Raw genomic sequence first — 110087 nt, forward strand, 5'->3', positions numbered from 1 at the left:
TTTTAAATCAGTTAACAATAGGATTTTTGAGATCAATCTTATTGCTATTAATCTTAAAAAACACGACTTTATCTTTATTTTCATTATATAAATTTAAATAATACAATATTGTTGAGATTTCTTCTTCATTATATTTATTAATAATAAAAGAAGGATTTTTAAAAATAATGATACTTTTAGATTTAAATAGTGTTTTTGAAGAAAGGTTCATAATGAAAGAAGAAACACTATCCATTTCTTCAAAATTAAAAACAATATATTCAGGGCGTTTATCAATAAAATTATTAATAACTTTATTAATCCTGCCTTCATCCTCTCCATATAATAAATACATTTAAAAATTATAACATTTTTAATATTCAAATTATTTACAAAAGCATTAATATAATCTTTAATTATGTTATTATTATCATATGAAATTATTTAATGAAAGAATATTACCAGCGATATTCATGTTAATAGTAGTATTAATTTTCTCATTTGTTAGTCAATATTTTGGCTCACAAAATGGAGCCATAGGCTTTGGAGCTAGAACTTTTTCTTTGATCGTTTTTAGTATTTTGATTATCTTAGCTTTTTTTGAAATAGGCAAAGTCTTTAAATTTGGGATTATTACTCAGTTTATAATTATTTTGATTGCACTTGTTATATTTTTGGCGCCATTACCTAATGATTTTTTAAACCCAAATTTAGATATTGCTTCACAAAAAGTTGCCCTTTATTCTAACATTATTTCAAAATATTTAACAACTTTTTTTACATCATGATATACATATGTTTTAGTAATTATTTTATATTTTTTATTGCTAGTTCGTGAACTAATAATAAATAAGAAATCACTAAAAGAAATAGGCACACTTAATTCAATTATTTATCGAATTAATTTATTCATAATTCCTGCTATTTTTATTATTTTAGGAATTAAATTTCTTTATTTGCTTAGTTTTAGTAATTATTTAATTTATTTATTAATTATATTAATACCAATAATAAGTGATATAACAGGATATTTTGTTGGTGGATTAATAGGCAAGAAAATTATTAAAAGAGGCTTATCGCCAATTTCTCCAAAAAAATCTTGAGAAGGCGCAATAGTTTCTTTTGTAATTAGTTCAATAACTATTGCATTATTTTTGAGTTTAACTCCCGCATTAGATAATTTTGATTTATTAAAAGATTCAATTGCGAAAATAAGCACTATAAGTGTTTTTAGTATTATATTGCCTATTGGAGCTATTTTAGGTGATTTAATTTTTTCTTTAATTAAAAGAGTTTGAAAAGTTAAAGATTATTCAAATGTTTTTAAAGGTCATGGCGGATTGTTGGATCGAATTGATTCTCTTTTAGTAGTTTCGAGCATTTCTTGTATTTTAATTACATTAATTTCATTTTAAATAAAATAATTGTTTCTAATAATTATATAATGTTAAAAATAAAAAAAATATCAAGCACATGAGTGTCGTACTTGATATTTTTTTTACTTACTTTCAAAATTTTTAACTACAACAATTAAATCATCAATTACTTTTGGTATATCATTAAAACTTTTTAATATGGTTCCTGATGCGTGAGCATGACCACCACCACCTCATTTAACAGCTACATCTCTAATAACAGGCCCATTAGAACGAAATTCAGTTCTAATAGCATTTTCACTTTCTTGTAAAAAAGTAACTCAAACTGGATAGCCTTCAATATTTCCAATAGCATTTGCATACATACCATTTTGCGTTGTCTTATTATATTTTGCTAAATCTTCAAGAGTAATAATTACTGAAGCTACACCATTTTTAGTTTCCATTTTATTTAATAAAAATGAATTATATTTAATAGATTCAAGTGATGTTAAAGAAAGAATTTTAACAATTTTATTTCTTTCAGCACCCATGTCCATTAATTTAGCTACAGTTCTAAGTGTTTTAGAACTTGTAGCAGGAAATTGAAGACGGCCCGAATCAGTGTGAATGCCCAAATAAAGAGCATTCAAAGCTGGCACAGGCATTTTTCATTTCATACTTATACACATTTCAGCAACCATTTCAGCAGCAGCAATATAGCTTGAATCAACTCATCTGAAACAATTATCTAAATCATCTTCATTAGGATGATGATCAATTCTTAATGTTTCTTTAAAGCTATTTAAAGTTAATAATTCTTTAAACTCAATTCTTTCTTTAAAATTAGCGTCAACGATAATAGCTAGAGCTTCTTTCATAAATTCTTCAGAAGGAATTTTATCATGTTTTAATTGTAAAAAATTGTACATATTCTTACTGTCACCAATAGCAAAAATATGTTTTTTAGGAAATGTTGCTTTAAGCACTTCTCTTAACCCAAGTTGTGAACCTAAACAATCGCCATCTGGACGAATATGATGAAATATTACAATCTTGTCATATTTTTTAATAAGCTTAGCCGCTTGTTTTAAACTTCCGATTAACATTATTTATTTTCGCTTTCAAAATTAATAATTTCTTGATTTGCTAAGTCAATAACTTTTTGAATTTCTTCTTTTTTAACCATAGCGCCAGCCGCCTGATCATGGCCACCAGCATTAAATGCTTCAGCAACTTTATTAACCCTAGGACCATTAGATCTTAATCTAGTTCTATAAGATCCATCTTCAAGTTCAATAAAAAATAATCAAATACGATTGTCTTCAATATTAGCCAACGAATTATTATATACAGCTGCCTGATCAGGCGTTATTTTCATTTTATCTTGTAATTCTTTAGAAAAAATATAATATAAAACTCTTCCTTGTTTTTTGAAATTAGACATAATTTCACCAGTTATTTGAATATCCTTCATTGTTTTAGCATATAAATTGTTATAAACAAATTGGATATCAAAATTCGATTTTTTAATTAAGTTTGAAACAGTTTCATATGTACGTGGTGAAGTAGAAGCATATAAGAATCTACCTGAATCAGTTGTTATGCCAAGGTAAATGTGTTTGGCAGCATCATAAGGCACTTTCATTTTTTTCTTTCAAGCAATGTAGGCAATTTGTTCAGCAGCAGCTACATAACTTGAATCTACTCATTCATAATCATAATTAATATCAGCAATAACTGGATGATGATCAATTCTTAATTTGTGAGTAATTCTTTCGTCTAGTAATAATTCTGATTTAAAAATTCTATTTGCATTAGAAGCATCAACAATAATACCTAATGAGTTTTCAAATTGAACATCTTCTCACTTATCAAATTTATAATTCATTCATTCAAAACTATTATTATTATCTCCAATTATATAAACATTTTTATTTGGGAAATTAGCCATAATTAATTGTGCTAAACCAAATTGAGATCCCAAACAATCACCATCAGGTCTGGTGTGGTGAAATATTATAATATTCTTATGTTTTTTAATTGCATTAAATGCAATTTTATATGATCCTATTATCATTAAGCCCCTTTTCTGTATATTTAAATTTTATAGTTTAACTACGCAATTAATTATAATTTAATTTCTTTTATTAAAATAAAGTTTAAACTTAAGATAAATTTATTTAAAATTTTTAATTTTTATTAAATTTAAAAACATTAATTCAATTAATCTATAGCATAAAATTTTCTAATAATTAACTTCGAAAGAACTTTCTATTTAAAAAATTCTAAAATTTATATTCATCTTTTAAATATTAAATTCATTTCTTTTAATAAAGATTCAACTTGATAAATAAGAGCATTATTATTTGTATTACTATTTTTAATCTTATTTAATAATTCTTGAGCTTTTCAAGCCCTAGTATAAAATTCATAATAATAATTTTCTTTTGAAATTTTTCCCAATGATTTTATTTTTTCGTAAAAAATATAAAATTTTTGTTCCTTTTTACTAATTGCATATGCCTGACGTTGTATTTCATTTGATTTATATTTTTTTCATGTATTAATAAGAAGATTAATATCAACTAAAAGTGATTGTAGCTTAAAAATATTTTCCTCTAAATTATTTTTATTCTTTTCAATTAATTGAAAAATTGTTTCAATAAATGATTCTCGAAAATAAATTTCATACTCATAGTGAAAATTTTGCAGTTCATCTCTTCATTTTTCTCAACGATCTATTTCTTTGTTTTCTTTAATATTAGTAAGAAAATAATAAAATTTATTAGCAATACTAAGAAAAATTAAGTGAAGCCATTTGTTAGTATAATCATCATTTTTATCGCCCTCTCTAGCAAAAGAAGCTCACTCATTTAAAACGCGATTTTGATTAATTTTTCAATCATTATATAATGATTTCAATTGAATAATATTTTTATCTATAGCACTATTATTAGTAAGTTTCACGTAACTTATTTCTTTATCAATTTTATTTATTTGTTGAATAATTTCTTCAATATTTTGTGAGCAAGAGATAAACATTACATTACTCATAAACGGCAAAGAAATTATTCCAAAATTTCTAATAATTTTTTTCCACATTTATATCACCTTTTAGTTATATATATTTATGTATATTTTATAATTAATATGATAAATTATATTTTTATTAAATTTAAGATAATAAAAGAAGTTTATCACATCATGAAAAAGGAGGTAAAAATTGAAAATAAAAAAACTATTATCTAGGGCAGCTATTATAACAGGATCTGCCGCTGCTCTTGGAACTGTTTTGTTTATTGGATCTGCCGTATTAGCATCTGGTTTAAAAAATGCTGGTTTATTCAGGACAAAATATGATGTTATTAAACCATCATTAACATATGCTAATCATAATTTTGCCGATAAAACATTTGAGCAGAATAATGATAATGAAATTGTTATTGCTGTAACTTGAACAATTGGTAAAGATCAATATGCAACATTAGAAAAATTAATAGAAGTTTTTAATGATAAATTTAAAGATAATAAGTACTATGTTCCTGTAAAAATTAAAAATATTGGATCAGGATATGGCGCTGGATCACAAAAGGTTAAGTTAGATTTACAAGCTAGAAATAACGGCTCTTTTGTTAATGCTATCTTTAATTATTCGCCCGTAGCATCTGATCTAGCTAGTTATGGGATGTTATTAGATCTTTCTGATGAAAGACCCGAGCTTTCAACAGGAACTGACCAATTCTCAAGTATTGTTTTGAATGGAGATAAAACCACTTCAAACATTATTAATAAAGGTACATGAATGTTACCTTTAGTAAAAAGTACAATTATGCAATCTGTATCTGCTCCAGTATTAGGTTACTTGTTGCAAAAAATGAGAGAAAATGGAGCAGTAATTGACCCTTCATTTGAAGCGGAATATCAACATATAGTTGAATTAAGTTTACCTGATAGAGATTTTATTAAAGAAAAATGAGGAGATGTAATACCCGGTACAGATTTTGCTGGATTAAATATTTCTAAAGATACTTTTTTAATATTTAATGATTTAATTGATTTTGCAATAGAAGCTAAAACTAAATTTACAAAAGCTAAAGAAAATGATGAGCTTGCAATATTAGGGATTGATGGAATTTCAGGATTTATTCAGTCAATATCATATGCCTCAGTAGATGGTAACGATTCAGAAAGATTTACAAATATTCAAAAAATTATTAATAAGTCGACTGGTGAATTGTATAACCGAATTGTTAACTTTAATGATTTTGAAAACACAGAAAAAGCATTTAATAAAAAATTAGAAGTTATTTTTAAAAAATTAAAATTAGCATTTCAAGCAAAAGCTGTAAGGATACCTGAAGGCGGAGATTACAATTCCAATTATCAAAAAGATCACAGATCAGTACTTACATATGGTTCAACAGCCGGTTATGCGTTTAACTTTGATAACAAGAAAACAAAAAAATCAGTATTTTTTGGTAATACAAAATTAGAAACTAGCGATAAATGCCTTGATTTTACATTAAAAGCCCAAGATAACCATATTTCATTTAAAAGAAGTAATTCAAAATTAGAAGATAAAATTTATAAATTTGGATACACAGGAAGGGCAACACCATTTGATTTTATAGCTCAATCACAAGAAGCATATAGTTTATTTGAAAAATTAACAGCTGAAACTGAACAAAATATTAATAGAGGGTTAACATTTATTAAGAAAACTCAATATGAAACACTTAAAAATCAACTAGAGCAAAAATTAACAATTAAAAATATTGGCGAGTTTAAAAGAAACAATGATATTTATGTAGCTCTACTTTTAGATAATAGAATCTCAGACATTATTTTAAATTTTGATGGGTCTGAAAAAGATTTAGAAGCTTGAAAAAAAAGCATGTCTCAAGAAGAGTTACTAATTTGAGAAACACCAAGTAAGTGATTAAAATCTGACCAGAAAAAAGTTTACTTTGCACAAGGGCCTAATTTTATTGGAATACATGCCAATTCAAGAGAAGATGATGGAGTTAAATTATTTGCAAGGTTTCTTTCTTCAAATGAAAAATATAATATTTCTGGAGAAATTCAAGGTAGAGCATTTAATTATAATGCAATTACTCCTTCAGAATTCTTAACAAGACAAGCTGGCTATATAGCTCCTATTAAAGGATTTGAAAATATTGATTTTCAAAATAATGATGAATTAAATCCTGCTGTTAAATTAGCAGCAAAAATTTATAAAAAAGCAATTACAGAACCAAATGAATATCAATTATTTGAAGAATTTGGAGATCCAAGAACAGAATCATTTAGAGGTTCTCTTGATGGCGCTTTTAGAGGTTCTAATAATGCATCTAGAAGTGGGAAAAATATTGGCACTTATAAAGAAGAAATTATTGATATCGTCGTTAATGGCAATCAAAGTATTTTTAGAAAATAAGGATTATTATGAATAAAAATAAATTAAGAAAAATTCTTTTTGGAGTAGGTTTAAGCACAATTGCTATTGTTCCCTTAACATTTATTATTTCAGAAGGATTAGAAGCTTCAACAAGATATGATTTTAAGCTTGAAGATATTCAAAATGGTTCATTTGGTGATGTTAAATTAAAAAATGAAATTGCTTTAGAAATTAATCAACAAGTAAATATAAATAGAGTAGAAAAAATTGTTGACATAACAAATGAAAAAGGTGAAATTGTTGATGCTATTGAATTTCCGAAAGATACTGATGAATTAATTATTCAAAAAGAAAAATTTGATGAAGCAATTAAAAAACAAATTCTAGCTAATATTAAAGATACATATTCGATAAATTCAATCGTTTTATCAAGTGATCAATTTAAAGATAAAAATTTAAAAATACCTTCAAAATTTAAAACTTTTTTAAGTAATGGTGCTTATTTTAAAATTGAGTCAGTAGCAAGAAGACAAAAACCTGCACAAGCAAAAAAAAGAAATTTAAATGATTTTTTCGAAAAAATTAGATTTACTTCTGAAAATAATAATATTGATGTAGAAACCGTATTTTCATTAGGTCTATATACCAAATTTAATCGTAGAGTTCTTGGCGTTTTAAAAGAAATAACATTTGATTCACATCTTGAGCTTAAAAACTTACCATCTGATATGAAAACTAGATTAGAAAATTCAAGATTTGATTTTAATAATCCTACTGTTAAAAAAATTAATGTTGATTGAGAAAAGATTCCTTGATATGAAGGCGAAATTATTTCATGAGCTGATGGCGACACTGTAAGTGTTAAAATTACTGCTAACAATAAAGTAAATTATATTGAAAAACTTTCTATAGGAAATGAAGTTAAAGTAAGAATTAGTGGTATTGATACACCTGAAAAAAGTGTAGGTAGAAAAAGAGCTAGTGAATTCGAATATCAATATGCTGAAGTTTCTTCAGCATTTGGACCACATTTTGCCAAAGCCGGTGAAAAAATTAGAATGATTGGTACCGGGTTAGATACATTTGGACGTGTAACTTCTGATGTTTACAAAGGTGCAAAAGAAGATGAATTTAATGTTTCTTACTCAGTTGAAATGGTAAGAAATGGATACACATTACCTATGGATGCTTCAGGGTTTAAAAAAGAACAAACTACACTAGGTACATTATCATATTATTCATATTTTGAATTAGGTAGAGCTCTTAAAGAAGCCGTTGATAAACAGGCAGGATTTTTCGTTGATTATCGTATTCCATTTTGAGCTTCAACATTTATTTATAAAATTAAACAAAATACTGGTTACACAATGTTCCTTGATACTAAGGGTGATGAATATACTGTTTGAGCGCATAGAAATGAATTTTATGTAAGTGGTGAAACTAGTGATAAATTACCGCTAGACGAACATAAAGAAAAAGAAAAAAAATAAGAGGAAGAATATATGAATGAGAAACAAATGAAAACAACTATTGAATTAGATTCACTAGAGTTAGAAAGATTGCAGAAAGAAATATTAACAAAAAAAGAAGGAGAAGTTGAATCTAAACCAGCTATTGAATTACAAAATGTATCAATTGACTTTGGCGAAACATTAGCTGTTGATGATGTAAGCTTTAAAATTCCTGAAGGAAAATTAATTACCCTTTTAGGGCCATCAGGCTCTGGGAAAACAACTACGCTAAATGCTATTTCTGGTCTTTTAACAATTACTGGCGGAAAAATATTTTTTAAAGGTAAAGATGTAACCAAATTATCTCCTCAAAGAAGAAAATTAGGATTCGTTTTCCAAAATTATGCTCTTTATCCACACATGAGTGTTTATGATAACATTGCATTTCCACTAAAAAATGATGAAATTTGACAATCAAAATTTAAAACAAAAAAAATAAAAGCAATTTTAGATATTGAAGCTATTTACTTAAAACATTTAGGAGCTTCAGAAGAAGAATTAAATACAATTCAAAATTTATTTAAAGTATACAAAGAATTACCAAAAGTAGCTGATATTGAATATTCAAACTACATTTCTGAATCAAAATACGCTTTAGAAAGTGCTAAAACAAACTTTAAAATTTCTGAAATTCACTATAAATCAGATAAAAATAAAAATGCGCAAAGTATTTTAGAATCGCTAGAAAATTCAAAAAGACATTTTGCTAAACAAAAAAGAGATATTGCAAGAAAATTTGCTATTTTAAAAGCTAATGGCGAATTACCAACATTTTATGAAAAATCAGTTGTTCTTCCAACAATTGAAAACACAATGTTTAAGCAAAAATATATTGAAAATAAAGAAGAATTAATTGCAAAATTAGAATCACTTGAATCAACAGTATTTAAGTTAACAACAGAAGATAGAGAAAAATTTGATCAAAAAGAACAATTATTATCTTCAAAAATTGAATATAAATTAAAGGCAACAAGATTATTTTATAAAAACTTAATTAATAATAAATTAGAAATAGAAAAACATGCGCCATTAATTGCTAAAGCAAAAGAATTATATTTAGAAGAATTAAAAAAATTTAATGAGGAAAAATTTGAAGTTAAAGAAAAAACAGCAAGATTATTACGTAATTTAAATATTTTACCTTCTTTAGCAAAAAGAAAATTAGATGCATACTGTAAAGAAATTGCTGCCAAGTATGATTTAAAAATGGTTATGGATCAAGATAAAAAATTTAATAATGTTAAACTTTCAGATGATGATCGTAATAAAATTTTTGAATTAAATAAAAACGTTATTTCACTTTCGGATGCTATTCATAATGAAGTTATGGAAGTAGCAGAAAAAGTTGATATTAAAAAAATTCTTGCTAAAAGACCTACAAGGCTTTCAGGGGGTCAACAACAAAGAGTTGCTATTGCGCGAGCAATTGTTAAAAAACCAAGTATTTTATTAATGGATGAGCCCCTTTCTAATTTAGATGCTAAATTACGTATCTCAACAAGACAATGGATTAGAGATATTCAAAAATCACTTGGAATTACTACAGTATTTGTTACTCATGATCAAGAAGAAGCTATGTCAATTTCAGATATTGTTATTTGTATGTCCACTTCAAAAGTACAACAAATTGGTTCACCAATCGAATTGTATAAAAAACCAAGTAATTTATTTGTTGCAAGATTCCTTGGGATGCCTGAAATGGGTATTTTAAAAGGTAATATAACTTCAAATGGTTTAAATATTTTAAATACTAATTTTCCTTCAATCGTAGTTAAAGGTAACACTTCATCTCAAATTCATGTAGGAATTAGAGCTGAAGATATTATGCTTTGCGATCCAGGAACTTTAGACTCATTTACAGGAACTATTCATAGCGTTGAAAACTATGGTAAAGAAAGTAAATTAATTGTTACAGTTGATGAAAATGGAAGCGAAACTAATATTAATGTATTAGTTGATAATTCGAAAGAATTTATGGTTGGTGAAAATATTTCATTTACTATTCCGCTAGATAAATTAAATATCTTTGATGTTGAAACAACATTAAGGTTGAATTATGAAAATAACAGAAAATAATATTATAAGTAAGTCACCACTTTTATATAAATTTGGTGTAAAGCAAAATGCAAAAAAGAAATGAGATTCATTAGCTGGATCAGTTGTTGATAAAAAAACACCAGCTTACCAGCCGCTTCTTTTCCTTCTTCCAGCATTAATTGTTTTAACAATATTTACAATTATTCCATTTATATTTAGTATCTTTTCATCAATATTTGTAATTAGAGATGGAAAAAGTGTCCTTTCACTTGAAACATACTCTGCAGTATTTAATGATCCAGCATTTGCAGTTGGATTTAGAAACTCATTAATGTTCGGTATTATCGTATTACCATTAAAAATGGGTATATCATTATTAATATCTTCATGTATTGCTACATTAGTGAGAGCAAAAGCTAAAGGTTTTTGACAAACAGTATTCTTCTTGCCATATGTGACAAATATAGTTGCTGTTTCTTTAACCTTTGTACAATTCTTTTCACCAAATGGTTTATTTAATAAAATATTTGGTCTTGGAGAAGTAAATTATTTATCCAATACAGGAATTGAAGCTCAATCTTCATTTTTACCACTTGTAGTTGTTTTAGTTCAAGGGGTATGATCAGGATTAGCATTTAATGTTTTAATCTTCACAACAGCGATGTTAGTTGTAGATAAAAACTTATATCGTTCAGCATCTGTTGATGGAGTTAATGGTGTGAAACAATTTTTTAGTATTACATTACCATCAATTAAATCAACAACAACATTCCTTGTTACACTTTCAATTATTGGAGGTATTAAAATTTTTCCATTAGCATTATTTGAAAATAATACAGAAAATGCTATTCAAAGTGGTGGATCAACAATAATGCTTTACGTATATAAACAAACAAACTCTGGAGACTTACCGAAAGCTTCAGCATCAGCGATTTCATTATTCTTAATCGGGGTAATATATTCTGTAGTAGTTAGGGGAGGATTTAAAGCCATTTCTCGCGCTTCAGCAAATGTAGGAGAATATAATGTTTGAAATAAAATTAAAAAGACAACTAAAGAAATTTAAGTCTTATAATGATAAGATTAAAGAAAAAACAAATAACGCAGTAAGAGAAACTTCATTACTTTATTTACTTACAACTTCCTTTTTCAAGATATTTGTTTTAGTATTCTTTGGTCTATTAATTATTTTCCCCTTTGCATTTATGATTTTACTTTCATTAATGCCCGATCATCAAGCTGAAAACTTAAAAAACACATTCTCATTTTTTCCAGAAGATTTTGGTAAAAATGCTTGAATGAATTATAAACTAGCGCTTAATTTAGAATATTTTAGTGCTTTTGGACTTACATTCGCAAATGTAGTATTTTCAGTTACTGTTAAAATTTTCTTAACAATGCTAGCTGGTTATGCATTTTCAATTAAAAAATGAAGAGGTAAAGAAGTTCTTTGAGTATTACTACTTTCTTTATTAATTCTTCCTGATGTTGCTTTGCTTTCAGGTCAATATAAAGTAATTAAATTACTTGAATCAGTAAAAATTACTAATAAATTCTTTAATGGGTTTATTGGTAGAGTAATGATTATTGGTATACCATTTGTTGCTTCAGTATTTAACATTTTGATGTTTAGAAATGCATTTAGCATGATTCCATCAAGAATTAAAGAAGTAGCTGCAATTGATGGTGTAGTTGGTTATAGATATTTATTTAAAATCGCTGCCCCTATGGTAATGCCAACTACATTGACAGTGGTAATTCTTACAGCTTTAGTTTCTTGAAACGCTTATTTATGGCCTAACTTAGTAGCTGGAACTGATTATAAAATTATGTCTGTATGATTATTCTCAGTAGGTAGAGTTGATCGTGGTGGCACTGTACAAGTTTTAAGTAATGTTAAAATGGCTGGTACAATTGCTTCAATTCTTCCAATGTTTATCTTCTTCTTCCTATCACGTAAAAAAATTATGGGAGCAGTATCAAGACAAGGGAGCGCAATCAAAGGATAATATATGAAAAAAAGTATTAAATTACAAACTATTATTTGAGGTTTCTATTTTCTGATTTCAGTTATTGCAATTATTATTGCATCAATCTGACTTCATAATGGATACATTGTACAAAATGTTTTAAAAATCGCAGACATTAACACAACATATTTAACACAATCAAATGCTGCAATTTCATTTGCTATCGGTATTATCTTTTTTGCTTCAATTGTTATTATAATTGGTGCATTTGTAATTATTGCTGGTATTAAATCATGAAATTATAAGAGAGTAGAACAGGAATAAAAATGAAGAAAAAATGATTATTTAGCCTTGCATTAATTTTTGCTCCACTTACAGCAGCAACTACTTCTTGTATGTTTAGCATTGCGCCTGAAGTATTACGAGCACAAAAATTAGCCACAGAAAATTATATTTATAATTTTGATTATGCAAAAAATTATCCTGAAGCAACTCAAAATGAAATTCGGTTTGCTAATGAGGTAGTTAAAAAATCTAGAATTTTAACTTTTAGAGAAAAATATACAAAATTATCAATTAGAATAAGTAAGGAATTCAATAAATCAATTCTTAATTCATTAACATTAAATGATGCTAAAAAAGTTATTATTAATATCTTCAAAAATACACCACTTGCATTTAATGTTTATAAATCAATTGATGAAATGGTTGTTGAAAAAATTCAAAATATTATGCAAGATGGCAAAAATGTTCAAGTTAAGGAATTAACGTTAGTTGATGCACCTGAACTACCTTTTGATTTAATTGGTGACTACTACCAAAATGTTTTTGATGGAATTTTAGCAAAACACAATAACTCATTTGAACAAAGTTATACTGAAATTATTAAACAATTAGTAAATTGGGGTGTTGATTTTAATATTATTAATGATATTGAAGGAAAAAAAGGTATTTATGATGTATTTAACCCTATTTATGCTACACAGAATTTACTTGATATTACTCAATTTCAACCTACAGAAGATACATTGTTTTTTGAAGAACCTTTTGATTTAAAACAAGATAAAGAGCTAATTGAAGAATTTCTTAAAGATCCTTATACTTTCAAAAAAGCTCACAAAGAATTATTTAAACAAAACTGATCTGATAATGTAACTAAAAACTGGAGCAAAATATTTACTCGTAAAGCAAGAAGAGAAAATATTTTAAGAGCACTTGATTCATTATTATTCTTTAATAATTTAACAAAACATATTAAAACTAATATAACACCAGGTATTCTTTATGATTCAAAAGAAAACCAAAATACTTTAACTTTTATTTATGAGGTTAATGAAGGAAATGGTTGAAAATATTATAATGTATTAGAAGATATTAAAAAATACAAAGCAAATTTACAAGTTAAACTAACTGCAATAAATGGTTTTGTTCCTAATTTCTGAATGTTTGCTCCTTCTTTCGAAGAAAGAGAAGATACCAAATTTGATTCAGTAAAAGGATTAAGTTATTCATTTGATAAAATTACTAACATTGAACCAGCAAATATTGCTTATTTAACATATGATCAATTAAAAGAGTTATTCAAATACTCATTAGCTTCGAGTGATTATTACAAAGAAGTTTTTCAAAATCAATGAAAAAATGAAGCTAAAAAAGTTGAAGAAAATATTAAAAAAGATCAGGTAAAGCTCTCTTTAGTAATATAAAATATTTAAATTTGTATCACTATTTATAATAGTAATAAAGGAGAAAAAAGTGAAATTTAAGAAAATATTATTAGCTTTAAGTGTACCTAGCGTTGTACTTACGGCTGCTGCTGTAGCAATTTCTTGTGGTGAAACAAAAGAAAAATCAATAGAAAGAAAAAATATTCTTTCAGTAAATATTTTAAAATCAAAACTTTCAGATGCTAGTTCAGAAGCAGGTGCACTTGCGCTATTAGCTTCGGGACAAAAAGTAGGAAGACATTTTACAATTACTTCAGCTGCTAAAATAGTAGGTAATAAAATTGTTTTCAAAGCAATGGAAGCGAATGGAGCAGAACAAGAGTTTCAATTTGAAAAAATGGATGTTCTACCCGAATTTGAAGCACCTAAAATGGAAGAACCTAAACAAGAATTAAAACCAAATACTAATTTAAATGATTCTCAGCAAGTTAAAGAAGCAAAAGCATATGCTGCCAACTTGGTAGTTAATTATAAAGAAAGATTTGCTCCAGTTTCTTGAGAAGAAATGTCCAATGAAGATGGAAGTTTAAAACAAGAAGATTTTACTGTTGTGAATAAAGCAAATGGTTATAAACCAATTTCAGAAGATCGTTATTTATTTAGTAATATTAGATGAGCAAATAAAAAAGTAAGCGATTTTGAATTAAATCAAAATAAAAGATTTATTACTTTTGATTTAAAAAATGAAGTAACAGGCACAATAATTAATGCAAAAGCAGTATTTAATAAAAAAGAAACTGACTATTTATTCTCAGGCGGATTTAGACAAGCTACTGAAGAAGAAACTAAAAAGGTTCAAGATGAATTTATTTCAAAACTTCAAGTAACAGAAGCAGGTAAAAACATTTTAGCAAAATTAAAAATTGGAGACAAAGTTTGATATGATGCTAAGGATGACAAAATTTTTGATAAACCAAGACGTATTGATAATGATAGTTCAAAAAATTATTCAAAAGATAAAACCGAAGTATTAACACTAACTTCAAACGTTAAAGATTATGAACCAAGAGCAGAAAAATGAGTTAATACAAAAGAATCAGCAACTCAATTTGTTGTTACTAAAGTAGAAGGAAGAAAAATTACACTTACTTTTAAAGTTGTACATAACATTTTCCAAGGTAAAAAAGACGCAGATAAATTTATTACCAAACCTTTAACTTTAGAATTATCATTCTAATTTGAAAATCAGGAATTACTACCTGATTTTTTTTCTATATTTTTTAATACTTTTAGTTATAAAGTAATAATATTTTCCTTATTTTTAAATAATTAAAAAAATATTTTTATTATAAGCATGAGATTTAAGCATTTAAAAATTTTGTTGCCGTTATTAGTAATTTTTTTTATTACAAGTGGTGTGGTAATAAATTTTGCTAATAGTGCCAATTATAATAGTATTACTAAAAGTGAAGAAAGAATTAAAGTGATAGTTGAAGGTGCAATTTATTATCCAGGCGAACATTATTTTAAAATGAATATAACGCTAAGAGAAATTTTATTTATTTTAGTATTAAGAAATGATGCCGATATTAGTAAAATAAATCTTGAAATGACTATTAAATCGCCATTTAAAATTTATATTCCTTTTAAAAAGCAAAGTCAAAAAATTTTATTTTCAAAACTAGAAGAATTTTCGCAAATAAAAGAATTTCAAATTCCATTTAAAATATTTAAAAAATTAATTGATTTTAAAAAACAAGGAAAGAATGTTACATGAAAAAGTATAAGTGAAATTCCCGGGATTGGAACCATCTATTTAAAACGATTAAAAGATATTCTGATTTTAGATTTACTTTAATTTATAACCTTATATCTTCTATATCTTTAATATTTTGTCTATATTATTGTTCATACATTTTTTATATTACATTGTTAATATTTTTAATAAGCACTATATTAATTTTGCAAAATAAATATAGCATTATTTTACACATTATATTAATTGCTTTGATTTTAACTATTTATTTTTTTAAAAACCAAAATTTAACAATATTGAAACAAGTTAATGGCTATGTAATTCAAAAAAACAAAAATGGTTTTATTCTGCAAACAGATGATGCTAATGTTTTTGTATTTTGAAAAAATGATATTAAATTATTTTCGCAAATTAATATAACTGATTCATTTAATGATATTGACATTAATAAATTAGATTTAAATTTTAAAAATTATTTAATATCTAAAGATGTATTTTTTTTAATTAAAGCCAAAGAATTAAATAGTAATACCAACAATTTTAAATCTATATTTTTTTCATGAATAGAAAGCAAAGGCATGATTTTTTCTTCATATATAAAAGCATTAATTTTTTCAATAAATATATCAGATAATAATTTAAAAAATAGCTTAAAAGCTTTAAATATTCTTCATTTATTTGTGATATCAGGATTTCATATTTCAATACTTACTAAATGCTTTAACTTAATTTTTAAAAAAATAAAATATAATAATGAAATTAGTATATTTATATTAATAGTATATTGTTATTTTATAGATTTTCCTATTCCTATTACTAGAGCTCTTTTAATAATGATTATTACACATATAAACAAAAATATTTTTCACAATTCATTAAATAAATTTTCAATTGTTTTAATAAGCATGCAACTATTTCTTATTTTCAATATATTTAATATTTACTCAATTTCTTTTATATTAACGTATTATTTTACTATTTTCACAACTATTTTTAGTAGCATAAAAATAAAAAGCAAAATAATTAAAACGTGCTGTTTTATTTTGCTAATTTCTTTATTATCTTTTTTTATAAATATAAAATTAAATTCATCATTTAGTAGTATGTTACTACTTAATAATATTATTTTTGGCATTATTTTTAGTGTTATTTATCCAATATTATTCTTTAGTTGAATAATTATACCTTTTTCTAAAATTATTATTAATTGTGTTGATTTTCTTATTAAATTTAGCGCTAAGTTTAATTACGCATGAAATATTAATTATGATTTAAGTATTGTAATAATAATTATTTGTATTAGTATATTTTTTATATTACTTTATTTTTGCTATAAAAGCAATAAACCTAAGTTCTGAGTTTTATGATATTTATAATAGCTGTAATTTTAAGCTATAGTTTTTAAGCATTATTAAAAAAGTAAGGAAGTTGCAAAAAAATAATTTGAAGCTTTGAACTATAAATTAATATTAAAAATATTAAAATTATTTCAACAAAAGATAATAGAAAATATAAAACAGATATTTAACTATAAAATTAATTTTTAACTTTTTTATATATTAATTTAAATTTTTTAATAACACACAAAAACTAGATACAGTAAAAAACTAATTATTAGCTACCAAATCAGTTAATTATTAATTTGCTACATCAATAAAATTTTTGATCATTGCTTGAATTCTTTTTCTTTCAGGCTCAATATTTACAATTTTGATATTTACAATTGCCTCAGTTTTAAATCTTGAATCATTTCTAATTTCTAAAGATAAATAACTATTATTAATGAAAGCATTAATTTTGAATCCAAAATATATAAAAACTCCAAAATCAGTTATGTTTTTAATAATACCTTCATACTCATTTTCTATCTTAATATCATTAATATCATTAATATTCATTTTAAAATTAGGAATATATTTATTTTCTCTGACATCTCTATATGGAAAAATTAGTGAGTCTAATATCAATTGAACTTCTTGTTCATTAGAATTAAGTTGTTGTGCCAATAATTTAGCATCTATTTTTTTTACTAATTCTTTATCTATATTATTTAAATCAAGATTAATAATTTTAATAAGATTATCAGCAACATGATAAGTTTCAGGATGAACAAAAGTTCGATCAAAATAATAAGGAGAATCACTTATTCTTAAAAATCCAATCGCTTGTTGATATGCTTTTTTAGAAATCCCTTTTACTTTTTTAATATCTGCTCTAGTTTGAAATTGACCATTTTGTTTAATATAATCTATAATTTTTTGTGCACTATTAGGTGTAATTCCAGATATATGAGAAAGTATTGCCTTACTTGCACTATTAACCTCAACACCAACTTGATTAACTACTTTCAATATTTTAAAATCAAGCGCTTGTTTTAATTCTTTTTGATCAACGTCATGTTGGTATTGTCCAATACCTAATGATTTAGGATCAATTTTAACTAATTCATTAAGTGGATCTTGAAATCTTCTTGCTATATTAATGGCACTTCTTTGTTCTACACTTAAATTTGGAAATTCTTCTATAGCAATTTTAGAAGCTGAATAAACACTAGCGCCAACTTCTGACACAACTTTTAAATCAATTTTAAGATAATTTTTTATTAAAAATTCTCTTATAAAGCTTACTGTTTCGTTTGAGGCCGTTCCATTTCCTATCACAATTTGATTAATATTGTATTTTTTAATTAAATAAAGAAGATCTTTTTCATAATTAAAAAATAAATTTCTTTTTGTTATATTAATCAATGAAACATTAAGTAATTTTCCTATTTCATCAATTATTGCAATTTTACATCCTGAAACAAAACCTGGATCTATTGCTAAAATCCTTTTATTTTTTAAAACAGGAGAAAGCAATAATCCTTCTAAATTATCTGAAAATTGTTTAATAGCGTTTTTGGATGCAGAATCAAATAAGTCATTTTTAATTTCTCTTTCAATAGAAGGAAAAATTAGACGCTCAAGTGCATCAATTAAAGATTTATGAATTATTTTTCCTGTTGTTGGTATTTTAAAATATTTATTATTTAATTGGTGAATAATAGGTGCTTTATAATATTCTAATGAATAGGAAAGAATTTTTAATGATTCTGCTCTAGAAATAGCCATAACTTGATATGATTTAATATTTCTGATTGAACATGAAAAATTATAATAATTTTTAAAGGTTTGATTTTCATCAATAGCATTCTTTTTAATTTTGCTTACAATTTTTCCATATTCTTCTATTGATTTTTTAACATAATTTCTTGTCGAAATATCTTGCGAAATAATTTGAGAAATAATATATGATGCCTGTTCAATAGCAAATTCAATGTTAGTAATTTTATCATTTATAAACTTTTTAGCTTCATAATAAGGGTTAAAATTTTTATTAGTGTTGTTTAAAATTTCCTTAGCAAGCGGCTCTAAACCTAATTCTATTGCAACAGAAGCTTTAGTTTTTTTATTTAATTTATAGGGTTCATAAATTGCTTCTAAATTAGCTTTTGTTTGAGTATTATTAATTTCATTTAAAAGCTCTTGAGTTAAGAGTCCTTTTTCTTTTAATATTTCTTTAATTGCTTCTTTTCTTTTTTCTAATTCATGAAAATATTTATATTTAACATTAATTGCTTCAATTTGTTCTTCATCAAGATTTCCTGTTTCACTTTTACGATATCTAGCTATGAAAGGAACAGTATTTTCTTGTTGCAATAAATTCAAAGTAGCAATAATAGCACTACTTTCAATTTTTAATTCATCGACTAAAAGTCGAATAACTTTATTTTGAATCATCTTTTTTTGTTAATAAATTGAAATCATAATTAACAATTTCAAATTCTTTAGGTGGTAATGCAAAAAATGTTTGTGCTTGATTAGTAAAGGGATCAATAAAAGAAAGCTCAAAAGCATGAAGATATTGATTAAATGAATTATGTGAAGTTCCATATATTGGGTCATTAAAAATTGGATGTTTTATATATTCAAGGTGAACTCTAATTTGATGAGTTCTACCAGTTTCAAGTTCACACTCAATTAAACTTAATTTTTCTTCTTTGTACATAAATCTTTTTAATACTTTAATATGCGTAATAGCATTTTTTGAATTATCATTAGTAACAACCATTTTTTGTCGATTATTTGTTCTCCTTCCAATTGGTAAATTAATATGATATATATTTTGTTCCAGTCATTCTTTCACTATGGCAACATATTTTCTTTTAATAGTATGATCTTTAAGTTGTTGAGCCAAAAGATTATGAGCTTCATTATTTTTGGCTACTATTAAAAGACCAGTTGTATCTTTATCAATTCTATGAATTATACCTGGTCTTAATAAGCCATTATTATTAGAAAGATTATTTTTAAAATAATACATTAAGCCATTGACTAATGTATTTTCATAATGACCTGGAGATGGGTGAACTACAACATTATTTTCTTTATTAATGATGACATAATTATCATTTTGAAATATAATATCAATATTCATTTTTTGGGGAATAATATTTACTTGTTTATCAATGATTCTAGAAATATGAATCTCGCTTCCTTCTTTAGGAATATAGTTAGGCTTTCTAACTACAATTCCATCAACTTCAACAGCACCCTCTTTTATAAGAAATTTAATATCATTTCTAGTAATATTAGAATTATCACTAATATATTTATCAATTCGTTCTTTATAATTTACTTTTATATTTAACATTATTCTATTATATTAAATTAATAAGTTTTATATTTTATATTAAAGTAATGATATGTCAGTAAATAGTTTAATAATATTAAATATTGCTTTAAATATTGATTTAATAATTTTTGAAATTGCTTGTAATTAATATATAATTTAATATTATTTTTTAATAATGAATTTAGAAAGGAAACTAATTGAAAAAGGTTGCATTATTTGTAAAAAATAAAATATTTTGAACATTTATTTTACTAATTAGCGTTTTATCTGTTTTTATTGGAGTATTGATTTTTAAGATGAAAAATCCTTACAAACCAGCTTTTTTTAACTATTCTTCTTATATTTCAAAAAAAAATAGAGAAGAGATGGAAAAAACATTTACTTATAAAGAATTTGGAACTGTTATTGAGTTTAAAAATGCCCTAGAAAAAGAACAAGCAGCAGCAGGAATTCTTCCGGCCTCAGAAGCAGCAAGACTAGTTAAGGAAGATAGAATTAGAAAAATTGATTTTAATCAAGTTTTTAATTTAAAAGGTGAAAGAATTTTAAAATCTACTAATGAAGTCAAAAACTTTATTCAAAACATTGTTACACCAATTACTTGAAGACAACTAGAGTCATATGATGAGTATTTAAAAAATACATTAGATAAGAAAAAAAATAAAATTGAAGATCGACATTTATGAGAGTATTTTTTACCTTATTATTCTCAGGAATATGTAATTGCTTATAGTTCACATAAAAATGGCGGGAAAATACTTGAAGGTGTTCAAGATTATGAACTTTCATGATTTGAAATTTTAAGCAAACTAAAAGAATTAGGCTATCAAAATATAGCTATTACTAATGATTTAAGAAATAATATAGCTTTAGGTACTACTAGACTTTTATCTAAAAATAAAGCTGATTTTTTCATAGAAAATAATGGAAAATTAACTAAAGATGATTATGTTGATCAGTTAGATTCGTTTCAAAAATTAATTGAAGAGTCACTTGATGTTAAAATTACTCAACATGATAAAGTATTATTTGAGCCTGATGGTTCAAACCTTCTTGATAAACTAATTATTAAAGAGTCTAATATAAATCTTGGAATTTTATTTAATGGTGATGGTTTAGATGCATTTTATTCAGAAGATAATAATAAAGATGTAGAAGAAGGTTCAGTAAGAATTATTAAGCCTAAACAAACTGTTATTACACTTGATGGGATTATTATAAATAATTCAGTTTCTGATGAAGAAGTTGGTACATATTTACAAAGATTAAACACTTCGCTTTATAGTCATGAAAAATATATAAATTACGAAGATTTTAATGATTATTCACTTTTAGAAAAAAAATTAGAACAACATAAAATTATTAATGAAGATGGTGAAGAAGAAATCGATTATAGTGCAGTTAATTTTGCAAGTAATTTTGACTTTATCAACTATACCCCTGTTTATAAAATTGAGTATAATTATTTTTTAGATAATTATTTTGATGATGATGAAAAAGGAAGATTAGCATTCAATATTTATAAAATTGATAACAATAAAGCAATATTCCTTCAACCAATTGACAAAGAACTAGATGCCCAAGCTAGAATAAAATTTAATAATATTGTTTCTAATTAAATACTTAAAAATACAAAAATAAAGCACCTATTTTAAACTAGGACAAAAAATGGCACTCTTTTATAGAGTGTCCTTTTGTGTTCTAGTCTACTGTTTAGATATATTATTATTTTTTAATAAATTGTTTTTCACTCTTAATTTTTGCTATTTCTTCACAAAAAAATTATATTTTTTATTTTTTCTTACAACTTATATTTTCAGAAAAACTTTGCAACTATTCAAATTTTTATTTGAATATATTTAATATTGTAATGCTATTGTGTCATCTTTTAATTCAATATTAGGTAAGGGTTCATGTTTAATTCTTCTTAATATTTAAATTCTTTTTAGAGACATCACGAAGTTGCAATAATAAACAAGCCAGTAAAATATTTCAGCTGTCAGCAATTTATACCTTAAAAATAACATCATGTAAAACACTATTTTTCAATATTGATTTAAATCAACTTTTTTAAATTAAAATCTAATTTATCATTTGAAAAATATATAAATCAAGTAGAATTAATTTTATTAAATGTATATTATTTTAATATTAATATAGCATAATAATTTACTTGTTTTTTATGCAACTTAAATAAAAAAAGATAACCAATTTTTAACAAATTATTAAGTTTGTAAACCTTTTTACACAATAATATAAAATTATTTTTATTGAACTTGTTTAAATTATTCTATATTATTAGAATATGAAAAATGAAAAAACATTAGTTATTGTTGAGTCTCCAAATAAAATAAAGGCTATAAAAAAATATTTAGAAAAAAATAATATAAATTGCGATGTTGAAGCGACAAAAGGTCATATTGCCATTCTTCCTTCAACTGGTAAAGATGGATTGGGAATAGATATAGAAAATTGAATACCCCTTTATAAAGTTGATCCTGAAAAAAGAAGCGTTGTCGCAAAATTAAAAAAATTAGCTAAATTAGCTAATAAAGTTGTTATTGCGACCGACCATGATCGTGAAGGCGAGGCTATTGCAGAAAACTTAATAGAATATTTAGATTGTAAAGATAAATATTCAAGAATAGTATTCAATGAAATTACTCAAGAAGCAATTATTAATGCCTATAACAATCCCGGATTATTAAATGAAGATTTAGTTAATGCTCAAAAAGCGCGAAGAATGTTAGATAGAATATTAGGTTATAAGTTAACAAATTTAATGAAAAAAAATATTAAAAATTCTGTTTCTAAGCCTTCAGCAGGAAGAGTTCAATCTATAGCTCTTAAGCTAGTTTGCGATAAAGAGAAAGAAATAGAAAGTTTCATTCCAGAGCAATATTACTTAATTAAAGCACATTTAGCAAACAATATTACTGCTAATTATTTTAATAATGAATTAATTGGCGATAAGGAAAGAGTTAAAGATAAAAAAATTGCAGAAAATATTTTGAATTCATTAAAGGGCGATTTAAAAGTAGTTGATATTAAAACTATTACTAAAAATGATCCTATCATTACCCCTTTAAAGCAAGCAACACTTTTTAAAAAATGTCAATTGTCATCAACAACAGTTCAAGCATGTGCTCAAAAACTTTATGAGGGTTTTGGTGAAGATGGTGGAATTATTTCGTATCCTCGTACTGATTCAACCAGATTTTCAGCTTCATTTATTGAAAAAGCAAAAGATTTTATTGCCAAAACTTATGGTGAAGAATATGTTGCAAAAGTAATTAAAGGATCTTCAGGTGATCAAGATGCTCATGAAGCTATTAGACCAACATCACTTAAATTAACGCCAAAAAAAGCAAAAGAAAAATATAATCTTACATCAGCAGAATACACAGTTTATAAATTAATTTATAATACTACACTTAAAGCATTAATGCTTCCGCCTAAACGTAATATTACTACTTATATTTATAATAACAATAATAATAAATTTAAAAACAGTTTTTCTAGTTTTGAATTCGAAGGATATAAAATTATTAACGATGAAAAAGAAGATATTAATTTAGATCCTAAATATGCTATTAATGATTTAGTAAAAGTAAATAAATATACAAGTGATTTTCATGAAACTAAACCGCCAGCCAGATATACAGAAGGTTCATTAATAAGTATGTTAGATGAAATTAAAGTAGGGCGTCCTTCTACTTTTGCAACTACTGTACAAATTCTTAAAAATAGAGAGTATGCTATTAAAGATTCTTCTTACTTAAAACCAACAACATTTGGAAAAATAGTTAATGAACAATTAATTAAATTTTTTCCTAAAATTATTAATGAAAAGTACACTGCTTTTGTAGAGAATGAATTAGATTTAATTGCCAATGAAGGTAAAAAAGTTTCTGAAGTAATGAATGAATTTAATAATGAATTTACATCATCATTAGAAGAAGCTACTAAAATTATCGAACCAGTTATTTTACAACAAAATATCTTAGCAGATCCCTGTCCTATTTGTGGTGCGGCTGTTGTAGAGCGTAAAAATAAAAAAGGTGATAAGTTTGGTGGATGTAGCTCATTTCCTAATTGTAAGTTCACAATTTCAATTCCTAAGCTTAAGCATATTAAAGTTAATTAAAAACATAATATATAAAATTAACAAAATAAAAAAACAACAGTTTAAAACAAAATATAATTTATGTTAAATTTTATTTTTGCAGCTCTAATATAAATTTAAAATCAACAAAAAAGTATAAAAAAATTAAATAGTTTTGTAGCAAAAAATGAATTTGTAAATTCTTTTTGCTATTTTTTTTAATTTATTAAAATTAATTTAATTACATTTTTTTCATTATATTTAATGATTTTTTTTGTATATAAAATTGCAATTTTAGTTGTTTTTATATAAAAGTCTATATTTATCCTTTCTTTAGTATGAAAATAAATAATTTTTTAGAAAAAACAAGTTTTCATTTATATTTAAGTACATAGAAAGGATGAGACATAAACATAAAAAGAAAATTATTATTTGGAATAATTTTTTCTTCATTATCTGCAACTGCAATAGTTGCAACTTCTTGTCATATTAATAATAAGTTGAAAGAAGAATTGGCAGATGCAAAAATTTTGGAGAAAAAAATAAGAGGAACAGAAATTGATGTTCAAGTTGATCCTGTTTTATTATTTAAAGCTGATGATCTTGTAATTGAAAATAAGGAAGATTTATTATCTTTAGCAGACGAAAATAAACTGAAAAGCGAAAATTTAGTTATTGAAGAAGAAACAAAAAATTTAGAAAAAATAGAACATTCAAAAGAGGAGAAGGCATCGCCCTTAAATAAAGATGTCAAACATTCAGAAAGTCATAATTCTACAAATTGAGCAAAAAATAATCCTGGAAAAACAGCTGCTATCGTTTTTGGTGTTTTAGCTGGCGCCACTTTAACAGGGGTTGCTATTTGACAATTATATGAGCATTTTAAAAATACTCAATATTGAGAGTTTATTGAAGAGATAATTGAAAAAAAATATACAATAGAAGTTACAGAAATAGAAGATATTGTTGAAAAAGAAGTGATTGAATATATTAATTTAACAACAACTGAGAGTAATAAATATTTACAATTATTAAAAATTTGTTTACATTATGCTTATAAAAAAGAAACAAAAAAAATTATTGAAATTGTAAAAAAAATTCATAGAAAAAAAGTAATTAGCAAAAATAAAAAAGAGACACTTTCATGAGAAGAACAAACTCTTTCTGAAATTAAAAATGTTAAAACAACTATAACAAATTTTGGAACAAAAATTTATAAAGAAGAAACATCTTATACTATTGAAGAAAAAAGTAGAACAAAAAAGTAATAATAAATATAACATTAGTACTTAAAAATTAAAACAAAATTATACTACACCACAGCAATTTGCTGTGGTGTTTTTAATTTAAATTTTTTTTATTTAAACTTAACTTTTAAAAATTGAGTAAAAATTTAAACACATTAAATAAAACAAAAAAATATAAAAAAATTCAAGAACTTACTTGAATTTTTATTTAGTTCCAAACAATCTATCACCTGCATCACCAAGACCAGGTACAATATAATTGTCATCATTTAGCTTTTCATCTAAAGCAGCTAAATATATGTTTATTTTTGAATTAAACTCTTTATTAACTTTTTCAACCCCTTCAGGTGAGCCAACTAAACATACAAGCTGAATATTGCTATATCCATCTTCTTGTAACTTTTTAATAGCATCAATTGCGCTGTTTCCAGTAGCCAACATAGGATCGACAACAAAAATATAACTATCTTTCTCTACTTGAGGCATTTTATAAAAATATGTATGAGGTTCAAAAGTAACTTCATCACGATACATTCCAATATGCCCTAATCTTGCTTCAGGAACAAGATTAAGAATACCTTCAGTCATTCCTAAACCAGCTCTCAAAATTGGAACAATAATAATTTCCTTATCAAGCGTTTTACCACAAAATTTTTCAACAATTGGTGTTTGAATAATAATATCTTTAGTTTTATATGTACGAAGAATTTCATATACCATTAAAGATGCTATTTCATTAAGATTTTTTCTAAAGTAAGTATGATCAGTATCTTTTTTTCTCATCATTGTGAGTTTCATATCTATTAAAGGGTGATTCAAAATTTTCAACATATTTTAGTAACCTTCTTTACTCTCTGTTCCTTCAACTATTGATATTGATCTTGATGTACCAAATCTTGTAGCACCAGCTTCATACATTTTAATTAAATCATTTGCATTAGCAATTCCACCGGCAGCTTTAATTTGAATTTGATCTTTAACAACTGATTTCATTAAAACAATATCTTCTAGTGTAGCACCACGATATGAAAATCCAGTTGATGTTTTGATAAATTCGGCTCCTGATTTAACTACAATTTCTGATACTTTAAGAATCTCTTCTTTTGTTAAAAGTGCTGTTTCAACAATAACTTTAAGAATGTTGTGAGGCATTACTTTTTTAACTGTTTTAATATCGTTTAAAACATATTCATAATCTTCTTCTTTAAATTTACCAATATTAATTACCATATCAATTTCATCAGCGCCATGTCTAATAGCTAATTCTGCTTCATGTGCTTTAGCTTGTGGAATTGAAGCGCCTAATGGAAATCCTACAACAGCAGTAATTCCAATTTGTGTTCCTTCTAATTTACTTTTTGCATATTTAACTCATGAAGAATTAACACAAATAGTTTTAAAATTGTATTCTTTTGCTTCAGCAATTAACTTATCAATTTCTTTTTTAGTGCCTTCAGGCTTTAAGTATGTATGGTCAATTAATTGAGCCATTTCGTTTTTTGTCATATTGCAACTCCTTTTTTATTAATTAATTATATATTAATTTATTTAATATATAAAATAAGTAATTAGAACAAAAATAATTACAATTTTTAAAATAATAATAAATTAGATAAAATTAATTTTTGAAATGTAATAAATTTTATATTTTTTTTATAAATAAATTTAAAGAATTTAATTTTTACATTAAACTAAATTTTTATTATTTATAATTTTTGAAACTTTAAATATAAAGGAGTTACTTTTGAAAAAAGCATTTGCATGATCATCAATTTTAACTTTAATAATTATTGCAATTCCAATAGTTAGTATTTCAAAAATTAAAATAAATAATAATTCAAAAAACACAATTTTAGAGAAAAAGAACATTAGTTTTGAAAATAAAAAATCTATTTTAAAAAGAGCTGATTATGAAGAACAAAAATATGAAAAAATATTAGAAAAGCAACAAAAAGTTAGTTTAAAAAAACAAAGTTATAAAACGCAAAAGATAAACTTAACAAAACAATCAAATAGTTTTTTGAAAACATTATCTAGCTCAGCAATTCCTTGAAAAACAATTTTATATTCAGCTTTTGGATTAGTTGGTGGCGCCTGCGTTACTTATGGAGTTTATGAAGGTATTAAATATATTTTCAGAAAACCAAAAGGATGAATTATTAAACATAAAAATGAAACAAATATAGCAAACATTTATTTTTCTAATAATAATGGTTTTTTAAATAATAATGGTATTTATTCTAATTTAGCCGAAAAAAAAGAAAACAATAAATATTGATTGCCTCGCAATGGCCATAGTTCTTTATATGTAAAAATAACATTAAATTGTAATAATAATACTGTAAAAGATACAAAATATAAGCTAAAAGATGGCAAATGAAGTTTAATTGATGGGCAAAATAATGTTACTAATGATTATATATTCGAAGAAAAATATTAATTAATATTTTAATATATACTATTTTTTATTTTAAATTGTTACTGTTTTTTATTTAAAACAACACTTTTAATATTAAACATTTTTACATTTATTTTAATTTTTATATTGCCAAAAATTATGAAAATAATCATAATAATTTCAATAATAATAGCATTTTAAAAAGTGAATATACTAGATTTAATGTTAATTTTTTTTAAAAAAGCTAACTATAAAAAACTAAAATTTTAAATAATAATAGTAAATGTTAAATTTATTAACTTGCAGACTTAAGATAAGATTTAAAATAAACAATAAAAAATACTAATATATTAGTACTTTGAAAATATTATTTTCGACATATTATTTCCGTTTTATATGTATAAACTATTTCAGTAATTTCTCTTGTTTTTTCTATTGTCGGATTTATATATTTATAAATACCATAACCAGTTCCGAATACTAAACCAAGCTCAATAAGTGATGCAAATATAATTCCAGCAATTTTTTTACCGCTTATTTTTTTGTTTTTGGCTATTTGTTTTACTTCTTTATCTTCTTTAATAACTTCTTCGTCTTCTTCAATAATTTCCTTTTCAACAACTTGCTCATTTTTTAATTCTACAGGCACATTTGTAATAGGAGTTGTTTCTTCTTTTACTATGTTGTTAACTTCATCATCAATTTCTATGTTTACTGAAACTAATGAGTTATCTTTATATATGTTTGCCTCTTCTTTTTTAATTTTTTCTGATATTTTATCTACATAACTATTTATATTACTCTTTTCAGTATTAACTTCTTTTTCAATTTTTAAATTACTTTGGCAAGATAAACTTAATAAAGGTGTTGAGATTAATAACGTACTAAAAAGAGAAATTTTAAATATCTTTTTCATTTATATCCTCTCTTATCTATTTGAATTATTTTAAATTTACTAATAAATATATTAATAAATTGTTAACATATTTTAGCACATTTTAAATATTTAATTAAAATTTTTTTAATTATTTAATTATAAGCATTAAATTATCTACATAATGGTAAAAATTAATGTTTTAATTAAAATATTTCAAGTTTTGGAGTTAGATTTAATTTTTTAAGTCTGTTTATATAAATATAGTATTTAAAAATAAAGCATAAGAATTCTAAAGCGCTTTTAAAATATTAAATAGCATTAATAATTTTAAATAATATCAGTGTTATTTAAAAGATTTAAATTTAAAGATAAATTTAACAATTACACAATAATTATAAAAAAACACTTTTTATAATTTGTTAAATTTGATTGTTGATAATGAAAATATAATTTTAAGAAAAATAAATAATAAAATTAAAAAAATATTAAAATAATTTTTTTACAATTATTTAATTATTTATTTCGAGATTTTTATAAGAGAAAGCTCAAAATCTTTTTGTTATTTAAAAAAGACCAAATTATAATTGAAATGAGCATTGATAAAAACGGAATATTTATTTTTTTAAAATTATTAAAAAAAATACTATCAATTATAATATTTTTATTTCACTCATATTTAAAATGAATAAAACGCCTAATCTTAAAAAAGTAACCATAATTGTCTATAAAAATATGTCAATTAATAAAGATATAAGGTTTTATAAAAATATTGCATTAATTATATTATTTTTTATTGTTTAAAAACTTTGCATTTAAAAAAACGAGTTATAAATAACCTAATTTTATAACAAAACATAAAGAAAATGAATACAATTTATATGAAAATAATAATAAAGTTGATAGAAATATTCAAAAAAATCATTACTAACATTAACTTATAAAATTAAAAAGATTAAAAAAAGAATCAAAATTTAATAAATAATTTTACTAAAAGATAAAATTCACAAAATGTTGTTGTAATTAATAATATTATTGGAAATAAAAAATATAAGTTTTATAAAAAAGTCAAAAAAAATAGAATTAACTTTTATTTATAACAAGATTTTGAAAATTGAAAAATTTGATGAATATTACGTTTACAAAACTTTAAAAATAGATTTAAAATTTGTTAATATTATTAAAATATATTATAAGTAATGACAAATTAAAAAAACTTCAAAATTCTAAGAAGTCTTTTAAGAATTGGACTAGTTTATGTTTGAGACAAAAATATATTAAAAAGCACCTTATTATAAACTTTATTGCATTAGTAATTTTGAAATATTTTTCATATTTAATAAATTTATTTTATAAAAGACTTTTGTAGTCACAAAAATAATCAGAGATTTATTAATTGATGCGCTAATTTTAAAGATTTTTGTTAAGTTTTATATATTAATGAATTAAATGATATTAATAAAAGAAATAAAATAAACTAAAGTTTACATTTAAAGAATATGAAAAAGCAAAAATAAAAATATAAAATTAACAAAAAATTAAATTTAAAAAATTTAAAGCTTATATTTAAGTTTTTTGTTAATGACATTAAAACTAAAAATGAACACAAAAAAAGCAAGGAGCCACAGTAACTTGCTGCGACACCTTGCCTCTATTCATTTTAATAAAAGACATCATCTTAAATTTGCAGATGTTTTTCTTAATATATTGAATATTTTTTTAAGTGCTATTTTTAATTTTGTAAATTTTTATTTTTTAAAAATCGAACTTACTTTCATTTCTTCTGCCTTGCCAATTCTTATTCAATGTATTATAGTTTCTGTAGTAATCTCTCTTATAATAGATGGATTTATATATTTATAAATACCATAAGCAGTTCCAAATACTAAACCAAACTCAATAAGTAATGCAAATACAACTCCAGCAACTTTTCTGCCATCTATTTTATAGTTTTTTGTAGTCTTTTTATTAATAATTTTGTTTTTTATTTCTTCTTTATGATTTTCTTCTTCCTTTTCATCTTTTTCTTCTTCTAGAGAAATTTTTTCAACAACTATTAAATTTGCTTCAACAGAGTTTTTTTCTTCTTTTGCAATTATTTCTTCTTGTTTTTGTATAAATTGCTCATTATTTAATTTTATAGGAATCTCTATATCATCAGAATTTACTTCTTTTTTCATTATGTTGTTAACTTCATCATCAATTTCTATATTTACTGAAACTAATGAGTTATCTTTGTATGCATTTTCCTCTTCCTTTTTAATTTTTTCTGATATTTTATCTAAATAATTATTTATATTACTTTTTTTAGCATCAACTTCTTTTTCAATTTTTAAATTACTTTGGCAAGATAAACTTAATAAAGGTGTTGCGATTAATAACGTACTAAAAAGAGAAATTTTAAATATCTTTTTCATTTATATCCTCTCTTATCTATTTAAATTATTTTAAATTTACTAATAATACATTAATAAATTGTTAGTAAATTTTAACACGTTTTAAATATTTAAATGAAATTTTTAAAATTATTTAATTATAAACATTAAGTTATCTGCGCAATGGTAAAAATAGATGTTTTTATTAAATTATTTGAACAAAATATTAAATTATTTATAAATAAAAATAAATTTTTTAAAAACAAAAAAATAATTTTGATACAAAAAAACATTGTCAAATGACAATGCTATTCAAATGATATATTAATAATTTCTACAGAATATTTAGTTGGAGCATCAACTTCAATAACTTCACCAATACGATGTCCTAAAACAGCTAGCGCTAATGGAGATTCATTTGATATTTTTTTATTAAGTGGGTCAGTATCAATTGCGCCAACAATTTGAAATTCAATTTCTTTTTCATTATCTAATCTTTTAATTTTAACAAATGAACCAATTGTAATGTGTTCAGAATGTTCTGATTTAATAACTTCTGCATTTTGAAGAATATTTTCAATTTCTAAAATTCTTGATTCAATTTTTGCCTGTCTATCTCTAGCGGCGTCATATTCAGCATTTTCAGAAAGGTCACCTAATTCTCTCGCCTCTTTAATTTCTTCAATAACAGCAGGACGCTCAACATCAATTAAGTTTTTTAATTCATTTTGTAACTTATCATAACCTTCCTGCGTTAATAACATTTTATTATCTTTAGCCATATATGCTCCTTTAATTATTTTTAATTATAAATTATTTTTTACTATTAAAAGCAAATTTTTATATAGTGAATATTCATATTTAATATTGAATTTTTCAATAGTATAAATTAATGCAGTTTTGGAAAATTTATCCATTGATTCAATATTAACAATGATCATTCCGCGATCATTTAATTGTTTTAAATTTTCTTGCATACTATTAAAATTTAATTCTTCAAAAGAAATATAAATTAAATCATATGTTTCGACTTGCATTTTATTAACATTGTAAGTTAAATCATGATCTTGTAATATTTTAAAATTTTGTTGATTAATTTCTTTTTGAAATATATTGGCAAATTGAATTTGTTTTTGAATAGCATAAGCTATATATTCATGATTTTTACTTACTAAAATATTTTGATATGAATTAACATAAATACAATCAAGTAAAAAGTCGACATCTTTTTCGTTAATTTTATATTTGAGCAATTTCATAACGTCAGAAGATATTTCTCCTTTATTGGGGCGAACAATAAAAGGGATAGAACCTGCTCCACTTTTTTTGACAATATTGTTTTTAACAATAATAAAAACAATTGAAGTTACCAGTGAAATTAAAATAGCTACAATTGCACTAATTCCTAATATTATTTTTGATGTTGTTCAAAAATTATTGATTAAGTTCAATTTCATCACCCCCTTGCAAATATCTTTCTAATATAATTTGTGCTGCTAAAGAATCTTTAAAGTTTTTTTGCTTTTTTCTAGTTAAATTACCTTGCCTCATAATTTCTCTAGCTTGTTTAGTGCTTTGTCTTTCATCAACTAAGACAATTTTTTGTGAAAAATTATTTTTAAGTAAATAGTAATATTCTTCAATAAGAAAAGTCGTTTCACTCTTATTGCCATTCATTTTTTTAGGGTAACCCACAATAATAGTGTCTACTTGAAAACATTTTAAAATATGAAGTAAATTTTTTTTCAATATTTCAAAATTCATTGGTTTCGCATAAATTGTTTCTAATGAACTAGCAAACATATTATATGGATCACTAATAGCTATACCACAAGAAATTGTACCAATATCAAGAGCAATTTTACGCATTTAATTCTCTATTTAAAATTGATATTAAATTTTCTTTTTCTAATTTAGCACATCTTCCCATTGCATAAATAGCATTTCCTCCGCCCTTACCTTGTAGGTGCGAAAATAACTTATTTAATAAAACATTAGAATTAATTATATGTGAAGAAATTGCTACTAATGAAGCATTATTATTTTCTGAAGCTAAAATAATAATGCTTTCTTTATTTGCTTCTCTTAAGGAAGCAGCTTGAACACTTAATGAAGAAGAAGGAGCGTTTAAATTAAATAAAATTTTAAAATTATAAATTTTTATTTCTTCTACTTCTATTTGCTTATTAGCTTCTTGTTTAGTTCTTTCTTTAATTGTTTTAATTTGTAATTCTTTAAGTTTTTCAATGTGCTTTTCAATTTTTTCAATTTGTGAATAATTATCAAATTTTTCAATAGAAAACGCTATATTTAATTCTTTAAGTTTATTTTGAATGCTTTGTAATTCTTCAAGTTTTTGTTTAAATAATTTTTGATTGTATTCATTAACTAATTTATTTGAAGTTATTGCTCTAATTCTGTAAACACCAGCTTGTTTTTTTTCAACAGAAATAATCTTAAAATCTTCAATAAATTTAGTATGTTCAACGTGAGTTCCGCCACAAAGATCTTTAGTTACGCCTTCAAAGCTTACCATTCTAACAGCATCTTTATTCATATACTTAATCTCTTCAAGCGTCATATAAACATTTTGTTCTTTAGCTTGTTCTAAACTTATAATGTTATAAGTTCTTTTAACATCATTTTGTATTACTTTTTTAAATTCATTTTCAATATTTTTAATATCTTGTTTTGAAAGTTTTTTATCAGCCGGATAATCAAAAGTAAAACGCTCTTGCGTAATATCACTACCTAATTGTTCAACAGAATTACCTAAATATTTCCTTAAAATAGAAAACATAATATGAGTAGAACTATGATTTCTAGCCATATTAGCACGTATATCTTCATCAACAAAACACTCAACAGGAGCTTTTTTATTTACCTGTCCTTCAACTAAATGAACATGATTGTTATGTTTATCTTTAAATACATCAAGAATTTTTATTATATTACCATTTTGTAATAAGTAACCTTCATCATGATTTTGTCCACCTGAAGTAGCATAAAAAGGAGTAGTATCAAGAATAATATAACCTCTAGTTTTAATTTCTTCTAGCTCATTTTCTTCATCAAACATTTTTATAATATTTGCTATTCCCTTTGTTGTTTCATATCCAGAAAATTTAGAAATATTTTTATTTATAATATTTAAATAGTTAATAACATTTTTCATTGCATTAGCTATTTTAGTTCTAGACTTATTAGCATGAATTTCCTTCTCTTTTTCTAATTCTTCTTCATTAATTTGAATATTATTTTCTTTTAAAATTTCAATAGTTAATTCAAATGGGAATCCATAAGTTTCATATAATTTAAATACAGTTTGAGCATTAATATTTTTATTAATTTTAATTTCATTTAATAATAAATTTCTACCCTTTTCAATAGTTTTAGCAAATAATTCTTCTTCTTCCTCAACAATTTTGGCAACTTTTTTAACATCATAATCAAAAACTAACGATTTTTGAATTATAAAAATTAATTTATGAAGAAAAGTTTTATCTTTAATTTTAAGAATAAATGATTGATAATAACTTCTTCTTATTAATCTTCTTATTATATATCCTCTTCCAACATTAGAAGGCAGCGCACCATCACCAATAGCATTAGCTACTGTCCTCATATGATCAGCAATAATTTTGAATGCAGTATTAATTTGATCAACTTGTTTATTTTTTTTGAAGTAATTATTAATATCATATTTATAAGAAGTATACTTTTCAATTTCTCTAATAATTGGAAGAAATAAATCAGTATCATAATTAGTGGGTGCATCTTGTAAAATAGCAACAATTCTTTCTAAACCGGCACCAGTATCAATATTTTTTTGAGCTAATTCAGTATAATTTCCTTTTCCATCATTATTAAATGTTGAAAATACAATATTTCATATTTCAATATAACGATCATTTTCAAGATCTTTTTCTAATAATTCAATACCTCTTTGGTCGTATTTTTCTCCACGATCAAAAAATATTTCCGTATTAGGCCCACAAGGCCCAGCACCATGTTCTCAAAAGTTAGTTTTTCTATCACCCTTAACCATATGAGTTTTATCAATGCCAAATTTAACTCATAAATTATAAGTTTCAATGTCATCTTTATAATATGTAATGTAAATTTTTTCTTTAGGCAATTTTAATCATTGTGTAACAAATTCATAGCCTCATTCAATAGCTTCTTTTTTAAAGTAATCACCAATTGAAAAATTACCTAACATTTCAAAAAATGTATGGTGTCTTGTTGTAATTCCAACATTTTCAATATCATTTGTTCTAATTGCTTTTTGAGAATTTGTTAATCGATTACTTTCAGGCTTAATTTTTCCTGAAAAGTAATCTTTTAAAGTTGCAACACCAGAATTAATTCAAAGAAGTGAATCATCATTTACTGGTATTAAATTTTTAGTTGGAATCACTAAGTGTTTTTTCGATTTAAAAAAATCTAATCACATTTGTCTAATCTCTTTTGAACTAATCATTTTTTTCTCCTTTATTGAAGTATTTTTTTATCATTTTTATATCTTCAGTATTTATTTCTTTATTAGTAAATCTAATTTCTTTATTAATACTTAAAGAAAGGTTTCTATTAATAACATTGAATTTATTAACTTTAAAATCAATAAATTCAATGTAACTTCTTTCCTGAACTTTTAAAGCGCAAAAGAAAGAAAATTCATCTATTTCAATAATAGCAGCATAAACGCCTTCAGGAGGCTTAATTAAATTTGGTCAAGCAAAAGAAAGAGAAGCATCAAGTAGAATATTTATTGTTCAATCAGTTACCATTAAACTATTAGCAAATTCTATATATCCTAACATAATTTGATTTTTAATCAATGTAGAACTAATTTTAGTGCCTCTAATTTTTTTTAATTCAACACAGATGCTGTTTGGATATCAAACTAAAATATCATTAGTATTATTACTAGCTTTATAACCAAAGCGAAAATCATCTCCAAAAATAAAACGCGCATTTTGATTTGAAGAAATAATTTCAAGAAATTGCTTGCCGCTTAAAGAAGAAACTGCTTCAAAGTCAATTATTTTAACATATTCAAAACCAATATCTGCCGCTATTTGTAATCTAGTATTAAGATCAAAAATATTTTTTTGATTTGATTTTGGAAGAATTGAAGTATCTTTAAACAACATTAAAATAGCATTTTTAGAAAGAGTTAATGCTTTTTTAAAAAGATCATAATGACCCAAATGAAAGCTTTCGAAACCTCCTAAAACATAAATATTATTTTCAACTTCAATTTTATCTTCAAATCTATAAACTTTCATAATCATTACAATTATAAACATTTATATATTTAATATTATTATTTATAATAATTATTATTTAATGTAAAAAATAAAATAAAAGCAAAATAAAGTTATTATTTTGCGCCATACATTTTAAGATAAAACTAATAACGAATTTACATTTTCATTAATTAAAACAATTTTTATTTTTTTACTATTTCCAATATATTTATCAACATTTATAACAATATCCAATTGCTTATCTCAATTAATTCTTAAGGGAGATTCAAAGAAAATAAATTTTATTAATTCTTCTTTTTTAATGCGAAATATTTTTGAAAAATCAAGAGTATAATCATAATCAAAATTTTTTATATTACCTTCTGAATCAATTGCTTGCTCTTTACTTACTACAATTTGCATATCGTTAATTTTTTTAGTAATTTCATTTGTTGAAGTTAAATAATAATAGTAATTATCATCTAATGTAATAATAAAAATAGTTTCTTTAAAATTCTTAATTTGATATTTATCTTTAAACTCCTTTTTAAGAGTGATTGGAGTTAATGTTTTGATATTTATTTTTTTCATAAAGCAATTCTAACAATCTTAAAAGTAACTATTTTCCTAAATTTTTCCCACTTAATAAAATAAGTTATTTTTTATTAATAATTATAAAATTTCCTATAAAAATAAAAGATTTTTTATATAATATTTAAATAGCATGAATGAGATTAGATATCAAGAAAATAAGATTACAAAAATAACATCAAGCGCCTTAATGCTTAGTGTTATTTTTGTATTAGGATTTTTTTTGCGTTTTATCAAATTTAATTCATTTTTAAGTTTTAATTTTTCATTTGTTATTATTTATATAACATATAGATACATTTCAAAAAAAGGAGCGTTTTTAATAGCATTTCTAAATGCTATTATTTCTCCAGCTATTAATGCACAAGGATATGAACCAGGAATAATGTTGGGTCATTTTATTTTATTATTAAGCATAATATTATTTGTGCTTTTTTTAGATTTATTTCAATTTATTATTCCTTTTAAAAAGTTGATATTTAATATTTTTCAACTTTTATTAGCAACAATTGCAGCTTCAATAATAATTACATTATTAAATGTATATATTTTTACAGCAATTTATTTTAAAATTTATCATACAATTAATTCATTTTCTTATACTGAAATAATAAAAAAATGAAACATATTTCGCGGTTTATTTTTCAATATGAATTCATATTTTTTAGGTGCCGGAATTACTTACTTTACATTTAATATTATTAATATAAGTGTTAATTCAATTTTAATTCTACTTTTACAAAACCCTGTTAAAAAGATTTTTTCTTTCAAATTTTAATAATGCCTATTACTTTTATATCTTAGAGTCCTAATTTAGTTCTTTTATATACTTATTTTATTCTTATTTATATATAATTTAAATCGATAAAATGAGGTATTATGGTTTATGATTTTAAAAATATAGAACAAAAATGACAAAAACTTTGACTTGAAAAAGATGCTTTTGAACCTAATAAAAATTTAAAATTACAAAAAAAATATGTTCTTTCAATGTTTCCTTATCCATCAGGAAAATTACATATGGGTCATGCAAGAAACTATGCTATTTCTGATGCGATAGCAAGGTTTTTTAGAAAAGAAAATTTTAATGTTTTTCACCCAATTGGATGAGATGCTTTTGGTTTACCAGCTGAAAATGCTGCTATTAAAAATGGAACTGAGCCCTCAAAATGAACTAGAGATAATATAGAAAATATGAAAAGCCAATTAAAATCATTAGGGTTTTCTTTTGCTTATAATCACGAATTAGCTACTTGTGATTATGACTACACTAAATGAGAGCAATTTTTATTTATTAAATTATATGAAGCAGGGTTAATTTATAAAAAGAAAGCAAAATTAAATTATTGTGAAAAAGATCAAACTGTTTTAGCTAATGAACAAGTAATTAATAATAAATGTTGAAGGTGTGATAGCGATGTTGTTATTAAAGAGCTTGAACAATATTATTTAAATATTAAAAAATATGAAGAAGAATTATTACAAGATCTTAAATTACTTGAAAATAAATGACCTACTCAAGTTTTGAAAATGCAAAAAAACTGAATTGGCAAGACAGAAGGTTTTAATATTAAATTTAAACTAGAAAATATTTATGATGAAATAGAAGTATTTGAATCAAAAAATATTAATTTTAGTAAGATAGCTTTTGTTAATATTTCGCCAGAGCATAAATTAGTTGAAAAATTAGTTAGTGTTGAAAAAATTGATAAAGAAATCATTGCAAGCATAAAACTTTCAACAAACGATTTAACACTTAAAGATGTTAAATATTTAATTTTACCTATTTTTGCTATTAATCCTTTAAATAATAAGAAGTTACCAATTGTTGTTACTAATTATGCACATATTAAATTTAAAAATGAAATTTCATTAGGATTTTTTAGTGAAAACTTAGCTAATAGAGATTCGCAAATTATTAAAGAGTTATTTTTAAAAGATGAAAATGAAGAACTAAATTTTAAAAATAATGAATCAATTAAAAAAGCAACTCATTTTAACTTAAAGGATTGAGGAATTTCTAGACAAAGATTTTGAGGCACGCCAATTCCCTTAATTATTTGTGATGAGTGTGGAATTGTTCCAGAAAAATTTGAGAATTTGCCTGTAAAGCTTCCACAAATTAAAACACTAATTAATTCTCAAACTGCATTAGCTCAAAATGATGAATTTATTAATACAACTTGCTCAAAATGTAATAAACCAGCTAAAAGAGAAAGCGATACTCTTGATACATTTGTTGAATCATCATGATATTTTATGAGATATCCAGTTCCTAAAGATAGAAGATGAGATGAAATTTTTTCAAAAGAAACAGCATATTTTAATACAGTTGATTATTATGTTGGTGGTATTGAACACGCCATTCTTCATTTACTTTATTCTCGTTTCTTTACTAAGGCATTAAGAGATTTAAGTCTTATTTCTTATGATGAACCTTTCGAAAGATTAATTACACAAGGAATGGTTCTTAAAGATGGGGCTAAAATGTCAAAATCAAAAGGAAATGTAGTTGAACCTTCTGATTTAATTAATAAATATGGAGCTGATACAGCGCGTTTATTCATCTTATTTGCGGCGCCGCCTGAAAAAGATTTAGAATGAAATCCAGCTGGCGTTGAAGGGTGTTATAAATTTATTAATAAATTAGTTAACTATAGTGGTAGAGTTATAAAAGTTGATAAATTTATTAAGGCTAATGATTTAAATATTCAAGAAAAAGAGACAAGAAAAAAAATTCATCTTGCTTTAAAAAAATATTATGAAATATTTCAAGCTGCTGATTCTAGTTTTTCATTTAATACTATTATTGCTTTATCTATGGAAATTATTAATGATTTAGAGACAAGTTCTAATGTAACACTTTGAACTGAAGCTTATTATGTTCTTTTAAATATTTTAGAGCCATTTATTCCTCATATATGTTCTGAGCTTTCTTCAAAACTATTTTATTCTTCTAATCTCAAACATTTAGAAGTTGATGAAAGTGCTTTTGAATTAGGTTATAAAAAATATGGAATAACAATTAATGGAAAGCTTCGAGGGGAAATATTAGTTTTAGACACTGAAACTAAGCAAGAAATTCTAACTAAAGCAAAAGAAGCAGTAGCTAAATGACTTGAAAATGTTGAAATACAAAAAGAAATTTTTGTACCCGGGAGATTAGTTAATTTTGTTATTAAGTAATTTAGCACTTAAAATATTTAATTGCTAAATTTAGTTAAAATGATATAATAAAATTAATTGAATTAAGGAGACAAATGAAAAATTCACAACTTATTAAATATATAGAAAGATTTAAAGAATGACAAAACAATAATGATGAGTTTCTAGAATCAAGCAAATTACATAAATATTATGCAATTTATACTGAAAAGGCATTATTTGGACCTGAAGAAAAAATAAAAATAACAAATTTAAATGATATTGAAAAAATTATAGAATCATCATCAAATGGTGAAAGAATATTTTTCCTTTATGCTGATAAAAAGCTTAAAAATTCTGCTAAAAACTCTAAAGCAATTTTAGCAAGACTTTTAAGTGTTAATAATGTTAAAACTGATTCACTTGAAATTACTTATGAAGCTCTTTCAATAGCTAGAATTACTTCCGTAACTTTCAATGAAGAAAATAACGAAATTCAAGCTATAAGAGGTAGAGTAATTATGCCAGATGAAATTCTTGAAGATGACAAGGATGATGAATTATATGATGATAAATTTCGTGAATTTATTGCTAAAGTAAAGGATATTTCTAAAAGAGCTGCCGATCTTTCTGCAAAAGGTTATATAGAAGCTAGCGATGTAATGACTTTAACAACTTTTATAATGTTAATAATGTCAGAAGTAGATAATGATCATAATATTATTATTAATAATTATATTCTATTTACATTTATAAGTTGATTAACTAGATTTGCTTATAAAAAAGACGTTACAAGTGCTTCATATATTGAATATTTAAAAACAGAGTTAAAGAAACTTATTTTTGAGGAAAAATGAAGTTTTATGGTGTTTTTCTATTATCTTTCAAATTCTTTTGATTTATTAAATTCATATTTTAGAGAATTTGAAGATCAAAATAAAAAAGATAAAGAATTAGGTAGTGATTCTAATGCTATTATGAAAGATATCGATCGTAAAATTGATGCCAAACTAAAGAGCGATTTAGATAAACAGCAAACAGATTTCATTTTAAGAGAAAAAATTAGAGTAATTAAATCACTTCTTAATGACAATAGTCAAAAAAAAGAAGAAGACGAAATTAAAGAAAAAGCAAAATTTCCTAAAAAAGTACTTGAAATAATTCAAGAACAAAAACAAAAATTAGAAGAAATGATGCCTTCTTCACCTAATGCAGATATTACAAAAACCTATATTGAAATTTTAACTAATTTACCTTGAAAAAAAGTTTCAACTTTTAATACTTCAATTGAAAAAGCAAAAGAAGTTTTAGAATCAAATCACTATGGTTTAGAAGAAGTCAAAAAAAGAATTATTGAATATATTGCTATTGAAATTAGAAAAAACAAAGTAAGAAATAGTAAAGATAATATTAAGTTAAATAATGAAGAAGAAATTAATTCACATTTATTTGAAGATAAAATTCAAAAGAAAGTGTTATCTTCTCCAATCTTAACTTTAGTTGGGCCGCCAGGAACTGGTAAAACTTCTTTAGCAAAATCAATAGCTGATGCATTAGGAAGAAAAATGGTTAAAATTTCTCTTGGCGGCGTTCATGATGAAGCAGAAATTCGTGGTCATAGAAGAACTTACGTTGGAGCAATGCCAGGAAAAATCATTAATGCTATTAAAAAATCAGGAGTTTCTAATCCTCTTATTTTATTAGATGAAATTGATAAAATGTCATCAGATCGTCGTGGCGATCCTACAAGCGCAATGCTAGAAGTGCTGGATCCTGAACAAAATGCAAAATTTCAAGATAATTACGTAGAAATTGAATATGATCTTTCTGATGTAATGTTTGTTGCTACCGCTAATTATTTTGAAAATATTCCACCCGCTCTTATTGATCGTGTTGAAATGATTGAACTTCATACATACACTGTTGAAGAAAAAATCAAAATAGCGCGTCAATATTTAATTTCAAGAGTACTTGAGCAAAACTTTGTTTCAAAAAATATTGTAGAAATTTCTGATGAAATGCTTAAATATATTATTAAACATTATACTATGGAAGCTGGTGTTAGATCGCTTTATAGGCAACTTGATAAAATTGTAAGAAAAATTTGTGTTGAAGAAATGGAAAATGATTTTGAAGATAAAATTTTTCTTAATGAAGAGTTGATTACTAAGTATTTAGGCGTAAAAAAAATAGATGAAGATGAACTTGAAGAAGAGCTTCATGTAGGAACTGTAAATGGCTTAGCATTTACTTCATATGGAGGCAGTACTCTTCAAATTGAAGTTACTTCTTATCCAGGTAAGGGTGAGCTTAAACTTACAGGTCAATTAAAAGAAGTTATGCAAGAATCGGCACAAATTGCTTTTACTTATGTAAAAGCAAATGCACAAAAATTTAATATTAATTTTGACTTTGATAATAATAATATTCATATTCATGTGCCTGAAGGGGCTACCCCTAAAGATGGGCCTAGCGCCGGCGTTACATTTACAAGCGCGATTATATCTTGTTTGCTTGATAAGGCATTACCTTCTAATGTTGGTATGACAGGAGAGATTACTCTTACTGGAAAAGTATTAGCTATTGGTGGTCTTAAAGAAAAATCACTCGCAGCATATCATAAGGGAATTTCTCAAGTATTTATTCCTTTTTCAAATAAAAAAGATTTAATTGATATTCCACAAGAAGTAAAAGAAAAAATTACTTACATTCCTGTAAAAGATTATCAAGAAATATTTGAACATTTGTTTGTAAAAAAATCTAATTAATCCATATAATATATAAATATAATAAATTATATATTTAAGGAAATATAATGCAACAAAATATACAACTAATCCCCTTGACTATTGGTATAATATTTGCACTTTTTATTTGAATATCATTTTCGTTTGGATCATTTAAATTAAAAAAAGTTTTATTTAATCATTTACCAAAATTAAAATTACTTAGAATTGATTTCTTTATTAATTTATTAATAATTTTCTTTTCTATTATAATATTTATTATATTCTTTATTTTAGTTATATTATATGAATTAAAAATGAAACAAAAAGAAGTATAATACTTCTTTCTAATGCCCGAATGGTGAAATGGCAGACACGGTTGACTCAAAATCAACTGCCGCAAGGCTTGCAGGTTCAAGTCCTGTTTCGGGCACCATATGCCCAGATGGTGGAAATGGCAGACACGCTAGATTAAGGCTCTAGTGAGGAGACTCATGCAGGTTCAAGTCCTGTTCTGGGCACCATATCATAATTTTTGACCAGGAACCTAAATAAGGTTCTTTTTTACTAGGAGAAAAATGTTAAGATTTTTAGTTTCACAAAAAGAAGGAAATGCTTTTATTTTTGATAAAAATAATCAAGAAAGAATAAAAGCGAATAGATTAAGAGAAAATGAACATATTTTATGCTTATATGAAAATGAATATTATGAAGCTAGTATTTCAAAAAATAAGGCTAATATTATTAAAAAACTCGATATTAATAACGAATTTAAGCATGATATTGTTTATGCTTTACCTTTAATTAAGTATAAAAAAATTGATTTATTAGTGCAAAAGCTGACCGAACTTGGTGTTAAAAAATTACAGTTACTTTTAACTGAAAATATATCTGTTAAATATACAATTGATGATTTAAAAAAGAAAATAGAACGTTGAGAAGCAATTTCTAAAGCAGCATGTGAACAAAGTTTTAGAAATAATTACCTTAAAATTTTAATGCCAATTAAATTCGATGATTTTTTAAAACAATATTTAAACTACAATAAATTTATAGCTCATGAAAAACAAGAAGTTGAAGAAAGTTTCTTTTTAGAAGGCGATTTAGTGCTTGTTTCAGGTCCTGAAGGTGGATTAACTCAAGATGAAGTAGAAAAAGCACTTAAAAATAATTTTAAAGTAATTAGTCTTGGTAAAACTATTTTAAGAGCTGAAAGCGCTGCTATTAAATTGGCGTCACTAATCAAAACTAATAATTAAATTAAACTTTACAAATTGAATAAAAAAGATGACATTTAAGCAATTTAAAAAACGCTTAAATAATTTTTTATATTGTTTCCCAGAATATTCCCATAGCTAATTTATGTTATATAATTTTATAAATTAATATAGCATAATATTAATATGAAGAATAAATATAAATTATGAATTTCAGCTGCTGGAATTACTCCAATTACCTTTGCGGCAATATCTTGTAGTAATACAAGTAATGAAACAGTTTCAAATGAACAAATTATTGAAAAAACATTAAGCAGATTAAATATTGCTGATCTCCAATTTCATAATAATGTATCAGATAATATTGAATTTGAAAATGGAAAAAAAGAAATAGAAATTAATGGTGCTCAAGTTAAAATTTCAAACATATTAAAGGAAAAAAATGGTGTTTTTGTAGTTTTTGAAATTAAAACTAAAGAAAGTACTAGAAAAATAGGACATCGCTTTACACAAGAAGATTTTTTAAATTCTAAAGTTAAAGAACAAGAACAGCAAAATATTAGTGAATATGAAGCACATATAATTGCTAAAAGATTAGAAATGCCTAATTTTAGTAATTTGACAAAAGAAGAAGTAATTGATAATTTTTCTAATATTGAATTTACAATCAATTCACTTGATTTGAATAAATATCCTGATCTTAGCGTTAAATTAGTAGAAGTTAAAAATTCTATTAATGGATTAGCTTTTATATTCATGCTTACAGTTGATAAACAAAAAACTCCTATTAAAGCTGGTGTTTTTATGCCTGATAATTTATTTAAAATAACTGAAGAAGCTAATGAGGACTTTGAAGATTCACAAGAAGAAAGAGATAAAGAAGAAGATATACTTTTATCTAAAGAAGAACTTAATGCAGAAGAAAGTTTTCCACCTTTAGATTATAAAGGCGAAGCGCCTTTATTTAAAGGAGAAGTAGATCCTAAATATAAAAAACTTGATAATCAAAGAAGAATTGGTCACTGAAATATTCTTAATTACCCAGGCAGTAAAAGCAAACCAAAAAATCATATTTTTAAAGTCGATGCTATTGCAACAACAATTTATAAAACAAGACAAGATATTGTAGGTTTAACAGAAATTAATTTTGGATATGGAAATAAAGTTAAAGATATTCAAAATAAATTAAATGAAAAATGAGGCCAAAATACCTATTCATTATTACTACAACCTACTTCAGATAAAAATCCTGATGTAAACAATGCAACTGCTGAACAAATTGCCGTTTTATATAATCATTTTTATTACAAGCCATTAAAAGTAATGTCATTTGGTAAAGAAGATAAATCTTATAAAAGACCGCTATTTGGAGTATTATTTAAAGACAAAACTACTGAAAAAACAATTATAACAATTTTTGGTCATCATAATTCACCTGGGCCTAAAGAAGCTAAAGATTCTCCAAAAGGAAAAGGAAATAAAATTTATATAGAGCCACCTGCAGAGAAACCATGAACTGGTCAGGGTGCATGAGAAATACAAGAAGCATTAAATCTCCCTAAAGTATTTGAAGCATTTCAAAAATTAGATCCATCAGCATCAATTATTTTTGAAGGTGATACAAATATAATGACACGCCACAATGATTTATTCTTATCAGAAGAATTTAAAAATGCTGGTATAGAAAATTATTATGATGATATGAGTATTAATGCACAACAACCAGATCAGCTAAAAGGAAAAAGAGGTCCAATTCAATTAGATAAAGATTTTATTTATGATTATTATGAAACGTCAGCTGGCGGAGAATACAATCCAAATGTTAAAAATCCAAAACATAAAGGTGATTTATATGCTAATGCATATGATAAAATTTTATTTAGAGAAAAATCAGGGTTAAATATTATTTCTGAAAAAGAAAAAGTTGAAATAAAAACAGAATCATATAATAAAGTTTGATTTAAATTTGATATTATAAATTCTTATGATTCTGAGTTCTTTCCTAAATCATTAATAGATACTTGAAAACAAACAGAATTTTACTCTAGTTCAAAAACAAAAAGCGATAAATACAAATTCCAAAAATCAATTTCCGATCATGCTTTAGTTTGAGTAGATTATGAAGTAAAAAAATAATTATACAAATTTAATAAAAATAAATTAATTAAAATTGTCAAAAAATGATAAAATATAAATGCAATAAATTAATTGCAGAAAGTAGAATCACTTCTCACCTGATGATTCATTCATGGGTTTTGCTACAATTAAGTTATTAATTTGATAAATTTATCATTTGTCTTTTGATAATCTTATGTCGCAAATAAGTGGTTTAAAACCACTTTTTTATATATTTTTATTAAGGAGATATTTATTCACGTAAATAATAGAAATTCAAAAGGTCCTAAATCAGAACACATTTTAAATGATGATATTCCATTTAAAAAAGTGTTTTTAGTAGGTTCTGAAAATGAAAAAATTGGTGTTATGGAAACATCAAGAGCAATAGAAATGGCAAAAGAATCTAAAATGGATTTAGTTTTAATTAGTTCAACACCTAAACCAATTGCTAAAATATTAGACTATGGTAAATTTAAATACGATAGAAAGAAAAAGGCTAAACAAGCTAAAGAAAAACAGACAACTATTCAAAATAGACAAGTTAGATTAACTCCATTAATTGGTCAACATGATATGGAAACAAAAGCTAGAAAAGTGAGAGAATTTTTACTTGAAGGCGATCGTATCAAAATAAGTTTAAAATTTAGAGGAAGAGAAATGGCTAGACAAGATTTAGGACATGATACTCTAAGTCGTTTTTATAAACTTGTTGAAGATTTATCAGAAATTTCAAAAGAACCAACATTAACAGACCGTTTTTTAGATATGCATATTCAACCATCTAAGCTGAAAATAGCAAAATGAAAAAAAATGCAGAATGAAGAAAATAATATTGACCAAAATAAAGAATCAGAACAAGAAGATATTTAAGGAGATAGTATGCCAAAAATGAAAACTAAATCAGCACTTAAAAAACGTATTAAAATTACTGGCACAGGTAAAATTATGCGTGAACAAGCATTTCGTTCACATTTAGCACAAAATAAAACAACAAAACAAAAACGTCAAAGCCGTAAAAGTACACAAATGCATGCAAGTGATCTAAAAAGATTTAAAGGATTAATTTAATATAAGGAGTAATACATGAGAGTAAAAGGCGGAACAGTTACACGCGCAAGACGTAAAAAATGATTAAAACTTGCTAAAGGATACTTTGGACATAAATCAATTGGATATAAAGTTGCTAAACAAGCAGTTATAAAATCTTGAACATATGCATTCAGAGACCGTAAACAAGTAAAAAGAGATTACAGAAAATTATGAATCTCAAGAATTAATGCAGCAGTTAGAGAAGAAGGAATGACATATTCACAATTTATTAACGGGCTTAAAAAAGCTAATGTATTAATTAATCGTAAAATGTTATCAGAATTAGCAATTCACGAACCACAAACATTTAAAAATATAATAGAAACAGCAAGATCTGCGAGATAATTATGCGTAAAATAGTTAGAAAAAGAAATAAAATTCGTAATGAAAAAAGAGTTCAAAGAATTGCTAAAGAACAAAGAAAAGCAAATAGTAAATAAGTAAGATTATTTCTTACTTTTTTTATGATTTAATCGAAGAAGGTAAATATGACCATATACATCAAAAGTAATAAAGAAGGATTTAAATATTTAAGTGAAAGATATATTGGAAGTAATTGTCTTTTTGGAACTATTAATAATCAAGAATTTACCAAATTTGATCTCGAATTATATCAATCAAAAATTTTAGAAAATGATTTAATTTTAAACAATATTTCAAATTTAATATTAACTAATAATCAAATAATAGAGGAATTTTTTAATAATGATAAACTTACAATTCAAATAACAAATAAAATTGATTTTATTATTAAAAACAGTAATTTTCCTATAAAAAAGAAAGTGGTAGTAATAGGTATTTCGGGAGGAGTGGATTCTTCCGTTGCTGCTTATCTTTTAAAAGAACAAGGATATAATGTTGTTGGTTTATTTATGAGAAATTGAGATTCATTAGCTAATAATGATATATTAGGAAATAATGATTTAGGAAACATATGTCCTCAAGAACAAGATTTTCTTGATGCTGTTAGTGTTTGTGAAACATTAAATATTCCTATTTATCGTGTTGATTTTATTAAAGAATATTGAGATAATGTTTTTACAGATTTAATTGAGCAATATAAAAAAGGAAGAACGCCAAATCCAGATATTCTTTGTAATAAATATATTAAGTTTGATCATTTTGCTAAATATGCTTTTGATGTACTTAAAGCCGATTATTTGGCGATGGGGCATTATGCTAAAGTTGAAAATTCTCAATTATTTAGAGCGAGCGATAAAAATAAAGATCAATCATATTTTCTTTCTCAACTTAGTAATCAACAACTTGCTAAAGTTATTATGCCTTTAGCAAATATAGAAAAACCTCAAATTAGAGAAATTGCTCTTAAATTAAATCTTATTACAGCGCAAAAGAAAGATAGCACAGGAATATGTTTTGTGGGAGAAAGAAACTTTACTCAATTTCTCCAAAATTATATTCCATCTCAACCAGGAAATATTATTTCTGTTGTAACAAATGAGGTAGTAGGACAACATGTTGGGGCAATGTATTATACATTGGGACAAAGAAAAGGATTAAATCTTGGTGGTCAAAAAGAAAAACATTATGTTTGTGGACATGATATTCAAAACAAAATTGTTTATGTTGCTCCAATTAGCAGAATGGAATTTTTATTGAGCAGTTCATTAGAAGCTATTGAGTTTAATCAAATTGCAAAAGAATTTAATTATAATAATTTAACTGCTAAATTTAGATATAGACAAAAAGATATCCCTATTACATTGAAAATACTACAAGAAGGCAAAATTAAAGTACATTACCCACAAGAAGTAGCGGCAGTTACACCGGGTCAACAAATTGTTATTTATGATAATGATAAAGTTGTTGGCGGCGCAATTATTGATAAAGTTTTTAAATAATTATTTATCAATTTTTGATAAAAAATCAAGATAGCCGGGAAGAACAAGAGAAATTGTTTTTCCTATTTTTTTTATTTCTTCAATTGAATATTTACTTTTTGAAAGAGAAATATTTTTAACATTAACTATAAAAAATTTTTGTTGATTAAGAAAGGCAATTATATAAAAGCATATTCCTTTTAATGCATTAGCCCTTAATAAGTATTCATGTTGATGTTTTTTAATATTTTTAGTATAAAATTCATTTAAAACAGTAGACTTAGCATCAAAAGCAATAAATTTACCATTATAAATACCGCTATAATCTACAATTGCTTTTGAAATAATTTGCCCTTGATATAAATTTTTTTGTTGTGAATGTTTAAATTTTATAGGAACATAATTTTTTGATATTAAAGCTAAGTCGAATTGAGCATATTTTTCAATACTTAAATCAATTAATGATTCAAGTAACATTCCATTATTTTTATTATTTATATTCATAATAAGTAATATATTTTAAATATCATAAAAATATAATAATGAAAAAAAATAGGAATTTTATACTATAAATTCCTACATTTAATTGCGAAATATTAATTTATGCATTATTTAACTTCTATTTTTATATTTATATTTTAATAAATAAAATATAATAAAAAAATGATCGGTGTAGATATAACTAAAATATCAAGATTTAATAATGTTACTAAAGCTTTTATTAAACGATTTCTTTCAAAAGAAGAATTTGAAAGTTATAATAAACTTGAAAAAAATTTAAAACCAGGTTTTTTAGCAGCTAGGTGAGCTATTAAGGAAGCAATATTTAAGGCAGATAATTCTTACTTTTCTTTTAATAAAATTAATTTATTTAAAGAAAATGGCAGATATGTTACAAATGATAATAATTTTTATATATCAACATCAACTGAAGATGACATATTAATTGCATATGTATTAAGAAAGGAAAAACATGACAGTTAGAGCAAGATTATTTTGAAATGCACTTTGTTTATTCTTTATTTTTAAAAAAATAAATAAACTTGCTAAGAAAAAAAGAAAATCAGAATTTGATTTTACATTGCAAAGTAGATATAATTCACTTTTAAAACATGTGGGCAAAATTCTAAAAATTTATAATATCAAAGTAGAAGTAAAAGGTTATGAAAATCTTCATAAAACTCCTGCCCTTTTAACTCCAAATCATACTTCTAATTTAGATGTGTTAGTATTGATGTATGCACTTAGAAAACGTAGTTTTGAACCTGGAGTTGAAAATAGCATATTAACTTTTATTGCTAAAATTGAATTAGTCAAAAAAAGAACAATTAGAAATGCCATGGAGTTAATTGACACTTTTTTAATTGATAGAAGTAAAAGAAGAGAAGCTCTTGAACAAGTTGATAAATTTGCTAATTATGTAAAAACTAATAAAACTTATGGTGTTATTTTTCCTGAAGGAACAAGAACAAAAACTGGAGAAATGAATGAATTTAAGGGCGGAGCATTTAAAGCGGCCCAATCAGAATATCTTCCAATTATTCCCGTAAGTATTATTAATGGTTTTAAAGCTGATGATATTAATAGAAAACAAAAAAGAATAATTAAAGTTATTTTTCATCCTGCTATTAAACCGATTTCATTTATTTCTCAAGAACGTAGTGCTTTAGCAAAAAGAGTGCAGAATATTGTTGAACAAGGAATAAAAGAAAATGAAAAATAATAATATACAAGAAAATTTATTTTTTAATTTAGATAATTTTTCTGGCCCTTTAGATTTATTACTCTCACTTGTTAAAGAAAAGAATATTGATATTATGCAGATTAATTTAGTTGAACTTGCAAATCGATATTTAGAAATTATTAATCATCTTAAAGCTAATGCAGAAGATTATGAAATCGAAAAAATGAGTGAATATTTAGTTTTAGCTACAAAACTATTAGAAATTAAAACAAAAATGCTTTTAGAAGAAAAAGAAGAATCAATGGAGTTAAAAACTCAAAAAAATGAGATTCTTCAAAGATTAATAGAATATAAACAATTAAAAGAAGTTCAACCATTTTTAAGAAAATTGGAAAAATCTCGCAATAATATTTTTATTAAAGATTCAAATGAACTTGAACAATGAAAAACACCACCAGCACCTGAAGAACTTCATGGAAAAGGCAATCCTTTAACATTAATTAAAATTCTTAGAGATATGTTTGCAAGAGTTCATGCCCTTAATCTTAGAACGACTAAAATTAAAAGTATTAATTTGACAGCTCAAGATCAAATTGAATATATAAGAAAGTTATTCAAAGAATATGAAAATGTGACTTTTGAAATGATTTTTAATCTTCCTTCTATTCAACATTTTGTAATTACTCTTATCGCTTTATTAGATCTTGTTAAACGTCAAGAAATAAGAATGTATCAAGAAATTGAATATGGCCCTATAAGAATTGAAAAAGGAGAAATACATGCGTAATAAAATATTGGAAGCATTATTATATATTCAAGGTGTTAAGGGATTAACATTAGAACAAATTAAGGATGTTTTTGCTCTTAATAATATTCAAGAAGCAAAAAAAGTAATTAAAGATTTTACTTCTTGATTTAATTCACTTGATCGCGCTCTTAAAGTAGTTAATTATAATGAAATTTATAAGTTTGCCACTAGAGATCAAGAAGAATTGAAAGATGCTATTGAACGCCTAGCTAATATTAAAAAAAGAGTTAAATTAACTAATGCGGCTCTTGAAGTTGTCGGAATTATTGCTTATAAAAATCCTATTTCTCGTTCTGAAGTTAATAGATTAAGAGGAGCTGATTCTTCTTCAATTATTTCTAGTCTTATTTCAAAAGGTTTAATTGAAGAAGTTGGAGAAGCTATGAGTGTTGGTAAGCCAACATTATTAGGTGTAACTAATAAATTTTATGATTATTTTAATATAAAATCAATTAGTGAATTGCCAATATTACAAGAGTTCGAATTTGAAAATCAACAAGAAGATGGAGAATTTGACTTATTTACTTCTCAGCGTCAAGATAAAATAAAATAAACAAGAAATTTTATTGATTTCTTGTTTTTTTTATTAAGAATAACTCATTTTAAATCTAATAAAAATTTTTAAAAAAATTTATTAGATTTAAAATTATTGTATATAATTTATAAGTAATAAATGCCGTCTTAGCTCAGCAGGCAGAGCAACTGACTTGTAATCAGTAGGTCGTAGGTTCGATTCCTATAGACGGCACCATATATAAGTTGATCTTATACCATTGCGTGAGTGGTGAAATTGGCAGACACGCTAGATTTAGGCTCTAGTGCTTCACGGCGTAAGGGTTCAAGTCCCTTCTCGCGCACCATACCAAATTTATTGATCAAAAATATGCGTACGCATATTTTTTTTATTAAATTAACAAAAAAATGCAAAAATAAAAAAATAATAAATTTAAATATATCTCTTTTTATAATTTAATATAAAAATATTTAAAAAAATTATGAATAAAAAAATAAATTATTAACTGCTTTATTTTTAATAATAGGTGGCATTATTTTTATGAATCCACTTGTTTCATTAAAATAGTCGAAGCAACAATTTATGATTTCATATATAAATACTGATAATATTTTTACTAACAATTTAATAACAAACTATATATCAAATAAAAATATTTTGCTTAATATTCCAAAAACAAAAAAAGATATATATTTCTTAATTGATTAGATTCAAAATCTAATTTTTCATTAAAATATATTTCTAGTCTAGAATATGGAAACATCATATTAAAACCTAATTTAATAAAAGAATATAATAGTTTTAGTTATATTGAAGAAAAATTTAAAAACACAAGCCACAAAAATTTAATTATCAAAAAAAGTTTGTACAGGCATTTAATAATATATCAATATTATTAGAAAAGCATTTAATTGAAAATTTAGAATTACAGCCAAAATATTTAATGAATGAAGAAGCATCAAATGAAGAAAATATTTCAAATTTTAAAAATTTATTGGAACATAAAACAGAAATTTTTAAACAAAAAACAGTTGATTTAATAATTTTTGATCAAAAATAGGTTAAAAAAAACACTTTTTAGGTCCATTTCTTTCTTTAATTGGTGACAGGATATTTTTTGGAATTATTCATGGTATTTATAAAGCAATAGATAATAAAAAACGAGCTGATTATCAAAAATTATTAGATAAATCTTGAAATTATCAGCTAATTTTTGAATTAAATCAGAATGATTATAAAGAAGAAGATTGATTTATTTATGCTTTTAGTCCAGGTTTAAAAAATAATGTTATAAGCACATTTAAAAATCAAAGAAATTTAAAAGGTGAAGATAAATTTAAAAAAGAAAATTATAAAAAATTTTCTATTAAATTAAAAAATGTGGATGTTTCAAAATCTGTAGATATTACTTTAAAAGCTCCTATTAATAAAGAAAATAATAGTGATAAAATTCAAACTTGACCGTTTGATATAAAAGATTTTAGTAATAAAAATAATAAGCTCACTATTTATAGAATCAATGACTATACTTATAATACCAAAACAAAAAAAAGTTGAACCAAAATCAGAAGCAATAGCGCTAGGAGCAGTAATGTTGATTAAAGCGCTTTAAAAAAGCTGCATAAAAATGCAGCTTTTAGTTATTTAATAATTCTTCAAATTCGTTTTCATTTATAACTTTAATACCTAACTTAATAGCTTTTTCTAGCTTGCTACCAGCATTATCTCCGCATAATAAATAATTTGTGTTTTTAGAAATACTTGATGATATCTTACCTGATGAATTCTCAATTATCTTCTTATATTCATCTCTATTTTTTGATAATGTGCCTGTAATCACAAAAATCAAATTTTTAAATTTTTCATTAGATTCATTTTTATTATAAGAAAGTGTTTTATCAAGAAAAACCATTAACTTTTTATTTTTTTCATCTGCAACGAAATTAATTATTTCAATAGCTGACTTTTCTCCTAAATCATCAAGATTAATTAATTCATTATATGAAAATCCAAATAAATCTTGTAATTTATTTATTTTTTTAGCAATTACTTTTGATGATTGAAGACCAATATGTTTTATTCCCAATCCAAAAATAACTTGAAATAAATTACATTTTTTAGATTTTTCAATATTTTCAATTAAATTATTAGTTGATTTTTCAACTTTTTTACCTAAGGAATTTAAAAAATCTCTTTTTTGATATAAAAAGTAAATATCTTTAATTTCATTAAGAATATTTAAGTTGAAAAACTTTTCAATTTGTTTTTCGCCAAGCTCATTAATATTCAATGCCTCTCTAGAGCAATAATGAATTATTGCTCTAATCTTTTTAGTTGAGCATTCACTATTAAGACAAAACTGATCTACATTGTCGTCAATCTTCTGTAACTTATTACCACAATTTGGACACTGCTTAATAATTTTGAAATATGATTTTTCTTTAGGAAAAACAGGTGCTACAACTCTTGGAATAATTTCACCTGCCTTAATTACATAAACATCTTCACCAATATTGATTTTATTATCAACAATATAATTATAATTATGTAATGTTGCGGCTGAAACTATTGTCTGATTTAATTCAACCGGCTCTAAAATTGCGTTATAAGTTATTCTTCCTGTTCTTCCAACACTAGCTACAATATCAATTAATTTAGTAATTGCCTTTTCAATTTCATATTTAAAAGCAATTGAATGATGAGGAAATTTAGCTGTATAACCAAGCGTTTCATATCATCTAAAATCATAATACTTAATAACAAGACCATCGCAATCATAATTAAAATTATTTTTTATGTTTTTAAATGAATCTATAACATTTTTTAATTGTTCTTGACTAGTTATTTTTTCGAAAAATTCCTGAGTTTTAAAACCTTGATTTTTAAGAAATTCTCTTTCTGTTTTAGTATCAAAAATATTATGAGACAAAGGTTCAACAACTTGATAAATAATCGCTTCTAATCCTCTTTCTTTAGAAATATTAGCTTCAAGTTGTCTTAAACTACCGCTTGCAGCGTTTCTAGCATTAGCAAATAATTTTTGATTATTAGCTAATGCCATCTTATTTAATTGTTCAAATTTATCTTTTGGAATGTATATCTCGCCTCTAACTTCCAAATCATTTTCATATTGTATTTTTTTAGGAATTGAATCTATCATTAAAACATTATGTGTTACATCTTCACCAATAATTCCATTTCCTCTTGTCAATGCTTTTACTAATATTCCTTTTTCATAAATAATGCTAATTGAAAGACCATCAATTTTAGGTTCGGCAAATAAAATAAATTCAACATTTTTAATAATTTTTTGAATATTATTAATATATTTTATAACATCATCAAAACTATATGCTTTGTTTAAAGAAAGCATTGGTTTTTTATGAGCAACTTTTTTAAAACGATTATCAACCGATGATCCTAAAATTGCAGTAGGAGAATCTTCTCTTACTAAATTTGGAAATGCTTTTTCTAACATTTCAAGTTCTAATAAAGCTTGATCATAAATAAAATCAGATACACTAGGAGCATCATTATCATAATACTCAATATTTCACTTTTTAATATTACTTATTAATTTGTCTATTTTAATTTTTACTTCATTTTCGCTAAATTTCATTATTAAATTATAGTTAAAGTTATTATTATTGTAATAATAAATTTAAATACATATATATAAAATAAGTAAATAAATATATAATTATTTTAATTAAATAAAATATATATTTTATAAATACTTAAGTTTAGGAGTTATATGTCAAAATTTCAAATTACTGCTTTAGGTGGAGTTGATGAAAATGGTAAAAATTGTTATGTTTTAGAAGTTGATAATGATATTTTTATTATTAATACTGGGGCAAAAATTCCTGTTAATTCTAATAATGGTGTTGATACCATAATTCCCGATTTTTCATGATTAGAAGCTAATAAAAACAAGATTAAAGCAATTTTTATTACCGATACTAAAAATGATTCATTTTCAGCTTTACCTTGATTATTAATGAATATAAAAGGATTAAAAATATATTCATCATCATTTAATTCAATTATTATTAAAGATAGAATAGAAAAATATAATATTGGTCATTCTGATTACGAAATTATTAGAATGGTTAAACCAATGCAGTTTGCCAATGTATTAGTTAGACCAATACCATTAGCTGGCGCTATGCCAGGATTATTAGGGTATGATTTTGAAGTTGATAAAGGCCATATTCTTTTTATGTTTAATTACATTATTGGTGATTTAGGCATTTATGGTAGAACTGATTTAGATTTAATAAAAAGAATAATAGCCAACAAACCTTTATTGGCGCTTGTAATAGATGCAGGAATGGCTAATTATCCTGGTTATTATTTAGATAAAGCAAAATTACCACTATATATTGATGAAGTTTTTGAAAAAGCGAAACCAAATCAAAGAATTATTGTTGGCGCTTACGATGAAGAAATGCATTCAATGAGTAGGATTCTTGAATTAGCAAAAAGATTTAATCGTACTGTAATTTTTTATGGAAAAACTTATGCTCAATGTATTGATTTAATCTCAAAAGTTAATTCTGTTTTTGAATATCCTGAAATTGCTGATTATCGTAAAATAAGCTCTATTAATAATGCTGTAGTTTTTGTAACTTCAACAGTAGAACGTTTATATCAAAGATTTTTAAGAATAACAAATAAAGATGATGTTTACTTGAAATTAAAAAAAACTGATAATGTTTTAATGATTGCTCCACCAATTAATGGAATTGAATCGATAGCGGCATTTACGCTTGATGAAATTGCAAGAATTACCCCAAAGATTGTTGATGTAAGTGGATCTGAATATCATTTGCATCGTCCTCATAATAATGATATTATTGATGTTGTCAATGCTTTAAGTCCTTCATATGTTATTCCTGTAATGGGATTATATCGTTATTTAATTCAAGCTCAAAATAGCATTGTTGAAAGAACAAAATTAAAAAATAATAATATTTTAATTATCAAAAATGGGAAAGTTGTTGATTTTGAAAATGGTGTTTATCAACCAAATTCCAATAAAACTCGCCCTGCTGCTGACAGTATTATTGATGGGTTTGGAAATGGAGATGTTTCTTCTGGAGTAATTAAAGAGCGTGAGTTACTTTCAAAAGATGGCCTAATAACTGTTTCAATTTTATTTTCAAACAAAACTAAAAAAATTATTGATGAATTTAATATTAACTTTCTTGGAGTAGTGGCAAAATCACAAAAAAATGAGTTAAAAACATTTATACGCTCAATTATTATTAATATTTTAAGAGATGAACAATTTAATTCAATTAGAGATATGCAAGATCGTTTAAGAAAGGTAATTCGTAAAAAAATCTTTAAATCAATGGATAAAGAACCAATGGTTATTGTAACATTTTACGGAATATAGGTGTTTTCATGAATAGAAATCAAAATTCTAGAAATTCATTTTTAAATTGATTAATTAATAGTAAAGTTTTTGGAAACCGTTACATTTATGGATTAATTATTATTACTATTACTTCTTTTCTTACATATGCTTCATTTATAAAGAAAGAGTGAGTGACAACTTTTCATTCATATACTTTTGGTTTTTGATTCGGCATAACTTCTTATTTTATTTATTTTATTTTATTTTTTTATGGATTTTGATTATTGTTTTCAAATACTTTTAAAAAGAAAAATGAAAGGAAGTTTTACAGTTTTAAATCAAGGTTTAGATTTTTATTTTGATTATTATTAATTATAGTTTTTGGGCTTAGTATTAATTTATTATTTGATGTAATTGATAATAATCTTTGACTTTGAGATAAATATTATGATCATAATTTTTTTACTAGAACATTACTTTGAAATAATAATTTCAAATTAGATTCATGGATTATTAATTCTGATTCAAATGTATTTATTTCGGGTGCACACTTACAAAAGAGTGGTTTATTATTTATTATCATATTTGATATTCTTTCAATAACCGGTTCAAATATTTTTATTTTTATAATAATATTTTTATTATTTATATATGCAATTTTAATAATGATTTATAAATGACCACTTAAAATTATTTTTAATAAAGAGTATCGAAAATATCATCAAGTAATTGCACGCCAAAAAAGCAAATTTGTTTTTGAAAAAATTAAGTCAAAAATAGACAAACTGATAAATAAAAATTCAATTAAACCAATTTCTGAAAAAAAACTTATATTAAAGTTAAAAAATATTTTTGTTGATAATTTAATTTTTGTAGAGCGTTTTTTAAAAATAAGTGATTCATATTCACAAGTTCTTAAGGAAGACTTATCATGAGAAAATCTTCCTAATATTATTTTTAAAAATAATTTTCAAAATATTGAAGAATATGAAATTGAATCAATTAGTGAACAAGGCGAAATATCACATTCAAATGATGCTGAACTTGATGCAGGAGATTCTACTTGAAGCGTAAGCTTAACAAAATTAGTTGAAGTAGAAAAGATTAATAAAACTCAGCAAAAAATTAAAAAGCATAGGATTAGCCCGTTCGCCAAGAAAGATTAAAAATGAAAATATTAAAATATCATGAATTTGCAAATAAAGTTGATAATTTAATTAATAAAGAATTAAACAATTCTAATTTAAAAGAATTAGAATTATATCGAAAAAATTTAGCAGAATTAAAAAGAAAAAAATTTCTTAATCTCTTTTTATTATTCGTTTTTATATTTTTATTTTTTGGGATTACAATTTTATTATTAATATTATTTATCAATATTATCTTTTTTACTCCATTAATATTATTTTTAATTTTAATAATAAGTTTTGTAATTACTTCTAAAAAAGCAAGTGAAAAGTATAAGCAAATATTGAATAATCCGCCTGATGTTTTAGGTAAAAAATTATTTTTAAAAGCAATTTCTTGCGATCAACATTTTACATATATTCCAACAAGTGAAACTGAAGAAGCATTTAAACAAAAACATAAACAAGATTTTAAATTTGAATTCTTAGTATATTCTATTCCTTCTCAAGCTAGACTAGTTATGCAACAAGATGTTTTGGAATTTTATTCAACGGATAAGTATCAAGATAAGTTTATTCTTTCTTACTATAAATTTCATTGAATAGAAAAAAAGATTGTATATTCAACAGTTACAAATAATTATGTAACTAGATATATTGATGTATATAGAGAATTTTATGAACTTAAACATTTAATTAACCCTAATAATTTTGTTGATCAAAGAGATGTTAATTATTCAATATTTAGTTCATCGAAAAGTAATATAGAATTAGAATCAAGTGAATTTAATTCGAAATTTAATCTTCAAGTAGATGATCAAATTAAAGGAAGAATGTTATTCACGCCTTATACCCAATTTCAAATGCTTAATGATATCAATAATTCAATTATTAATACATTTTGTGTTGAAAAGAAAGGAAATTTAATAAAAATTGTTTTTACGCCTTTAAAAGATCAATTCGAATTTTTTAAAAGTTCATACCTTGTTAGCGAAAATTTAAAAAATAGTATTGCTTATTCATTAAAAAAAGATACTTATGCTTTAATAGAATTATTAAGATTTAGTATTTATAAAGGTAGACAAGACGATTTTTCTTATTAATGTTATGAGTAAAATTAGTATTATAGGAACAGGTGCATATGGTAGTGCCTTGGCTTGTGTTTTAGCCAAAAATAATCATGATGTTTATATGTATGGAATTGATCTTCAAGAGATTGAAGATATTAATATTAATCGCCGAAATTCTAAATTTTTTAAAAAAGAATTCAAGTATCAAAATATTATTGCTTCTAATAATTTGCAATTAGTATTACAGGAAACTAAATTAGTAATTATAGCTACACCAAGTCATGCTATTAATAATGTATTAAAAAATCTTGAACAAGTAGTACAAGGAAAAGTTGATTTAATTAATACTTCAAAAGGTATTGAAAAGCATAATAATAAACCTCTTTCAGAATATATTAAAACAAATTTTAGTAAATTAAATAACTTAGCCACAATAGTTGGCCCTTCATTTGCACAAGAGTTATTTGATGAAAAATTTACTATTATAAATATAGTTGGAACCAATGAAAAATTTCTTAAAGAAGTAAAAAATATTTTTGATAATGATTTTTTAAAACTACAAATTTCTTTAAATGAAAATGCATTGCAATATTATGCAGCATTAAAAAATATATTAGCGATAGGCATGGGTATTATTAATTACTTATATGATAGTATGAATACTGTTTCGGCAGTATTTGCAATTGGCTTTAAAGAAATGTATTATATAGTTAAAGCATTAGAAGTTCATGTAAAAGAAGATATTATTTTTGAAATGGCTTCTCTTGGCGATACTTATTTAACAGCAAGTTCAATTAAATCGCGTAATTATTGTTTTGGTAAGAATATTGCTAAAGATGGAATTGATAATATTTTAGCGCAAAATAATACAACAATTGAAGGTTATACAAATGGTAAAATAATCAAAGAAATAATTGATAATTATAAAATCAATATTCCATTTTTTGAATCTATTTACAATATTTTATATAACAAAAAAAATCCAAAGAAAATCTTAGATTTTCTTCAAAATAAAGGAGAATAAAATGAAAATAAATGAAGAATCAAAGACTTTAATTGTCAATGAAATAATTGATAAAGAGTTTTATCAAGCGCATGTAAATGCGCTTAAGGAGCAAATTAAAGAAATAAAAGATGAAAAAGAACAAATATGAATTCCAACTATTAATTATTTTATTTTAACAAGAGGAAGAAATTTAGTTTTAAAACTACAGCAAGAAACTAATAAAGTTTTATTTCTTATTTCAGAGCCTAAAATTATTAAAGCAAGTGATGAAGAAGCTGTTATTGAATTAACATTCGCTTATCAAGATGCTAAAGAAAAATTGGTAATTGATTTTAAAGCAACACCTAATGAAATAAATCAAGATTTAATAGATTCATATGTTAAAAAAGATATTGATACTATCTTAAAAACTAAAATGAAGGAAATAATTTTAGAAAAAGCTTCAGAAAACGGAGATTATTTAGAATTTGATTTCATTGGTAAAAAAGATGGAATTCCTTTTGAAGGCGGAAGCGCTAATAATTATAAGTTATTGTTAGGTGCTGGACAATTTATTCCTTCACTTGAATCACAATTAGTTGGATTAAAAGCAGGTGATGAAGTTGATCTTGATGTTGATTTTCCAGCAGATTATCATTCAGAAACACTAGCTGGTCAAAAAACAGTTTTTAGTATTAAAGTTCATAAAGTATTTAAAAATGAACAACCAGATTTTAATGATGAATTTGTAAAATCATTAGCAATTGTTAATGTAAATACTACTAAAGATTTAAAAGAGTTAATTGCTAAAAGACAAAAAGAATTATTCTTATCAAATGAAGATGAAATTTTTGCTAAATTAGCTTCAATAGAAATTGCTGAAAAAAATAATATTATTCCTAACAAAGAATTAATTGATATTCAATTAGGAATTAGACATAAAGAAATAGAAGCACAAATGCAATCAAGCGGCTATACTATTGCTCAATTTTTAGAAATGAGCGGAATGAGTCAAGAATCATTTGATATGCAAATTAAAAAAGAATTAGAACAAGAAGTTAAAGCGCTAATAACTGAAGCAATTATTATTTTCCATGAAAATATTACTCCTTCAGAAGAAAATTTTGATGAACTTGCAAATAGACTTTCTATTATTAAAAATGTTGATGTATCACAAATTAAAATGGAATTAATAAAACAACATAAAAAAGATATTTATGTAACACATTATTCATACGTTAAATTCCTAAAAAATAAGAAAGGAGTGTAGTATATATGTTATCAACGGGAGCAATAATTGGAATTTGTATAGCTATAGCAATAGTTTGCTTTTTAATTGGTGGAATATTAGCCTTTTTTATATCTAAAAAAATGTTTCAAAAGCAATTAAAAGAAAATCCACCTATTACAGAAAAAATGATTAGAGTAATGTTTGCACAAATGGGAAGAAAAGCATCAGAAAAACAAATAAGAAGCGTTATGAATTCAATGAATAAAGCTAGATAGAGGAAAAATGTTTATTACAAAAGAAATAAAAGAACAATTTATAGTAAAAGGTGTTTCTGAAGCCGACAATATTATTAATATTGTTAAGGAAAATAATTATATATCAGATTATTTATCAGAAAATAAATCATATGTTTACATAGAAAATAAAGAAAAATATTCAAAGAAAAACTTTGAAACACTAGTTAAAGCATTAGTAGCTAAAAAAAGATGCTGTACAATAGATGCTGTTTCATTTATTGGTGATAAGTTAAAAATGCATGATATTATTTCAATATTTTTAAATACATATATTTTTGAAAAACACATTTTATGAAATCAAAAAACAACAGAAAAAAATAAAAAAGCTGAAATTCAATTATATGTTGAAAATATGGAACAATATCAAGATTTAATTAATGAAGTTGTAGTTAAAGCGGAACAAACAAACTTTGCTAGAGATCTTCAAATAATGCCGCCTAATATTTGCAATTCAGAATTTTTAGCTGACTACATTAAGGAAAAAGCTTTAGAAATAAATGATGAAAACTTTAGCTTTAAAATTCTTAATAAAAAAGAAATTGAAGAATTAAAAATGGGCTTATTACTTTCGGTAAATAAAGGTAGTGTTTATGAGCCAAGAGTTGTAGTTCTTGAGTATAAAGGTAATCCGCAATCAAGTGAAAAAACAGTTATCGTTGGAAAAGGAATTACTTTTGATTCTGGCGGTTATTCTCTTAAACCAGCTAGTTATATTTTAGGAATGAAATATGATATGTCTGGTAGTGCGATTGCTGCCAGCGCCTTATTAGGGGCAGCAAAATTAAAAGCCAAAAAAAACATTTCAGCTATTATGATGATAACAGATAATAGAATTAATGGTGATGCTTCGCTTCCAGATTCAGTTTGAAAATCAATGAATGGAAAAACGGTTGAAGTTAATAATACTGATGCTGAAGGAAGGCTTGTTCTTGCCGATGGTCTTACATATGCAATTAGAAATCTTAATGCGACAAGAGTTATTGATATTGCTACTTTAACAGGGGCAATAAAAGTAGCACTTGGAAGAACATTTACTGGTTTATGAGCTACAGAATCAAGATTTTTATTTGAATTTAAAACGGCTGCCAGAAAAGCTGATGAATTAGTTTGACAAATGCCTTATCATGAGGATTTTGCTGAATTTATTAAGTCTTCAAAAGTTGCCGATTTAAAAAATACTGACCTTTCAGCAACTGGTGGATCTTCAATTTCTGCATTTATGTTTTTAAAAGAATTTAGTGAAAATCTTCCTCATATTCACCTTGATATTGCTGGAACAGCAAAATCAGCCGAAGAACCAGTTGGTGTAATGGTTAAAACATTAATTAATTATGCATTAGAAAAATAATTAAATTTAAGTAAATCAAGCACAACTATATGCTTGATTTTTAATTAATTAAAGTTTATATATTAAGCAGATATTAGCACTTTTATACTTATTTTTTATTACATATAATTTATAATTATAAAAAAGGAGACATAATGAAGATGGGCGGTAAAAATATTTTCAAATATATAAAGCTTTTATTAATCCCCTTTGTATCATTTGGCCCGTTTTTATTAAGTATTTATTATAAAAGTAATTCAACATTTAATATTAAATATCAAAATACTAATAATATTGAAACTAATCAATTAATCAAAAAATATAATAATAAAGTTGATGTACCTTTAACATTCCCTAAAGCTAAAAATGGTTTAATTTTTGTTAATTGAGTTGATATAAAAAATAATTTTCCATTAAATTTTATTCCTGCAGGCGAACAAAGAGATATTATTTTGCAACCTTATTTAATCAAAGAATATAATAATTTTTCTAGTAAAAAAATGCTTTTCTTACAACTTATTGAACAAAATATTTTAAATCAAGAATTTGAATATGTTGCTTTAATTAAAGAAATTCTTAATAAAGAAGAATATGCAACCGGATATAACAAATATAATTTACAAAGAGAATTTATTTTAATGATAGACGAGTTTAATGATGACATTTTTTATAAAAAAACACTTATTAAAAACGTTATGCCATTACAAGAGCAAAAAAATAAACTTAAATTACAATCTAATCAAGGTTTCGTTATTCATGAAGTTGAGGGCAAATCACCATTGATTGATAGTAGTATTAATACACATAAAATTAATAATAGTTCATTTTTAAATAAATTTTTTAATTTTTTCTCTAATAATAGTACCACTATATTAAGCGCAATATATAGCGCTCTAAGTTTAGCAACTGTTTCTGGGATTGGTTATAGTGTTTATAAAGGTATTAAAGATAAAAAAGATTGAGAAGATGGTGCTAAACAACTAGAAGAAGACTTAAAGGCTAAATCTACTTATACATTTCAGTTTGAAACATATAAATTAAATAATGACGATTTTAAATGAAAAGTATTTAAATATTCAAGCGATGATATAAATACGGATCAAAATAATTGGGAAGAAATAACTCAGGAATTAATTGATGTTATTAATATTAATAATAATTTATTCACATTTGAATTTAAATATAATCCAAAATATAATAAAAATAATAGATTAATCATATTTTACGAAAAAAAGAATAAAAACAACAATAATAATAATTCTACTGTAGAACAAGCTGATTATTCATATGATATTTATTTATGAAATTTTTATGATAAGAAAAATAATATGGAAATAGATGTTTATGATAGACATAAAAAAAATAAAATTGGAAAACTTAAATTAAATAAAAAAGAAAAACACGAAATTCAAATTAAATCCCCTTCAAGATAATATGCATTAAAAACATCGGTGTATTTTGCCGATGTTTTTAATTATATCTTGAATATTTTAATTTTTTAATTTCAAATGGCTTAATTATACGATATTCGCCAATATTCATTTTATCAACATTTAAAAATGAATATGATCTACGGTGCAAGTTTATAACTTTTTTATTGAATTTTTCAAATATTAACTTTACATGATGATAACTACCCTGATGTAAAGTAATTTTATAAAATTTATCTATAAGATGGGTTATTTTATGATAACTCATTTTTTCATTAATAAAAAAGTTTTTATTAATTTCTTTCAATTCAATAGCAGAAAGCGGTTTATCGATTTCTACATTATATTCTCTTTCAATTTTAAAAGAAGGATGTGAAAGTAAATGTGTTAAATTGCCATCATTAGTAATAATAATTGCTCCAGTAGTATCCTTATCTAATCTACCCACTGTATAAATTCTTTTTGAAGAAGGAATTAAATCGACTACTAAATTTTGATGATGTTTATCATTTGAAGAACATACATATCCTTTTGGTTTATTTAATAAATAATATTCTTTTTTTTCAATGTTAATTTGCTTATTATCAATAAGAATAATATCGTTCTCATTACATTTATCACCTAGTTTAGCAACTTTATCATTAATTTTGACTTTATTTTGTTCAATAAGTTTTTCTGCTTTTCTTCTAGAGCAAATTCCTGATTGAGCTATTAATTTTTGTATTCTTATATTACATTCATTTTTCATATATTTTTATTCCTTGCTCCGAAAGCTTATCTTTAACATTTTCATATTCATGATTAACAACAGCTTTAAAACCTTCATCAAAATCATTTAAAACTAACTTTCTTATTTTTTCTATTCCTGGGTATTTTCTGCCACGACATATTTTATCGGCAATAAATACACACTTATCAAGCCAACTTAATTCTAATGCCATTGTAGTATGTTTTTTTATAGCTTCAACAATTTCATCATCATTAATTAAGTATACATTTTTTGCTCAAGCAGCACCACACAACTGATGATATTCATGGGGTTGAACATTTATATTGCCATAATATCTCTTAATAAATTTTTTAGACTTTTCTTCATCTCATTCTTTTGCTATATCATGAAAAATTGCCGCAACATAAGCTTTTTGAGAATCAAAATTATGTGCTTTTGCAATTTTTCTTGCGAATTCACCTGCATAATGACCGTGCTTAACTCTTCAATAGCTAGCACTTGAATTTACTAATGCTTCAATATATAATTTATTTTTGCCTATGTATTCTTGTACATTTTTATTTACACATGAAAGATCGCCTTTACGATAGTTAGTGCTTGATTGCTCATAAATATCATTATTAATAAGTTTCATATTAAAACGTTTAATATTAATTTTATTAATATTTTTACTGCGTTTATATACACACATTTTACTGTTTTTAGCAATAAAATCAATATATTCTCATTTATGTAATTTAGGAAGATTATCACTACCAATAATTAAAAATAATTCATCATTAGGATGCTTATGCTTAAAGTATTTAATTGTTTCAAATGTATAACTTTTTCCTTTTCTATCAACTTCAAAAGTAGATATTTCCATTTTATCTTCTAAGCAAAGTTTAATCATATTTATTCTATGAATTGGATCAACTGGCATTTTATTTTTAAATGGATTAATATAAGTTGGAATAAATATTAATTTATCAAGATTTAAATCTGCTATTGCTCTTTTAGCAATAGCAACATGACCTTTATGTATAGGGTCAAATGACCCTCCGAATAATCCTATTTTCATAAATTTAATTATATAGAATAAACAAAAAAGTATTTTTTAAACTAAATAAAATTTACTTATTAATTTAAAAATAAAATATACAATATTTTCAAAAAATTTTCATTATATAAATTATATACTTATATAAAAATGTTGTTTATATTACAAAAAAAGCATTTTTTATAGTTTTTTAATATTTAATCAATAATTAACAGAATATATTTAAAAGTTTAATTTTAAAAATAAAAAATTAAATAAAGTATTTAAAAGTTTTAAAGTAAGTTTTTAAATTTCATTTGTGAATTTTTATATTAAATTTTAACTTTTTTATAAAATGTAATAAGCCAATAAATTAAAGCTAAAAAATAGCATCAAGTTGATAGAAGTGAGCATAAGAATTGACACAAAAAAGACAATTAAAAATTTAACTTATTTTGACTTGTTTGATTAAAAATAATCATATTAAAATTACTAACAGATTAAAATAAGTTAAAACAGTTAAAATGATTTTATAATGTTTTTATTAATTTAATACTTAAAATATTATCATGTTATTTATTAATTTTAATTATAAATTTATAATATTTAGCACAATATTACGATATTTTAAATTCATTATAAATTTACAATAATCTATAATGAATTTAAAATAATAAAAAATACACCTGTTTAATACAGATGCTTTTTTATATATAAATTAGTTTAATTATCAAATAATTGTTCTTTTTTTCTTGTCAATAAACATTTTATCTGTTTCTTTAACATCAAAAAATTCATAAAATGCATCATGATTTTGTAATTGAACATTTGCTCTTAATTTACCAGGTGCATGAACATCAGATTTTAAAAGTAATTTTTGATATTGTTCTCTATATTTGCCTTTTCATGAAGAAGCTCAAGAAATAAAGAATTCTTTTCCATCAAAATCTTTTTCACTTTTAGCAGCTTCATAAGCAGCAGCCAAACCGCCTAAGTCAGCAATATTTTCGGATACAGTTAATTTACCATTACATGTCCCTATATTTTCGCCAAGTGAAATTCCATCAAATAATTTAATAACTTTAGTCTTTTTCTTATTAAATGCAGCTCGATCTTTATTTGTTCATCAATTGTTTAAATTACCTTTTTCATCAAATTGAGAACCATTATTATCAAATGCGTGCGAAATTTCATGAGCTATTACTGCCCCAATTGAACCATAATTTTGTGATGAAGAATAATCTGAATATGAATAAAATGGTTTTTGTAAAATAGCAGCTGGGAAAACTATTACATTATGAAATGGATGAAAATAAGCATTTACTACAGCTGGTGACATACTTCAGTAATCTCTTACTACAGGTTTTAAGTATTGTGAAAATCTATATTCCATTTTAATTCTTTTAAAATTAATGATATTATCTAGAATATTACCTTCTTCCCCCTTTATAGTAGTTATAAACTTATCATAATATGGTTCATATTTTTCAGGATAACCAATCATTTTTTTAAGAGATGAAAGTTTAATTATGGCTTTTTGTATAGTTTCTTTTCCTAATCAAGTATTTTGTTCTAATCTATTTTTATAAATACTGATCATTTTATCAACCATATTTTCTACATTTTTCTTTGCATCTTGTCCAAATTCTCTTTTACCAAAATAAATACCAAATGGCATATTAAAAAATGAAATTGCTAAATCAATTGTATATTTTTCTTCAGCCTTCATAGACTTAATGCCTGTAATTGCTTTATTATATTCAAAAGCAATTTCTCTAGCTTCTTCAGAAAGGAGAGGCATGCTTGAAGTAATAAAATCTACTAACATCAAACTTTTAAAATTTTCAAAAGTTTGTACATTGTAAATTTTCTTTAATGCTTTAATAAATCTTGGATTATCTTCAATAATTGTCTCTACATCTTCTTTAACTAAGGATTTAGTAATTTTTTCTAAATTAAATAATTTTTGTTTTTTATCTATATCTTTTATTTTAAAAATATTGTATGAAGCAACATAATTAGCTCTTTCCTGAGCTGTTTTAGACATTTTTATTAAACTTTGATCAAAATTAATTGCACCTTGTACTAATTTAATTGCCTTTTCTTCTTCCATACCATATAGTTTAAGTAATTTTACCTTAACATTTTTTCAAATAGTAAGAAGATGAGTTGCCATTTTTTTATTTTTATAGTAACTTTTTTCAGGTAGTATTAAACTTGGTGAACCCATTGCTAAAACTTGTTTAGAACTATCTTTAAAATCTTGAACAACATCAAAATCAATTGGCATAAGAAAACCATTTAGTAATAATTTTTTGTAGTTCTTATTAATATCTTCATATGAGGAAAGTGAATTAATTATTTCTTCATATTTTTTAATTGGACTGAATCCTATTTTGTCTTTTGCTGTTTTACCTCTTAATAATTTATAAAATAAAACAAAATTATAAAGCGTTTTATCCTTTAAATTTTTAACATCTTTCACTAATTCCGATGTTAAAGCTTTTCTTTTCTTTTCTATCAATTTACTTAGTTCTTCAAATCCGCTAACAGAAGCTTTGTCATCATCAATTTTTGCTTTTTCTAATCACTCCCTATTTACTTCTTCATAAAAATCATCCTTTAAATTTTTTAAGTTATATTTCATATGTCCCCCCTATAAAAATATGTTTAAATTATATAAAAATTGTATAAAAAATGTTTAAAAAGAAAACTTTTTAAACATTCGAATATTTAATTTATACAAAAAATTTATATATAAATTAAATAATAACTGCTGTGCTTGGAGGATATATAAGTAGTAATACAGCTAAAGTAATTCCGAAAAAAATTAATGTAGAAATTGCATCTGTCATAGTTGAAAGTAAAGGTGCTGACATAACTGCTGGATCACGTTTTAATTTTATAGCAATAATAGGAATAATTGTCCCAAGAAATTTTGAAAAAATAATTACTATAAATAAAGATAATGATGAAACTAAAGAAATAATTATAAATGGAGCTGGATGAGCTGTTAAAGAATTATAAGAAGTAGAAAGAAAATATATTAATAATCTTGCAAAATTAACAGCAAATAATATGCTGCCAGTCACAACACTAACATTAAATTCTTTTCATATTGCCTTTTTAAAATCACTTTTCTCTATTTCACCTAATGCATATGCCCGCATAATTGTTGTAGCAGATTGACTTCCAGCATTACCAGCTGATCCACTAATGACTGGAACCATACCAGTAATTACGGCAGTTGTTATAATTGCAGAAATTGCTGTTAAAGAAAGAGCCTTTTCAGCTACTCCAGTAAATTTTTCAATAATTAGTTGAGAAAGTGTTGAACCTATTAAAAGTAATATTAATCAAAATACCCGAGATTTAACAATTGATCAGTTAGATTTTTTTAAATATTCTTTTTCTGATTCTTTATCAGAAATAGCAGCCATTTTATAAATATCTTCGGTAGCCGCTTCATTAATAGCGTCAATAATATCATCAGAAGTAATCATTCCAACCACAAAATCATTTTTATCAACAACCGGAATAGAAGACATATCATGTTCAGCAAAAACTTGAGATGCATATTCAATTTTATCAGTAGTTTTTACACTGGCAACAGGGAACATTACTTCATTAATTTTAGTCCCTTCTTCAGCAAAAACAATATCCTCTAGTAGAGCTCCGCCAACAAGTTTACGATTTTCATTTACAACAAAAAAGTAATGAGAAAGTTCAGCATTTTTCTTTTCATATAAACGCTTAATTTTATTTAGGCCATTTTTACAATATGATGTATCTTTAAGCAAAACAATATCAACAGCAGCAATACTACCAACTTCATCATCTTTATAGTTTAAAATTACATTAATAATATTTCTTTTTTCTTTAGGTGTTATTTCTAAAATTCTTTTAGCAATTAAAGCGGGCATTTCTTCAAGAAGATCAGCCAATTCATCAGTTTGAAGGATATTAAGAATTTCAGTATTATCACTTTCAAGAATTTTTTCAACAATTTTTTGTTGAATATCGGGTTCAAAATAAGAAAAAAGTTCAGCAGCATCTTCGGTGCCAATTACTCTTAAAAGAAAAAAAATTTGTGATGCAGATGCATTTTCCAATTCATAAGCAACATCAGCAATAGGAGTATTATTAATGTATGTTCTAATTTCATTAATATTTTTATTATTAATAATATCAATCAACATAAATCCCCCCCTTTTAATTTAAGTTTAACATTTCTGATAATTTAGATTGTAGATCTTTAGGATCAACAATAATTGTTTGACTACGTTTAATAAATGAAATAGTACCAGTTTCCTCACTTACCACAATTGTTAATGAATCAGAAACTTCCGATATACCAATAGCGGCACGATGTCTAGAACCATATTTATTATCAATAGATTTTTTTGTTATTTTATAGAAAGTAGAAGCATAATAAATTTTATTATTTCTAATAATTACAGCGCCATCATGAAGAGGTGAACTTTTTGAAAAAATAGCAATTAAAAGACTTGAAGAAATATTAGCGTCAAGAATAATTCCATCAGTACGAAGCATATCAAGATTATCAGAATTTTCAATTGTTATAAGTGCGCCAATTTTATGTCTAGAAAGATAACTAATGGCTTCTTTAAGCTGATTTATAACCCTTAATTTACTTGAAAGAGCTAAAATTAAGTTTTGTTTAGATCTTTTTAAACGCGTTTTTTCTTTAATATAACTTATTAATAAAAAAACGACAAATCCTAAAATAATAAACAAAATAGTGGATGATAAAGCTATTAAAATATTGATTTGATTCTTTTCCATATTAATACCATCCTCAATAAATATTATTATTTATTATATATTAATAATAAGCAAAAATACATTTATTTAATATAATTAAGAATATTATGAAAGGATAAAAATGAAGAAATTTATTGACGATTTAGAATTAAAAGACAAAAAAGTTTTAATAAGAGTCGATTTTAATGTTCCTATTAACGAGAATGGTGAAATTACTTCTTTAAAAAGAATTAAAGCCGCTCTTCCTACAATTGAAAAAGTTATTAACGATGGAGGAAAAGCAATTTTATTTTCACATCTTGGAAGAATTAAAGAAGAAAAAGATTTAGCTAAAAATAATCTAGAGCCAGTAGCACAAGCATTAGCAGATTTATTACAAAAAAATGTTACTTTTGTTAAACAAACAAGAGGAGCTAATTTAGAAGAAGCTATTAGAAGAATGCAAAATGGTGACGTTTTATTAGTACAAAATACAAGATATGAAGATTTAGAAGGTAAAAAAGAATCAAAAAATGATCCTGAATTAGGCAAATATTGAGCTTCATTAGGTGATTTATTTATTAATGATGCTTTTGGTACAGCACATAGAGCACATGCTTCAAATGTTGGGATAGCATCAAATATTGAAATATCTGCTTTAGGTTATTTAATGAATAAAGAAGTTGAAGCATTAAATAAAATTGTAAATGCACCAAAAGAACCTTATGTAGCTATTATTGGTGGAGCTAAAATTAGTGATAAAATTGGTATTTTAGAATCATTAGTTAAAAAAGTAGATAAATTATTAATTGGTGGTGGAATGGCCTATACGTTTCTTAAAGCGATGGGACACACAATTGGTAATTCATTACTAGAAGAAGAAAAACTTGAATATGCTACTAAATTTATGGAAGAGCATGCAGATAAAGTTGTGCTTCCTATTGATTCAGCAAATGCTACAGCATTTAAAGATATGGAGCCTGTATTTTCAGGAAGAGATATTCCTGAAGGATATATGGGATTAGATTTAGGACCTGAGTCAATTGAGCTATTTGTAAAATCACTTGATGGTGCAAAAACAGTGTTTTGAAATGGACCAATGGGTGTTACTGAATTTGAAAACTTCAAATATGGAACATTTGATGTAGCTAAAAAAATTAGTGAATTAAAAGATGTTTATAGTGTAGTTGGTGGAGGAGATTCAGTTGCAGCTATTGAAAAACTTAAATTTGAAGATAAGTTTTCTCATATTTCAACAGGTGGTGGAGCCTCTTTAGAATTACTAGAAGGCAAAAAATTACCTGGTGTTGAATCAATTCAAGATAAGTAATTATTTTTTTTAGTATTAAAACAAATATATTAAAAAAGAGTGAGCACAATTCACTCTTTTTTTTAATATTTAATTTTTTCTTTTCTAATAAATGATTCATTATCTTGATCAAGAAACTTAAGTTTTGGTTTTTGAATTGAGTTATTATTAATAATATCACTTGCCTTAATAAGTGTATTACTGCCCACAATTGAGTTAACATGAGTAATTAATTTATCTTCTTTGTATCGCGGTTTAATTTCTTCAAAAATTGATTTTTGAAAATATATATTATTTTTATATTGCAATTCACTAATACCAAACCCCAATCCTTTTATAGGTTTATTATTTCAATACTCCTTAAATAGAAATTGCGCTATTTCATTAAGTTTTGTTTCCGTTTCTATATATTGTTTAGATTTAAATTGCTTATTTATAAATGAATTTTGGCCATCATATTTTATAGAAATAATAGCCACTTTTCCAAGCATATTTCTATTTTTAGCTTTAATTCAAACTGAAGCAACTAATTCAGATAATAAGTAAGAAATATCGTTAATATTATCAATACTAAGAAAATCAATGCTTTTAATATTACTAATTGATTTAGGAGTATACATTTCTTCACGTTTAATAATTTCAATTCCATTAAGATTATTTCAATAGTTTAAATAAGTGTTTTTAAAAATCTCTTTAATAATATTTTTATTTTTAAAAGAGCGATAAAAATCTCCTATAGTATTAATATTATTACTTCTTAATTTATTTTCAAGCGACTTACCAATTCCAAAATATTCTCTTATATCTAAATGAAAAAAACGCTTTTCAATTTCATTTGGATATGTAAATAAAATACCATAAGGTTTAGCTAAATTAGTACTCATTTTAGCTAAAAAATATGTAGTTGATATACCTATTGAAATAGGAATACCAAATTTTAACTTAATATCTTTTTGAATTCTTTTTGCTAGAGTAACGCTTGTGGTTTTAATATTACTTTTATTAATTAAATGTGTGACATCAATAAAACACTCATCTATAGAAAATATTTGTATTTTATTTGAATAATTATTTATTATATATTCAAATATTTGATTACTTATTTTCATAAAATGAGCAAAATTAGGACTTCTTCATATAGTCCCTGGAGCAATTTTAGATATTTCATGACGATACATTCCGACCCTAGCGCCCATTTTTTTAGCTTCGTAACTTAGTGAAATAGCAATACTTTTCCCTATAGCTACCATTTTATTTTGTAATTCAGGATGAATAATTCTTAAAGCACTAACAAAATAGCTGTCAAAGTCAATATGAAAAATAATATTCATTATTTTTCAATTCTTTCTTTAACAGCTAGATATATTAAATTGGCACAATCATAACGATTTAAATGAGTTTTAACATTATTAAAAACATTTAAATCGCCTATTATATTTTCATATTTAATTTCCATATTAATTAATTGATTATATTTTTGAAGAATATTTAAAATTTCATCTTTAGTTTTATTGTTAATTGTTTCAATCATAATATCACTTGATGCAACACAAATTGCGCAACCATTTGTTTTATGTTCAAAAAAATAAAAAGAATCTTTATTTTCCATTTTAAGAATTATTTTATCTACACATCTATTACTATATTTAGTAAAATTATCTTCTTCAGTTAAATTGTTATTAGCAAACTTAGGATTAGAATATCGTGATGTTATTAATTGGATTTTATATTTTTGGTCTATTATCATCTTATTTGTTGTAAATCAATCATGTATTTTTGTTTTAATACAATAAGAACAGTATATAAAGGAATTAAAACACTTGTAAAAAGTAATGTTTCAATTCCTGATTTAATAACCATTCAAATCCCAAAAGCAAAATATTCTTGTGAAAAATAAGGTATTAAAGGTTTAATGCTTCCTGTACCTCTTTTACTATTAAGAAAATGAACAAGAGCAAAATTACCTCATGCTCATCTGAATAATACAGAAATTAATGCCACCAATGCAAAAATCATGAATATAGTTAAAAGTTTATTAATTTGTTCATTATTATTATTATTTTCAATATTACGATTTAATACTAAACCTCGTTGTGATATGCGTTTTTTCATAGCATATTTTATTCAAACTGTTGCAATAAAAACTGTAACACAAAGAGCATAAATTACTGAAATTAAAATTAAAATTGAACTTGTAATATAAGCATCTTCAACCTTTTTAACACCACTCAGTTTTGCTAACAATTTAGCATCAAAAGCATTATATGCAACAAATAAAATATTTAAATACATTGTAATAGAAAGTAAAATTGAAGCAAAAATTAACATTGCAATTTTATTTTTTCTGTATAAAGAAAAGAAAGATCAACTTACAATAACAATTAATGGAGCTGCAATGGCATAAACATATGATCAATCATAGATCCTTCCAAATAAAAACATTTTAGAAAAATCACAAAGAACAGCAAAAAATATTCCATACCCCAAAGGAAAAATTAATCCTACTAAAATATAAAATAAATGTTCTACTTCTATATTAAGAGGCCCAGGTAATAAAATTTTTTTAATACCAAAAAATAATAAAAACATAGCAAAAAGCATTCCACTAATTGCAACTTCAAATAGTGTTATTTTTCTAAAATGAACAGATTTTGCAGAAAACGCTCTAATAGCATTTCTAAACTTTTCAAAAGGGAATTTAATAGCGTTTCAAATTTTCATATTTAAATATTATCAAATAAAAAACAAAAATATCAAAAAAATAAAAATTCAATACCTTTAAGTATTGAACAAAAATAGATAACTATTTTTAATTATTTATATTTTATTAACTAAAATGGAAGTATTATTTCAGTAATTTTTGTTTTTGTTTCATTATCAAATGATATGCTTGCATTAGAACCAAATTTTGTACTTCCTTTATTAGCATAAGCAAGCTTAATCATTGAAGTTATTCCATTAGCAATATTAAGAACTAAAGGAACAATTGCACTAATAATACTAATAAAACCAGAGCCATAAATGTTTGCTTTTTGCTCATCATTTAATTTTTTAAAATCATTCATATAACCTCCTTTCAATAGCAGTAGTTCAAAACATATTGAAATAAAAGTTAAAAAAACAAAATTAATAAAAACAACTTAATTTTTCCTAAAAGTATTTAATATTGATATTAATTGTTAATATATTATAATTTTAATTATGAATAAAATTAAAGGGACTAAAGATTATTTTGGTGCAGAAGCTCAAAAAATGATTCATATAAAGGATGTATTTTTCGATTGTTGTTATCGAAATAATTATTCTTATGTAGAATCGCCAATTATTGAATATGTAGATTTGTTTAAAAGAAGTAGTGGCGAAATGAGTGATATTGTTTCAAAAGAAATGTATACTTTTTTAAGTAAGTCAAATAAACAATTAGCATTAAGACCAGAAGGCACGGCTCCATTTATTAGATTATTTTTAGAAAATAAGTTAATGAATGAACGCTTTAAAACTTATTTTTATTTTGGTCCAATGTTTAGATATGAACAGCCGCAAAAAGGCAGATATAGACAATTTAATCAGCTTGGTATTGAAAATATTTCACAAGTTAATTATATTAATGATTTTCAAGTATTAATGTTGGCTTTTGAAATATTAAATAAATTAAATATTAAAGATTTTAAACTTATTATTAATAATATTGGAACTATTGAAGAGCGCGCTATATATAAAAATGTTCTTAAAGAATATCTTTCTAATTATAAGGAACAATTAGAACAAGAATCATTAGCTCGATTAGATGCTAATGTTCTTCGAATTTTAGATGATAAAAAAGAACAAGGTAAAGATTTTATTAAAAATTGCCCTAAAATTATTGATTTTCTTTCTGAAGAATCAAAGCTATATTTTGAAAATATTAAGAATTTATTGACAAAGTTTAATTTTGATTTTGAAGTTGATTTTAATTTAGTTAGAGGCCTTGATTATTATAATAATTTAGTATTTGAATTTGTTTCAACTTCAAAAGCTTTAGGTTCGCAAGCCGCTATTATAGCTGGTGGTAGATATCAAATTAAACTTGAAAATGAGTGTATTGATGCAATTGGATTTGCTGGCGGGATTGAGCGAATACTTGAAATTTTAAATTATAATAATTTTGAGGTTCAAAATGAGTTAACTAATTTAATTGTTATTCTTAATGAAGAAGAAAGAATTGAAGCGCTTAAATTGTTTAAACAACTTTCTGAAAATGCAAGAACTTATTTATACCCAGATGTCATAAAACTTAATAAAGCTTTTAAACTTACCGCTTCTACTAGAGCTCATAATTTAGTTTTTAAAAATAGGACAAATAATAGCAGCAACTGAATAATTAAAAATCAGATTACTAAAGAAATTAAAAATATTGATTAACAAAGAAGAATTACTCTTCTTTGTTTTTTTCATTAAAATAGTGTGGAAAAAATATGAAAAAGGCAAAATATAATTTTGTAAATCTTACTATAAATATATATTTAATTAAATAATTTATATATAGAACATTACTTAAATTTAATAATTAGTGGCTCTAATTTAATAATTAGGAGATAAATATGAATAGTAAATATAAGAAGGTATTATCAGCGGGAGTATTTTCAACATTAGCACTAGTTAGTATTAGCGGAGCATTAATTAGTGCATACACTACTACACGAACTACATTTAAAATTAAATATGAAAATATTCAACATATTATAGATAAAAATTTAACGAATGAATATGATAATAAAGTTAATACGCCTCTTAAAGTTCCTAAAACTAAAAAAGGATATATTTTTGTTAATTGAGAAGAAAAAGAAACTAAAATAGCTTTGGATAAAATTCCTTCTGGTTGAAATAGCGATATTATTCTTATTCCTTATGTTATTAAAGAATACAAAGATTTTAGTGCTACAAAGCAATTATTTTTATTGCAACTTTCAAATTATTCTAATAAAAATCTTGTTAATAATATTAAAAAATTAATTGCTGAAGAAGAAAAAGCACAAGGTTTTAATAAGTTTGATTTACAACAAGAAATCTTTAATAGTATTACAACTCTTAATAATATTTTAAATAAAGGAGCAGAAGAAAGTGTTAAAGCTTTTAAAAGAAAATTTAGTAATGATAAACTAGATATTTTAAGAGATAATCCATACAATAATAATGAGTTATTTACTGAAAGTAGTAATGAATATTCACAACTTGTTGAAAGCATTGATTCTTCATTTGAACAAATTAAAAAGAAAATGCAATTACAATTAGATTATTTATCTACTAATGAAGAATTTGAAAATATGGTTAGTGAATATGAGCAGCAAACAGCAAAATTAATTAGAAATTTTAATGAAAAAGCTACGGAAATTAGAGATTATTATGTTAATTTTGAGTTAAGTGCCATTCAAAATATTTCAGAACTTGAAAATGAATTTAAAACTAATTCAGATTTAATTGAATTATTTAAAAAAGCCGAAGATTCTCTTGATAATATTTCTTTACTTTCAAAACATAAGCAATTACAGGAAAATTTAAAACTACGTTTAAATAAACTTATATTTGATATTAAAAGTGCTTTATTATTTAATAAAAAAAGTAACAATAATCACACTTTTAGATCTTTTTTAAAAGTTGCTGCTGGCTTTGTTTCTTTAATTACTTTTGGTCTTATTAGTTACAAAGTAAGTAATACACTTATTAGAAAAAGAAGAGAAATAGAAAATGAAGAAAATGAGATTAAAGATGCGCAATTAGAAGCTGAAATTGAGAGAAATGTAAAGCAAAAATTTAAAGACTATCAAAATAGTAAACAATATTTAATAGATAAAAGAGCATGAAATTTGGAAAAATTAAAAAAAATTAAATTCTGCTTTTTCTAGTAAATATATATTTGATCTTGTTATTGAAGTTGACAGAAGCAATGAAAAAAATATTCTCCCCTTTTCACAACAACTTAGCGGAATGTGAGATAACTCCGATAAATCTAATCCTTATAAATTAAAATATAGCATGTTAGATGAAGAAAACAAGGGAAAAGATTTATTTTTTGTGCACCCTTATTGAACATCAGGAGAAGAGTATATTAAAAATGATAATAAAAATAAAAATTGAGAGTATAGAGATTGAATAAATAATAGAGAAATTTCGATTTTTTCTTCATTATATTATTTTGACTCAATACCTTATACACAAATTGAAAATAGCTCTATAAATATTGGTTTTACTAAAAAATTTAAAAAAAACGAAAATAAATTTGAAGAAGAAGTTCAGACAAATGATTTATCATTAAAAGAACTAATAGGAAAAGGATGAATAAAAAAAGAATGAATTAAAAGTAAAGCGAATGGTATATATAAAAATAAAGATCATATATTTATCAATGTTTATATTGAAGAAATGAGTGGAAATACCGAATTTGACAATGAAAAAAAAGAAGAATTTAAAAAACAAATAAATAAAGAAATTAAAGAAAAACACAAAAAATAACTTTTCATTAAACTTAAAAACTTTTTAAAATTTTTTCATTTTAAAAACAAAAGTAGTTTCATATTTAAATTTTAAAAAATTACACAAATTAAAAATTTACTATTTTTTAATAAATAAAAAAACGCTTTCTTCTTTTTATTAAGATATCGCTTAAGTTTATAATTCAAAAAATATTTAATTTATTAAATTGACAAACTTTTTTATTTATATGTAATTATTTTTTTATAAAAAAATAAAAACAAAAATATTTATTTAATATATTTTTTAATTGAAATTAATAAAATAATTGTCATATTTTTAAATAAAAAATAACAGAAATATCCCAAACTAATGTAAAAATGGCATAAAATAAAAATAATAGCATTTTCATTTTTGCTCGCTAATAAAAATATTTATTTTTTCAAATTCTATTTTATTGCCAATTATTATTGATCTAAAAATAAAATTATATTTTACAATAAAGCGTTTTAATTTTCGAGTTAATAAAGGCTGTAAATTTCATTCTAGTTTTTTTGTTAATATTAAGACATCTCTATATTCTGTTGCTCTTTTGCATATCACTAAATTAATATATTTTTGGGAATATTCTATTATTAAGTCTATTTTTTTTAGATCTTATTCAAATTGCAAATATAAAATACACATTAGTAGACTATAATAGCAAAATTTAACATAAAATTATCTTATATCACAACAGTTTGCAATGTGGCCAAAAGCAAAAAATTATTTTGTATTTTTATTTTTAAAACAAATTATTGCAAATCTTCAATGTTCATTCATATCTTTAAAAAATTCAATATCAAATTCTTTATATTTTTTATTTTGAAAAATATTGTAAATGTGATCACTAATTTCTAAATAAAGTTTTCCATCTTTATTTAGAAATTTATCAAGATTTTTAATTATTTTTTCATAAAAAAAGAATCCATCATTTTCAGCAAATAAAGCTTCATATGGCTCAAAATCAAGAACACTTGAAGGCAATTGTTCTTTTTTTGAAATATAAGGAGGATTAGAAATAATATAATCAAATTTTTGTTTAATATTATCAAACATATTTGATTCTATTATTTCAACATCAAGATTATTTTCTTGTGCATTTATTTTAATTTGTTCAATTGCCTCTTTAGAATTATCGGCTAAACAAACTTTAACACTTCGATTAAAATTATTTTTAAGTGAAAGACCAATGCAGCCACTGCCTGCACATAAATCCAAAATATATGCGCTGCGTTCGTATATTTTTTCTCTTTCTCTTAAATAAAAAAGATGAACCATTTCTTCTGTTTCATAACGAGGAATTAAAACATTTTTATTTATTTTAATTTTAGTATCAAAAAAATCAACATAACCCATAATTTTTTGAATTGGCATACCCATTTGAATTTCATTTAATTCATCATTAGATATAACTTCTTCAAGATTATATCTTCTTTTTTCTCTTAATAAATCTTCTTTATTAGCCATTATAAACCTGATTTTGATAATTTTTCTGCTTGTTCAAAAGCTATTAATGAATCAATAAGAATATTAATTTTACCTTCCATTACTGGTTTAAGTGATGTTGAAAAACTAATACGATGATCGGTAACACGATCTTGAGGATAATTATAAGTTCTAATTTTTTCGCTTCTATCACCATTACCAGCTAAAGCTCTAAATCCGCCTTCTTCTTCTTGTTTTTTTTGTAATTCTAAATCATATAATTTACTTTTTAAAACATTTAATGCCATTTCATAATTTTGGATTTGACTTCTACCATCTTGACAGGTTACAACTATCCCAGTAGGAATATGAGTTAAACGCACAGCACTATCTGTAGTATTAACTGATTGACCGCCAGCACCAGAAGAACGGAAAACATCTCTTTTGATATCATTTTTATTAATTTCAATACTAATATTATCATCAATTTCTGGCATAACCGTAACTGTTGCAGTTGAAGTATGAACTCTACCTTGAGTTTCAGTTACTGGAATTCTTTGTACACGATGAACTCCTGATTCAAATTTAAGTTTTGAGTAAGCATTTTCACCCTTAATTGAGAAAACTACTAATGAATAACCGCCTGTAGAAGTAGGATTAGAATCAATATATTTAACTCTCATATCATTTGCTTCAGCTCATTTTATATACATTCTGTATAAATCGCCAGCAAAAATATTAGCTTCATCTCCACCGGCAGCCCCCCTAATTTCAATGATTACATCTTTATTATCATTTTCATCTTTAGGAAGAAGAAGGATTTTTAATTCTTCTTCTAATTTTGGCATTTCTTCTTCAATATTAGTAATTTCTAACTTAGCAATTTCTGATAACTCTTCATCTTTTTCAAGTAACATTTCTTTAGCAGATGCCAAATCCTTTTCCAGTTTTAAATAATTAGCAAACTTAAAATAAATCTCTGATAAATTATTATATTCTTTGTTTAATTTATTATATTCTTTAATATTATTAATAATCTCAGGTTTAGTTAATTCTTTTTCTAATTCCCTATACTTATTAAATAATCTCATTAATGAATCATACATAGCTTTTTTCATAATTTTTATTATATATTAAATGGTATTTTTTACAAAAAAAACTTGCCTATCAAAGCAAGTGCAATTTGTAAAAAAATTAATAATATGACTTTTTAATTGGAAATTTTTTTGTTAATTTTTTAATAGCTTTTAAACTTTTGATTTTATTTTCTTCAGAAGGATCTTTTAAATATGAATCCATAATATTTGCTAAATAAATAAACTCTTTTTGTCCAAAACCTCTTGAAGTCATAGCAGCTGTTCCTAGTCTAATTCCAGATGAAATAAAAGGACTTTGTGTGTCAAAAGGAATAGTATTTTTATTAGCCGTAATATTAATTTGACTTAATAATTCCTCACATTCTTTACCATTTTTATTATATGTTTCTAATACATTTAATATAAATAAGTGATTATCAGTTCCATTTGAAACAACTTTAGCACCTAATAATTTGAAAGTTTCGCTAAAAGCTTTTGCATTGTCAACTATATTTTGAGCATATTCTTCAAAAAAAGGTTGAAGCGCTTCTTCAAAAGCTACAGCTTTTCCAGCAATAGCATGGAATAAAGGTCCTCCTTGATAACCAGGAAATACTCATCTATTAATTTTAGCTGCAAGAGTTTCATCATTTGTCATAATAATAGCTCCTCTTCCACCTCTAAGTGTTTTATGAGTTGTTGAAGTAATTAAATGAGCATATTCAACTGGTGAAGGATGAACTTTTCCAGCAATTAATCCAGCTATATGGGCAATATCAGCCATTAACTTTGCTCCCACTTCATCAGCTATTTCTCTAAATTTTTTAAAATCAATTGTACGAGAATAAGCAGAATAACCACAAATAATAACATCAGGCTTAACTTCTTTTGCTATTTCTAAAACTTTATCGTAGTCAATAACTCCTTCTTCATTAACATCATAAGTAAATGAATCATAAAAAATCCCACTAAATGAAATTTTATAACCATGTGTTAAGTGTCCGCCAGATTGCAAAGACATTCCTAATAGTCTACCTCTTCTATCATTAGGCATTAAGGCAGCTAATGCAGCAGCATTGGCTACTGAGCCTGAATAAGGTTGAACATTAGCATATTTAACGTTAAAAATTGCTTTTAAACGATCGATAGCCACTTGTTCAACGACATCCACATTTTCACAACCGCCATAATATCTTTTACCTGGATAACCTTCACCATACTTATTAGTTAAAACTGATCCTTGTGCTTTTAAAACTTGTTGGCTAACATAGTTTTCGCTAGCAATAAGTTCAATATGCTCTTTTTGTCTTTTAAATTCTTTATTAATTGCATTTTGAACAACTTTATCTTTTAAAAATATTTTTTTATACATATCTATCCTTTACTAAAGATTTAATAACTTAATTTTAATTAATAAAAATAAAAATGCTTCTTTTTATATTAAATTTTATTTGTTTTAATTTTTAAATAAAGCAAGTTAAGCAAAAAATCTTTAATTAATACATATAATTTAAAATATGCATAATTTTGAAAAAGAACTAAAACAAAAATTTATAGTTGGTTGTGATGAAGTTGGACGAGGTTGTTGTGCAGGGCCATTAGTAGCCAGTTGTGTAATGTTACCTTATGATTTTAAGAATGAATTAATTAATGATTCTAAGAAATTATCTGAATCTAATCGAAAAAAATTAGAAGAAATTATTAAAAAAAATGCAATTGAATTTTATATTGAATTTATAGAACCACAAATAGTTGATAAATTAAATCCTAAAGCCAGCAGTAAACTAGCTATGAAAAGGTGCGTTGAAAAATTTCGTAACAATATTGAATTAGTAATAACTGATTTTGAAAAAATTGATATTAATTTAAAACAAATTAATTTAATTAAAGGTGATGAAAAAAGTTTAAATGTTGCTGCTGCTTCAATTCTTGCTAAAGTTGCAAGAGATGAATACATGAAAGAAATAGCTTTAACTTATCCTGAATATCATTTTGAATTGCATAAAGGCTATAATACCAAATTACATCAAATCGCTCTTGAAAAGTTTGGTGTAACACCAATTCATCGGCTTTCTTATAAAAATATTAAAAAGATATTAAATTAAAATTTTTATTAAAATATATTGTTGCTTTTAGTTAATATTTTTTGTTTAAATTAACTAATTGTAATAAAATTAAATATATATTTACTTTTAAGGAGAAAATATGCAAAGCGAAAAACTGAACGATCAGGAAATAGTTAGAAGAGAAAAATTAGAGTTTTTCAAAAAAAATGGTATTGAATCATTTCCTAAAAGTTACACATTTTCTGATACTTTTTCTTATAAAAAATTACATAAAGAATTTGATTCTTATTCTAAAGAACAACTTCATGATATGAAAATATCAAAAGCTATTATAGGTAGAATTATGACTAAAAGAAGTTCATTTTTATTATTAAAAAATGAAAACGAATTGATGCAAGTTTATTACCCAAAAAAAGAAATGGATCAATTTAATTTATTGTTTGACAAATTAGATATTGGTGATATTTTATATGTTAAAGGTTCTTTAATGAAAACTAATACAAATGAATTAACTTTAAGAGCCAATTTTATTAAATTAGTTACAAAATCATTAAAACCTTTACCAGATAAATTTCATGGATTAGTTGATATTGAAGAAAAACTTCGTAAACGTTATTTAGATTTAATTGTTAATGAAAATTCTTATATTAGATTTAAAACAAGAAGCAAAGTTATAAGTGCTATTAGAAATTATTTTGAATCATTAGATTATCTTGATGTCGAAACTCCAATATTACATTCATATTTATCAGGAGCTAGCGCTAAACCATTTACAACTCATCACAATGCTCTTGATCAAGATTTTTATTTAAGAATAGCGACAGAAATCCCACTAAAAAAATTATTAGTAGGTGGGTTTAATCGTGTTTATGAAATAGGAAAAATCTTTAGAAATGAAGGAATTGATACCACTCATAATCCTGAATTTACTTCTATAGAATTTTATGAAGCTTATTCAAATTTTGAAGGAATGATGGAGCATACTGAAAAACTTATTAGAGAAATTTGTCAAAAACTTAATATTACTCATCTTCAATTAGGCGAAACATCGTTTGACATTAATAAACCATTTAAAAGAATTAATATGACTGATGCAGTATCAAATGCTACAAATGTAGATTTTAAAAATATTAGTTTAGAACAAGCTAAAGAAATCGCAAAAAAATATCATATTGAAGTTAAATCTTATTATAAAATAGGTCATATTATTAATGATTTATTTGAATTATTAATTGAAGAAAGTTTAATAGAACCTACTTTTGTAACTCATCATCCTATTGAAGTTTCACCACTTTCAGCAAAAACAAGCGATCCAAGATTTACTGAAAGAGCAGAACTTTTTATAAATAAAAAAGAATATGCAAATATGTATACAGAACTTAATGATCCTATTGATCAATTAGAAAGATTTAAAGCACAAATTCATGAAAAAGAAGCTGGTAATGATGAAGCAAATGATATTGATTGAGATTTTATAACTGCTCTTGAGTATGGTATGCCACCTGCAGGAGGATGTGGAATTGGTATTGATAGATTAATTATGCTACTAACAAATCAAGAAAGTATTAGAGAAGTATTATTATTCCCAACATTGAAGGAACAAAATAAAATTAATAAATAGTTTATGTCAAAATTTATAAATAAATCAAATGAGCAATTTTGAAATGAGTTATTTGCTTTAGAAAAAAGTGGAAACTTGTCTATTTTACTTAAAGAGATTAATAAATATTATGAAGAATATTTTTTATTTAAAGATATTCAAAATGAACTAACAAAATATAAAGAATATGTCTTAAACTTGCCTTTAAAAATTAAACAACAAAACATTTTGAAGATTTTAAATGATATAAAAAATTCAACATTTTTAGGATTAATTAATTGAAAAGATTCTGAAGAAGATGTTAAGGTTATGTATATTGATTTAATTACTAGTATGATTAGAAATCCACAAGTAAATTCAACAAAAAGATACGTTTTATTTAAATCATTAGAATTAAATAATGTTGATATTAAAATTGAAACTGAAGGCTTTATTCTTAAAACTTTTGAAACAGATTTTTTAAATTCGCCTTCTTTCCTTAAAAAATCAAAAAAAATTGAAGATGCACTTTCTAAGTATATTTCAGTTAATGATATAGCACAACAATTGCTTCTTCAAGAGCATTTAAACAATTTTCCAAATTCAGAAAAAATTAATGAAAAATCAATAAAAACTATTATAAATAAAGCTTGTAAGCTTTTAAATATCAAAGATATTAATATATAAAAATAATGGTTACATATATAATATAGTAATATTTATTTTATATGAAGAAAGAGAGAAATATGACAAAAATAAATCATTTAGAAAGTAGTGCACAAATAGAAGTTATTGTAAGTGTTGATTCTAAACTTTGAACAGTAGCTCGTGAAAATGCTGTTAAATTTTTACAATCTCAACAAAAGGTTAAAGGTTTTAGACCAGGACATGTTCCAGCAAATTTACTTAGACCACTTTCAGAATTTGAAATTAATAATAGAGCAATTTCTAAATTATTTCCAAAAATTCAAGATGAAGCATATGATGCTGTTAAAGATAATACAAAAATTATTGGTAGACCAATACTTAATGTGGTTAAAATGGATGCTAATGAACTTGAAGTTTCATTTAAATATCCAACGCTTCCAACAAGATTTGATCTAGATTTTTCTAATTTAAATTTAAAACTTGAATCTAAAGAAATTACAAGCATAGATGTAGAAAAAGCCATTAAATCTTCACTTGCTAATAAATATGCACTTTGAACTTCTTCAGAAGATGGCGTAAAAGAAGATAGCAAAATTAATATTAGTTTTAGTGGTAAAATTGGAGGCAAAGAGTTTGAGGGTGGTGATGCTGACAATCTTGACATTATTATGGGAGAAAACAGTTTTTTGCCAGAATTTGAACAACAATTAATTGGTCTTAAAAAAGGTGAACCAACTGAAATTAAAGTTATATTACCTAAAAATTATGGAAATGAAGAAATTGAAGGAAAAGAAGCTATTTTTACTGTAACAATTAATTCAATTGAAAATAGATCTTTCCCAGAAATTAATGATGAATTTGTTAAAAATTTAAAAAACACTAATTATACAAACTATGAAGAAATGTTTCAATTCTTTAAAGAAAATGAAATTAAGCATGCTATAGTATTTGCTAAAGATAAAATTGTTAATGATGCAATTAATAAATTAATTGAAACTAATAAAATTCCTACTGCTGAAATTATGATTAATGAAGAATTAAAGGCTGTAGAAAACAGATTTAATGAAAAAATCAAAAATTTAGGATTTACAAAAGAAGATTATTTCCAATATACAGATTACACACCTGAAAAATTACAAGAAGAATTAAAATTTGAAGCTGCTAAAAATGTTCAAAGAAAACTTGTTAATATGTGAATTATTGAACAATTAGGATTAACTGTAGATAAAGAAGAAATTAATAATTTTTATGAACAAAGAGCTAAAGAATTTAATGTTAGTGTTGATAAAGTTAAAAAATTACAACCAGAGTATGCTGTTTTTGAAATGTTATTAAATGATAAATTCTTTGATGAATTTATAAAAGTTCTAGATGCAGAAGGTCATGCTTTACTTGTTGAAGGGAAATTAGTATATTTCAAATAATGCCTAAATAGGCATTTTTTGATATTTTTATAAATTATGTTTATAGATACAATTGCAGCAATAAGTTCAGGCGCTAAAGTAAACCAACCTATTGGTATAGTTAGAATGTCTGGAACTGATAGTATTAGTATTTTGAAAAAAATATTTAAAGGACATATTCCTCCATTTGACACTAATAAAAAATTTATTCAATATGGATATATTTATGATGGCGATAAATTAGTCGATGAAGTTTTGGTAATGATTTATTATGCTAATCAAACATATACTGGTGAAACTATGATAGAAATAAACTGTCATGGTGGAATCGTAGTTTCAAATTGAATTTTAGAACTTCTTTTAGCTAATGGTGCTCGTTTAGCTAAAAATGGCGAATTTACACAAAGAGCATTTTTAAATGGCAAAATAGATTTAACAAAAGCTGATGCAATTCATGACATGATTTTTGCTAAAACTAAATCACAAGTGGAGCTTTCAGCAAACAAGTTTTTGATGAAAACTTTTAATTATTTAGAAAAAATTATTCATGAATTAGAATTTTATATTGCTAATTTAGAAGCTAATATTGATTATCCTGAATATCTTGATATAGAAGATATTAATAACGAAAAATTTATGCATGCATTAATTGAAATTTCTAAAAAATTAGAAAAAATGATTCAAAAATCACAACGTAATATTAAAATTTTTGAAGGAATTAAGATTGTAATTTTAGGTAAACCAAATGTTGGTAAAAGTTCACTTTTAAATGCTCTTATAAAAGAAGAAAAAGCGATTGTAACTGATATTGAAGGAACTACAACTGATTTAATTGAAACATCAATTCAAATTGATAATATACTTTTTAAAATAATTGATACAGCAGGAATTAGACAGGCAAAAAATAAAATTGAAAAAATAGGTATTGAAAAAGGACTTAAATATCTTGAAAGTGCTGATATTATTATTCACTTAATTGATGATCGAGCAGAAAATGAATATGATAATCAAATTGTAGAAAAAGCCAAAGAATTTAATATTAAATACATCAAAGTTAAAAATAAAAGTGATATTAATTTTGAACAAGGAATTATTAATATTTCTGCATTAAATAATGATATTAATGATTTAGAAAAAATTCTTATTAATGATTATAAAGATATTGATTATTCTTCTGAGGATTCAACAAATAATATTAGACAACTTTCATTAATAAGACAAGCAAAAGCATCAATTGATGAAAGTATTCAAGCACTTGAAGATGGCATGACTCCAGATATAGTTATTATTGATGTCAATAAAGCATGAGAAAGTCTTAAGGAAATAACAGGCGATGTAAATCGTGAAGATCTTCTTGATGCTTTATTCAAAAATTTCTGTTTAGGAAAATAAGATGAAATTTGTCGATATTCATACACACCCTTTAAAAACTTATTATGAAAATCCATATCAAGCTATTTCAAATTCACTTGATAAAAGTGTAGCTTTTTTAGGGTTAACAGGTTGCGATTTAAATGAAGATCAAGAAATTTTAAATTTAATTTCTTTATTTAAAAAAGAAAATGAAAAAGTTAAAAAACTTTTTGGCGTAATTGGTATTCATCCTAATAATTCAACAAGTTTACTTGAAATTAAAAAATTGGAGTTACTTATTAATGAAGATGTTAAAGCTATTGGTGAAATTGGATTAGATTATTCTAGAGATAATAATCCGCCAAAAGAATTGCAAAAACAAATATTTGAAGCACAAATTAATCTTGCTATTAAATATAAATTACCAGTTGTAATTCATCTTCGCGATGCCGAAGAAGATGTTTATGAAATTCTTAAAAAATATAAAGAGGCTAATTTAAAATTCGTAATTCATACTTTTTCTCAAGATTTAGAATATGCTAAAAAAATTTATGATTTAGGAGGCTATTTTTCTTTTAGTGGAGTTTGCACTTATAAAAATGCGAATAAAACTAGAGAAGTAATAAAATGAGTTCCATTAGATCGTATTTTTAGTGAAACTGATGCTCCATATTTAACTCCATTTCCTCATCGTGGAGAAATTAATTATTCTAATTATGTTCGCTACACTGTATTCTTTATGGCAGGATTAAAGAATATTTCACCAGATGAGCTAGCTCAAAAAATATATAAAAATACAAAAAGGTTTTTCAATTTATATGGATAAGGTAATAGCAAAAAAGAAGTTTGGTCAAAACTTCTTAAAAGATAAAAATATAAAAAATGCAATTGTAGAAAGTGCTAATATTACTCCAAATGAAATTATTGTTGAAATTGGACCTGGCACTGGAGCTATAACCAGTTTAATTCTTCAAAATAATGTTAAATTGATTGCTTATGAAATTGATAACGATTTAGCAAGTAGATTAGAAAAACAATTTAAAAATGATAATTTTACCCTTATTAATAAGGATGTTCTTGAATGCGAATTTCCTAAGCAAAAATTTAAAGTAATTGCAAATATTCCCTATTATATTACAAGTGATATACTTTTTAAATTATTTGATAATTATAAAAATATTTCTCTTGCAATTATAATGATGCAAAAGGAAGTTGCAGACCGTCTAATTGCTAAAGAAAATACTGCAAATTATTCTAAACTGACAATGGTGAATAATATTTATTGTGAAACTCAAAAACTTTTTGATGTTCCAAATTTTGCATTTGAGCCAGCTCCTAAGGTTACAAGTTCAGTTGTTAAAATGACTTTTAAAAATAATATAGAACCAAATCATTTTAAAATACGAAAATTTATAGCTAATTGTTTTCGTTTTAGAAGAAAATTTTTGACAAAAAATTTAGAAAATATTTATAAAAAAGAAGAAGTTATGCAAGCACTTTCCTCTTTAAAATTAAATATTAATTCAAGAGCTCAAGAATTAAGTCTTGAGACCATCATTAAATTAATGAAAATATTAGAAAGAAGTAATAATGATAACTAAAAATTTAATTGATAAATTTAATAAAAGATTTGAAGCTGATGCTTCAAATGTTTCTCAATTTGCTATTGCTAAAAATGGAATAAGAGAATCTTCTTTATCGCAACAAGTTATAAGAAAACATACATTTAATTTTTCACATACTACAAAAAGAGGTAAAATTACTCAACAAAATTTTAGCGGAAGATGCTGAATGTTTGCCGCTCTAAACAAAGCAAGAGTTATTACAATGGAAAAATACAATCTTGAAAATATTGAATTTTCGCAAACATATACAATGTTTTGAGATAAATTAGAACGTAGCAATTATTTTTTTAATAATATAATACAAACAATTAATGAACCTATAACTTCAAGAATTTTTATGCACTTAGTTAATAATCCTCTTGAAGATGGTGGACAATGAGATATGTTTAAGGGTATTCTAAATAAGTATGGAATAGTTCCTAAAAATCATATGCCCGAAACATTTAGTTCTTCAAACTCATTTGAAATGAATCAAAATTTAACTTCAATGCTTAGATACTATGCTTATGAATTAAGAGAATTAGCTTCATCTTTACAAGGTGAAGAATTGCAAAAGCAATTAAAAGTTAAAAAAGAAGAATATTTATATAATATTTACAATATTTTAGTTAAAGCATTAGGAAATGTTCCTACTGAAGTAAATTTTGAATTTACTGATAAAGATGGAAAATTTCATAGATTGCCTAAAATGAGCCCAGTAGAATTCTTTAAAGAAGTTGTAGGCTGAAACTTAGAAGATAAAGTAAGTGTTATTAATGCTCCTACAAAAGATAAACCTTTAAATAATACATTTAGCATTAAATATCTTTCAAGTGTAGCAGAGGCCCCAGCTATTAAACATTTAAATATTGATATTAATGAATTAAAAAGAATGAGCATTGAATCAATTAAAAATAATGAGCCCGTTTGATTTGGTTGTGATGTAGGTAAAATGAGTAATTCAAAATTAGGAATTATGGATAGTGAACTTTATGACTATAGAGCAACATTAGGTTATTTACCTAATTGAGATAAAACTAAAAGATTAGAATATGGCGAATCACTTTTAACTCATGCAATGGTATTTACTGGTGTAAATCTTGATGATAAAGGCAATCCTATTACTTGAGAAGTAGAAAATTCTTGAGGTAACAAGCTGGGTAAGGAAGGTATGTTTTCAATGAGTGATAAATGATTTGAAGAATACGTTTATCAAATTATGGTAGATAAAAAATATTTAACTACAAAACAGAAAGATATATATGACAATTCAAATACTATTGAATTAGAACCATGAGATCCAATTGGAGCATTAGCATAATATATTAATAGCAGAATTTATTCTGCTTTTTTATTTTTAAAAATAAAAAAAATAAAAAAAATGGGGCGAGAGACGGGGATCGAACCCGCGCGTGTCGGAACCACAACCCGATGCGTTAACCACTTCGCCACTCTCGCCATATTGCTTTATTATTATATAAAAGATTTTTTTAAATTGTATTTTTTTTATAAAAATTAATTTGGATGAATATAGACACTCATTTTTGAATTTTGAGTTATTTTTAAATATTTGCCTTTTCTTAACATGTTAAAAACATAATTAGCTACTATATCACTAGCTCTAATTAAAACATGATGTTTTGAATCTAAAAATTTAAGCGTTAAGCTTTTAAGATTTTGTGTAATAGGAAAAATAAAGTGATTACCATCTGCTGAATAATTACCAATTTTAAATTCAGTTTCTAATGATTCTTGAAGTTCATAACGTCCATTTGTTGCTGTAGTATGTTGATCTATATAAAAATTAATATTTTGTATTTCATTTAAATGTTCATTAAAACTTGTTTTTAAACAATTTTTAATACCCATTTTAAAAGCTCAATCCATATATCTTTGTTTCGTTTTCTTATTTTTAAAAAGATTAACATTTAAATCAGTCAATTTTATTATTGTTGCAAATTTTTTAATATTTTTAAGTTTTCTAAAAATTAAGTAACGATATTTATATTTTATTTTGTTGGCTTTTAATTCCATATTTGCTTTATATTCTCCAGATTTTCTAATCTCTTTTTCAGCTAAACGATAGATATTTATATATCTATCTCGTTCATTTTTACTTTCAAAAATTAAACCAGCAAAAACAAAATAATTATTGTTCTTAAAATCAAAAACACCCGATTCATCTGCATAAATAAATAAGTTCATTAAATCCTCCATTAAAAAAGATCGCATTAGCGATCCTCCTATATAGTGTCGAACTTAATAGTTCGATTAAACGCTTTGTTCCATTCTATATAGTTGTGCAGTGAATTAACCTGCTATTATATTATAGTCTTAATATTTAATATTTTAACTAAAAAAGGAAAAAATTAGGAATTTTACTTATAGTCGATTCATGTGATATCATGATCGCTAATTCCATTCTTTACAATTGAATGGTTAGAATAATTAATATATTTATCTTTTTTCTTTGAATCATTTATAACTTTATTAACTTCATCTTTTCACATTTTTTTAAAGTTTTCGCCAAGCAGTTGCGTTTCAAATGCATTAGCAATATCTCCTCTAAATCATACTGAAGAATAGCTATATCCTTCAGGAGAACTCATAGTTTTAAATTTATTTACTTTTTCATATTCATTAATAAAGTCAAGACCATTTTCAATAAATAATAATTTATCATATGCATTAGCATATCCTTTTGATTCGCCTAAAGAAGTTTTATAATATTCATACTCTTCTTTTAGCAAGTTTTTATTTATAGTCATATTTTCATAATAATTTTGAATATTTTTTGATGTAAATTCTTCACTAGTAAATAATTTATTATTTTTAGTCATGATATTTGTATCGCCACCAAAAAATAATGATGTATTATTAGGCGATAAATTTTTAAAATAAATAAAAGCATCATCAATCTGTTTTGCTTCAGCAACTTCTTGTGATCCTTGTTGTGAAAATAGTTTTGAATTTAATTCAATAAATTGAGTTTTTGTTCTACTTTTTTTAGCGCGCGGTGAATCTAAATGACCATAAAATGCAACTAAATTTTTATTTGATTTTAATTCTTTGAATAATACTCCAAATAAAGGTCTTTTAAATCTAGTATCTCTATTAAATTCATCTTTAAAAAATGTTTCACCATATGATGATCCTATTCTTCCGTTACTAAATGCTTCAGGTTTAAATTTACTTTCTTTATATAAAATAGAAACTTGTTCTGATATATCTTTATTAGTTTCATAAGCCATATCTTCTACTGGCTGTGTAATAACTTTTCAGCTTTTATCTTCATCTATTTCATTTAATGTTTTGACAATATTTTCAACTTTCTTACCTTGATCATAATTAATTTCTGTTAATCCAATTAAATCTAAATTTGTTTCTAATATAATTTTTGCAATTGAATTTACTTTAAAGCTATTTTTAAATGATCTTTCTCCGCCAAAATTTAAAATATTTCAATGTCCAATTCTTGTTAATTCAGCAGGTTTAAAAAATTTTTTCTTAAGATTGGTCGGAATTTTTAAATTTTCTTTAACTAAGTTAGAAGTATTTTCTTGTTTTTTAGTTAAAGAAGAGAAAAAACCATTTTGATAAGCAAAATAAGAACTAATACCAGTTGCTGAAATTACAATCAAACTAATAATTGTTCCTATAATACTTTTACTTTTACTTTTATTTTTTTTCATATTTAAATAATAACAATTTAATTTAAGTAATAAAAAAATAATGAATAATAACTCATTATTTAATCATTTCATTCAAATGTGAAGTTATAAATTCTAACTTGATCGCCTTGTTTAATGCCTAATTCATGTAGTTTTTGATATACACCAAGATTTTGAAGAATTTTATTAAATCTTAATCAATTATCATTTGTGGTTAATGGAATTCTATTATATCAGTATTCAACTTTGCTTCCTGAAATAACAAAAACTCCTTCTTCTTTTTTGACATAATATGGAGCATCGAAATTAATATATACTTCCTCTTCATAATTATTATTTTTTTGTTGTAATGTTTCAGCTTCAAGATCTTTAACAATAGCAGCCTTTAATTCATTAATATTTTCTGAATTAAGTGCTGAAATTTTAATTAATTTAACATTAAATTCTTTCTCAAATTCTTCAATATTTTCTCAAAAACCTTCTTTATCATTTTTATTTGCTACAAGAATTTGCTTTTTATTACTTAAATCAATTTTATAACTTTTTAATTCTTTTCTAATTACATTATAATTATTTTTAATTTCTTCATAAGAAAGAGAAAAATCAATAATATGAGCAATTATTTTACATCTTTCAATATGTTTTAAAAATTCATGACCCATCCCTTTTCCTTGTGCTGCTCCTTCAATTAATCCAGGTAAATCAGCAACAACAAATGATTTATCATAATATTTAGAAAGACCTAATTGTGGATCAATTGTAGTAAATTGATAGTTAGCAATTTTAGGTTTTGCATTTGACATGGCACTTAAAAGAGAACTTTTGCCTGCATTAGGAACACCTACAAATCCAACGTCGGCTAATACTTTAAGTTCTAAATCTACAATTTTCATTTCACCAGGCATTCCATTTTCATTTAATCTTGGAGCACTATTTTTGGCAGTTTTAAACTTAGCATTTCCCCGACCACCTTTACCACCTTTACAAATTAAGTAAGGTTTTTCGTCAATGACATCGGCAATAATTTTTCCATCATTAATAACTTGTGTACCAAATGGAACTTTAACAAAAATATCTTTACCTCTAGCTCCATAAAGATTTTTTCTTCCGCCCTTAACACCATCTTCACCTTTAATTGTTTTTTGGAAATGTAAACTTAAAAGTGTATTCATTCCGCTGTCACCAATAAAATAAACACTCCCGCCATCTCCTCCATCTCCGCCATCAGGACCCCCTTTATCAACGTGGGCTTCACGACGAAATGAAATAAAACCATCACCGCCTTTTCCAGCTGCAACTTTAATTTTTGTACTATCTATAAATTTCATATTCATATTATAAATAAATTGCTTATTTAAATTTATAAATAAAAAATTATATATTTTTAATATATTTTAAGAAAAAAAATATATGGCGTCACAAATTGTTATAATAAGGTAGATAGTGGTAGAAAGTGGGAGAAATGTTCTTTAGTCAATTTGAGCGTACTCTAGATGAAAAAAATCGTATAGTGATACCTTCAAAATTTCGTAAAGATTTTGGCAAAAGTGTAGTTATTAGAATTGATTTTGATAACATTATTACGCTTCAAACTGTTGAAAGTTTTATGAAACTAATTAATGACAAAAAGTTTGATGATCCTTTTGATGCTAAATTGCGTCAACTTAAAAGAATGATTACTTTACTTTCTGAAGAGTTAGTAATTGATTCAGCGGGAAGAATTATCATTCCTGATAAATTTTTATCAGTAGCTGCTATCAAAACAAAAAATATTGTCTTTATTGGAGTAGGCGATAAAGTCGAAATCTGAGAAAAAGTTAATTTTGATAATTTAATCGGCACAAATCCAGGTGAAAAACTTGGGACTTTAGCTCAGGAAATAGCAGATAGAGGTTAGTAATATTATGGAAACAAACAAACAAAAACACATTCCCGTAATGTTGCAAGAAGTAATCTCTAATCTTAATATTAATGAAAATGATACTATAGTTGATTTAACAATTGGCTATGGAGGTCATTCTTCAGTAATTCTATCTACACTAAAGTCTTCAGGTCGCTTGGTCGGATTTGACAAAGACTCTTATGCTATAAAAAAAAGTAGCGAACGTCTTTCTCAAATCTCACAAAATTTCAAATTATTTAAATCAGATTTTTCAAATTTTGATGTCTATTTAAAAGAAAATGAAATTTTTAAAGTTGATGGAATTCTAGTAGATCTAGGTATTAGTTCTGTCCAAATTGACACACCAGAAAGAGGCTTTTCCTATAATAAGGATTCTCGCCTTGATATGAGAATGGATCAAAATCAAACGCTTGATGCATGAAAAGTAATTAATGAATATGCACTAGAAGATTTAATACGCATTTTTGATATGTATGGTCAGGTAAAGTTATCCAAACGCATTGCTCAACATATTATAAAAAATCGTCCAATCAATAGTACATTACAATTAGTTGAAGTAATAAAATCAGGTTATCCAGCAGCTCTTAATAGACAAAAAAATATGGCTAAACCCATATTTCAAGCTATAAGAATTGAAGTGAATAATGAATTTGATTCAATTAAAATTATGCTTAATAAAGCATTAGAATTTTTAAAAAAAGGTAGCAAACTATTAATAATTACCTTTCATTCACTTGAAGATAAAATAGTAAAACAGTTTTATAAATCTTTAATTAAAACTAGTGATCCTAAATTACCAATTATGATTAAACAAATTTATAAAACAAAAACTATTAATCCTTCTCATGAAGAAATATTTTTCAACAAAAGAGCACGAAGCGCTAAACTTCGTATACTAGAAAAAATTGATGATTAATTTATAAATAAAAGGGATATTTTAAATATAAATGCTATTCTCAATTTTAAGTTGTTCATATTAGAAAAATAAATTATTGATAGTAAGATATCAATATTCTATTAAAAAACAATCAGCAAATTTAGATAATATTTTACAAAAATTGTAATATTACAACATAACGGCCTAGCTAGCCGTTTTTTTTATTTCTAAAATGTTAGAAAAAATTAAAATTTTTCTTTACGAGCAATATTTTTTAGTATATAATATTTTTGCTTTGAAATATTCGGGGGGGTAGCAAAGCGGCCAAATGCGGGTGGCTGTAACCCACTTTCTTAGGATTCGGGGGTTCGAATCCCTCCCCCCCCACCATTGCCCCATAGCCAAGCGGTAAGGCATCGGTTTTTGGTACCGACATGCGTTAGTTCGAATCTAACTGGGGCAGCCAAATGTCAGCATAAGGCTGACTTTTTTATTTATCTTAAATAATTGAACAAAAAGTAATATATATATTAAAATATATATAAAACTAAATTTAAGAAGGATGTGCACATGATTGATAAAATAAAAGAAATAATCAGTGAATCTATTGAAATAACACCAGGTATTGTTTCAGTGGTTGATTGCAATAAAGATAAACAAGAAATTCTTGTTATAGAAAGAGATCAATGATTTAATTATGTTAATATTCAAGGAACTAGCAAAGGTTATGCGATAGAATTTTCTATTTTAGTTAAAGACTATTTAAATATTGAAAACATTATTAAAAAATTAACAACAACAATTAAGTATCAAGCAAAACAGGAACAAATCAAAATTGCAAATATTTCGATTTTCATAAAAGGAGTTATCTATGAATAACAGTAAAATAACAGCTAGTCAATGAAAAGATGCAATTATTTCTGGAGCAAATAATTTAATTAACAATAAGAATAAAATTGATAGTTTAAATGTTTTTCCAGTTCCTGATGGTGATACAGGCACTAATATGTCTTCAACTATAGAAGAGGCTAAAAAAGATTTACAAAAAACAGAATTTATCAATCTTTACGATGTAGCAAATGTTACAGATAGAAGTATGTTAATGGGTGCTAGAGGAAATTCAGGTGTTATTCTTTCGCAAATTTTTAAAGGTTTTTCAAATGCATTTCAAGGAAAAAAAGAAATCGATGTTAATGAATTATTAATCGGTTTTGAAGAAGCTACTAAAAAAGCATATGCTTCAGTTTTAAAACCTGTTGAAGGAACTATTTTAACTGTTATTCGCGAAACTTATGAAGCGCTTAAGACTTTAAATATTTCAAAACTTTCACCAGCGCAATTTATGAATGAAGCTGTTGTATTTACAAGAATAGCTTGTAATAATACACCAAACAAACTTAAAGTTTTAAGAGAAGTTGGTGTTAACGATTCGGGTGGAGAAGGTTTATTTTTGATTATAGAAGGTATTGCGAAATCTTTAAATAATGAACCAGTTGAACTTCTTGATAAAGAAGGAGAAATTAATTCATTTATTTCAAACACTGAAATATATGAAGGAGAGTTTGGATATTGCACAGAATTTATTCTAACTTTAAATGAACCAGAAAACTTTAAAAAAGATGAACTTATTAAAGTTATTTCTAATTTAGCAAATAGTTTAGTTGTTATTAATGATGTGGAACTTTTAAAAGTTCATGGTCATACTCTTTTTCCTGGAAAATTACTTAATATAGCTCAAAAATATGGCGAATTTAGAAAAATAAAAATAGATAATATGTCATTACAAGCTAATGAAACAAAAAATAATATTAAATCAGTTAATAATGAGGATGAGGCTCCCGATAAATGTGCCGTAATTTCATGTAATCTAGGTCAAGGTATTATTGAACAAGTTAAACAAAATGGCTGTGACAATATTATTGAATCAGGACAGACACAAAATCCTTCGAGTGCCCAAATTATTGAAGCTATTAATAAATGCAATGCTGAAACTGTTTTTATTCTTCCTAATAATTCAAATATTATTTTGACAGCCCAACAAGCTGCTCAAACAATTATGGATAAGAAAATAATAATTATTCCTACAAAAACACAAATTCAAGGATTATCTGCTCTTCTTTATTTTAATAAAGACGCATCAGCTGCTGAAAATAAAGAACTTATGAGTGAAGCATATCAAAATGTAAAATCTGGTCAAGTAACTACAGCAGTTAGAACTACTACAATAGAAGGAATCAAAATTGTTGATGGCTCATTTCTTTCAATTTTAAATAATAAAATAATAGCTTGTTCAAAAACATATATAGATGCAGCAAAAAAAGTTTTAGAAGCTTCAATTAATAAGGATAGTGAAATTGTAACATTATTCTATGGTGATAATGCTTCAGAAAATGATGCTGAAGAGCTAGCTGAATTTATTAAAAATAACTATGAGGTTGAAGTTGAAATTTATAATGGCGCACAACCAAATTATCATTTTTTAATAGGAGTTGAATAATGAAAAAAATTGCTTTTGATATTATGGGTAATGATAAAGGAATCTTACCAGCAATACAAGCTAGCGTTGAATTTGCGGAGCAAAATCCTACTTTTGAAATTATTCTTGTTGGTAATGAAGATGAAATTAATAAACATTATAAAAAAAAGTTAAATAATATTAAAATTAAAGATTCGAAAATTACTCTTAAATTTACTCAACAATTTCGTTCAGTATTAAATCAATCTTCTTCAATGATTGATGCAATTAAAATGGTAAAAAATGATGAAGCAGATGCCGTTCTTAGTTGTGGTGATAGCGGAATGTATCTTGCTTCTAGTACATTTTTAATTGGTAGAATGCCAAATATTTCAAGACCTGCATTTATGCCTTTTATTCCGACTATAAAAAAAGATAAACAATTTTTATTACTTGATGTTGGTGCTAATCGTGAAAATACGGCTCAACAATTACTTGAGTGAGCAAAATTATCTTCTAGTTTTTATAAACACATGTTTAATAAAGAAAATCCTATTGTTAAACTTATTAATATTGGAGAAGAAGAATATAAGGGGACTACTTTAGTAAGAGAAACTGCTAGCTTACTTCAACAAGAATTTACTATTAATTATCAAGGTTTTATAGAACCTAGAATTTTACTTAATAATGAAACTGATATTGCAATTATTGATGGATTTTCAGGCAACTTAATTCTTAAATCAATGGAAGGGGCTATTCTTGTTTTTAAATCACTTTTAAAAGAATCAATTTTAAAAACAGGTTGAAGAAAATTTTTAGCTTTACTTTTAAAACCGGCTTTTAAAGAGGTAGGTGAAAAATTTGATTATCGTAATGTTGGAGCCGCTTGAGTAATTGGTTTAAATAAAATTGTGATTAAAACACATGGATCAAGTGATAAAAAATCATTTTTAGGAGCTTTAAATCAAGTTAAAATTGCTCTTGAAAAAAATATACTTGAGGAAGTTAAACGTGAACTTGAATAATTCAGAAAAACTTTACATTCCAAGATTGCTTGCTTTTCTTGATAAATTTAAAATAAAACCTAAAAATATAACTTTATATATAACTGCCTTTACTCATGGTTCTTATATAAATAATCATAAGAAAGTTAAAAGTTATGAATTACTTGAATTTATTGGTGATTCAATAATAAATCTTTATTCTTCTAAATTAATTTTTAATTATTTAATGAAAAACAAAAATTATAATCCAGGTATAGCTACTGAATTAAGAAGTAATATTGTTAAAAATCAAACTTTAGCTGATCTTGCGTTAAATAATAATATGCAAGATCTTTTGCGTCATGAAATAAGCGATCTAGAAATATCTAATAAAAACAAAATTTTTGGCGATATTTTTGAAGCATTAGTGGGCGCTATTTATTATGATCAAGGTTCTGAAGAAGTATATAATTATTTAAATATTATTTTAAAGCCAACTATAAAACAAGAATTTTTAGAGATAAATAATAATAAATCTCATCCAAAAAGCATGTTTCAAACATTGGTACAAAGTAATAAAAAAATAGGAATAATCAAATATTTCACTCATGAGGTAATAATTGACAAAAAAGTAATGTTTGAATCAACATTAAGTGTTTCAGGAATGATTTTTGGTGTTGGTATAGGTAAAACAAAAAGAGATGCTGAAACTCAGGCAGCAATTTTAGGACTTAAAAAGTACACTCAAAATACTAATTAATGAATGGAGAATAATGAAATTAATTAAAATATACGCTCATGGTTTTAAATCATTTGCTGATCCAATAACCTTAAGTTTTGATGGAGGGTTAACAGCAATTGTTGGACCTAATGGGTCGGGTAAATCAAATATTAATGATGCCGTTAAGTGAGTTTTAGGTGAAGCATCAAGCAAACAATTAAGAGGAAGTAAAATGCTTGATGTTATTTTTTCTGGTTCTAAAACTGCTAAAGAAATGGAACGTGCTCAAGTTAGTCTTACTTTTGATAATTCTGATAATGAAATAGAACATTTAGGTAAAGAATTTACTATTTCAAGAGTTATTGATCGAAATAAAGATGGAAATGAGTATTATATTAATAATGAAATTGCTAAAGCAAAAGATATAAAAGAAATTGCTATGCGTTCAGGTATAGGTAAATCTTCTTTAGCAATAATTTCACAAGGAACAGTATCTAAAATAGCAGAAAATAGTCCAATTGAAAGAAGAGCTATTTTTGAAGAAGCGGCCGGTGTATCGCTTCATAAAGCTAGAAAAATTGAAGCACAAGCTAGTTTAGATCGTATTCAAATTGATATAGATAAAATTGAGCTAAAGCTTAACAATAGTAAGAAACAACTTGAAAAATTGGAAAAACAATCTTCAAAAGCAAAGATTTATGTAGAAAAAGCTGAAGAATTAAAACAAATAGAAATAGCACTTTTAGTTGAGGATATTACTTCAAGTTTAAAAACAATTGAGTTAGTTTCTGACGAGTTAGATGCCGTTGAAAAATCTAAAGAGCAATTAAGAACAAAAATTTTAAACAGTGAAGATATTATTTATAAAAAAAATAGTATTAATTCACAACTTAATCAAAAAATAGAACATTTAAGAGAAGAATTAAAGCAAATAGATAAAAGAATAAGACAAGTAGAAATAACTGAAGCTAGCATGCAAGAAAATAGAAAAATGATTCTTGAAGGACATTCTAGCGCTAATATTCAAGATATAATTAAGGCTTTAAAAGAAGAAATTGCCTTTAAAAGCAAAGAAAAAGAGATAAAAGTTTCTCAAATTTCTGCATTTGAAGAAAAAGAAAAAGAATTAAAAGAATTACTTAAATCTAAACAGGAAACTGAAAATAATATTTTGCATTCTATTAATGAATTAAATAATAAAAAAACAATTGCAAATAGTAAAATTTTATCTCTTCAAGAAGATGTAAAAAATAGAACAAATCTTTCAAGAGGGACAAAAGCTATTATTGATAGTAAATATATCTTTAAAGGCATTAAAGGCTTAGTTAAAGATTTAATGAGTTTCGAAAGCAAATATCAAGATGCTATGGCAGTAATTCTTCAGGGTTCATACCAAAATATAGTTGTAGATAATTCACAAACGGCTGTTGCATGTGTGAATTTTTTAAAGAAAAATAATGCAGGTAGAGCAACATTTATTCCCCTTAGTTCTATTTCTCCTAAATTTATTAGAAAAGAACATGAATATATAATTGATGGTCTTGAAGGCTTTGTTGATATTGCATCAAATCTTGCTAAAGTTTCACCAGAATTTTCTCTCCTTCCTAAATCATTACTTGGTGATATTTTAGTAGCAGATACTATTGAAAATGCTACTAAAATATCTGATATTCTTGATAAAAGATATACAATTGTTACTCTTGATGGAGATATTGTAAGAGCTCGAGGAGTTATTCAAGGTGGAGAAAAATTTATTAATAAAATTTTTGGACACGAAGAGGAATTGGAAAAATTAAATTCATATATTAATATTGCTAATAAAAAAATTCAATTACTTAATGAACAATTAAATGATGTAAAAATTGAAATTGAATCACTTGTGACAGATATTTTTTCTTATAAAGAAAAAATAAGCACTTCAAAAATTCAGAATGAATTAATTGATAATGCTATTACATCAGCAAAAAGTAAATTTTCACAAATTACTAGCGAAGAGTTAAAAATTGATGGAGTAAAATTAGAAAATATTGATGAATTACGTATTCTTAAAGAAGATTTTGAAGCCCAAATTGATTCATTTGTAAAACAAGTTTCTTTAAATTCAACTTCCATAAATGATGAATTTATAATTAAAACTCAAGATGAGGCAAAATTAAGAAATATTGAAAAACAATTTTATAGTAAAACAACTTTAAAAGATCGTGCAAATAATATTCTTAAAATTTCAAATGAGAGATTAAACTCATATTATAAAATAACATATGAATTAGCTAGAGAGCAATTTAGCTTAAGCATGGAAATAGAATTGGCTAGAAAAATTACTAAATCATTAAAATCTGAAATAAATGATTTAGGGAATGTTAATTTAGATTCTATTAATGAATTTGAAACAGTTCAAAATGAATATTCTTTATTATTACAACAATATGAAGAAATTAGTTCAACAAAAGCAAAGCTTGAAGAAGCGAAAGCGAATTTAGATAGTATCATTATCAATAAATTATCACAAGTAGTTGAAAAAGTTGATAAAGAAATTAATGAAGTTTTTAGTTCCATGTTTGGCGGAGGAAGCGCTAGAGTTAAATTTTCCGATCCAAATAATATTTTAGAATCAGGAATTGATATTGAGGCTCAACCCCCAGGAAAAACAGTGAAAAATTTAAGATTATTTTCAGGAGGGGAAAAATCAATTATTGCAATTTCATTATTATTTGCAATAATTAAATGGAAACCAATGCCTCTTTGCATTTTAGATGAAGTTGAAGCTGCACTTGATGAAACTAATGTGATACGTTATGTAAATTATTTACAAAAACTTAAAAAAGATACGCAGTTTTTAGTTATTACCCATCGTCACGGAACAATGGCTAATGTTGATAATCTTATTGGAGCAACAATGCAAAATCGTGGTATTACAACCTTTTTTAGTGTGAGTTTAGATCAAGCTCAAAATATAATCAGTCAGGAGAAATAATGAAAATAACAAATAATTTAATACAAAAATTTATAGAAAATTACAATAGCAACCCTATTAATAAGATAGTAGAAAATGCAATTACTAAAAATGGTGTTTATAATTCTATTTATAATAATAATGTTAGAGTAAAACATAATAATGTCTTTTCAACTCAAGTTAAAAAAGGAGGAATGACAGATCAAAAAAATACTGGTAGATGTTGAATTTTTGCTGCTTTAAATACTCTTAAAGTAGATACAATGAAAATTCTTAATACTGATAAATTTGAATTTTCACAAGCATATACAATGTTTTGAGAAAAAATGGAAAAGGCTAATACTTTTATGGACTTAATTTTAAAATTTCCAAAATTAGAATTTCAAGATCGTTTATTTAATAGAATACTTGAATTTGGAGCAGCTGATGGAGGATATTGAGAGTGAGTAGAATCACTTATAAGTAAGTATGGTGTCGTTCCTAAAAGTATAATGCAAGAGACTGTATCTTCTTCTTCAACAACACAAATGAATGAAGTATTAAAGTGACATTTAATTTCAAGTGCAAAGCTTTTAAGAGAAGCAAAAAGTGAAAAAGAAATACAAGATATAAGAATTGCATCTTTAGAAAAAGTTTATGAAATTTTATCAAAATGTTTAGGTCAACCTATAAATGTTTTTGATTATGAATATCGTGATAAAGATGATAAATTTATTAGACACACTAATTTAACTCCATTAACATTTTTAGAAAAATTCTGTAGTCCAGATTATAAAAACTTTGTTAATTTAACAGCTGATCCTCGTAATAGATATCCAAAAAATACACTTGTAAAATCAAGTCTATTTAAAACTGTTAATGATAAAAAAGCTTTAGAATATATTAATGTTGAGTTAAATGATTTGAAAATTAGCATTATAAATTCATTAAAAGATGGACAACCAGTTTGATTTGATTGCGATATGAGTCCATATATTGATAAAAAAGCAGGAATTATGGATTTAGATGTTTTTGATATTAACAATTCTTTAAGTCCTTTTAATATTTTAACAAAAGCTGACCGTGTTAATTTTTCACTTTCTTCTCCAACACACGCAATGACATTTGTGGGGGTTGATTTAGATGAAAATAATAATGTAATTAAATGAGAAGTGGAAAATTCATGGGGAGAAAAAATTGGCGAAAAAGGATACTTTTCAATGAGTGATCAATGATTTGATGAGTATTGTTTTGGAGCGATTATTAATCCTAAATATGTTTCAAGTAATATTCTTGAAGCGCTAGAAAAAGACCCAGTTGAAGCCGATTTATTTGATCCTATGTAAAATGATTAATTTTTATTTAATATTATTATTTATTTTAATTTTTTTAGCATTATTTGAACCGCTATTTTATTTACTTTTTAGTAAATATATTATTTTTGTAAAACATTTTATTAAGCAAAAAGCTATTATTTTAAATGAATTTAATGAGAAATATGATATTTTTATTGAAAAAGGATTTTTTAAGATTTATAATAAATTTTTAAAAACTTTAAAAAATTTTTTAATTTATAAGATGTTTTTTATTTTAATTTTATTTTTATTATTTTTTGCTAGTATTTTTATAATTTCTTTAAATTGAAATAATTTTAATAATTTTGCTGATTATAAGTCGCTTTTTTTATCACTAAATATAGTTCCATTTCTTTTTTATATGATTATTAGTTTTTTTACACTTATAACATATTTCGAGATATTTAAATTAGCAAATAAAGCAATTAAAAATTTTAAAAATAAAGGAAAAATTAAACTCAAAGAAATTAATGAAAATTATCAAATAAAAATAATTGAATTTATTAAGCTTGAAGGCATAGTAGAATTTCCTACACTGGAAAAAATTTATAATACTAGATTACTTAAATTTTTAAATAGCAATGTTCATTACAAAGAAAAAGAAAATATGATATATTTTTGAATCATAAATGATTTTGATAAAACATTTTTTAATAATATAAAATTATCGAGAGAAAATGTTGCTTATCTTTGAAAAAATATTGAAAAATTTATTTAACTAAATTTAAATATGAATTCAGTTTTTATAATTTTGCATTACCACTTGTATAAAAAATTTATATAAAATTTATATTTTATATTAAAATAATATAGATTATATAAATCAACCACTAATGTGAATTGTATGGATGTGCTTTTTAAGAAAAAGTTCTATATTTAGAAGCATTAGGTAGAACAACAAACAAAAGGAAATTTAAAATGGAAAATAAAAAAGAACAAAAAGAAGTAGCAAAAGTTGCTAAAGTTAAAGATATTGTTTCTAAAGAAAAATTATTAGAGGCAGGTGCTTATTTCGGGCATAAATCAGATATGTGAAATCCAAAAATGGCTTTATACATTCACATGAAAAAGTTTGGAACACACATTATCAATTTAGCAAAAACAGCTAAAATTTTAGAATATGCTTATCAATATATAAATAAATCAGCACAAAAAAAAGCTTCATTTATTTTTGTAGGTACAAAAAAAATTGCTAAGGATGTAATTGAAGAACAAGCAATCAAAACAGGATCATACTTTGTTTCAGAAAGATGATTAGGTGGAACATTTACAAATCACTCAGAAATCTTTAAAAGAGTTAGTGTTTTAGAAACACTTGAAGCGCAAGCAAAGAAAAACTTTGAAGGATATACTAAAAAAGAAGGGCTTGATAAAGCTAAAAAATTAGCTAAATTACAAGCAAACTTTAAAGGTATTAGAAAAATGAAATACCTTCCACATATCATGATTGTTGCTGATCCACTCAACAACATGAATGCTATTCATGAAGCAAGACAAAAAGGAATTAAAATAATCGGTATTGCAGATACAAACTTTGATCCAGATTTATTAGATATTGCCATTCCAGCAAATGATGATTCAACAAAAACAATTAAATTAATTATTACAATTTTAGCTGATGCCATCTCAGCTGCTAAAAAATTACCAGTTCAATATGCTTACAAAAATGATGAAGAAATTGATTTAGGCTCAAATGAAGCAGAAAAAGGAGATAAATAATGGCAAAAACAAAAATGGAATTAATTAAAGAAATTAGAGCAATTACAGATGCTCCAATGATTGATTGTAAAAGAGCTTTAGAAGAAACCAATTATGATTTAGAAGCTGCTATTCAATGATTGAATGATAACATTCTTAAAAAAGCTGCTAAAAAATCAGGAAGAATAGCTGCTGAAGGTATTGTTAAATATGTTGAAAATGACATGTTTGCAGTTGTTTATGAATTAAATTCAGAAACAGACTTTGTAATTCAAAATGAAAAATTTCTTAAATTAGCATCAGAAATTGAAGAAGTATTATTAAGTAAAAAATTCACTAATGAAAATGAATTATCAGCTCTTGTAAATAAAGATGGTAAATCTTTAATGACATTATGTGAAGAAGCAACAGGTGTTATTGGCGAAAAAATTGCCTTACGTCGTGCTATTCAAGTAGAAAAAGCAAATTTGGTTACAGGTTATACACATAACAATAGTAAAATTGCTGTTCTTGTAACTGGTGAAGGTAAAGACGCAAATGCTTTACGTAATGTTGCAATGCATGTTGCTGCAATGAATCCTAAATTTGCTACTTTAGATCAAGTTCCTGCTGAAACTGTTCAAGCACTTAAAGATGAATTTTCAGCTGATGAATCATTAGCTAAAAAACCAGAAAAAATTCAACAAATGATTATTAACGGTAAAGTAGATAAAGAATTAAGTGAATTTGTTCTTGAAAAACAATCATTTGTTATGGAATCTTCATTAACAGTTTCTCAATACTTAGAACAACATTCAACAAAAATTTTAAATTTTGTACGTTTAGAATTAGCTGAAGGTATTGAAAAAGTTGAAACAGATTTTGCTGCTGAAGTTGCTGCACAAATGAATAAAGCATAATATAATAAACAAGCACAGTCCTAAGATTGTGCTTGTTTTTTTACTATTTGTTCATTACCTCTATTATCTTCAATTCACTCTTTGATTGTTTGTGGCGTAACAATATCAGTAATTTTGAAAATTTTCGTAACATATTTACTAATTATTAAACTAAAAAGCCCTAAAATTCCAAAAAGCCCTAAAATTCCTTCATTTTTTGGTTCTTCTATTTTTAATTCTATGTTTTTAAAAATTAATCCAATAACACTATAAAACAAATCATATAAAATTTTAAGTTCGTTTTCATATTGTTTTTTAAAGTTATTTTTATTAATTATATTTCTTAAAGCATTAATAAATTCAATTCAAATAGTTAACATGCCTTTCATTTTTTCATCATGAAGATATTCTTTACCTTTTATAACTATAAAATCTATACTATTTTTAATAGTCCCAAATCTTGCAAAAATTGTTGTTAAATTTGATAAAAGTCCTTTAGTTTCTTCTTGTTTTGGTTCTTTTAAAAATTGATCAATATAATTAAAACCAGAAATATTGCTTAGCTCTGTTTTTTTATCAAAAATAATTTTCAATAATTTTAAAAATTCTTCTAAAATTTCTTTTCCTTTGCCATTGTTAAGTATTTTAATAAAATATGATATTGGATTATTTTTTATTAATGTATTATTATTCTCATTTTTGCTAAACTCTTTAATTCAGTTATTTATTTGTTCTTCATTAAAAATACTTTTAATATCTTTTTTATCAAAAATAACTTCTTTAACTTTTCATATTAAAAAGCTAATAAGTTTTCTATCTTCAAAATCATTTTCTTTAAATAAATAGAACATCAAATTTTTAAATATATCTTCAAAATTTATATTAACATTTATATGTTTTAAATATTTTTTGAAAATAAAATCAGTAAAATAAGCTTTAGTTTTATGTAATGGATCTCGATTATATTTAAAAAAATATATACCAACACTAAGAATGCTGCCTGCCAATAAAAGCGACATCGCTGTTTTCCTTACCATAACATAAGATTTTTCTCTCTTTTTAAGTGTTTCTAATTCTTTTTTTATTTTCAATTTATGTTTTGTTTTTTTATTTCATATAGTAAATATTTTTTTAGTTTGTAAAATTGTGTTTACATTAAATTTTAATTGATTTTCTTTAATATTTTTTAGATTATTATCTTCTATCAAAATACTATCAATAATAAATGGAATATATTTTTCATTATTGCTATTTAATAATAATGAAATCGACTTTTGTTTATCAACAATCTTAGATATATCGTTTTTTTGATTAATTAATTTTTTGCTAATTATTTTTTGTGCTTTATGATTATTTATATTTGAATTACAACTAATAATGGTTGTAATTCCTATTATTCCTGAAAAAAGAAATGCTAATTTATTTATTTTAATCATAATTTCCTCTCAAATAAAGGCACAAAACTTACACTTTTAAAAAATATTTAATATTATACTATTAAAAAAATATAAATATATTATTTAATAAATTTTAAATATTTAGTCATTTTAATAAATGAATATATTAAAATTAATTACTTTAACTTTTTTATATCTTTAATTAAGAATATTATTTAATGATGTTTATTATTAGAAATAATGTAATAACTTTATTAAAATATATAAAACGAAGAAATAAAAATTTTAGATAGAATTTATTTTATTTGTGAGTTTATTTAAGTAATTAATAATTTTTCCCGAGTTTCCAAGTTAAGTATTAAAAACTCAAATACAGGCTTAAAATTTCCTGAATTTGAGTTTTTTCTTTATTTTGTATGCTATAAACGAATAGATCTATTTATATCATTGTATATCTTTACCTTTTCATTTGAAGAGGAGTTTATGCTGAATGTTCTTATTATTTTTCCATCTAAAACTTCATTACAGCTTAGTTTTGAATTAATTGCATCACTAAATTTATCATTTGTCATGAAATTAACTTCTCCAT

At 24.4% G+C, this 110087-nt stretch carries 95 protein-coding genes and 7 tRNA genes (1 of these 102 only partly in view); 67 read left to right on the forward strand and 35 right to left on the reverse strand.

Translation table 4 applies throughout. The annotated features are described in order from the left end of the window. Window positions 1-334 carry the 5' end (the start) of a DNA polymerase III subunit delta gene (gene holA / locus QMA87_RS00785; RefSeq protein WP_283823527.1) on the reverse strand. 614 nt of this gene lie to the left of the window's left edge, so only the first 334 of its 948 coding nucleotides appear in the window; its start codon is at window positions 332-334; its stop codon lies off the left edge, out of view. A gap of 79 nt (window positions 335-413) precedes the next feature. Here holA and QMA87_RS00790 point away from each other — a divergent pair, with 79 nt between their 5' ends. Continuing rightward, window positions 414-1394, forward strand: a complete 981-nt coding sequence (locus QMA87_RS00790) for a phosphatidate cytidylyltransferase (protein ID WP_283833545.1) — start codon at window positions 414-416, stop codon at window positions 1392-1394. Between the two features lie 83 nt (window positions 1395-1477). Here QMA87_RS00790 and nrnA (QMA87_RS00795) read toward each other — a convergent pair whose 3' ends face one another. From nrnA (QMA87_RS00795) to QMA87_RS00805, 3 genes are all read right to left on the reverse strand, one after another. Further along, window positions 1478-2443, reverse strand: coding sequence for a bifunctional oligoribonuclease/PAP phosphatase NrnA (gene nrnA, locus QMA87_RS00795; protein WP_283823529.1), 966 nt, complete (start codon window positions 2441-2443; stop codon window positions 1478-1480). Then, window positions 2443-3414 (reverse strand): bifunctional oligoribonuclease/PAP phosphatase NrnA, encoded by a 972-nt coding sequence (nrnA, locus tag QMA87_RS00800; protein WP_283833677.1) that lies wholly within the window; start codon window positions 3412-3414, stop codon window positions 2443-2445. The genes nrnA (QMA87_RS00795) and nrnA (QMA87_RS00800) overlap by 1 nt, the downstream gene beginning before the upstream one ends. Before the next feature lie 215 nt (window positions 3415-3629). Beyond that, window positions 3630-4439 (reverse strand): hypothetical protein, encoded by an 810-nt coding sequence (locus tag QMA87_RS00805; RefSeq protein WP_283833546.1) that lies wholly within the window; start codon window positions 4437-4439, stop codon window positions 3630-3632. Window positions 4440-4560: 121 nt separating this feature from the next. Here QMA87_RS00805 and QMA87_RS00810 point away from each other — a divergent pair, with 121 nt between their 5' ends. From QMA87_RS00810 to QMA87_RS00855, 10 genes are all read left to right on the forward strand, one after another. Continuing rightward, window positions 4561-6774, forward strand: coding sequence for a P68 family surface lipoprotein (locus QMA87_RS00810; RefSeq protein WP_283827364.1), 2214 nt, complete (start codon window positions 4561-4563; stop codon window positions 6772-6774). Window positions 6775-6782: 8 nt separating this feature from the next. Beyond that, complete coding sequence (locus QMA87_RS00815) at window positions 6783-8225, forward strand: thermonuclease family protein (RefSeq protein ID WP_283823533.1); 1443 nt, start codon at window positions 6783-6785, stop codon at window positions 8223-8225. A 12-nt stretch (window positions 8226-8237) separates the two neighbouring features. Beyond that, entirely contained in the window at window positions 8238-10322 is a 2085-nt protein-coding gene (locus tag QMA87_RS00820; protein ID WP_283823534.1) for an ATP-binding cassette domain-containing protein, read from the forward strand. Continuing rightward, window positions 10303-11349, forward strand: a complete 1047-nt coding sequence (locus QMA87_RS00825) for a carbohydrate ABC transporter permease (protein ID WP_283823535.1) — start codon at window positions 10303-10305, stop codon at window positions 11347-11349. Before QMA87_RS00820 ends, QMA87_RS00825 begins: the two co-directional genes overlap by 20 nt. Next, window positions 11309-12292 (forward strand): carbohydrate ABC transporter permease, encoded by a 984-nt coding sequence (locus tag QMA87_RS00830; protein WP_283823536.1) that lies wholly within the window; start codon window positions 11309-11311, stop codon window positions 12290-12292. The genes QMA87_RS00825 and QMA87_RS00830 overlap by 41 nt, the downstream gene beginning before the upstream one ends. A 3-nt stretch (window positions 12293-12295) precedes the next feature. Continuing rightward, window positions 12296-12577, forward strand: a complete 282-nt coding sequence (locus tag QMA87_RS00835; RefSeq protein WP_283823537.1) for a hypothetical protein — start codon at window positions 12296-12298, stop codon at window positions 12575-12577. A gap of 2 nt (window positions 12578-12579) precedes the next feature. Then, window positions 12580-13959 carry a hypothetical protein gene (locus QMA87_RS00840; protein ID WP_283833678.1) on the forward strand — a complete coding sequence of 460 codons (1380 nt, stop codon included), beginning with the start codon at window positions 12580-12582 and terminating at the stop codon, window positions 13957-13959. Between the two features lie 49 nt (window positions 13960-14008). Then, window positions 14009-15157: a hypothetical protein gene (locus QMA87_RS00845; RefSeq protein WP_283833679.1), complete on the forward strand. Its 1149-nt coding sequence runs from the start codon at window positions 14009-14011 to the stop codon at window positions 15155-15157. A 117-nt stretch (window positions 15158-15274) separates the two neighbouring features. Then, the gene (locus QMA87_RS00850) at window positions 15275-15778 is read left to right on the forward strand and encodes an MAG0490 family ComEA-like DNA-binding protein (RefSeq protein WP_283827368.1); all 504 of its coding nucleotides are present in this window, start codon (window positions 15275-15277) and stop codon (window positions 15776-15778) included. A gap of 194 nt (window positions 15779-15972) precedes the next feature. Beyond that, window positions 15973-17052: an MAG0480 family ComEC-like protein gene (locus tag QMA87_RS00855; RefSeq protein WP_283833680.1), complete on the forward strand. Its 1080-nt coding sequence runs from the start codon at window positions 15973-15975 to the stop codon at window positions 17050-17052. Window positions 17053-17313: 261 nt separating this feature from the next. Here QMA87_RS00855 and QMA87_RS00860 read toward each other — a convergent pair whose 3' ends face one another. Both QMA87_RS00860 and QMA87_RS00865 read right to left on the reverse strand, forming a co-directional pair. After that, the gene (locus tag QMA87_RS00860) at window positions 17314-19455 is read right to left on the reverse strand and encodes a Tex-like N-terminal domain-containing protein (RefSeq protein ID WP_283827370.1); all 2142 of its coding nucleotides are present in this window, start codon (window positions 19453-19455) and stop codon (window positions 17314-17316) included. Next, window positions 19442-20368, reverse strand: a complete 927-nt coding sequence (locus QMA87_RS00865) for an RluA family pseudouridine synthase (RefSeq protein ID WP_283833681.1) — start codon at window positions 20366-20368, stop codon at window positions 19442-19444. Before QMA87_RS00865 ends, QMA87_RS00860 begins: the two co-directional genes overlap by 14 nt. Window positions 20369-20547: 179 nt before the next feature. Here QMA87_RS00865 and QMA87_RS00870 point away from each other — a divergent pair, with 179 nt between their 5' ends. From QMA87_RS00870 to QMA87_RS00880, 3 genes are all read left to right on the forward strand, one after another. Continuing rightward, the gene (locus QMA87_RS00870) at window positions 20548-21969 is read left to right on the forward strand and encodes a type 2 periplasmic-binding domain-containing protein (protein WP_283827371.1); all 1422 of its coding nucleotides are present in this window, start codon (window positions 20548-20550) and stop codon (window positions 21967-21969) included. 686 nt (window positions 21970-22655) lie between these two features. Next, the gene (gene topA, locus QMA87_RS00875; protein WP_283830176.1) at window positions 22656-24497 is read left to right on the forward strand and encodes a type I DNA topoisomerase; all 1842 of its coding nucleotides are present in this window, start codon (window positions 22656-22658) and stop codon (window positions 24495-24497) included. A gap of 488 nt (window positions 24498-24985) precedes the next feature. After that, window positions 24986-25723 carry a hypothetical protein gene (locus QMA87_RS00880; RefSeq protein WP_283833682.1) on the forward strand — a complete coding sequence of 246 codons (738 nt, stop codon included), beginning with the start codon at window positions 24986-24988 and terminating at the stop codon, window positions 25721-25723. A gap of 183 nt (window positions 25724-25906) precedes the next feature. Here QMA87_RS00880 and upp read toward each other — a convergent pair whose 3' ends face one another. Both upp and deoC read right to left on the reverse strand, forming a co-directional pair. Then, the gene (gene upp, locus QMA87_RS00885; RefSeq protein WP_283823547.1) at window positions 25907-26533 is read right to left on the reverse strand and encodes a uracil phosphoribosyltransferase; all 627 of its coding nucleotides are present in this window, start codon (window positions 26531-26533) and stop codon (window positions 25907-25909) included. A 3-nt stretch (window positions 26534-26536) separates the two neighbouring features. Next, a complete protein-coding gene (gene deoC / locus QMA87_RS00890; protein WP_283823548.1) occupies window positions 26537-27208 on the reverse strand; it encodes a deoxyribose-phosphate aldolase in 672 nt (223 codons plus the stop codon). 238 nt (window positions 27209-27446) lie between these two features. Here deoC and QMA87_RS00895 point away from each other — a divergent pair, with 238 nt between their 5' ends. Next, complete coding sequence (locus QMA87_RS00895) at window positions 27447-28142, forward strand: hypothetical protein (RefSeq protein ID WP_283833683.1); 696 nt, start codon at window positions 27447-27449, stop codon at window positions 28140-28142. Window positions 28143-28467: 325 nt separating this feature from the next. Here QMA87_RS00895 and QMA87_RS00900 read toward each other — a convergent pair whose 3' ends face one another. The 8 genes from QMA87_RS00900 to QMA87_RS00935 all read right to left on the reverse strand — a co-directional run bounded on the left by QMA87_RS00900 (window position 28468) and on the right by QMA87_RS00935 (window position 37192). After that, on the reverse strand, window positions 28468-29016 hold the full coding sequence (locus tag QMA87_RS00900) for a hypothetical protein (RefSeq protein ID WP_283830173.1): 549 nt from the start codon (window positions 29014-29016) through the stop codon (window positions 28468-28470). 1706 nt (window positions 29017-30722) lie between these two features. Then, on the reverse strand, window positions 30723-31391 hold the full coding sequence (locus QMA87_RS00905) for a hypothetical protein (RefSeq protein ID WP_283833684.1): 669 nt from the start codon (window positions 31389-31391) through the stop codon (window positions 30723-30725). Between the two features lie 266 nt (window positions 31392-31657). Further along, window positions 31658-32131, reverse strand: coding sequence for a transcription elongation factor GreA (greA, locus tag QMA87_RS00910; RefSeq protein ID WP_283823554.1), 474 nt, complete (start codon window positions 32129-32131; stop codon window positions 31658-31660). Between the two features lie 24 nt (window positions 32132-32155). Continuing rightward, window positions 32156-32806 carry a BC85_0335 family putative methyltransferase gene (locus QMA87_RS00915; protein ID WP_283827385.1) on the reverse strand — a complete coding sequence of 217 codons (651 nt, stop codon included), beginning with the start codon at window positions 32804-32806 and terminating at the stop codon, window positions 32156-32158. Beyond that, window positions 32784-33218 (reverse strand): Holliday junction resolvase RuvX, encoded by a 435-nt coding sequence (gene ruvX, locus QMA87_RS00920; protein ID WP_283823556.1) that lies wholly within the window; start codon window positions 33216-33218, stop codon window positions 32784-32786. The genes QMA87_RS00915 and ruvX overlap by 23 nt, the downstream gene beginning before the upstream one ends. Next, on the reverse strand, window positions 33211-35832 hold the full coding sequence (alaS, locus tag QMA87_RS00925; protein ID WP_283833685.1) for an alanine--tRNA ligase: 2622 nt from the start codon (window positions 35830-35832) through the stop codon (window positions 33211-33213). The genes ruvX and alaS overlap by 8 nt, the downstream gene beginning before the upstream one ends. After that, window positions 35825-36640, reverse strand: coding sequence for an FAD synthase (locus tag QMA87_RS00930; RefSeq protein ID WP_283830169.1), 816 nt, complete (start codon window positions 36638-36640; stop codon window positions 35825-35827). The genes alaS and QMA87_RS00930 overlap by 8 nt, the downstream gene beginning before the upstream one ends. Window positions 36641-36754: 114 nt before the next feature. Beyond that, window positions 36755-37192, reverse strand: a complete 438-nt coding sequence (locus tag QMA87_RS00935) for a hypothetical protein (RefSeq protein ID WP_283823560.1) — start codon at window positions 37190-37192, stop codon at window positions 36755-36757. Between the two features lie 133 nt (window positions 37193-37325). On the opposite strand from QMA87_RS00935, the gene QMA87_RS00940 reads away from it, so the two are divergent. The 12 genes from QMA87_RS00940 (at window position 37326) to mnmA (ending at window position 49348) form a co-directional block, all read left to right on the forward strand. Further along, window positions 37326-37970 (forward strand): MPN527 family putative ECF transporter permease subunit, encoded by a 645-nt coding sequence (locus QMA87_RS00940; RefSeq protein WP_283823561.1) that lies wholly within the window; start codon window positions 37326-37328, stop codon window positions 37968-37970. Window positions 37971-38071: 101 nt separating this feature from the next. Beyond that, entirely contained in the window at window positions 38072-40378 is a 2307-nt protein-coding gene (locus QMA87_RS00945) for a class I tRNA ligase family protein (RefSeq protein WP_283833686.1), read from the forward strand. Window positions 40379-40452: 74 nt separating this feature from the next. Next, on the forward strand, window positions 40453-43104 hold the full coding sequence (gene lon / locus QMA87_RS00950; protein WP_283823563.1) for an endopeptidase La: 2652 nt from the start codon (window positions 40453-40455) through the stop codon (window positions 43102-43104). 47 nt (window positions 43105-43151) lie between these two features. After that, window positions 43152-43400, forward strand: a complete 249-nt coding sequence (locus QMA87_RS00955) for a hypothetical protein (RefSeq protein WP_283823564.1) — start codon at window positions 43152-43154, stop codon at window positions 43398-43400. A 14-nt stretch (window positions 43401-43414) separates the two neighbouring features. After that, a tRNA-Leu gene (locus QMA87_RS00960) sits at window positions 43415-43498 on the forward strand. Window positions 43499-43501: 3 nt separating this feature from the next. Continuing rightward, window positions 43502-43586 (forward strand) — tRNA-Leu (locus QMA87_RS00965). A 54-nt stretch (window positions 43587-43640) separates the two neighbouring features. Beyond that, window positions 43641-44321: a 16S rRNA (uracil(1498)-N(3))-methyltransferase gene (locus QMA87_RS00970; RefSeq protein WP_283823565.1), complete on the forward strand. Its 681-nt coding sequence runs from the start codon at window positions 43641-43643 to the stop codon at window positions 44319-44321. A 144-nt stretch (window positions 44322-44465) separates the two neighbouring features. Beyond that, window positions 44466-46415, forward strand: coding sequence for an MnuA family membrane nuclease (locus tag QMA87_RS00975; RefSeq protein WP_283833687.1), 1950 nt, complete (start codon window positions 44466-44468; stop codon window positions 46413-46415). 282 nt (window positions 46416-46697) lie between these two features. Next, complete coding sequence (gene infC, locus QMA87_RS00980) at window positions 46698-47267, forward strand: translation initiation factor IF-3 (RefSeq protein WP_336619105.1); 570 nt, start codon at window positions 46698-46700, stop codon at window positions 47265-47267. A 9-nt stretch (window positions 47268-47276) separates the two neighbouring features. After that, window positions 47277-47465, forward strand: coding sequence for a 50S ribosomal protein L35 (gene rpmI, locus QMA87_RS00985; protein ID WP_283823569.1), 189 nt, complete (start codon window positions 47277-47279; stop codon window positions 47463-47465). A 15-nt stretch (window positions 47466-47480) separates the two neighbouring features. Next, window positions 47481-47831: a 50S ribosomal protein L20 gene (gene rplT, locus QMA87_RS00990; protein WP_283823570.1), complete on the forward strand. Its 351-nt coding sequence runs from the start codon at window positions 47481-47483 to the stop codon at window positions 47829-47831. Between the two features lie 143 nt (window positions 47832-47974). Continuing rightward, the gene (gene mnmA / locus QMA87_RS00995) at window positions 47975-49348 is read left to right on the forward strand and encodes a tRNA 2-thiouridine(34) synthase MnmA (RefSeq protein ID WP_347276980.1); all 1374 of its coding nucleotides are present in this window, start codon (window positions 47975-47977) and stop codon (window positions 49346-49348) included. Here mnmA and QMA87_RS01000 read toward each other — a convergent pair whose 3' ends face one another. Beyond that, complete coding sequence (locus tag QMA87_RS01000; protein ID WP_283827391.1) at window positions 49349-49831, reverse strand: Holliday junction resolvase RecU; 483 nt, start codon at window positions 49829-49831, stop codon at window positions 49349-49351. A gap of 159 nt (window positions 49832-49990) precedes the next feature. Between QMA87_RS01000 and QMA87_RS01005 the strand changes: the two genes are divergently transcribed. The 7 genes from QMA87_RS01005 to QMA87_RS01035 all read left to right on the forward strand — a co-directional run bounded on the left by QMA87_RS01005 (window position 49991) and on the right by QMA87_RS01035 (window position 53935). Then, window positions 49991-50311 (forward strand): 4'-phosphopantetheinyl transferase superfamily protein, encoded by a 321-nt coding sequence (locus QMA87_RS01005; RefSeq protein ID WP_283823572.1) that lies wholly within the window; start codon window positions 49991-49993, stop codon window positions 50309-50311. Then, a complete protein-coding gene (locus QMA87_RS01010; protein WP_283823573.1) occupies window positions 50301-51050 on the forward strand; it encodes a lysophospholipid acyltransferase family protein in 750 nt (249 codons plus the stop codon). Before QMA87_RS01005 ends, QMA87_RS01010 begins: the two co-directional genes overlap by 11 nt. After that, a complete protein-coding gene (locus QMA87_RS01015; RefSeq protein WP_283823574.1) occupies window positions 51040-51798 on the forward strand; it encodes a segregation/condensation protein A in 759 nt (252 codons plus the stop codon). Before QMA87_RS01010 ends, QMA87_RS01015 begins: the two co-directional genes overlap by 11 nt. Next, window positions 51791-52372, forward strand: coding sequence for an SMC-Scp complex subunit ScpB (gene scpB / locus QMA87_RS01020; protein WP_283823575.1), 582 nt, complete (start codon window positions 51791-51793; stop codon window positions 52370-52372). Before QMA87_RS01015 ends, scpB begins: the two co-directional genes overlap by 8 nt. A 122-nt stretch (window positions 52373-52494) precedes the next feature. Further along, window positions 52495-52570: transfer RNA gene (locus tag QMA87_RS01025), tRNA-Thr, on the forward strand. 24 nt (window positions 52571-52594) lie between these two features. Continuing rightward, window positions 52595-52679: transfer RNA gene (locus tag QMA87_RS01030), tRNA-Leu, on the forward strand. Between the two features lie 1034 nt (window positions 52680-53713). Continuing rightward, window positions 53714-53935, forward strand: coding sequence for a hypothetical protein (locus tag QMA87_RS01035; RefSeq protein ID WP_283833688.1), 222 nt, complete (start codon window positions 53714-53716; stop codon window positions 53933-53935). Window positions 53936-53969: 34 nt separating this feature from the next. Here the strand turns inward: QMA87_RS01035 and ligA are convergent, their stop codons facing one another. Continuing rightward, complete coding sequence (ligA, locus tag QMA87_RS01040; RefSeq protein WP_283823578.1) at window positions 53970-55952, reverse strand: NAD-dependent DNA ligase LigA; 1983 nt, start codon at window positions 55950-55952, stop codon at window positions 53970-53972. A gap of 135 nt (window positions 55953-56087) precedes the next feature. On the opposite strand from ligA, the gene QMA87_RS01045 reads away from it, so the two are divergent. From QMA87_RS01045 to QMA87_RS01080, 8 genes are all read left to right on the forward strand, one after another. Beyond that, the gene (locus tag QMA87_RS01045; protein ID WP_283830162.1) at window positions 56088-57737 is read left to right on the forward strand and encodes a ribonuclease J; all 1650 of its coding nucleotides are present in this window, start codon (window positions 56088-56090) and stop codon (window positions 57735-57737) included. Window positions 57738-57745: 8 nt separating this feature from the next. Next, window positions 57746-58864 (forward strand): hypothetical protein, encoded by a 1119-nt coding sequence (locus QMA87_RS01050; RefSeq protein ID WP_283830161.1) that lies wholly within the window; start codon window positions 57746-57748, stop codon window positions 58862-58864. Between the two features lie 2 nt (window positions 58865-58866). After that, window positions 58867-59928 carry a hypothetical protein gene (locus tag QMA87_RS01055; protein WP_283823581.1) on the forward strand — a complete coding sequence of 354 codons (1062 nt, stop codon included), beginning with the start codon at window positions 58867-58869 and terminating at the stop codon, window positions 59926-59928. 4 nt (window positions 59929-59932) lie between these two features. After that, window positions 59933-60919 (forward strand): NAD(P)H-dependent glycerol-3-phosphate dehydrogenase, encoded by a 987-nt coding sequence (locus QMA87_RS01060; protein WP_283823582.1) that lies wholly within the window; start codon window positions 59933-59935, stop codon window positions 60917-60919. Window position 60920: 1 nt separating this feature from the next. Then, on the forward strand, window positions 60921-62150 hold the full coding sequence (locus QMA87_RS01065; protein ID WP_283833689.1) for an FKBP-type peptidyl-prolyl cis-trans isomerase: 1230 nt from the start codon (window positions 60921-60923) through the stop codon (window positions 62148-62150). A gap of 5 nt (window positions 62151-62155) precedes the next feature. Beyond that, window positions 62156-62386 carry a YneF family protein gene (locus QMA87_RS01070; RefSeq protein WP_283823584.1) on the forward strand — a complete coding sequence of 77 codons (231 nt, stop codon included), beginning with the start codon at window positions 62156-62158 and terminating at the stop codon, window positions 62384-62386. A 7-nt stretch (window positions 62387-62393) separates the two neighbouring features. Beyond that, on the forward strand, window positions 62394-63755 hold the full coding sequence (locus tag QMA87_RS01075; RefSeq protein WP_283827397.1) for a M17 family metallopeptidase: 1362 nt from the start codon (window positions 62394-62396) through the stop codon (window positions 63753-63755). Between the two features lie 134 nt (window positions 63756-63889). Next, window positions 63890-65167, forward strand: a complete 1278-nt coding sequence (locus QMA87_RS01080; protein ID WP_283833690.1) for a hypothetical protein — start codon at window positions 63890-63892, stop codon at window positions 65165-65167. 37 nt (window positions 65168-65204) lie between these two features. Here the strand turns inward: QMA87_RS01080 and QMA87_RS01085 are convergent, their stop codons facing one another. The 5 genes from QMA87_RS01085 to QMA87_RS01105 form a co-directional block, all read right to left on the reverse strand. Then, complete coding sequence (locus QMA87_RS01085; protein WP_283823587.1) at window positions 65205-65912, reverse strand: pseudouridine synthase; 708 nt, start codon at window positions 65910-65912, stop codon at window positions 65205-65207. Then, window positions 65896-66954, reverse strand: a complete 1059-nt coding sequence (locus tag QMA87_RS01090; RefSeq protein ID WP_283833691.1) for a nicotinate-nucleotide adenylyltransferase — start codon at window positions 66952-66954, stop codon at window positions 65896-65898. The genes QMA87_RS01085 and QMA87_RS01090 overlap by 17 nt, the downstream gene beginning before the upstream one ends. 685 nt (window positions 66955-67639) lie before the next feature. Next, window positions 67640-69559 carry a M13 family metallopeptidase gene (locus QMA87_RS01095; RefSeq protein WP_283833692.1) on the reverse strand — a complete coding sequence of 640 codons (1920 nt, stop codon included), beginning with the start codon at window positions 69557-69559 and terminating at the stop codon, window positions 67640-67642. A 115-nt stretch (window positions 69560-69674) separates the two neighbouring features. Next, complete coding sequence (gene mgtE, locus QMA87_RS01100) at window positions 69675-71111, reverse strand: magnesium transporter (protein ID WP_283823590.1); 1437 nt, start codon at window positions 71109-71111, stop codon at window positions 69675-69677. 13 nt (window positions 71112-71124) lie between these two features. After that, complete coding sequence (locus tag QMA87_RS01105) at window positions 71125-71718, reverse strand: diadenylate cyclase (RefSeq protein ID WP_283823591.1); 594 nt, start codon at window positions 71716-71718, stop codon at window positions 71125-71127. Window positions 71719-71818: 100 nt separating this feature from the next. Here QMA87_RS01105 and QMA87_RS01110 point away from each other — a divergent pair, with 100 nt between their 5' ends. Then, window positions 71819-73006, forward strand: a complete 1188-nt coding sequence (locus tag QMA87_RS01110; RefSeq protein WP_283833693.1) for a phosphoglycerate kinase — start codon at window positions 71819-71821, stop codon at window positions 73004-73006. Window positions 73007-73068: 62 nt separating this feature from the next. Here QMA87_RS01110 and QMA87_RS01115 read toward each other — a convergent pair whose 3' ends face one another. The 4 genes from QMA87_RS01115 to QMA87_RS01130 all read right to left on the reverse strand — a co-directional run bounded on the left by QMA87_RS01115 (window position 73069) and on the right by QMA87_RS01130 (window position 76050). Further along, window positions 73069-74316: a Y-family DNA polymerase gene (locus tag QMA87_RS01115; RefSeq protein WP_283833694.1), complete on the reverse strand. Its 1248-nt coding sequence runs from the start codon at window positions 74314-74316 to the stop codon at window positions 73069-73071. Beyond that, entirely contained in the window at window positions 74316-74732 is a 417-nt protein-coding gene (locus QMA87_RS01120) for an iron-sulfur cluster assembly scaffold protein (RefSeq protein WP_283827403.1), read from the reverse strand. Before QMA87_RS01120 ends, QMA87_RS01115 begins: the two co-directional genes overlap by 1 nt. Then, a complete protein-coding gene (locus tag QMA87_RS01125; RefSeq protein WP_283833695.1) occupies window positions 74726-75706 on the reverse strand; it encodes a hypothetical protein in 981 nt (326 codons plus the stop codon). Before QMA87_RS01125 ends, QMA87_RS01120 begins: the two co-directional genes overlap by 7 nt. A 110-nt stretch (window positions 75707-75816) precedes the next feature. Then, window positions 75817-76050: a hypothetical protein gene (locus QMA87_RS01130; RefSeq protein ID WP_283823596.1), complete on the reverse strand. Its 234-nt coding sequence runs from the start codon at window positions 76048-76050 to the stop codon at window positions 75817-75819. A 136-nt stretch (window positions 76051-76186) separates the two neighbouring features. Between QMA87_RS01130 and hisS the strand changes: the two genes are divergently transcribed. The 3 genes from hisS to QMA87_RS01145 all read left to right on the forward strand — a co-directional run bounded on the left by hisS (window position 76187) and on the right by QMA87_RS01145 (window position 79474). Then, window positions 76187-77386 carry a histidine--tRNA ligase gene (gene hisS / locus QMA87_RS01135; protein ID WP_283833696.1) on the forward strand — a complete coding sequence of 400 codons (1200 nt, stop codon included), beginning with the start codon at window positions 76187-76189 and terminating at the stop codon, window positions 77384-77386. 179 nt (window positions 77387-77565) lie between these two features. Beyond that, window positions 77566-78867, forward strand: a complete 1302-nt coding sequence (locus QMA87_RS01140) for a hypothetical protein (RefSeq protein ID WP_283833697.1) — start codon at window positions 77566-77568, stop codon at window positions 78865-78867. Between the two features lie 82 nt (window positions 78868-78949). Then, window positions 78950-79474, forward strand: a complete 525-nt coding sequence (locus QMA87_RS01145; RefSeq protein ID WP_283833698.1) for a hypothetical protein — start codon at window positions 78950-78952, stop codon at window positions 79472-79474. Between the two features lie 723 nt (window positions 79475-80197). On the opposite strand, the gene prmC is transcribed toward QMA87_RS01145, so the two are convergent. The 3 genes from prmC to glyA form a co-directional block, all read right to left on the reverse strand. After that, entirely contained in the window at window positions 80198-80941 is a 744-nt protein-coding gene (prmC, locus tag QMA87_RS01150; protein ID WP_283833699.1) for a peptide chain release factor N(5)-glutamine methyltransferase, read from the reverse strand. Continuing rightward, window positions 80941-82017 (reverse strand): peptide chain release factor 1, encoded by a 1077-nt coding sequence (prfA, locus tag QMA87_RS01155; RefSeq protein ID WP_283833700.1) that lies wholly within the window; start codon window positions 82015-82017, stop codon window positions 80941-80943. Before prfA ends, prmC begins: the two co-directional genes overlap by 1 nt. A 76-nt stretch (window positions 82018-82093) precedes the next feature. Beyond that, window positions 82094-83347 (reverse strand): serine hydroxymethyltransferase, encoded by a 1254-nt coding sequence (gene glyA / locus QMA87_RS01160; protein ID WP_283830433.1) that lies wholly within the window; start codon window positions 83345-83347, stop codon window positions 82094-82096. Window positions 83348-83492: 145 nt separating this feature from the next. On the opposite strand from glyA, the gene rnhB reads away from it, so the two are divergent. The 8 genes from rnhB (at window position 83493) to QMA87_RS01200 (ending at window position 91949) form a co-directional block, all read left to right on the forward strand. Continuing rightward, entirely contained in the window at window positions 83493-84080 is a 588-nt protein-coding gene (rnhB, locus tag QMA87_RS01165; protein WP_283827225.1) for a ribonuclease HII, read from the forward strand. 100 nt (window positions 84081-84180) lie between these two features. Continuing rightward, window positions 84181-85662: a lysine--tRNA ligase gene (gene lysS, locus QMA87_RS01170; RefSeq protein WP_283833701.1), complete on the forward strand. Its 1482-nt coding sequence runs from the start codon at window positions 84181-84183 to the stop codon at window positions 85660-85662. A gap of 3 nt (window positions 85663-85665) precedes the next feature. Next, window positions 85666-86307: a hypothetical protein gene (locus QMA87_RS01175; protein WP_283823929.1), complete on the forward strand. Its 642-nt coding sequence runs from the start codon at window positions 85666-85668 to the stop codon at window positions 86305-86307. Window positions 86308-86366: 59 nt separating this feature from the next. Further along, the gene (gene tig / locus QMA87_RS01180) at window positions 86367-87692 is read left to right on the forward strand and encodes a trigger factor (protein ID WP_283827228.1); all 1326 of its coding nucleotides are present in this window, start codon (window positions 86367-86369) and stop codon (window positions 87690-87692) included. Window positions 87693-87728: 36 nt separating this feature from the next. After that, window positions 87729-89063, forward strand: a complete 1335-nt coding sequence (gene mnmE, locus QMA87_RS01185; RefSeq protein ID WP_283833702.1) for a tRNA uridine-5-carboxymethylaminomethyl(34) synthesis GTPase MnmE — start codon at window positions 87729-87731, stop codon at window positions 89061-89063. A 1-nt stretch (window position 89064) separates the two neighbouring features. After that, on the forward strand, window positions 89065-89850 hold the full coding sequence (locus QMA87_RS01190; RefSeq protein WP_283833703.1) for a TatD family hydrolase: 786 nt from the start codon (window positions 89065-89067) through the stop codon (window positions 89848-89850). Next, window positions 89843-90625 carry a 16S rRNA (adenine(1518)-N(6)/adenine(1519)-N(6))-dimethyltransferase RsmA gene (gene rsmA, locus QMA87_RS01195; RefSeq protein ID WP_283833704.1) on the forward strand — a complete coding sequence of 261 codons (783 nt, stop codon included), beginning with the start codon at window positions 89843-89845 and terminating at the stop codon, window positions 90623-90625. Before QMA87_RS01190 ends, rsmA begins: the two co-directional genes overlap by 8 nt. Then, complete coding sequence (locus QMA87_RS01200) at window positions 90615-91949, forward strand: C1 family peptidase (protein ID WP_283833705.1); 1335 nt, start codon at window positions 90615-90617, stop codon at window positions 91947-91949. Before rsmA ends, QMA87_RS01200 begins: the two co-directional genes overlap by 11 nt. 61 nt (window positions 91950-92010) lie before the next feature. Here the strand turns inward: QMA87_RS01200 and QMA87_RS01205 are convergent. The 4 genes from QMA87_RS01205 to obgE form a co-directional block, all read right to left on the reverse strand. Next, a tRNA-His gene (locus QMA87_RS01205) sits at window positions 92011-92086 on the reverse strand. A gap of 57 nt (window positions 92087-92143) precedes the next feature. Beyond that, window positions 92144-92833 carry a DUF3800 domain-containing protein gene (locus QMA87_RS01210; protein ID WP_283823935.1) on the reverse strand — a complete coding sequence of 230 codons (690 nt, stop codon included), beginning with the start codon at window positions 92831-92833 and terminating at the stop codon, window positions 92144-92146. Between the two features lie 173 nt (window positions 92834-93006). Beyond that, complete coding sequence (locus QMA87_RS01215; RefSeq protein ID WP_283823936.1) at window positions 93007-94320, reverse strand: MnuA family membrane nuclease; 1314 nt, start codon at window positions 94318-94320, stop codon at window positions 93007-93009. A 59-nt stretch (window positions 94321-94379) separates the two neighbouring features. Then, window positions 94380-95627: a GTPase ObgE gene (obgE, locus tag QMA87_RS01220; protein ID WP_283827248.1), complete on the reverse strand. Its 1248-nt coding sequence runs from the start codon at window positions 95625-95627 to the stop codon at window positions 94380-94382. Window positions 95628-95761: 134 nt separating this feature from the next. On the opposite strand from obgE, the gene QMA87_RS01225 reads away from it, so the two are divergent. The 13 genes from QMA87_RS01225 (at window position 95762) to tsf (ending at window position 108122) form a co-directional block, all read left to right on the forward strand. After that, window positions 95762-96196: a division/cell wall cluster transcriptional repressor MraZ gene (locus tag QMA87_RS01225; protein WP_283823938.1), complete on the forward strand. Its 435-nt coding sequence runs from the start codon at window positions 95762-95764 to the stop codon at window positions 96194-96196. A gap of 7 nt (window positions 96197-96203) precedes the next feature. Beyond that, the gene (gene rsmH / locus QMA87_RS01230; RefSeq protein ID WP_283823939.1) at window positions 96204-97118 is read left to right on the forward strand and encodes a 16S rRNA (cytosine(1402)-N(4))-methyltransferase RsmH; all 915 of its coding nucleotides are present in this window, start codon (window positions 96204-96206) and stop codon (window positions 97116-97118) included. A gap of 267 nt (window positions 97119-97385) precedes the next feature. Then, a tRNA-Tyr gene (locus QMA87_RS01235) sits at window positions 97386-97469 on the forward strand. A gap of 1 nt (window position 97470) precedes the next feature. Continuing rightward, a tRNA-Gln gene (locus QMA87_RS01240) sits at window positions 97471-97545 on the forward strand. A gap of 104 nt (window positions 97546-97649) precedes the next feature. Beyond that, complete coding sequence (locus QMA87_RS01245) at window positions 97650-97958, forward strand: hypothetical protein (protein WP_283823940.1); 309 nt, start codon at window positions 97650-97652, stop codon at window positions 97956-97958. Continuing rightward, window positions 97951-99576 (forward strand): DAK2 domain-containing protein, encoded by a 1626-nt coding sequence (locus QMA87_RS01250; protein WP_283833706.1) that lies wholly within the window; start codon window positions 97951-97953, stop codon window positions 99574-99576. Before QMA87_RS01245 ends, QMA87_RS01250 begins: the two co-directional genes overlap by 8 nt. Further along, the gene (plsX, locus tag QMA87_RS01255; RefSeq protein WP_283823942.1) at window positions 99576-100559 is read left to right on the forward strand and encodes a phosphate acyltransferase PlsX; all 984 of its coding nucleotides are present in this window, start codon (window positions 99576-99578) and stop codon (window positions 100557-100559) included. The genes QMA87_RS01250 and plsX overlap by 1 nt, the downstream gene beginning before the upstream one ends. Next, window positions 100546-101277 (forward strand): ribonuclease III domain-containing protein, encoded by a 732-nt coding sequence (locus QMA87_RS01260; RefSeq protein ID WP_283827245.1) that lies wholly within the window; start codon window positions 100546-100548, stop codon window positions 101275-101277. The genes plsX and QMA87_RS01260 overlap by 14 nt, the downstream gene beginning before the upstream one ends. A 13-nt stretch (window positions 101278-101290) precedes the next feature. Further along, complete coding sequence (locus QMA87_RS01265; protein WP_283823944.1) at window positions 101291-104212, forward strand: AAA family ATPase; 2922 nt, start codon at window positions 101291-101293, stop codon at window positions 104210-104212. Beyond that, on the forward strand, window positions 104212-105516 hold the full coding sequence (locus QMA87_RS01270) for a C1 family peptidase (protein ID WP_283827243.1): 1305 nt from the start codon (window positions 104212-104214) through the stop codon (window positions 105514-105516). The genes QMA87_RS01265 and QMA87_RS01270 overlap by 1 nt, the downstream gene beginning before the upstream one ends. Before the next feature lie 370 nt (window positions 105517-105886). After that, window positions 105887-106243: a hypothetical protein gene (locus QMA87_RS01275; RefSeq protein ID WP_283833707.1), complete on the forward strand. Its 357-nt coding sequence runs from the start codon at window positions 105887-105889 to the stop codon at window positions 106241-106243. A 200-nt stretch (window positions 106244-106443) separates the two neighbouring features. Next, complete coding sequence (gene rpsB / locus QMA87_RS01280) at window positions 106444-107244, forward strand: 30S ribosomal protein S2 (protein WP_283823947.1); 801 nt, start codon at window positions 106444-106446, stop codon at window positions 107242-107244. Further along, window positions 107244-108122 (forward strand): translation elongation factor Ts, encoded by an 879-nt coding sequence (gene tsf, locus QMA87_RS01285; RefSeq protein ID WP_283823948.1) that lies wholly within the window; start codon window positions 107244-107246, stop codon window positions 108120-108122. The genes rpsB and tsf overlap by 1 nt, the downstream gene beginning before the upstream one ends. A gap of 20 nt (window positions 108123-108142) precedes the next feature. On the opposite strand, the gene QMA87_RS01290 is transcribed toward tsf, so the two are convergent. After that, window positions 108143-109537: a hypothetical protein gene (locus QMA87_RS01290; RefSeq protein WP_283833708.1), complete on the reverse strand. Its 1395-nt coding sequence runs from the start codon at window positions 109535-109537 to the stop codon at window positions 108143-108145. Window positions 109538-110087: the final 550 nt, after the last annotated feature.

The sequence above is a fragment of the Mycoplasma phocimorsus genome, assembly GCF_030077875.1.
Taxonomy (GTDB): domain Bacteria; phylum Bacillota_I; class Bacilli_A; order Mycoplasmatales; family Metamycoplasmataceae; genus Mycoplasma_H; species Mycoplasma_H phocimorsus.